104 protein-coding genes, 8 tRNA genes, 2 pseudogenes and 1 other annotated feature (2 of these 115 running past the window's edge) are annotated in these 115,343 nt (G+C 49.5%); of the genes and pseudogenes, 15 read left to right on the forward strand and 99 right to left on the reverse strand.

All coding sequences use genetic code 11. From position 1 onward, the window contains the following. Positions 1 to 168: the beginning of a YfhO family protein gene (locus tag OIM03_08130; GenBank protein HJI74232.1), read on the reverse strand. 2,346 nt of this gene lie to the left of the window's left edge; the window shows 168 of its 2,514 coding nt (coding positions 1-168); the start codon lies at positions 166 to 168; its stop codon lies off the left edge, out of view. A gap of 236 nt (positions 169 to 404) precedes the next feature. Beyond that, positions 405 to 1,652, reverse strand: a complete 1,248-nt coding sequence (larA, locus tag OIM03_08135; GenBank protein HJI74233.1) for a nickel-dependent lactate racemase — start codon at positions 1,650 to 1,652, stop codon at positions 405 to 407. 234 nt (positions 1,653 to 1,886) lie between these two features. On the opposite strand from larA, the gene OIM03_08140 reads away from it, so the two are divergent. From OIM03_08140 to OIM03_08155, 4 genes are all read left to right on the forward strand, one after another. Beyond that, a complete protein-coding gene (locus OIM03_08140; GenBank protein ID HJI74234.1) occupies positions 1,887 to 2,594 on the forward strand; it encodes a hypothetical protein in 708 nt (235 codons plus the stop codon). Positions 2,595 to 3,070: 476 nt separating this feature from the next. Beyond that, a complete protein-coding gene (serC, locus tag OIM03_08145; GenBank protein HJI74235.1) occupies positions 3,071 to 4,141 on the forward strand; it encodes a 3-phosphoserine/phosphohydroxythreonine transaminase in 1,071 nt (356 codons plus the stop codon). 40 nt (positions 4,142 to 4,181) lie between these two features. Then, positions 4,182 to 5,771 carry a phosphoglycerate dehydrogenase gene (gene serA / locus OIM03_08150; GenBank protein HJI74236.1) on the forward strand — a complete coding sequence of 530 codons (1,590 nt, stop codon included), beginning with the start codon at positions 4,182 to 4,184 and terminating at the stop codon, positions 5,769 to 5,771. Between the two features lie 27 nt (positions 5,772 to 5,798). Continuing rightward, positions 5,799 to 6,437 (forward strand): histidine phosphatase family protein, encoded by a 639-nt coding sequence (locus OIM03_08155; protein HJI74237.1) that lies wholly within the window; start codon positions 5,799 to 5,801, stop codon positions 6,435 to 6,437. Between the two features lie 278 nt (positions 6,438 to 6,715). On the opposite strand, the gene OIM03_08160 is transcribed toward OIM03_08155, so the two are convergent. From OIM03_08160 to OIM03_08220, 13 genes are all read right to left on the reverse strand, one after another. Continuing rightward, a complete protein-coding gene (locus OIM03_08160; protein ID HJI74238.1) occupies positions 6,716 to 7,339 on the reverse strand; it encodes a hypothetical protein in 624 nt (207 codons plus the stop codon). Between the two features lie 139 nt (positions 7,340 to 7,478). Next, entirely contained in the window at positions 7,479 to 8,345 is an 867-nt protein-coding gene (locus tag OIM03_08165) for a LysR family transcriptional regulator (protein ID HJI74239.1), read from the reverse strand. Positions 8,346 to 8,536: 191 nt separating this feature from the next. After that, positions 8,537 to 9,211: a M48 family metallopeptidase gene (locus OIM03_08170; protein ID HJI74240.1), complete on the reverse strand. Its 675-nt coding sequence runs from the start codon at positions 9,209 to 9,211 to the stop codon at positions 8,537 to 8,539. A 66-nt stretch (positions 9,212 to 9,277) separates the two neighbouring features. After that, positions 9,278 to 10,516 (reverse strand): aminotransferase class I/II-fold pyridoxal phosphate-dependent enzyme, encoded by a 1,239-nt coding sequence (locus OIM03_08175; protein ID HJI74241.1) that lies wholly within the window; start codon positions 10,514 to 10,516, stop codon positions 9,278 to 9,280. Positions 10,517 to 10,592: 76 nt separating this feature from the next. Further along, on the reverse strand, positions 10,593 to 11,537 hold the full coding sequence (gene ftsY, locus OIM03_08180) for a signal recognition particle-docking protein FtsY (protein ID HJI74242.1): 945 nt from the start codon (positions 11,535 to 11,537) through the stop codon (positions 10,593 to 10,595). A 73-nt stretch (positions 11,538 to 11,610) separates the two neighbouring features. Continuing rightward, positions 11,611 to 15,144, reverse strand: a complete 3,534-nt coding sequence (gene smc / locus OIM03_08185; protein HJI74243.1) for a chromosome segregation protein SMC — start codon at positions 15,142 to 15,144, stop codon at positions 11,611 to 11,613. A 112-nt stretch (positions 15,145 to 15,256) separates the two neighbouring features. Continuing rightward, positions 15,257 to 15,850 carry a DNA-3-methyladenine glycosylase gene (locus OIM03_08190; GenBank protein ID HJI74244.1) on the reverse strand — a complete coding sequence of 198 codons (594 nt, stop codon included), beginning with the start codon at positions 15,848 to 15,850 and terminating at the stop codon, positions 15,257 to 15,259. Beyond that, positions 15,847 to 16,920 carry an efflux RND transporter periplasmic adaptor subunit gene (locus tag OIM03_08195; GenBank protein HJI74245.1) on the reverse strand — a complete coding sequence of 358 codons (1,074 nt, stop codon included), beginning with the start codon at positions 16,918 to 16,920 and terminating at the stop codon, positions 15,847 to 15,849. Before OIM03_08195 ends, OIM03_08190 begins: the two co-directional genes overlap by 4 nt. Positions 16,921 to 16,939: 19 nt before the next feature. Beyond that, entirely contained in the window at positions 16,940 to 18,157 is a 1,218-nt protein-coding gene (locus OIM03_08200; protein ID HJI74246.1) for an FprA family A-type flavoprotein, read from the reverse strand. 173 nt (positions 18,158 to 18,330) lie between these two features. Then, positions 18,331 to 18,987, reverse strand: a complete 657-nt coding sequence (locus OIM03_08205; GenBank protein ID HJI74247.1) for an amino acid ABC transporter permease — start codon at positions 18,985 to 18,987, stop codon at positions 18,331 to 18,333. Positions 18,988 to 18,996: 9 nt separating this feature from the next. Beyond that, positions 18,997 to 19,797: a transporter substrate-binding domain-containing protein gene (locus tag OIM03_08210; GenBank protein ID HJI74248.1), complete on the reverse strand. Its 801-nt coding sequence runs from the start codon at positions 19,795 to 19,797 to the stop codon at positions 18,997 to 18,999. Positions 19,798 to 20,055: 258 nt separating this feature from the next. Next, positions 20,056 to 21,669: an MATE family efflux transporter gene (locus OIM03_08215; protein ID HJI74249.1), complete on the reverse strand. Its 1,614-nt coding sequence runs from the start codon at positions 21,667 to 21,669 to the stop codon at positions 20,056 to 20,058. 161 nt (positions 21,670 to 21,830) lie between these two features. Continuing rightward, positions 21,831 to 22,151 carry a hypothetical protein gene (locus OIM03_08220; protein HJI74250.1) on the reverse strand — a complete coding sequence of 107 codons (321 nt, stop codon included), beginning with the start codon at positions 22,149 to 22,151 and terminating at the stop codon, positions 21,831 to 21,833. Between the two features lie 764 nt (positions 22,152 to 22,915). Here OIM03_08220 and OIM03_08225 point away from each other — a divergent pair. The 3 genes from OIM03_08225 (at position 22,916) to potE (ending at position 28,080) form a co-directional block, all read left to right on the forward strand. After that, positions 22,916 to 23,800, forward strand: a complete 885-nt coding sequence (locus OIM03_08225) for a LysR family transcriptional regulator (GenBank protein ID HJI74251.1) — start codon at positions 22,916 to 22,918, stop codon at positions 23,798 to 23,800. 671 nt (positions 23,801 to 24,471) lie between these two features. Next, on the forward strand, positions 24,472 to 26,652 hold the full coding sequence (gene speC, locus OIM03_08230; protein ID HJI74252.1) for an ornithine decarboxylase: 2,181 nt from the start codon (positions 24,472 to 24,474) through the stop codon (positions 26,650 to 26,652). 66 nt (positions 26,653 to 26,718) lie between these two features. Beyond that, a complete protein-coding gene (potE, locus tag OIM03_08235; GenBank protein ID HJI74253.1) occupies positions 26,719 to 28,080 on the forward strand; it encodes a putrescine-ornithine antiporter in 1,362 nt (453 codons plus the stop codon). 171 nt (positions 28,081 to 28,251) lie between these two features. Here potE and speC (OIM03_08240) read toward each other — a convergent pair whose 3' ends face one another. Next, entirely contained in the window at positions 28,252 to 30,435 is a 2,184-nt protein-coding gene (gene speC, locus OIM03_08240; GenBank protein HJI74254.1) for an ornithine decarboxylase, read from the reverse strand. 437 nt (positions 30,436 to 30,872) lie between these two features. On the opposite strand from speC (OIM03_08240), the gene speC (OIM03_08245) reads away from it, so the two are divergent. After that, complete coding sequence (gene speC / locus OIM03_08245) at positions 30,873 to 33,053, forward strand: ornithine decarboxylase (protein ID HJI74255.1); 2,181 nt, start codon at positions 30,873 to 30,875, stop codon at positions 33,051 to 33,053. Positions 33,054 to 33,120: 67 nt separating this feature from the next. Here speC (OIM03_08245) and OIM03_08250 read toward each other — a convergent pair whose 3' ends face one another. The 16 genes and pseudogenes from OIM03_08250 to OIM03_08325 form a co-directional block, all read right to left on the reverse strand. Then, a complete protein-coding gene (locus OIM03_08250; GenBank protein HJI74256.1) occupies positions 33,121 to 34,239 on the reverse strand; it encodes an ABC transporter permease in 1,119 nt (372 codons plus the stop codon). After that, entirely contained in the window at positions 34,236 to 35,327 is a 1,092-nt protein-coding gene (locus tag OIM03_08255) for an ABC transporter permease (GenBank protein ID HJI74257.1), read from the reverse strand. Before OIM03_08255 ends, OIM03_08250 begins: the two co-directional genes overlap by 4 nt. Positions 35,328 to 35,347: 20 nt before the next feature. Further along, entirely contained in the window at positions 35,348 to 37,099 is a 1,752-nt protein-coding gene (locus OIM03_08260) for an ATP-binding cassette domain-containing protein (protein HJI74258.1), read from the reverse strand. 6 nt (positions 37,100 to 37,105) lie between these two features. Further along, positions 37,106 to 37,960, reverse strand: a pseudogene (locus OIM03_08265) (efflux RND transporter periplasmic adaptor subunit). A gap of 29 nt (positions 37,961 to 37,989) precedes the next feature. After that, positions 37,990 to 38,124: a hypothetical protein gene (locus tag OIM03_08270; protein ID HJI74259.1), complete on the reverse strand. Its 135-nt coding sequence runs from the start codon at positions 38,122 to 38,124 to the stop codon at positions 37,990 to 37,992. Continuing rightward, a complete protein-coding gene (locus OIM03_08275; GenBank protein HJI74260.1) occupies positions 38,121 to 39,665 on the reverse strand; it encodes an efflux transporter outer membrane subunit in 1,545 nt (514 codons plus the stop codon). Before OIM03_08275 ends, OIM03_08270 begins: the two co-directional genes overlap by 4 nt. A 184-nt stretch (positions 39,666 to 39,849) precedes the next feature. Beyond that, the gene (locus OIM03_08280) at positions 39,850 to 40,365 is read right to left on the reverse strand and encodes a flavin reductase (protein HJI74261.1); all 516 of its coding nucleotides are present in this window, start codon (positions 40,363 to 40,365) and stop codon (positions 39,850 to 39,852) included. A 96-nt stretch (positions 40,366 to 40,461) separates the two neighbouring features. Further along, on the reverse strand, positions 40,462 to 41,628 hold the full coding sequence (locus OIM03_08285) for an alanine--tRNA ligase-related protein (protein ID HJI74262.1): 1,167 nt from the start codon (positions 41,626 to 41,628) through the stop codon (positions 40,462 to 40,464). 78 nt (positions 41,629 to 41,706) lie between these two features. After that, positions 41,707 to 43,593 carry an ATP-dependent zinc metalloprotease FtsH gene (gene ftsH / locus OIM03_08290; protein HJI74263.1) on the reverse strand — a complete coding sequence of 629 codons (1,887 nt, stop codon included), beginning with the start codon at positions 43,591 to 43,593 and terminating at the stop codon, positions 41,707 to 41,709. A 286-nt stretch (positions 43,594 to 43,879) separates the two neighbouring features. After that, a complete protein-coding gene (hpt, locus tag OIM03_08295) occupies positions 43,880 to 44,425 on the reverse strand; it encodes a hypoxanthine phosphoribosyltransferase (GenBank protein HJI74264.1) in 546 nt (181 codons plus the stop codon). 17 nt (positions 44,426 to 44,442) lie between these two features. Then, positions 44,443 to 45,894, reverse strand: coding sequence for a tRNA lysidine(34) synthetase TilS (tilS, locus tag OIM03_08300; GenBank protein ID HJI74265.1), 1,452 nt, complete (start codon positions 45,892 to 45,894; stop codon positions 44,443 to 44,445). Further along, complete coding sequence (locus OIM03_08305) at positions 45,891 to 46,805, reverse strand: Ppx/GppA family phosphatase (GenBank protein ID HJI74266.1); 915 nt, start codon at positions 46,803 to 46,805, stop codon at positions 45,891 to 45,893. The genes tilS and OIM03_08305 overlap by 4 nt, the downstream gene beginning before the upstream one ends. A 55-nt stretch (positions 46,806 to 46,860) precedes the next feature. After that, positions 46,861 to 47,400 carry a S1 RNA-binding domain-containing protein gene (locus tag OIM03_08310; protein ID HJI74267.1) on the reverse strand — a complete coding sequence of 180 codons (540 nt, stop codon included), beginning with the start codon at positions 47,398 to 47,400 and terminating at the stop codon, positions 46,861 to 46,863. A gap of 293 nt (positions 47,401 to 47,693) precedes the next feature. After that, positions 47,694 to 47,939: a septum formation initiator family protein gene (locus tag OIM03_08315; GenBank protein ID HJI74268.1), complete on the reverse strand. Its 246-nt coding sequence runs from the start codon at positions 47,937 to 47,939 to the stop codon at positions 47,694 to 47,696. A 64-nt stretch (positions 47,940 to 48,003) separates the two neighbouring features. Further along, positions 48,004 to 48,939, reverse strand: a complete 936-nt coding sequence (locus OIM03_08320; protein ID HJI74269.1) for a D-alanyl-D-alanine carboxypeptidase — start codon at positions 48,937 to 48,939, stop codon at positions 48,004 to 48,006. A gap of 49 nt (positions 48,940 to 48,988) precedes the next feature. Next, positions 48,989 to 50,155 (reverse strand): M48 family metallopeptidase, encoded by a 1,167-nt coding sequence (locus tag OIM03_08325; GenBank protein ID HJI74270.1) that lies wholly within the window; start codon positions 50,153 to 50,155, stop codon positions 48,989 to 48,991. Between the two features lie 247 nt (positions 50,156 to 50,402). Between OIM03_08325 and OIM03_08330 the strand changes: the two genes are divergently transcribed. Next, positions 50,403 to 51,362, forward strand: a complete 960-nt coding sequence (locus OIM03_08330) for a DUF1858 domain-containing protein (GenBank protein HJI74271.1) — start codon at positions 50,403 to 50,405, stop codon at positions 51,360 to 51,362. 27 nt (positions 51,363 to 51,389) lie between these two features. Here the strand turns inward: OIM03_08330 and OIM03_08335 are convergent, their stop codons facing one another. The 39 genes from OIM03_08335 to OIM03_08525 all read right to left on the reverse strand — a co-directional run bounded on the left by OIM03_08335 (position 51,390) and on the right by OIM03_08525 (position 80,447). Beyond that, positions 51,390 to 51,836: a DUF188 domain-containing protein gene (locus OIM03_08335; protein ID HJI74272.1), complete on the reverse strand. Its 447-nt coding sequence runs from the start codon at positions 51,834 to 51,836 to the stop codon at positions 51,390 to 51,392. 47 nt (positions 51,837 to 51,883) lie between these two features. After that, the gene (locus tag OIM03_08340; GenBank protein ID HJI74273.1) at positions 51,884 to 52,507 is read right to left on the reverse strand and encodes an ECF transporter S component; all 624 of its coding nucleotides are present in this window, start codon (positions 52,505 to 52,507) and stop codon (positions 51,884 to 51,886) included. 267 nt (positions 52,508 to 52,774) lie between these two features. Further along, entirely contained in the window at positions 52,775 to 53,632 is an 858-nt protein-coding gene (locus OIM03_08345; GenBank protein HJI74274.1) for a hypothetical protein, read from the reverse strand. Positions 53,633 to 53,742: 110 nt separating this feature from the next. After that, a complete protein-coding gene (locus tag OIM03_08350; protein ID HJI74275.1) occupies positions 53,743 to 55,026 on the reverse strand; it encodes a DEAD/DEAH box helicase in 1,284 nt (427 codons plus the stop codon). Positions 55,027 to 55,207: 181 nt separating this feature from the next. Next, complete coding sequence (gene rplL / locus OIM03_08355) at positions 55,208 to 55,576, reverse strand: 50S ribosomal protein L7/L12 (protein HJI74276.1); 369 nt, start codon at positions 55,574 to 55,576, stop codon at positions 55,208 to 55,210. A gap of 40 nt (positions 55,577 to 55,616) precedes the next feature. Further along, positions 55,617 to 56,165 carry a 50S ribosomal protein L10 gene (gene rplJ / locus OIM03_08360; protein ID HJI74277.1) on the reverse strand — a complete coding sequence of 183 codons (549 nt, stop codon included), beginning with the start codon at positions 56,163 to 56,165 and terminating at the stop codon, positions 55,617 to 55,619. 167 nt (positions 56,166 to 56,332) lie between these two features. Further along, positions 56,333 to 57,040 carry a 50S ribosomal protein L1 gene (gene rplA / locus OIM03_08365; GenBank protein ID HJI74278.1) on the reverse strand — a complete coding sequence of 236 codons (708 nt, stop codon included), beginning with the start codon at positions 57,038 to 57,040 and terminating at the stop codon, positions 56,333 to 56,335. 53 nt (positions 57,041 to 57,093) lie between these two features. Further along, a complete protein-coding gene (gene rplK, locus OIM03_08370; protein ID HJI74279.1) occupies positions 57,094 to 57,519 on the reverse strand; it encodes a 50S ribosomal protein L11 in 426 nt (141 codons plus the stop codon). Between the two features lie 104 nt (positions 57,520 to 57,623). Then, positions 57,624 to 58,244 carry a transcription termination/antitermination protein NusG gene (nusG, locus tag OIM03_08375; GenBank protein HJI74280.1) on the reverse strand — a complete coding sequence of 207 codons (621 nt, stop codon included), beginning with the start codon at positions 58,242 to 58,244 and terminating at the stop codon, positions 57,624 to 57,626. Positions 58,245 to 58,257: 13 nt separating this feature from the next. Further along, the gene (gene secE / locus OIM03_08380; protein ID HJI74281.1) at positions 58,258 to 58,497 is read right to left on the reverse strand and encodes a preprotein translocase subunit SecE; all 240 of its coding nucleotides are present in this window, start codon (positions 58,495 to 58,497) and stop codon (positions 58,258 to 58,260) included. Positions 58,498 to 58,525: 28 nt separating this feature from the next. Then, positions 58,526 to 58,675, reverse strand: coding sequence for a 50S ribosomal protein L33 (rpmG, locus tag OIM03_08385; protein HJI74282.1), 150 nt, complete (start codon positions 58,673 to 58,675; stop codon positions 58,526 to 58,528). Between the two features lie 1,015 nt (positions 58,676 to 59,690). Next, positions 59,691 to 60,878, reverse strand: a complete 1,188-nt coding sequence (gene tuf / locus OIM03_08390; GenBank protein ID HJI74283.1) for an elongation factor Tu — start codon at positions 60,876 to 60,878, stop codon at positions 59,691 to 59,693. Positions 60,879 to 61,123: 245 nt separating this feature from the next. Beyond that, positions 61,124 to 61,200 (reverse strand) — tRNA-Met (locus tag OIM03_08395). A 1-nt stretch (position 61,201) separates the two neighbouring features. After that, a tRNA-Thr gene (locus OIM03_08400) sits at positions 61,202 to 61,277 on the reverse strand. A 25-nt stretch (positions 61,278 to 61,302) separates the two neighbouring features. Further along, positions 61,303 to 61,378: transfer RNA gene (locus tag OIM03_08405), tRNA-Met, on the reverse strand. 4 nt (positions 61,379 to 61,382) lie between these two features. Continuing rightward, positions 61,383 to 61,467 (reverse strand) — tRNA-Tyr (locus OIM03_08410). Positions 61,468 to 61,472: 5 nt separating this feature from the next. Further along, positions 61,473 to 61,548, reverse strand: a tRNA-Thr gene (locus OIM03_08415). Positions 61,549 to 61,722: 174 nt separating this feature from the next. Further along, positions 61,723 to 61,965, reverse strand: a complete 243-nt coding sequence (locus tag OIM03_08420) for a DUF951 domain-containing protein (protein ID HJI74284.1) — start codon at positions 61,963 to 61,965, stop codon at positions 61,723 to 61,725. Between the two features lie 79 nt (positions 61,966 to 62,044). Beyond that, the gene (locus tag OIM03_08425; GenBank protein ID HJI74285.1) at positions 62,045 to 63,163 is read right to left on the reverse strand and encodes a hypothetical protein; all 1,119 of its coding nucleotides are present in this window, start codon (positions 63,161 to 63,163) and stop codon (positions 62,045 to 62,047) included. 131 nt (positions 63,164 to 63,294) lie between these two features. Next, a complete protein-coding gene (gene whiA, locus OIM03_08430) occupies positions 63,295 to 64,218 on the reverse strand; it encodes a DNA-binding protein WhiA (GenBank protein ID HJI74286.1) in 924 nt (307 codons plus the stop codon). Beyond that, complete coding sequence (locus tag OIM03_08435) at positions 64,218 to 65,570, reverse strand: YvcK family protein (GenBank protein HJI74287.1); 1,353 nt, start codon at positions 65,568 to 65,570, stop codon at positions 64,218 to 64,220. Before OIM03_08435 ends, whiA begins: the two co-directional genes overlap by 1 nt. Before the next feature lie 3 nt (positions 65,571 to 65,573). Next, positions 65,574 to 66,476: an RNase adapter RapZ gene (gene rapZ, locus OIM03_08440; protein ID HJI74288.1), complete on the reverse strand. Its 903-nt coding sequence runs from the start codon at positions 66,474 to 66,476 to the stop codon at positions 65,574 to 65,576. After that, complete coding sequence (locus OIM03_08445) at positions 66,476 to 67,288, reverse strand: Cof-type HAD-IIB family hydrolase (protein HJI74289.1); 813 nt, start codon at positions 67,286 to 67,288, stop codon at positions 66,476 to 66,478. Before OIM03_08445 ends, rapZ begins: the two co-directional genes overlap by 1 nt. Before the next feature lie 193 nt (positions 67,289 to 67,481). Beyond that, positions 67,482 to 68,078 carry a flavodoxin gene (locus tag OIM03_08450; GenBank protein ID HJI74290.1) on the reverse strand — a complete coding sequence of 199 codons (597 nt, stop codon included), beginning with the start codon at positions 68,076 to 68,078 and terminating at the stop codon, positions 67,482 to 67,484. Positions 68,079 to 68,169: 91 nt separating this feature from the next. Next, positions 68,170 to 68,367 (reverse strand): hypothetical protein, encoded by a 198-nt coding sequence (locus OIM03_08455; GenBank protein ID HJI74291.1) that lies wholly within the window; start codon positions 68,365 to 68,367, stop codon positions 68,170 to 68,172. Between the two features lie 120 nt (positions 68,368 to 68,487). After that, on the reverse strand, positions 68,488 to 68,856 hold the full coding sequence (locus tag OIM03_08460; protein HJI74292.1) for a YjcQ family protein: 369 nt from the start codon (positions 68,854 to 68,856) through the stop codon (positions 68,488 to 68,490). A gap of 200 nt (positions 68,857 to 69,056) precedes the next feature. Beyond that, positions 69,057 to 69,647 (reverse strand): flavodoxin, encoded by a 591-nt coding sequence (locus tag OIM03_08465; GenBank protein ID HJI74293.1) that lies wholly within the window; start codon positions 69,645 to 69,647, stop codon positions 69,057 to 69,059. Beyond that, positions 69,644 to 70,159, reverse strand: a complete 516-nt coding sequence (locus OIM03_08470; GenBank protein ID HJI74294.1) for a cyclophilin-like fold protein — start codon at positions 70,157 to 70,159, stop codon at positions 69,644 to 69,646. The genes OIM03_08465 and OIM03_08470 overlap by 4 nt, the downstream gene beginning before the upstream one ends. Positions 70,160 to 70,793: 634 nt before the next feature. Next, positions 70,794 to 72,179: an MATE family efflux transporter gene (locus tag OIM03_08475; GenBank protein HJI74295.1), complete on the reverse strand. Its 1,386-nt coding sequence runs from the start codon at positions 72,177 to 72,179 to the stop codon at positions 70,794 to 70,796. A gap of 245 nt (positions 72,180 to 72,424) precedes the next feature. Then, the gene (locus OIM03_08480; protein HJI74296.1) at positions 72,425 to 72,607 is read right to left on the reverse strand and encodes a hypothetical protein; all 183 of its coding nucleotides are present in this window, start codon (positions 72,605 to 72,607) and stop codon (positions 72,425 to 72,427) included. 204 nt (positions 72,608 to 72,811) lie between these two features. Further along, a complete protein-coding gene (locus OIM03_08485; GenBank protein HJI74297.1) occupies positions 72,812 to 72,997 on the reverse strand; it encodes a helix-turn-helix domain-containing protein in 186 nt (61 codons plus the stop codon). 1,873 nt (positions 72,998 to 74,870) lie between these two features. Beyond that, positions 74,871 to 75,101 (reverse strand): hypothetical protein, encoded by a 231-nt coding sequence (locus tag OIM03_08490; protein HJI74298.1) that lies wholly within the window; start codon positions 75,099 to 75,101, stop codon positions 74,871 to 74,873. Between the two features lie 257 nt (positions 75,102 to 75,358). Continuing rightward, positions 75,359 to 75,604 carry a hypothetical protein gene (locus tag OIM03_08495; protein ID HJI74299.1) on the reverse strand — a complete coding sequence of 82 codons (246 nt, stop codon included), beginning with the start codon at positions 75,602 to 75,604 and terminating at the stop codon, positions 75,359 to 75,361. Positions 75,605 to 75,783: 179 nt separating this feature from the next. Continuing rightward, positions 75,784 to 75,875, reverse strand: a tRNA-Ser gene (locus OIM03_08500). Between the two features lie 123 nt (positions 75,876 to 75,998). Then, complete coding sequence (locus OIM03_08505) at positions 75,999 to 76,979, reverse strand: asparaginase (GenBank protein ID HJI74300.1); 981 nt, start codon at positions 76,977 to 76,979, stop codon at positions 75,999 to 76,001. A 135-nt stretch (positions 76,980 to 77,114) separates the two neighbouring features. Then, the gene (locus tag OIM03_08510; GenBank protein HJI74301.1) at positions 77,115 to 77,837 is read right to left on the reverse strand and encodes an ABC transporter ATP-binding protein; all 723 of its coding nucleotides are present in this window, start codon (positions 77,835 to 77,837) and stop codon (positions 77,115 to 77,117) included. Continuing rightward, entirely contained in the window at positions 77,834 to 78,601 is a 768-nt protein-coding gene (locus OIM03_08515; protein HJI74302.1) for an ABC transporter ATP-binding protein, read from the reverse strand. Before OIM03_08515 ends, OIM03_08510 begins: the two co-directional genes overlap by 4 nt. Beyond that, positions 78,601 to 79,566 (reverse strand): branched-chain amino acid ABC transporter permease, encoded by a 966-nt coding sequence (locus OIM03_08520; GenBank protein ID HJI74303.1) that lies wholly within the window; start codon positions 79,564 to 79,566, stop codon positions 78,601 to 78,603. The genes OIM03_08515 and OIM03_08520 overlap by 1 nt, the downstream gene beginning before the upstream one ends. Further along, the gene (locus OIM03_08525) at positions 79,566 to 80,447 is read right to left on the reverse strand and encodes a branched-chain amino acid ABC transporter permease (protein ID HJI74304.1); all 882 of its coding nucleotides are present in this window, start codon (positions 80,445 to 80,447) and stop codon (positions 79,566 to 79,568) included. The genes OIM03_08520 and OIM03_08525 overlap by 1 nt, the downstream gene beginning before the upstream one ends. A gap of 95 nt (positions 80,448 to 80,542) precedes the next feature. Further along, positions 80,543 to 80,850: a binding site (T-box leader), on the reverse strand. Positions 80,851 to 81,256: 406 nt separating this feature from the next. Between OIM03_08525 and OIM03_08530 the strand changes: the two genes are divergently transcribed. The 3 genes from OIM03_08530 (at position 81,257) to OIM03_08540 (ending at position 82,688) form a co-directional block, all read left to right on the forward strand. Further along, entirely contained in the window at positions 81,257 to 81,670 is a 414-nt protein-coding gene (locus OIM03_08530) for an amino acid-binding protein (GenBank protein HJI74305.1), read from the forward strand. A gap of 136 nt (positions 81,671 to 81,806) precedes the next feature. Continuing rightward, positions 81,807 to 82,337, forward strand: a complete 531-nt coding sequence (locus OIM03_08535; GenBank protein HJI74306.1) for a hotdog fold thioesterase — start codon at positions 81,807 to 81,809, stop codon at positions 82,335 to 82,337. 6 nt (positions 82,338 to 82,343) lie between these two features. Next, positions 82,344 to 82,688: a heat-shock protein Hsp90 gene (locus tag OIM03_08540; GenBank protein HJI74307.1), complete on the forward strand. Its 345-nt coding sequence runs from the start codon at positions 82,344 to 82,346 to the stop codon at positions 82,686 to 82,688. Positions 82,689 to 82,770: 82 nt separating this feature from the next. Here OIM03_08540 and OIM03_08545 read toward each other — a convergent pair whose 3' ends face one another. From OIM03_08545 to acpS, 15 genes are all read right to left on the reverse strand, one after another. Then, positions 82,771 to 84,774 carry an EAL domain-containing protein gene (locus OIM03_08545; GenBank protein ID HJI74308.1) on the reverse strand — a complete coding sequence of 668 codons (2,004 nt, stop codon included), beginning with the start codon at positions 84,772 to 84,774 and terminating at the stop codon, positions 82,771 to 82,773. Positions 84,775 to 85,251: 477 nt separating this feature from the next. Next, on the reverse strand, positions 85,252 to 86,982 hold the full coding sequence (gene aspT / locus OIM03_08550) for an aspartate-alanine antiporter (protein HJI74309.1): 1,731 nt from the start codon (positions 86,980 to 86,982) through the stop codon (positions 85,252 to 85,254). Positions 86,983 to 86,986: 4 nt separating this feature from the next. Then, positions 86,987 to 87,988, reverse strand: a complete 1,002-nt coding sequence (locus OIM03_08555; GenBank protein ID HJI74310.1) for a bifunctional aspartate transaminase/aspartate 4-decarboxylase — start codon at positions 87,986 to 87,988, stop codon at positions 86,987 to 86,989. Next, the gene (locus tag OIM03_08560; GenBank protein ID HJI74311.1) at positions 87,900 to 88,571 is read right to left on the reverse strand and encodes a hypothetical protein; all 672 of its coding nucleotides are present in this window, start codon (positions 88,569 to 88,571) and stop codon (positions 87,900 to 87,902) included. The genes OIM03_08555 and OIM03_08560 overlap by 89 nt, the downstream gene beginning before the upstream one ends. Positions 88,572 to 88,951: 380 nt before the next feature. Continuing rightward, on the reverse strand, positions 88,952 to 90,919 hold the full coding sequence (locus OIM03_08565; protein ID HJI74312.1) for an EAL domain-containing protein: 1,968 nt from the start codon (positions 90,917 to 90,919) through the stop codon (positions 88,952 to 88,954). A gap of 282 nt (positions 90,920 to 91,201) precedes the next feature. Then, positions 91,202 to 92,740 carry a glutamine-hydrolyzing GMP synthase gene (guaA, locus tag OIM03_08570; protein ID HJI74313.1) on the reverse strand — a complete coding sequence of 513 codons (1,539 nt, stop codon included), beginning with the start codon at positions 92,738 to 92,740 and terminating at the stop codon, positions 91,202 to 91,204. Positions 92,741 to 92,844: 104 nt separating this feature from the next. Further along, positions 92,845 to 93,396, reverse strand: coding sequence for a phosphoribosyltransferase family protein (locus OIM03_08575; GenBank protein ID HJI74314.1), 552 nt, complete (start codon positions 93,394 to 93,396; stop codon positions 92,845 to 92,847). Positions 93,397 to 93,435: 39 nt separating this feature from the next. Next, positions 93,436 to 94,245: a hypothetical protein gene (locus OIM03_08580; protein HJI74315.1), complete on the reverse strand. Its 810-nt coding sequence runs from the start codon at positions 94,243 to 94,245 to the stop codon at positions 93,436 to 93,438. A 123-nt stretch (positions 94,246 to 94,368) separates the two neighbouring features. After that, positions 94,369 to 95,187: a hypothetical protein gene (locus tag OIM03_08585; protein ID HJI74316.1), complete on the reverse strand. Its 819-nt coding sequence runs from the start codon at positions 95,185 to 95,187 to the stop codon at positions 94,369 to 94,371. A 155-nt stretch (positions 95,188 to 95,342) separates the two neighbouring features. Next, positions 95,343 to 95,432: transfer RNA gene (locus tag OIM03_08590), tRNA-Ser, on the reverse strand. Between the two features lie 145 nt (positions 95,433 to 95,577). Continuing rightward, positions 95,578 to 96,585: a uroporphyrinogen decarboxylase gene (locus OIM03_08595; GenBank protein HJI74317.1), complete on the reverse strand. Its 1,008-nt coding sequence runs from the start codon at positions 96,583 to 96,585 to the stop codon at positions 95,578 to 95,580. A gap of 178 nt (positions 96,586 to 96,763) precedes the next feature. After that, positions 96,764 to 96,985: a DUF3006 domain-containing protein gene (locus OIM03_08600; GenBank protein HJI74318.1), complete on the reverse strand. Its 222-nt coding sequence runs from the start codon at positions 96,983 to 96,985 to the stop codon at positions 96,764 to 96,766. A 1-nt stretch (position 96,986) separates the two neighbouring features. Further along, complete coding sequence (locus OIM03_08605; GenBank protein ID HJI74319.1) at positions 96,987 to 97,916, reverse strand: MBL fold metallo-hydrolase; 930 nt, start codon at positions 97,914 to 97,916, stop codon at positions 96,987 to 96,989. A 29-nt stretch (positions 97,917 to 97,945) separates the two neighbouring features. Then, positions 97,946 to 99,478 carry an NAD(P)H-hydrate dehydratase gene (locus tag OIM03_08610; GenBank protein HJI74320.1) on the reverse strand — a complete coding sequence of 511 codons (1,533 nt, stop codon included), beginning with the start codon at positions 99,476 to 99,478 and terminating at the stop codon, positions 97,946 to 97,948. Then, positions 99,475 to 99,855: a holo-ACP synthase gene (gene acpS, locus OIM03_08615; GenBank protein HJI74321.1), complete on the reverse strand. Its 381-nt coding sequence runs from the start codon at positions 99,853 to 99,855 to the stop codon at positions 99,475 to 99,477. Before acpS ends, OIM03_08610 begins: the two co-directional genes overlap by 4 nt. Positions 99,856 to 100,070: 215 nt before the next feature. On the opposite strand from acpS, the pseudogene rpsT reads away from it, so the two are divergent. After that, positions 100,071 to 100,319, forward strand: a pseudogene (gene rpsT, locus OIM03_08620) (30S ribosomal protein S20). 226 nt (positions 100,320 to 100,545) lie between these two features. Here the strand turns inward: rpsT and OIM03_08625 are convergent. The 3 genes from OIM03_08625 to OIM03_08635 all read right to left on the reverse strand — a co-directional run bounded on the left by OIM03_08625 (position 100,546) and on the right by OIM03_08635 (position 102,668). Beyond that, complete coding sequence (locus OIM03_08625; protein ID HJI74322.1) at positions 100,546 to 101,079, reverse strand: DUF308 domain-containing protein; 534 nt, start codon at positions 101,077 to 101,079, stop codon at positions 100,546 to 100,548. 143 nt (positions 101,080 to 101,222) lie between these two features. Next, a complete protein-coding gene (locus OIM03_08630) occupies positions 101,223 to 102,470 on the reverse strand; it encodes a M20 family metallopeptidase (protein ID HJI74323.1) in 1,248 nt (415 codons plus the stop codon). Between the two features lie 51 nt (positions 102,471 to 102,521). Further along, positions 102,522 to 102,668, reverse strand: a complete 147-nt coding sequence (locus OIM03_08635; protein HJI74324.1) for a hypothetical protein — start codon at positions 102,666 to 102,668, stop codon at positions 102,522 to 102,524. Between the two features lie 144 nt (positions 102,669 to 102,812). Here OIM03_08635 and OIM03_08640 point away from each other — a divergent pair. After that, positions 102,813 to 102,898 (forward strand) — tRNA-Leu (locus tag OIM03_08640). Between the two features lie 98 nt (positions 102,899 to 102,996). Here OIM03_08640 and OIM03_08645 read toward each other — a convergent pair. From OIM03_08645 to recG, 9 genes are all read right to left on the reverse strand, one after another. Continuing rightward, a complete protein-coding gene (locus OIM03_08645; protein ID HJI74325.1) occupies positions 102,997 to 106,029 on the reverse strand; it encodes a heavy metal translocating P-type ATPase in 3,033 nt (1,010 codons plus the stop codon). A 47-nt stretch (positions 106,030 to 106,076) separates the two neighbouring features. Then, on the reverse strand, positions 106,077 to 106,388 hold the full coding sequence (locus OIM03_08650) for a metal-sensing transcriptional repressor (GenBank protein ID HJI74326.1): 312 nt from the start codon (positions 106,386 to 106,388) through the stop codon (positions 106,077 to 106,079). Positions 106,389 to 106,554: 166 nt separating this feature from the next. Continuing rightward, positions 106,555 to 107,310: a 5'/3'-nucleotidase SurE gene (surE, locus tag OIM03_08655; GenBank protein HJI74327.1), complete on the reverse strand. Its 756-nt coding sequence runs from the start codon at positions 107,308 to 107,310 to the stop codon at positions 106,555 to 106,557. A gap of 174 nt (positions 107,311 to 107,484) precedes the next feature. Further along, entirely contained in the window at positions 107,485 to 108,744 is a 1,260-nt protein-coding gene (locus OIM03_08660) for a glycosyltransferase family 2 protein (GenBank protein HJI74328.1), read from the reverse strand. Next, positions 108,741 to 109,487 (reverse strand): CDP-diacylglycerol--serine O-phosphatidyltransferase, encoded by a 747-nt coding sequence (gene pssA, locus OIM03_08665; GenBank protein HJI74329.1) that lies wholly within the window; start codon positions 109,485 to 109,487, stop codon positions 108,741 to 108,743. The genes OIM03_08660 and pssA overlap by 4 nt, the downstream gene beginning before the upstream one ends. After that, on the reverse strand, positions 109,488 to 110,135 hold the full coding sequence (locus OIM03_08670; GenBank protein ID HJI74330.1) for a phosphatidylserine decarboxylase: 648 nt from the start codon (positions 110,133 to 110,135) through the stop codon (positions 109,488 to 109,490). Next, positions 110,135 to 110,887: a WecB/TagA/CpsF family glycosyltransferase gene (locus tag OIM03_08675; GenBank protein HJI74331.1), complete on the reverse strand. Its 753-nt coding sequence runs from the start codon at positions 110,885 to 110,887 to the stop codon at positions 110,135 to 110,137. Before OIM03_08675 ends, OIM03_08670 begins: the two co-directional genes overlap by 1 nt. Next, positions 110,884 to 112,341, reverse strand: coding sequence for an IMP dehydrogenase (gene guaB, locus OIM03_08680; GenBank protein HJI74332.1), 1,458 nt, complete (start codon positions 112,339 to 112,341; stop codon positions 110,884 to 110,886). Before guaB ends, OIM03_08675 begins: the two co-directional genes overlap by 4 nt. Before the next feature lie 361 nt (positions 112,342 to 112,702). After that, positions 112,703 to 114,751 carry an ATP-dependent DNA helicase RecG gene (gene recG, locus OIM03_08685; protein ID HJI74333.1) on the reverse strand — a complete coding sequence of 683 codons (2,049 nt, stop codon included), beginning with the start codon at positions 114,749 to 114,751 and terminating at the stop codon, positions 112,703 to 112,705. Positions 114,752 to 114,978: 227 nt separating this feature from the next. On the opposite strand from recG, the gene rpmB reads away from it, so the two are divergent. Then, positions 114,979 to 115,170: a 50S ribosomal protein L28 gene (gene rpmB, locus OIM03_08690; protein HJI74334.1), complete on the forward strand. Its 192-nt coding sequence runs from the start codon at positions 114,979 to 114,981 to the stop codon at positions 115,168 to 115,170. Positions 115,171 to 115,304: 134 nt separating this feature from the next. On the opposite strand, the gene OIM03_08695 is transcribed toward rpmB, so the two are convergent. Next, on the reverse strand, positions 115,305 to 115,343 hold the final stretch of the coding sequence (locus OIM03_08695; protein HJI74335.1) for a TIGR03943 family protein. Its footprint extends 672 nt past the window's final position; only the last 39 of its 711 coding nucleotides appear in the window; its start codon lies off the right edge, out of view — the gene reads right to left on this strand; its stop codon occupies positions 115,305 to 115,307.

Here is a 115,343-nt window from a genome sequence, read left to right on the forward strand (position 1 = left end):
ATAAACCAAAGACTGATTCCCAGATAATACATCCTTAAAGAATGCCATGAAGTCCATATATTGAATAAATGCGTCGCTGGCAGCAAGAGTACTGTTTCCAAACGGAGCTTCTTTCAAAAAGGCGAATGCGACTAAACATATAAAAGCGGTTAAGGCAAAAGAAATCATACGAAATATCCATAATGAATTTCTCTTTTCTCTCTTTATTACTCTCATCGTATTCTGATTTATCATGGTTAATCCTATTCTCCAACAGTTTCCTATAGAAATTAAGTATATGTTTATTATAATCTAAAATTCTTCTTACGTACTATTTCTTGGCTTTATTATTACTCATCTTTCTATTTTTCTCACAAAAAAAGAAGCAGGCTCTGCGCCTGCCTCTTTTTATTCACTATTAGTTTTTAGTCTTCCATGGGAAGTGTGGATCCGCCGATCGGTACGACGTAGACGCTGCAGTCTTTGCCCATGCGGTTCAGTGCTGCATCGACAGCTTCCTGCAGATCATGGAATGGTGTCATATTGGCTTTTGTTACCATAGCATCATCCATATCTGTCACCATGTAAATGTCGCATTTCTTCTGTACCAGGGCAAGAGCCGCGGATTTGTGGCCGCCGAGTTCGAAGTGTTCATGAATGGCTGCGATTCTTTCATCCGGTGTATCATACTGCTGGATCCAACGGCCGAATACGTCGCTGCCGTATCCTTCTTTGCAGGAAGCGGCGAGAACCATGATGCCGCCTTCGCGGACTGCGTGTTTGACGTTGTCGATGGATTTCTGGGCCTGATACAGGTTGATATCCTTCGGGTAGCCGCCGGTGGAAACGATGACGACATCAGCCGGCTTGTCGATTTTGATCTTGTAGATGCTGTCGAGAAATTTGCATGCTTCGCGGTGTGCTGTAACATGATGACCTGCAGCTGCAAAGGCGATTTTCTTATGATCATCGAGGGCTACGTTTACGATGAAATCAACTGGGCAGAAGTCATAGACTTCTTCGATATCATCGCGGACCGGATTTCCATCCAGATGGCCTGCGTAGGAATCCGGGCTGATCATGTTCTTATGGTTTGCCTGAATGGCAGCTCTGGAGGATACGCCTGGCATGATGGCTTTCATGCCGCCGCTGTAGCCTGCAAAGTAATGGTATTCGACATTGCCAAGAAGGATACGGCGGTCTGCATCAGCGACTGTCCTGAAGATATCGACCGGAGTTCCGTTCTTGCAGTATCCCATGTGTTCCACATCATCGGGATCACTGTCAATGCATTTGACGCGGTTGTACACATCTTCGCCAACAAGGCGTTTCTTTTCTTCTTCAGTCTGCTTTCTGTGGGAACCAAGTCCGAAAACAACAGTGACGTCCTTGTCTTCGACACCTGCTTTTTCCAGTTCATCCAGGACGCATGGCACAACGACCCAGGACGGCATCGGGCGTGTCACGTCGCTTGTCACGATGACAATCTTTTCACCCGGATGAACAATTTCACGAAGCTTCGGAGAGTCAATCGGATTTTCCAATGCTCTTCTGACTTCAGCTTCCTCGGACTCTACAGCCGGACATTCTCTAGGATTCAATTCGATGGGATGATGTTCATCACCCACATGAAATGGTACGTAATCCTTGAAGTATTTAATTTTAAATTCCATTTTTCGATCTCCCTTCGAGAGACTCATACACAAAAACTTCTATATTTACATTATACTATATTTCGGCGAAAATTCCCTGGAAAAGGATTCCGTAAAATATAATAATTTCATTGTTTCATGATATAATGATGAAAATGTAGTTTATTTGCGAGAGCGGCCCAATTCAATCATTTCTTTTTTAGAGAAAGGAGGCTGCAGACCGATTTCCCATCTGCAATCCGGTCTGCCTCACTTATGAAGAAAAAACTTTGGATTCCCCTGCTGGCATCCGCTTTGACACTTATGTCTCTCACGGCCAATGCGGATTATGCAAAATGGACTGACCCTACACATTCCTTCAAAGCAGTTCATACGATATACACCTCTGTCGTCAATACCGATGCTCTGTCCGAAAAAATGGCACCGGAAGGCCGTTCCTTCCAGGTCATTTTCAACCAGAAAGCTGCAGAAGTCAAAGGGCTGAAAATCATTACAGCGCCTCTTCAGGGAGCCATAGCGGTTCTTCCAGGAAGCAGCGCGGATAATGCATCTGCTGCAGCGCCTTCTGAAGAAGTTTCCACTTCAGCTGTCCGCATCCCTCAGGCAGCCGTTGATGCAAAAGCGGATCTCTATGTCGTTCCGACAGTCACCCGCTGCGAGAAGCTCGTCAGCGTGGTTCCTGCCCATACGGAATGGACAACCAAGGAAATCCACGAAACAGTCCATGACAAGAATGGTTACAAGGATGTCGTTCATAAGATTCCTTTCCCGGAACAGATCCCTGAGAAGAGGTACGTGACGATGTACCTGACTGTCCGCTTCGATGTTTACAGCATGAAGACAGGCGCTCTTGTTTTCACCAGCGAAGATGCCCGTGACAGATTGGACGACAGCAATTTCAACGGACTTTACACCCGGATCGTTGAACGTTTCTTCAAGAATCTGAAGAGCGAAATCGATTGACAGGAGTATATTTTAAAGACGGCCCAGGCCGTCTTTTTTTGTATGCGTATCCGTATTTTCTTTTGAATCAGCATATATCTCTTAAAACAGATGTATCATTTTTTCTTATTTGATGGCTTGACAAACGATCAAATGACGGTCTATAATCCAGTCATAAGAAACAAGCGATGATGAAGAAGGGATAATAAAACCTTTTCAGAGAGACGGTGGCTGGTGTGAACCGTTAAAGCATTATTATCTTTCCGCTTCGGAGGTGAAGACGATGAGTCTTCCGGGACATGCCCGTTACAGCTGACTAAAGATGGCCGTAAGGCAATTTGGGTGGTATCGCGGGTGCTCTCGTCCCTTAAGTGGATGAAGAGCGTTTTTTTATGGATACAACAGATTGGCAGCGGCTAAATTGGGTGGCACCGCGAGAAAAAGAGAAGCTCGTCCCATGGGACGTCTTCTCTTTTTGTGTTTTCAGGAGGATACAAATGAAACGTGTATTTAACTTTAACGCAGGCCCTTCCCCTATGCCGATCGAAGTGCTCGAAGAAATGAAAAATGATCTGACGGATTTCCGCGGAACCGGAATGGGCATCACGGAAATCAGCCACCGCTCCCCCGTTTTTCAAGACATGCTCGATGAAACGAAAGCATACCTCCGCCAGATGATGAAACTGGATGATGATTATGAAATCGTCTTCATGCAGGGCGGCGGCACGATGCAGTTCCTGATGACAGGATGCAATTTCCTTCACACAAGAGGCGCCTATGCTGATACCGGCGTCTGGGCGCACAAGGCAAGAAATACGGCCGCCTTCTTTGGAGAAACTTACGATGCCAATACAGCCAAGGACAGAAATTACGCCTATATCCCGGACATCTGCGATATCCGTCCCGACACAGATTACCTTTACATCTGCGCCAACAATACGATTTACGGCACGGAATACAAGGAATTCCCCAAAGTCGATGTTCCCCTCATCTGCGACATGTCCTCCGACATTCTTTCCAGGGAAATCGATTTCAACCAGTTCGACATGATCTGGGCCGGGATCCAGAAGAATCTGGGCGCAGCCGGAGCTGCCTTTGCCGTAATCAGAAAAGGCCTTCTTGAAAAAGCAAGGACGGATATTCCTGAATACCTCCAATACCAGACTTTCGTCAAGAATGATTCCACATACAACACGCCGCCTGTCTTCTGCATTTACACGCTGAACCGGATGCTTCACTGGATCTGGAACATGGGCGGACTCAAAGCCATTGAAGAAAGAAATAAGGTAAAAGCCGGACTCATTTATGACACCATCGATCAGAGCGGCGGTTTCTACAAAGGCCACGCTGACGTGAAGGACAGAAGCATGATGAACATTACCTTCAACCTCGCTACGCCGGAACTGGAAAAGGATTTCGTCGAGAAAGCCAAGAAGAATGACTTCATCGGTGTCAAAGGCCACCGTCTTGTAGGAGGCCTCCGCGTTTCCCTCTACAACGCAGTCACACCGGAAGCCGCAAAAGCGCTCGCTGATTTTATGAAAGAATATGAAAGAACCAACGGTTAATCATCATACCTGAAGCCATTACCACCAAGGAGGAATCATCATGTACAGAATTTTCATCACCGCTGACGTTGCCAAAGAAGCCAAGGAAATCCTTGAAAAGGAATTTATCGTAGATATCCAGCCGAATATGGAAGAAGATGAGCTCTGCAAAGTCATTGCTGACTATGACGCCATCATTACAAGAAGCCAGACACGCGTCACCAAGAAGGTCATTGATGCGGCTGTGAACCTGAAGGTCATCGGAAGAGCCGGCGTCGGCATCGACGGCATCGATATCCCAGAAGCTACCAAGAAAGGCATCACTGTCGTCAATACGCCGGAATCTAATACGATTGCTGCCTGCGAGCACACGATTGCCCTGATGCTCTCCATGACGCGCCACATTCCGCAGGCACACCAGTCCATCATGGAAGGCCGCTGGGACAGAAAGAGCTTCACAGGCATCCAGCTTCTGAACAAGACCGTCGGCATCATCGGCGTCGGCCGCGTAGGTTCCAATGTGGCAAAACGTCTGCAGGCTTTCAACATGAAGACCATCGGCTATGATCCTTATATCCCGCTGGAAAGAGGCCAGCAGCTCGGCGTGGAACTGACCGATCTGGATACACTTCTCCGTGAATCTGACTACATCACCCTCCACACACCGCTGACGGATGAAACACGCGGCATGATTGATAAAGAAGCCATTGCAAAAATGAAAGACGGCGTTCGCCTCGTCAATGCATCCCGCGGTGCAGTCGTCGATATCGAAGCGCTCGCTGAGGCGCTGAAGAATGGAAAAGTCGCAGGTGCCGGCATCGACGTATGGCCGAACGAACCGCTGAAGCCGGAAGAAAACCCGTTCCTCGGTCTGACCAATGTCGCTCTAACCCCTCACCTTGGTGCTTCCACCAAAGAAGCGCAGGCAGGTGTTGCTACCGATGTTGCTGTCGGTGTAGCGCAGGCTCTCCATGGTGAACCGGTTGCAACGGCTGTCAATGCATCCCCGATTACCAAGGCCACACTCAATGTCATCCAGCCATACTTCGACCTCTGCGAAAGAATGGGCAACATCGGCATCGACCTGGCCGGCGGCAGGATTTCCGGCGTCAATGTCGAATATACCGGCGAACTGGCTGAAACGGAAACAGCACCTCTTACAACCGCTGTCTTGAAAGGTCTCCTTGCTCCTGTCCTCCAGCAGACGGTCAATTTCGTCAACGCCAGAGGCATCGCAGAAGAACGCCACATGGAAGTCCGCGAAGTCAAAGCCAGAAAAGGCCATTACTTCACCAACACGATTTCCCTCACCATCGACACAGACAAAGGAACCCACAGAATCACAGGCTCCCTCTTTGACAGAAAAGAAGCCAAGATTGTTTCCCTCGATCATTTCAGAGTCGATTTCGAGCCAAAAGGCTGCATCATCATCGCTCCACATGAAGACAAACCGGGCATGATCGGTCAGGTAGCAGGAGTTCTCGGCGCTGCCGGCATCAACATTAACGGCATGCAGGTCGGAGCTTCCAATGACAAGGGCATCAATGTCATGGCCGTCGCTGTAGACAAGGATATCCCGACCGCTGTCCTCCCGTCCCTCATGAATATCGAAGGAATCAAGGACGTCAAAGTCATCCACTGCGAACATTAATCCATGAATTTTTGAAAAGGAGCCATCATGGTACGAATTATTCTGATCCGCCACGGGGAAACCACATGGAATACGGAAGGCCGTTATCAGGGCCAGGAAGATACCCCGCTTTCCGAAAGAGGCATCCGTCAGGGCATGGCTTGCGCAGAAGGACTGAAGGACATCCACATCGACCGCGCCATTTCCAGTCCCCTCTCCCGTTCCTACGAAACATGCCGGATGGCGGCTGAGAAACACGGCCTTGCCGTAGAAAAGGACGAAAGGCTGACGGAAATCAGCCACGGCCTTTGGGAAGGCATCCATGCCGATGAGATCGAAGCCAGGTATCCGAAATCATTCCATCTCTGGCATACCCATCCTGAAAAAGTGCAGATGCCGGAAGGCGAATGTCTGGAAGATGTCAGGAAACGCGTCCGCGCTGCTTTTGACGAATATGCAGAAAAGTATGACGGGGAAACCGTCCTCGTCGCCGCGCACGATGCAGTAAACAAGGTCATCATCTGCGATCTCTTCGGCATGGGCATCGGCCGCTTCTGGCAGATCAAGCAGGACAATGCCTGCATCAACATCCTCGAATATGACAAGGGCGTCTGGAGGCTTGTCACGATGAATTCCACACCGCATTTGGGCTACCTCATCAGCGGAACGGAGCAAAAAGGATTATAAGGAAATGAAAAGGAGCTGTGACAAAATGTCCAATCATTTTGCTACAGCTCCTTTTATGCTGGCATATTCAATTAGAAGATTATCCAACACATTTATATATTTATGTTATCTGAAAACCTCAAAACCTCGCTGCACTCGAAGGAAATGAACCTCCTCAGTCGCCTCCGGCGCCAGCTCCCCCTACGGGGCAAGCTCAAACACCCTTAAACCGAACTTCGTTCGAGAAAAGAAAAACGGTGTTTTGGTGGATTTTGTCACATCCCCTTTTTGCGCTTTCATCAATGATTCATTGCTGCCTGCGGAGTGCGGTCCGGCGCTGTATCACCGGATAAATTAGAAGGAATCTCGGTCGGAACGCGGCGGTACGGGAATGTTTTGTAAATATTCCTCATCATTTCATCGAGGATATAAACATTCCTGACGAAGCTTTCATCTTCCGTCTTCCAGTAGGAAGCCTTGTCATCCCTGACAATGCCGTCTGCCTTCTTGTAGGAGTAAATGTCTATTCTGGCTGCTGTCTCAATGAATGCATCTCCATCGGAGAAAGGCATGGGGTGCATGATGATCTGCTGCCAGCGGGAAATGACCGGCATGACGACGATATCTGCGCCCGTCTGTTCAGCAAGAGCAGGAAGTTCTGAAGGCGAATACGCTTTGCCGGCATATCCCTCCGTATCCAGTTTCCTGTAGTAAGGATAGCGGAATATCGTATTCATCTCGCGGTTCACATAAGAGGCTGCATAGTCGCCGTCGCCAAAGAGAGCGGGCAGGAGAAGCACTGTCCTCGTATTGTCAAAATAGCCCAGCTTGCGGTTCATGACCTGCTCATCCGCTGCCATGGACACCGTGCCTGCGCCTAAAATGAGGAGAAAAGCAAGAAACCATCCAAAGATTTTTTTCATAGGAAATCCTCCTTTCGATTCATGTCCTTTTCTGTATTGTAGCACGTTCAGGAAAGGGACGTCATGGAGCCCGTCCCCTTTCCCGGGCATCAAAAAAGCAGGCCGCTATGCATGAGCAGTCTGCTTTTATTCTTATTATTTACACGCCGAAGTACTTGCGTATGTAGTCGACGAAAATCCTGACAGGCGTCGACTGAAGCATCGGTTCCTTGTAGATGAGGTGGCTCGGCCTCAAGATCGGCTTCTTCTGTCTGTCATAAATCATCTCACGGTTGACGCTTGGAGCGCATTTCGGGAGAAGATCGGCCGGGATCAGGGAATGACCAAGACCCTGGTTGACGATTTCCACGCAGGTCAGGCAGTCAGACACTGTCAGCATGAAATGCGGGGAATCGGAGAAGTTGTGTCTCCACCAGCGGGTACGGAGTTCGTCAAGGGACGGATCGCTCCTGTAACGAATGGAAGGCTGTCCCGGAAGCGTATTGTAATCGATTTCCTTGGCGGAAATCAGGTAGAGCGGTGCGTCTTCAAGCAGAATGTCGGAATCCGGCCATTCCTGATTGCCTCTTACGATGGCAAGATGGATGTCTTCCTTCTTCACCAGCTTGACCAGGCGGTCGCTCGTATCCGTCGTCAGGGAAATTTCAATATCACTGTATTCGTCTACAAATCCTTTCAGGATAGCCGGCATATGGGACTGCGCAAAAGACTGGCTCGCGCCAATGCGGAGAACGCCGGAAATGGAATTCGGTTCATGCGTGACATAGTTCTTCATATCCTGATACTGCTGCAGTTCTTTTTCCGCGAAGGAGAAAAGCCTGTTGCCCGCATCTGTGAAATGCACACCTTTATTGGTACGGATGAAAAGTGGACATCCTATTTCCTTTTCCATCTGGCTCAGCCTGTACGTCAAAGAAGGCTGTGTCATGAACAGCCGCTTTGCTACCTTATTGATACTCCGCTCTTCGCGCAAATAGATGAGGATTTTCCAATCCGTGTTATTCATTCGATTACCTCACGAAACCTTTACCACTACCATAAAAAGATTTTGGTATAGAATTATTTTATTAGATTATACCATAAGTTGGCAACAGACAGAAAGACTATATTCGATATTTTTGAGGAAATTGCAAAAAATTTCAATAAGCCGCGCATTTTATGATGACCATGCGGCAGATTCCTGGCAATTTCACCCCTTTAAATGAATTCCCTCGGACTTTGTGATAATATTTTCTGGCGTTCCTTGTAATCAGGTATCCAATGCGCCATCAGGTCATGAAACCTACGCGTATGTCCCTTTTCAAGAAGATGATTGAGTTCATGGACGACGACACCCTCAATGCAGGCGCCGTCTTTTGTGATGAGATCGAGAGCAAAGCATAATTCGCCTGTCTTCACATTGCAGCTCCCCCATCTTCCCTTCATTTTCCGGATCGTTATATCGCCGGGAAATACTCCCATCGTCTCAGCCCATTTTTTGATGTACATCACGACAATCCGCCTCACCATATCGCGCGACCATTCCTCATAGACTTTCCTGACGCTCGTTCTTGAAGAACGGACGGTGATCATGACATCCCGCCCGTTAAGGGTGCAGGCATTCGATGCGCCGCCTGCCACATGGAGCGTCACTTTCTTTCCCAGAAGAATATGTTCTTCCCCATCGGTATATTCATATTCCACTGCTTCCGGCGTCTTCTCAAGCGTCGCCAGGATCCAGCCTCTTTTCTCCGTCAGGAAACGACGGATCAGATCTTCACTGCAGGTGCGGGGAGCCGTCACGAAAACGCGTCTGCCGCGCCCGACATGGATATACATACGGCTGATGCGCTTTCTGATGACTTCCACCTCTCCCACGCCTTCTATATACATGTGCCCTCCATAAAAAAGAGGCTGTGACAAAATGAACGCATCTTGTCACAGCTCCAATGTAATTTTTTATAACTGTCCTGTTCTTTCCATGGCTGCTTTGAGCTTTGCTGCAATGCCATGCATTTTCTTCTTGCTGACTGCGCAGACAGCGATTCTTACGCCGGCAGCGAGCGGAACAAGGTAAATGTGGTCATCATAGAGCGCCTTGCAGGCAGCTTTGGAGTCCTTTGCAGGGACGGAAATGAAGAATCCGGATTTGTAAGGAAGGATCGGAAGCCCGACTTCTTTCGCCTCTTCGACGAAAATAGCCGCTCTTTCCTGAATCAGCTTATAATATTCTTCCTTTTCCGTTTCCCATTCATTTCTCAGCTTCTCATCTTTCCAGATGCGGCAGAGCGTTTCCTGTGCGCCCCGTACTGTATTGGACCATGTTGCGCGGCTTGTGAAGGAATTGATATCACTGAATTCACTGATGACATCCTGGCTGGAGGAAATCGCAATCAGTGCACCGCTTCTGAGGCCGTACATCGTGAACCCCTTGGACATGCTGTATTCCACAAGGACAAGGATATTCTCATGCAGTTTGCTGAACTTGGAGAAGAAATCTCTGGCATCCGGTCCTGCATAATCCAGATAAGCTACATCTGCAAAAAGGATCATGTGCTTTCCTTTTTCAGCAAGCTCGGTAAAGAGAGAAATGACAAAATCCCAGTCTTCGCTCGTCAGCGCATGGCCGGTCGGATTGTGTGCCGGCGAATTGATGATGGCCATGACATTTTCCTGATTTTCAGCCATGTGCAGGATATTTCCTTCAAAGGAAGCCCTGTTGAACTGGAGATCCTCGTCAAAAAGCTTGTAAGTGCGCAGTTTTCTGTTATTGTCTTCGCAGATTGTCTTGTATGCGCCCCAGTACCAGTCGGACGTCAGCACTTCATCGCCGGGAGATGTGTAGTTATGAACAGCATGATGGATGCCGCCGGTTCCGCCAGTTGTCGAAATGGCTGCCGTATAGGCATCCGGACGGTGGCTGCCAAAGCAGACGGCCTGTGCATCTTCCAGGTACTTGGGAGTGCCTGCAATCGGTGCATAGGAAATAATATCTGCCATCGGCAGGGATTTGAAAACTCTTTCCACAACAGGCAGGCAGACGATTTTTTCATCGTCATCCAGAATTGTGCCGATCGTCGCATTGACGACATGCTCAGCCCCGATTTTCTGAATATCCGCTTTCGCTGCGGCGGATGCACCGAAAATCACATCATTGGATTTCTTCCCCTTTGCATGGGGTGCTGCCAGACTTACCATAAAAATGCGCCTCTTTTTCAGATCAATAAAAGTATGAAAACTCTTTGGAAATCAAGTGCAGACCGGATCTGCCCGGTTATACCTTTGTGCTTTCTCCGGAAGCATGGTCGGTTGTTTCAAAAAGGGCCTTTGCAAAGTCCTTCGCATTGAAGCGTTCAAGATCGTCTTCTCTTTCTCCCAGGCCGATCCATTTGACCGGGACATGGAGTTCTTCATAAATGGAAAGGACGACGCCGCCCTTGGCTGTTCCATCAAGTTTTGTCAGGACGACACCTGTCAGCGGAACGATTTCACCAAAGTTCTTTGCCTGGCTGACAGCATTCTGCCCTGTCGTCGCATCAAGGACAAGAAGCGTCTGATGCGGAGCATCCGGAATGACCTTCTTGACGACACGGCTGATCTTTGCCAGTTCTTCCATCAGGTTGACCTTTGTCTGGAGGCGGCCGGCCGTATCGATCAGGACGACATCTGCGCCTCTTGCCTTAGCGGCAGAGACAGCATCAAAAGCAACGGCTGCAGGATCAGCGCCTTCCGCATGCTTGACAATGTCAGCGCCGGTGCGTTCTGCCCAGATTGTCAGCTGTTCGGAAGCCGCTGCACGGAATGTATCGGCTGCCGCCAGAAGGACTTTCTTTCCTTCCTTGTGATAGCGGGCCGACATCTTGCCGATTGTCGTCGTCTTGCCCACACCGTTGACACCTACGACCAGGATGACTTCCGGATGATGCACTTCCTTCAGATCCTTCTCGTCATCTTTCAGAAGCTCTTCCACTGTCTTTTCCATGAAAGGCATGACTTCGTTCGTATTGTGGATCGTGCCTTCGGTAACGCCGCGGCGGATCTGCCTCATCAGGAAATCTGTCGTGCGGACGCCGATATCCCCGGAAAGAAGTACCATCTCCAGATCTTCCAGGAAGTCCTCGTCAATCGTTGCGTAGCCGATGACAACGCTCTCTATATTCTTGATCAAAGACTCTTTTGTCTTTGTCAGCCCTTTGCGAATTTTATCAAAAAATCCCATTGTACCCTCCTTTATTCCTTACTCTTATATGGCTATTGTATCATTTACGTGAAAATTACGCCCGAACATTTCATCATTCCACGTAATCTTTCATTTTGACCGTCACAAGCGAGGAAACGCCTTTTTCGCCCATGGTGACGCCCTGCAGCGTATCAGCAAATTCCATCGTTCTCTTCCTGTGGGAAATGACGATGAACTGTGTCTTTTTCTTGTATTCGGCAATCATGCGGCTGTACCTGTCCACGTTGGAATCATCGAGCGCCGCATCGATTTCATCGACAAAGCAGAAGGGAGCAGGCCTGTATGCCATGAAGGAAATCAGGAGTGCAATGACCGTCAGCGCTCTTTCTCCTCCGGACATCAGCGTCAGCGGCTGGCGCTTTTTGCCCGGAAGCTGCAGGTACATTTCCACGCCGCATTCCAGAGGATGCTCCGGATCGGTCAGCTCAAGCTTCGCGCTGCCGCCCTGGAACATGATCTGCATGATGCGCCCGAATTCCTGATTGACTTTGGTGAAGGCTTCATCAAACTGCGACGCCATCTTCTCGTCGATATCCTTGATGACCGTCCTGAGCTCTTCTTCGGCGCCCTTCATGTCGTTGATCTGTTCTTCGTAGAAGTTTCTCTTTTTCAGATGCTCTTCATACTCTTCCTCGCCGGCCGGATTGACCGTGCCAAGATCGGCAATCTTTCCTGCAAGCACCTTGTCACGGTTCTTCATTTCATTCAAGGTTCCCGGAAGCTTCAGTGATTCCACTTCTTCACGGGTCATCCCCTCTTCACTGATTTTCTGCAGCTCTTCAGCTTCTTCTTCCTTGAACCGTTCCAGACGCGCTTTCTTATCCGCCAGATCCTTTTCAACGGATGAGGACTTCTCCTGCGCCTTTCTCCAGGCTGCCTGGCTATTGCGTTCAAGCTCCGCATACCTGTCAGTCTCGCCCTGCAGGGATTCCTGCTTCGTGCGGATGGACTCCCATTTTCCGTTTGCCTCTTCGAAATCCTGATTCAGTTTTTCCAGTGCTTCCGCAAGATTTTTCTTTGCATCTTCATTGGCTTTCTTTTTATTTTCGAGGTCTTCCCTGTCTTTCTTCTGGTCCTCCTGCGCCTTTTTGGCGTCGTTCATCATGCGCTTTGCAAAGGATGCACGGCTTTCTGCCTTCGTCAGTCCTTCGCGGATGGCAATCAGTTCGCCTGCCTTATCATCGATCTGTTTGCGGATAGCAAGACTCTTCTCATCTTTTCCTGGTTCAGGGATATCCTCATACGTTTTGAGAAGCTCCCGGCCTTCCGTCATCTGCTGAATGGATTTTTCCAGGGATTCACTGATGGAAGCAAGGGCATCTTTTCCTTCTCTCAGGCGGGTTTCCTGATCCGTCTTGGTCTTTTCAAGGCCATCCTTCTGCCCTTTGAAGGAAGCAAGCGCCAGATCCATCTGATGCCAGGATTCGCGTTCTCCTGCCACCTTTTCAGAAAGGCTGTCCCTTGCCGTTTCCTTTTCCTGTTTCCTTTTCCTTAAATCAGCAAGGTCCTTTTCGCGCTTCTTTTCTTCTGCGTAAAGTTCCTTGATTTCTTCTTTTCTTCCGAAGTAGGTATTTTCCTTCTTCATGGATCCGCCGGTCATGGAGCCTCCGGCATTGACGATCTGGCCGTCCAGCGTGACAATGCGCAGGCGGTATCCGTACTTTTTGGAGACTCTTCTTGCCGCATCAAGATCTTTGGCAATCAGAGTCCTTCCAAGGAGGGAGCGCAAAAGATCCTGATACAGGAAGTCCGTCTCAAAAAGATCAGCGGCAATGCCAAGGATCCCGTCTTCCCGGGAAGCTTCCTGTTCTCTTCCGGAATAAGAGGACGGCTTCATGGATTCAAGCGGATAGAATGTTGCACGGCCGAGGTTCTTTTCCTTCAGCCAGCGGATGATGTCCCCGGCTGATTTTGTCGTATCCGTGACGATGTTTGAAATCTGGCTTCCCAGAGCCACTTCTGCAGCCGCTGTATATTCTGACGGGACATGGATCAATTCACCAAGAGCGCCATGAACGGCGTCTCCGAAGATGGTTCTGTTTTCCATGACGGTCTTTGTTGTTCTGGAAAAGCTTGCATATTCCTTGTCTGCTTTTTCCAGGTACTCGCGGCGGGAATGGATGGTACGGAAAGAGGATTCCGCTTCATTCAATTCATTTCCGATAGCGAAGCATTCATTCCTTGCCTCATCGAGCGCTTTCCTGTCGCGGATGCCCTCTTCCTTCAACTGTTCCTGACGGGCCATGGCCTCTTTTTCTTCTGCAAGCAGACTTGTGAGCGCATCTTTCGTTTTCTGAAGCTCGCCTTCGAGGCTCTTTGCCGCCTCTTCCCTTCTGGACGATTCGCCCTTAAGACGGCGGACCTCATTATCCAGATACGCCAGTCCCTGCTCAAGCTTCTGCTTTTCTGCCATCTTCTGCCTGCTGAAATTCAGGATTTCAGAATACGCCTTTTCAGAAGCAGCGAGATCACCGGCCAGCTTTTCCTTTTCATCTTCTGCCTGATTCTGCTTTGCAAGCCAGTCTGCCTTTTCGGCTTCGGCTGCCTTCATTTCCTCTTCATCATTCTGGATTTCTTCGATCAGTTCTTCTTCGGCTTCCTTCTGATCTTCCTCATCCTCTTTGAGCTCTTCTGTCCTCTTTTTCTCCTGTTCGAGCGCTTCTTCCTTGATCTTGTAGTCTACGCGGATTGCATCAAGTTTTTCCTTGGCTTCTGCGAAATCCGTGCCTGTCTTCTTCACATTTTCCTGATGGAGAAGCGTTTCCTGTTCGAGCTTGGCAAGAGCAGCCGCTGCTTTTGTAAGCTCTGCCTTCCACTTCACGCTGTCCTGCTCAAGAGTTTCCGTTTCAGCCTTGTGCTTTTCGAGGGACTCTTTGATGGAATCAAGCTTTAAGGCAGACATCGTCGCCTGCACGGCTCTTTTTTCCGCTGCAAGCGCCTTGTATGCTTTTGCTTTTTCTGCTTTTTCCTTCATCGGCCCGGTCTGTTCATCAAGCATCGCCATCATGTCCTTGACGCGGTCCATGTTTTCCGCTGTCTTGACGAGCTTCTGCAAGCCTTCATTCTTTCTCATGCGGTACAGGCTGATTCCTGCCACATCTTCAAAAATGGCTCTTCTTTCTTCCGGTTTTGCCGTCAGTACTTCATCGACCCTGTTCTGCCCGATAATGGCAAGGGAACCCTTCCCGAGCCCTGTATTGGCCAGAAGCTCATGAATATCCTTCAGGCGGCAGTTCCTTTTATTGATCTGGAAATCACTGTCCCCATTGCGAAGAATTCTTCTCGTGATGGAAACTTCTGCTGTATCGAGCGGCAGCTCCCTGTTGGAATTGTCCAGTACCAGCGTAACTTCCGCGCCATTCTTCCTCGGCCTTGATTCGGAACCTGCGAAAATGATATCCTCGCTTTTCTGTCCGCGCAGATTGCGGACATTCTGTTCCCCGAGCACCCAGCGCACAGCATCGGAAATATTGCTTTTCCCGCAGCCGTTCGGGCCTACGATGACCGTCATTCCATCGGCAAATTCTATGGTTGTCTTATCTGCAAAGGATTTGAATCCCTGCAGAATCAAACGGAGTAATTTCATAATCTCTCCCTTTCAGGCATATATTTTCTATATTATACAGGAACAGGACGAAAAATGGGAATACAGCGCGCGCCGCCAAAAAACGCCGGAAGTTCGTGCCTCCGGCGTTCCCCTATTTCTTTGTAATGAAGGGGCTTCCTTCCAGTGTGAATCTCCAGGGGAAGTTCTTCCCGTACCTGGCGTAATCGATGTTGATGCGTTTGCTGCGTTTGACGGGATACGGCCCGTCATTCCTGCTTTCGATCCAAAGGGTATTTCCCGTAAGGTCTGTCCCGTAGAAGGATTTATCAAGACCCATTGCCTGCGTCAGGCGCCCGGGACCGGAAGCCAGGAGCTTCACCTTGTCTGTATGGCGTCTTTCCTTCATAAGATCGATTCCATCCAGTGGCTCAAGCGCTCTTAAAAGTACACTCGTCCCTTCTCCCTCGTGGCCGCACACCACATTGAGGCAGGTGTACATGCCATAGATGAGGTAAAGGTAGGCATGTCCGCCTTCTCCGAAGATGACGCGGGTTCTTGGTGTCAAACCTTTGAAGGCGTGGGCGCCGTCATCTCCATGGCCCCGCCAGATGCCGCCGTATGCTTCGCATTCCACGATGCGCCCAGCGGTAATCCCATCCGGCGAACGATGGACAAGGACGGCTCCTATGAGCTTCTTTGCCGTTTCAACGGAATCTCCCAGGAAGTCTTCTCTTACCCATTTCATTTCACATCGACCTGCATGCCCATTTCAATGCCCTTCGGAGGATCGGTAATGACACGGTCTCCTTCAGACAAACCATCCATGATCATCGCATAGCCGCCCTGACGGCTTGCAATGGATACGTCCTTGATATCGACGAGGTTTCCATCATTGACGATGGCAACCGTATTGTCTCCGATAATCGCAGAGTCCGGAATCATGATGCAGGAAACATTCTGACCGCTTTCTACGCGGATATCATACTCATTTCCGATTGTGATCTCATTCTGCGGGTTATCTACCTGGATCTTATAGGTAGTATATTTTTCACCATTCTGGTTTGGCTGCTGCTTGAGTTCTCCGTACCAGACGCCTTTGCCATCGCTCATCGATACGGTCAGTGTCTTTTCATCCTTTGCCTTTTCCATCACGGAATCAAGGCGGACAGGAAGCTCGATCGTTGCTACGACCGGTGAATCCTGACGGATGACGAGTGCTGGTTTCCCTGCCATTGCCATATGCGTATCTCCAAGATAAACCTGGGAGACGACGCCGCTGATCGGTGCGCGGACAGTGCAGGAAGCAATCGTTTTCTGAAGCGTCTGGAGCGATGCGATAAGGCCTGGATCAGGAGCTCCGCCGCCGGAAACAGCACCACCGGACGGCATATTTCTTCCTTTGATTTTTTCATATTCAGCTCTCGTAATGATTCCCTGCTTCAAAAGGGAAGCTTCGAGGCTGTTATCTACGGAAGGACCGTTGTAGACAGGCGCTGCCTGGGCAGAAGATTCTGCGATTTTCTGCTGCAGAGCCGATGCCTGCGCTTCATACTGCGATGCGTCGATCTTGAAGAGGACATCACCTGCCTTGACCGTCGCACCGATATCCGGCGGGTTTGAAATCAGGCCGCCTGATACGGAAGGAATGACAGGCGCCGTATGAAGAGCTTCCGGAGCCGCTTTTGTTTCCAATGTAAAAGGTTCTGTACTGATGGCCGCTTTTGTCACATGAACGGAAGGCGTGTTTCCGCATCCAGACAGCACCATGACAGCCGCGGCGCAAGTCGCAGCCAGAGCCATCATCCATTTTCTCATTCTTTGACCTTCTTTTCTGTTATTTCTCCTTAAGTATGTCTTCTGCAATGATGTTTGCCAGTTTTTCAATATCTGCATCATCATCAGGCATAGAGGAGACGATATGAACCGGATCCCCCAGCAATTCGCAGTTCTTCCACTTCGATACGACATCCTTCATCAGCTGGCCGCTGACATTCGGTGTCCAGCTGCTGTTCCCGATGATGGAAACCTTTCTGTTCGTGACATTCATTTCCGTGCAGATGGCAAGGAATGCGCTCATCAGAGGATTGACTGTCATATTCATTGTCGAAGCGGCAAGAACGATGTGGCTTCTGCGGAGAATTTCTGTAAATGAATCAGCAAGGGAGACCGTGCAGACGTCCACCATCTTCAGGTTCCTGATGCCGCGCTTGGCAAGCTTGGCCGCAAGGACTTCAGCCGCCATGGCTGTATTGCCATAAGCAGAAGCGATGAAAATGTTGACTGACTGGTAATCCGGCGTCCAGGAAGCCCATTTCTTGTATTCCCCGATCAGGAAATCTATGTCTTCCTTCCTGCGGATGACCGGGCCATGGAGCGAGCAGATATAACGGACATCAAGCGCATCCACTTTCTTCAGGGCTGAGAGGACCTGCGGGCCGAAGCGGGCAACAATATTGGCATAATACTTGCGGCATTCGCCCAGGTATTCTTCCTTGTAATCCACATCATCAGCGAAAATGGAACCATTCAGGATGCCGAATGTGCCGAATCCATCCGCGGTGAAAAGAACCTTCTCCGTTTCATCATATGTGAAGGTGACTTCCGGCCAGTGGACCATCGGCGCCTTGAGGAAACGCAGCTTGTGCATGCCAAGATCGATGACGAGCTTTTCATCGGATGTAATGTATCTTTCAGGCATGGATACCTGGAAGTACTGTCCGAGCATCTTGAGTGCCTGCGCCGAAGCCACGATCTTTGCTTCCGGATATGCCATGGCAAGCGCCAGAAGGGATCCGCTGTGATCGGGTTCCATATGGTTGACCACGATGTAATCCAGCTTGCGGCCGTGAAGCAGATGGCTGACATTGCCAATGAAAAGGTCACGGATTACAGAATCTGTCGTATCGATGACAGCTGTCTTTTCGTCGTCGATGAAATAACTGTTATATGTCACCCCGGATTTCAGAGGAATCAGATTTTCAAATCTGGGGGAATTGAAGTCATTGCCGCCCACCCAGTAAATATGAGGGGTCACTTGTTGTTCGTTATGCATTTTCAGGCTCCCTTGTTATTGACAGAAACATAAATATTTTATGTAAATTGCTATCGCCACACCCATTAGTATATCACGAAAAGCCCCTTTCGTGAGATGTGAAATCCCATCAAAACGGGCATAAGAATACAAAAAACTTTGATAAGACGAAGCGGTAGATTTCCTGTGGTTTCCTATGCCCTCTTCCTTTCAAGACGGGCAAGCAGGCGGCCGGTCGTCACGGTCAGAATGAGGTAAATCATGCCTGTCGTGATGAAGGTCTCCCAGACGCGGTAGTATTCCGCATTGGCGGCATTGGCCCAGTACATGAGCTCGGGCGCGGCAATGACAGAAGCCAGTGAAGAATCCTTGATGAGACTGACAAAGGAATTCCCCAGCGCCGGCAGGACAGAACGCACAGCCTGCGGAAGAACAACATAGCGAAGGCACTGCCAGTGCGAAAGGCCCAGCGCCCTTGCCGCCTCCTCCTGCCCTTCATCGACAGCGAGGATGCCGCCCCGGATTGTTTCAGCGATATAAGCCCCCGCATTGATGGAAAGCGCCAGCATCGCCGCCAACGTCCCGTCGGGTTTTCTCATCAGCAGAGGAATGATTCCGAAGTAGACGACAAGAAGCTGCAGCAGAAGAGGCGTGCCGCGGATGCACTCCATGAAACAGGCCGCGGGAAGGGAGAGAAATTTCCTCCCCGATACCCGGAGGACTGCCAGAAAGAGACCGAGGAAGAATCCCGCCAGTGATGCGGTGACGGAGAGCTCGATCGTCAGCTTTGTCCCGGATATGAAAAATGGAACATATGCTTCAAGAATGTTCCAATTGAAATCAAACATCATACCGCTTCCTTACTTCTTCAAACTTGCCAGGACCTTCTCGTCCGGCTTTGTCTTGAACCATTCCTCATAGAGGCGCGAGTATGTTCCGTCTTCCACCATGGAAGAAATGGCTTTATCCAGCTTTGCCTTCAGCGCCGTATTGTCCTTTGCATAAAGAATGCCGAAGTATTCCGGCTTGAATGCCTGATCATCATAAACAATCACAAGGTGCTGGTCCGGATACTGCGCCTGAATGGATTTCAGGGACGTTTCATCCCCTACTATGGCATCGGCCTGCCCTCCGATCAGCATCTGGATGGACATGGGCGTTTTTTTAATGACAGGCGCATTCTTGCCGAGAAGTTTCTCAAGAGCTTCCTGTCCTGTCGATCCATTCTGGACAGCAATGGCTTCTATGTCAGAGCGCTTCAAATCCTCAGCACTTCGGATATCCTTGTCCGGCCTTGTTAGGATGGCCTGACGGGAAATGAAGTAAGGCTTCGAGAAAAGATACGATGCCTCCCTCTCCTTTGTGATCGTGATCCCGGAAATGGCAAGATCCGCCTGATGGGAACGGATCTGCTCAAAAAGAGCTTCCCATCCTGCATCACCAAGTTCTGCCGAAAGACCTGCACGTTTAGCGGCTTCCTCGAGAAGCGCCGCGTCAAAGCCTGTAATCTTCCCATCCTTCATATATTCGAACGGCTTCCAGTTTGCATGCGTCACTGCATGAATCTTTCCCGTTTCACTGCTGCTGTCTTTCTCGCAGCCTGACAAGGCGAGTCCGGCAGCAAGCAGCAGGGCTGCCGCTCCTATCCAGTATTTCTTCATATCTATCCCATCCTCTATACAGAAAAATTTCACTTTCCTCTATTATAGAAGAATTCTAGATATAATACAACTTGTTCACTATCTAATTATTTATTTTATATTTTGTACAGTTTTCGGATTCTATCACTTAACTCACGTTTTTAGAGCTCCGTATGATTCAAGACAAAGAGCATGCAAAAAGGCGGTGCTAACAGCACCGCCCTGTGTCATTCAGGCTGACGAGGATGTGTTTCCAGTATCCGCCTCTCATAAGTAACCCTAAGGCACGTAGGCCCTCGTCGCATGGCCTAGTATGGATAAATGAAGATCCGTCAGAAGAGCCTTTCTGATCGGAAGGACCCTCCGTGTTTCTGTAAAGATATCTACTTCTGCTTCCTTGACGTTCTGGATGAGAACGGAAAGTTTTTCTTCCATTTCCGTCATGAATGCGATTAATTTTTCTGCCTGTTTTATGTTCATTTCAACAACAGCGCGGATGGAATGATCTTCCCCGGAAAAAGCGGCTGCATAAGCAGGCATTCCGGAAGATGCTGTCTTGAGTTTGAAAAATGCCAGGATATTGTCGATGACCGGTACGGGTCTTCCGTCCATGACTCTTTCGACATAGAAAAGTCTCAGAACCATGAGGAGCGCCGAACAGCCTACGCCGAAATCAAGGCCGAGCCAGTAAGAAGCTGCGCCAAGATCCGTCATGTTGTCCAAAAGAAGACTCATCGGGAAGCATCCGCCCCAGTAAGCGGCAACCATGAGGACAAAGGATACGCGTGTATCTTTCAACCCGCGAAGGATTCCCTGAATCGGGGTGGAAATCGCGTCGAAGAGCTGCCATCCTGCGCTGTAGATCAGGAACTGTGCCGCAATGGCTGCGACAGCTGCATCATCCGTGTATACCATTCCGATGGAATGACGGAAGAAAAGCGTAAAGGAAACGGTCATAAGAGCGCCAGCCATCGCTGTGATGAAGCCGGCTTTTTTATAACGGCGTGCCAGGGAAATATCCCCTGCGCCTGCTGCTGTTGCAATCAGGATTGTCAGCGCCATGGAGCAGCTGACAGGAAGCATGTACACGAGACTTGCGAAGTTGTCCGCAATCTGGTAAGCCGCCAGCGTATCCGTGCTGTATCTGGCCAGGAATACGATGATCAGGCTGAAAAGACTCATTTCCATGAAAATGGACATGCCGCTCGGAACACCGACGACCAGGTATTCCTTCAGGTCTGCACTGCGGATTTTAAAGGAAGAGAAAATATTCTTTCCCATAAATTCCTTCGTGGTAAGAATCACTGCAAGGAAGAGTGCGAGAAGGCATCCGTACGTAATCATCGTAGCAACGCCTGCACCGATACCGCCAAGTCTCGGGAATCCAAAGTGTCCGTAAATGAAGAGATAGTCAAGCACCGCATTCACTGGCGGAGCAATGAGGAAAAGCTTCATGGAAACGGACGTGGATCCTGCCGTGTCTGTCAGACAGCGAAGCGGAATGATCAATGTCACGAAAGTCACGACACCCACCATAGAAAGCAGGTAGCCGCGGGCAATGTGTTCAACGGCCGGTTCAAGTGCAAGGTATTCCATCAGGTTGTCAACGAAAAGGAAGTAGCCTGCTGCAAAGACGGCGGAAATGAAAAGTCCGATCATAAGGCCTGTGCGGACAATCAGAGGAAGATCTTCCTTCTTCTTCTGTCCGAGAAGCTGTGCCATCATAGGCGTGCCCGCCATCAGAAGGCCGATAATGGAAGCCAGGATCGGATAGAAAAGACCGGCTCCGACAGAAACTCCGGCCAGATCATCCGCACCTGCGTGACCTGCCATCGTTGTATTGATAAAGGTAATGCCTGCCGTAGATACCTGAGCGACCAGGATCGGTATCATCACTGACAATAATTTTTTTATATCGTTTTTCACGAAAAACATGTTTTCACTCTCCAGAAAATTCCATCAAAAAAAGACGCCTCGCAGCGTCTGATTCATCAGATATTCTATGGATGATTTAAACATAAGCCTTTCCTTTACTGGTCGACAAAAGAAAGCGCTTAGATCCACTCGCTGCGCGGAGTTTCCTTCCACGCGAAATCATGAAAGGAAACCGGGCACCATAAAAAGCCGGATGCCCCGTCATTCAGTTGTTCCCGTTTTCCTTCAAGTCCGGAGGACCTGAGGGCCATAGCAGCCCATCCTCCTGCCCCGATGAATCCTTTAAAGAAGGATGTGAAAGGCGAAAGAATTCTTTTGAAGTTGAAGTTCACCCTGGACGGTACCAGAAGGTTGGCTCCTTCTACATAGAAAGAAGCCATGGCAAAAAGGATATACATGCTTCCGTACATCTCAAGATCCATCAGGTCTTCAATTCTCATCGTCTTTCCCTCCTTCCTGTTATATGCAGATCCTCCTGCAAAAATTTATTTATTGTTTTTTTTAATACCTGTATATAGTATATCGCTATACCAAGAAAAAAGCAAATTTTTCTATATGTCGTTCTGTAAATCTTCTGTAAGTCTTTTCGATACTTCTCGTCAATTCAAAAAATTCCGTATGAAGCCATATGGGATAGTATGAAGGAGTATGCGCCCAAAATAAAAAAGATGGCTTTGCTTTGCAATATATGTAAAAAGGGTTATTTTGAGGCCTTCTGCCGCGTCTTGGAAACCCTGCGGGGGGAGTCGCTTCTCCATGGTGGAATGCTCTCCATACCATATAAGTGTCTCTTCATCATTCATTTATAGACTCCTCGGGCAGTATCCAAAGAAATAATATTCTATGACAGTTTATGACTGCATACCATATTTGTCGCAGATGACAGACGGGAACCCCGATGTTATTCGCCCAGTCTTAATAGAAGAAATGCATAAGCTTCACTTTTCTGTAAAGGTTTGTTGGTTTTTGAACTATTATCAAAAGGTGTTTTCTATTGATTCATACCCTTTATGCTATAATACAGTCGAATAAATCTATTTTAGTCGAAAACGATTCAGTTAAGGGTTCACTCTATACTGCATCTATTCCTTTGATTTGCACGATATTTGCTGATTGATCCGGATTGGGACCTGTTTTCAGGACGCAGAACCGGTAAATCTAAAATCATACGAGGTTCAAGATGAAAATAAACTTTACCTCTCTTATGTATTTTCAGAAAGTGGCTGAACTGGAACACCTGACAAAAGCTGCCGAAGCGCTCCATATTGCTCAGCCGGCGCTGTCCAGAACGATCCGCAGTATGGAGGAAGAACTGGATGTCTCGCTTTTTACCCATCAGGGCCGCAATATTCATCTGACGCGAGATGGACACATCCTTCTTAAATACGCTAACAAGATTTTAGGATCACTCGATGACCTCCGTCAGGAACTGCAGGACTCCAGAGATCTTCAGCAGCTCACTGTAAAGCTTGCCATCATGTCATCAAGCAGGTTAATCCCGGCCTTTCTAATGAAATTCAAGGAAGAGCATCCCGAAACCATTTTAGAAATTGTCCCGCAAAACAGTGACTCGGCCAATGCCTCGAAAACGGACCTGACTTTATTTTCAAGCCTGAAACATGTTGATAATGACCATACAATCACTTTGTTCCGTGAGAACCTTGTTATGGTTTTCCCGGCGGGAACACCTTATGCCCATCTTCCCTATGTAAATCTTCATGATCTTTCTGATATGGATTTCATTATGCCTCCTAAGGGATTTCTCCTTAGAAACACAGTCGAGGCCTACTGCAAAAAAGCCGGATTTACCCCAAAGGTCATTCTAGAAAGTAACAACCCGGATACTGTTGGCGAATTTATCAGAGCCGGTCTCGGCATTGCCCTCGTTCCGCAAATGACATGGCACAACGCACAAATTCATAATGTCGCACTCCCTGTTGGTGATCAGGAATGTCATCGTGATCTGAACATCTCCTGGAAAACAAACTCCAAGCTATCCCTGAGTGCTGTTCTCCTCCGTGAATACATCGTCGATCACTTCTGGGAATTTGTCAGAGATAATGCCAACAAAACATTCCCGATGCAATAAAAACCTCCAGCCTTTTGGGAGGTTTTTTTGCTCTGACAAGGATGACAGATCCTATATAAATTTTGTTCTCAACAGCTCTTCAATACATATTGAAGGGCTGTTTTTATGTTTAAATCTGTACCTGTTCATAGTAAGAAATTCTCTTCTGAATTCTATAACATTTCAGTAATGACTTATAGTACATATTGATAAGTTTTTAATTCTTAAAGCAGTATTAGCAAGATTTTATTCATTTCATTACAGAATCATCTTCGAAGTCCACTGTTATATCCTACACTCTCCTCATTTATGTCCGTGATTTCTACTCTTCGCCTTGCATTTCCCATCTCCCATTTTCTTCGTATTTATCGATTATCCAAGGTTCTATTCATCTTCTCTTCTCCACATCCCGGGTATTTCAGCCATGATTGGTATCTATTTGTATATAGGTTTACCACATTGTTACATCTTATAACATTTTTGTTATGCAATACATTTCCACGTGCTTTATTAACAATATTGTGATACTTCCTCATTTTATTCTAATCGGTTTCTAAAATGGTATTGGAATCAATTCCCTCTTGTAACTATCATAAGGCCAGATGAAGCATTAATCATCACATGAGGACGCTGCCGTGACGTGCACACATGGCTCATGCATCCAGATTCACATTCAGAGGGAGGTTTCCATGTTGAACCAGTTAAAAATCGCTTATACAAAGAAAGCTCTGGAAATTTTCGGTTCCGTCAAGGGCCGTGGCATTGTTGATGTCAATGATACCGATTTCACCGATATCGCATCTGTCGTTATGACGGATGATGATGAAGACCGTTTTGTCTTCGATAAAGAAATGCTCTTTTCTTTCAATATCCCTGTCTTCTTCATCAAAACGAAGGCCGGCCTTGTAGATGATTCTGTCATCGGCAAGGTATACCGCGTCATCGATCTCAATGAAACGGATCATGCTTTCTATGACCGTCAGATCGAAAGCGCTGCTTCCCATTACGAAGACGCTATTCTTCCTCCTTTCTTCAAGGATCTCAAGAAGTATGTTGAAAACGGTTATTCCCAGTTCGACTGCCCAGGCCATCAGGGCGGCGCTTTCTTCAGGAAGCATCCGGCCGGACGCGCTTTCTATGATTTCTTCGGTGAGAATACCTTCAGGGCTGATCTTTGCAACGCCGATGTTGCCATGGGCGATCTCCTCATCCATGAAGGCCCGGCACTTGCTGCACAGAAGCATGCGGCACGCGTCTACAACGCTGACAAGACGTACTTCGTTCTGAACGGCACTTCCACTTCCAACAAGGTTGTACTGAATGCTGTCCTCACTCCGGGCGACATCGTTCTCTTCGACAGGAACAATCATAAGTCTGTCGATCACGGCGCTCTTGTCATTGCCGGCGCAACTCCTGTTTATCTGGAAACGGCAAGAAATGCCTTCGGCTCCATCGGCGGCATCCTTGACCACTGCTTCAATGAGGATTACATCAGAAAGCTCGTCGCTGAGAAGGATCCTGTCAAGGCAAAGGCTAAGCGCCCGATCCGCCTGGCTGTCATCCAGCTTGGCACGTATGACGGATGCATTTACAACGCCCGCCAGGTTGTTGACCGCATCGGCCATCTCTGCGATTACATCTTCTTCGACTCTGCCTGGGTCGGTTATGAGGAATTCATTCCGATGATGAAGGACTGCAGCCCGCTTCTTCTCGACCTTGGTCCGGAAGACCCCGGCATTTTCGTCAGCCAGTCTGTCCATAAGCAGCAGGCCGGCTTCTCCATGACTTCCATGGTCCATAAGAAGGATGCCCACATCAAGGGACAGGGCCGCTACGTTCCTCATAAGCGCGTCAACAATGCTTTCATGATGCATGCTTCCACTTCCCCGCTCTACCAGCTCTTCGCAGCTCTTGATGTCAATGCCAAGATGCACGAAGGCGAAGCAGGCAAAAAGCTCTGGGCAGATGCTGTGAAGCTTGTCATCAATACGCGCAAGCAGGTCCTCCGCAACTGCCATTACATCCGTCCGCTCGTTCCGCCTGTTGTCTACGGCAAGAAGTGGGAAGACGGCAATACCGACAAGATGGCAAACGACATGAACTACTGGGCTTTCGAACCGGGTGCCAAATGGCATGGTTTCGAAGGCTATGCCAAGGGCCAGTACTTCATCGACCCGATGAAGCTGCAGTTCGTTACGGCCGGCATTGACGTGGAACACGGCGGATACGAGAAGTTCGGCATCCCGGGCAATATCCTTGCCAACTATCTGCGTGAAAACGGCATCATTCCTGAAAAGTGCGACCTGAATGATATCCTCTTCCTCATGACTCCGGCTGAAACAGCGACCAAGATGGATGACCTTGTTGCCAAGCTTGTACGCTTTGAAAAGCTCATCGATGAGGATGCTCCGATGTCCGAAGTGCTCCCGAGCATTTACAAGGCTTACCAGGATAAGTACAAAGGATACACCATCCGCCGTCTCTGCCAGGAAATGCATGATTTCTACAAGGACCGCGAAGTATCCACGCTGCAGAAGGAACTCTTCCTGAAGGATTACTTCCCGAAGTATGTCATGAATCCGCAGGAAGCACAATACGAATTCATGAGAGGCCATGGCGAACTCGTAGACCTTGCCGAGGCTGAAGGAAGAACAGCTCTGGAAGGCGCTCTCCCCTATCCACCAGGAGTCATCTGCGTACATGCCGGTGAAGCATGGACCAAGACGGCTGTTGCCTACTTCTTAGACCTCGTGGAAGGGATCAACCAGCTCCCGGGCTTTGCTCCTGAAATCCAGGGTGTCTATGTCCAGGAAGGCGAAGACGGCCTGAAGCACGCTTACGGATATGTCCTCAAAAAGGAATTTGAAAAATAATACAGCAAGGGTGGAAATGGGCTTCCACGACGGAAGCCCGGATCCCTCCCAATCAAGGAGGTAATCATGAGTAACAGCTCAAATAAGATGAGCGTATTCCAGCTGACCATTTTAACAGCGGTCAATATGATGGGCTCCGGCATCATCATGCTGCCATCCAAGCTGGCACAGGTCGGCGCGCTCTCCATCGTTTCCTGGCTCGTAACTGCCGTAGGTTCCATGTGTCTGGCATACGTTTTCGCAAAATGCGGCATGTATGCTAAAAAAGGCGGCGGCATGGGCGGTTATGCCGAATACTCTTTCGGGAAAGCCGGCAACTTCATGGCAAACTATACTTACGGCGTTTCACTGATTTTTGCAAATACTGCTATCGCCATTTCTGCCGTAGGTTATGCACTCGGATTCCTGAATAAATCTCTCGATCCTATTATGACCTGCGCCGCTACCATCTTCACACTCTGGCTGGCTACCGTCCTGAACTTTGGCGGCGCTAAATACACCGGCCGCGTTTCCTCCATCACCGTATGGGGCGTCATCATTCCATGTATCGGTCTTGCACTGATCGGATGGTTCTGGTTCTCTCCTTCCATGTACATTGCTAACTGGAACGTACATGACATGAGCTTTGGCAGCGCTGCTATCAATGCTATTACCATGACTTTGTGGGCATTCCTCGGAATGGAATCTGCGTGCGCCAATGCAGATTCCGTTGATAATCCGGAAACGAACGTGCCGAAGGCCGTTCTTGGCGGAACACTGATTGCCGCAGCCTGCTACATCGTTTCCACCAACATCATCTTCGGCATTATTCCTTCTGAAGATCTTGTCCGCAGTTCTGCTCCATTCGGACTTGTATTTGCTCACATGTTCGGACCGACAGTCGGCCGCATTATCATGGGTCTCATGGTTCTCTCCTGCTTTGGTTCCCTGCTTGGCTGGCAGTTCACCATTGCCAATGTATTCAAGGCAGGCAGTGATGTAGGATATTTCCCTGCATTCATGAAGAAAATCACATCTACTGAAACTCCATTGATCGGCATGGTAACCATTACCGTTATTCAGTCCCTCTTCTCGCTGATGACCATCAGCCCGACACTGAATGATCAGTTTGAAACTCTCGTCAATCTGGCCGTCATTACGAATATCATTCCGTACCTGCTCTGTATGGCAGCTATCGTCGTCATCATGAAAGCGGTCAACCACTTGGGCTCCGAACTGAAAACGACTAAATTCATTGCATTCGTTGCCTCTATTTACAGCTTGTATGCCTGCTATGCTTCCGGATTCGAAGCAATGACATACGGCGCTATCGTCACCTTCTTCGGCTGGACACTTTATGGTCTGGTTTCCGATAAATTCGATCTTGATAAAGCCGAAGCCGACAACAAGGCCATTGAAGAAGCCGCTGCAGAAGCAGCAAAACAATAAGCAATAGTAACTTCAACTAATCAATTACCATCATCTCCATCCTTTATAAAGCACCGCCCTCTCGATCGGGTGGTGCTTCTTTTTTGTCCGATTGATGTTTCGGATTGATTTCAGGATCCTGACAAACTAAAAAGGCGGCATCACCTGAATGATGATGCCGCCCAGCTCGCGTTATTTATATAGTTTTTCATATTCCCTTGCCAAGACATAGGCATAGGGTGTTATCTTTCCATCAGGATCTTTTTCCCTGTAAACGCCCTGCAGTTCCGGTTCAAATCCGGGAAGGACATTCGCAACTTCTGCAAAATCGAGGAAATAATCCAGCGCAGTTCTTGTCCATCGTTCACCTGCCTGAACGCATGTAACTCCAGGCGGATACGGAACAGCCGCCTGAAGGACTACACGTCCTTCCACTTCACGAAGAGGAATCAATTCTCCCTGCCCTTTGACCAGTGCCCAGTTTGCCTGCTGAGGACTCATGAAATATTCAGGAAAATAGGCTTTCTGGAACATTCTCTTCTGCAGGATGTTGATCTTTCTGTCTTTATAGAAATCATGCATTTCCTGGCAAAGTCTCCGGATCGTGTATCCTCTGTATTTCTCTTCATACTTTCTATATATGGAAGGAATGACCTTTTCCATGGGGGAATCCTGGTCGATATGCTTTTCAAAACGGACGAGCTTTGCAATCAGGTCTTTAAGCTTTGTCGGTGTTTCCGCCGGTGTCATCAGGAAAAGGATATCATTTAGATCGCATTTCTCCGGGATGACATCATTATCCCTAAGATAATCTGCCAATATGATCCCGGGAATACCAAAATCTTCATACTCCCCATTTTCCATATTGATTCCCGGAGTCATCAGCTGCAGTTTCATAGGGTCAATGAAATACTGACTCTTCGTATATCCCTGGAAAGAATGCCACTTTCCTCCCGGCTCAAAGGCAAAGTAGGAAATATCATTGGCCATATCTTCCGTGTCGCCATCTTCCCACTTGCTGCCATGAACGACCGGAGGCACAATCGGGCGAAGATATTTGCAATGACGGATGACAGATTTTCTTGCTTCAATAGCATTGACTATACATTCATGCCAGATCAGCTTTCCGCTCTCCCCTTCCTGTATCTTTGCATTCATATCAAGTGATGCAAAAATCTGGTAATTCGGTGAAGTCGAAGAATTGACCATGAAAGAGTTATTCAGAATCTTATGCGGCAGGTAACGCTTCTGACCTTTGATATGAGAATCTTTCTTCAGTATCTGCGAGGCCTGCGAGAATCCTGCCTGCTGTTTATGAACAGACTGCACCACAATGATTCCCGGATCTTCGGGTCCCAGATTCAGAAAGAGAGGACTGCAGTCTTTCATCATAGGGATAAACTGCTCGTAGCCGACCCAGGCCGAATCAAAGAAGATATAATCGCAAAGATGTCCGATTTTATCCACGACCTGACGCGCATTATATATACAGCCGTCATAATTTCCAAGCTGGATAACAGCTGCCCTGAGAGGTCTGTCCATCATTGCTCGCTTGGGGTCTCTTTCCGCAATCAGCATGCGTATATATTCCTCATTAAAGCAGTGATCCAGAACACCGCCAAGAAGGCCGAACGGGTTCCTTGCCGTCTCCAGATAAATCGGAATAGCACCTGCCTGTATCAGAGCTCCATAACCGATTGATTTATGGTTGTTTCTTTCATAAAGGACCAGATCTCCTGGTGCTAAGAGCGCATTTAAGACGACTTTGTTCGCTCCGGATGTGCCGTTCAGCACAAAATAGGCTTTATCCGCGTGGAATACCTTCGCTGCATGCTTTTGAGCAGCAAGTGCCGGCCCCTCATGAATAAGAAGATCTCCCATAGCGACGTCTGCATTGCAAAGATCAGCGCGGAATGTGTTTTCTCCATAAAAATCATAGAAAATTTTCCCGCCCGGATGTTTCCTGAAATAAGCTCCGCCCTGATGTCCAGGGCAGTCAAATTCAGAATTTCCGCGTTCTACGTACTTCAGCAAACTTCCGAAAAACGGTGGAAGGATTTCTTCCTCATATTTTTCAGCCGCATTTTCAATCTGGCGTTCATAGAAATCATGCTCTCCCTGTTGAAGGTCGATGATTCCTGAAGCGCACTCTATGAGTTTCTCAACATTGCTCTCGCCTGTCAAAATCAGAAATACGGGAACGCCAAAAGCACGGACCCTTTCATTGGCAGCAAATTCAGAATCCAGATCTGTAATGATGAGTGCCGCCGTATCCGTAAAATCAGTTTGTCCCGCCTTAATGGACTCCCTTCCATTAACCGGTCCGAATATTTCAAATGCCCTCTCGGTATAGGCAATCTTTAACCGTCTTAGCATATAGATTCCCTCCATTTTTCCCTTGGCAAAGCTTTGAAAAAAAGAGCTCATTCAAGCTTCACGCCATTATTTTCCATTAATTTAAGTATATCAAATTTTAACCGTTAAGGCACGAAAATTGTCGAAGAAATCAATGTTTCTCGGCATTTTTAATTACACGGCCAAACCTATTCACTTGCGAAATATTTCCATAAAATACCGCGTAGAATCATTCCCGGTCAAGCAGGCTGAAACATGCGCCGGTTAAGGTAAAATTCAGCTTGCTTTCCTGCCCTTTATGCTATAATGACTTAGATAGTTTCACTAACTACCAACACTAAAGATCTGAATGACAGAAGACAGGATTTCTTTCCATATGGCTGCCCTTTTCCAAGGGTCTTTTTCATGTCAAAGTACTGCTTTCCATCCAAATTCACATTCAGAGGGAGGTTTCCATGTTGAACCAGTTAAAAATCGCTTATACAAAGAAAGCTCTGGAAATTTTCGGTTCCGTCAAGGGCCGTGGCATTGTTGATGTCAATGATACCGATTTCACCGATATCGCATCTGTCGTTATGACGGATGATGATGAAGACCGTTTTGTCTTCGATAAAGAAATGCTCTTTTCTTTCAATATCCCTGTCTTCTTCATCAAAACGAAGGCCGGCCTTGTAGATGATTCTGTCATCGGCAAGGTATACCGCGTCATCGATCTCAATGAAACGGATCATGCTTTCTATGACCGTCAGATCGAAAGCGCTGCTTCCCATTACGAAGACGCTATTCTTCCTCCTTTCTTCAAGGATCTCAAGAAGTATGTTGAAAACGGTTATTCCCAGTTCGACTGCCCAGGCCATCAGGGCGGCGCTTTCTTCAGGAAGCATCCGGCCGGACGCGCTTTCTATGATTTCTTCGGTGAGAATACCTTCAGGGCTGATCTTTGCAACGCCGATGTTGCCATGGGCGATCTCCTCATCCATGAAGGCCCGGCACTTGCTGCACAGAAGCATGCGGCACGCGTCTACAACGCTGACAAGACGTACTTCGTTCTGAACGGCACTTCCACTTCCAACAAGGTTGTACTGAATGCTGTCCTCACTCCGGGCGACATCGTTCTCTTCGACAGGAACAATCATAAGTCTGTCGATCACGGCGCTCTTGTCATTGCCGGCGCAACTCCTGTTTATCTGGAAACGGCAAGAAATGCCTTCGGCTCCATCGGCGGCATCCTTGACCACTGCTTCAATGAGGATTACATCAGAAAGCTCGTCGCTGAGAAGGATCCTGTCAAGGCAAAGGCTAAGCGCCCGATCCGCCTGGCTGTCATCCAGCTTGGCACGTATGACGGATGCATTTACAACGCCCGCCAGGTTGTTGACCGCATCGGCCATCTCTGCGATTACATCTTCTTCGACTCTGCCTGGGTCGGTTATGAGGAATTCATTCCGATGATGAAGGACTGCAGCCCGCTTCTTCTCGACCTTGGTCCGGAAGACCCCGGCATTTTCGTCAGCCAGTCTGTCCATAAGCAGCAGGCCGGCTTCTCCATGACTTCCATGGTCCATAAGAAGGATGCCCACATCAAGGGACAGGGCCGCTACGTTCCTCATAAGCGCGTCAACAATGCTTTCATGATGCATGCTTCCACTTCCCCGCTCTACCAGCTCTTCGCAGCTCTTGATGTCAATGCCAAGATGCACGAAGGCGAAGCAGGCAAAAAGCTCTGGGCAGATGCTGTGAAGCTTGTCATCAATACGCGCAAGCAGGTCCTCCGCAACTGCCATTACATCCGTCCGCTCGTTCCGCCTGTTGTCTACGGCAAGAAGTGGGAAGACGGCGATACCGACAAGATGGCAAACGACATGAACTACTGGGCTTTCGAACCAGGTGCCAAATGGCATGGTTTCGAAGGCTATGCCAAGGGCCAGTACTTCATCGACCCGATGAAGCTGCAGTTCGTTACGGCCGGCATTGACGTGGAACACGGCGGATACGAGAAGTTCGGCATCCCGGGCAATATCCTTGCCAACTATCTGCGTGAAAACGGCATCATTCCTGAAAAGTGCGACCTGAATGATATCCTCTTCCTCATGACTCCGGCTGAAACAGCGACCAAGATGGATGACCTTGTTGCCAAGCTTGTACGCTTTGAAAAGCTCATCGATGAGGATGCTCCGATGTCCGAAGTGCTCCCGAGCATTTACAAGGCTTACCAGGATAAGTACAAAGGATACACCATCCGCCGTCTCTGCCAGGAAATGCATGATTTCTACAAGGACCGCGAAGTATCCACGCTGCAGAAGGAACTCTTCCTGAAGGATTACTTCCCGAAGTATGTCATGAATCCGCAGGAAGCACAGTACGAATTCATGAGAGGCCATGGCGAACTCGTAGACCTTGCCGAGGCTGAAGGAAGAACAGCTCTGGAAGGCGCTCTCCCCTATCCACCAGGAGTCATCTGCGTACATGCCGGTGAAGCATGGACCAAGACGGCTGTTGCCTACTTCTTAGACCTCGTGGAAGGGATCAACCAGCTCCCGGGCTTTGCTCCTGAAATCCAGGGTGTCTATGTCCAGGAAGGCGAAGACGGCCTGAAGCACGCTTACGGATATGTCCTCAAAAAGGAATTTGAAAAATAACAGTAAAAGCACCGTTTCCCAATGCGGAAACGGTGCTTTTTGCGTGTAATGCTTCAATTCAAATGATTCAGTTCAAGTGGTGCCTGAAAAGATAGGCGGCCACGGAGAGTGTTACGGCGGAAATCACGCTAAGCGGAATGAAGTTCCAGAAGAGCTGTCCGAAGGTAAGGCCCTCAAGGTAAATGCGTCGGATGAGTTCCAGTGCAAAGCGGAGCGGATCCGCATACGTAATGATCTGGAGGAACCGCGGCATATTGTTGATCGGCGTGACGACGCCGGAGAGAAGGGCCATCGGCACCATCAGGACTACGACATAGACAAGCACCTGCTGCATGTTCTTGGAAATGGAGGAAACGATGAGGCCGCAGCCTGTCGAGCTCAGCACGTAGAAGAAAATAGCCGTGTAGAACATGCCGAAGTTTCCTGCAAACGGCACATTGAACCAGAAGTAGCTGATACAGAAGAGGATCGTACATTGGATGAATCCGACGATCATTGGCGGCATGGCTTTGCCGATCAGTATGACTGACGGGCTGACCGGTGCGACAAGAAGCTGCTCGAATGTGCCTTCTTCTCTTTCTCTTGCGACCGAAAGCCCCGCCAGAACAAAGACCTGCGCAAAACTCAAAAGCCCGATGATCCCCGGCATGAAGAACCAGCGCGTGATCTGGTTCGGATTGTACCATGTCCTTGTAATGACCGTCACGGGGGCCGAGACGCCTGTCCTTTCCTGATTGAAGCTGTTTACGATGCGGCCTGCATAGCCTGTGACGAGGCCTGCGACCATCGTATTTCGTCCATCAGATATGATCTGGACAGGAGCCTTTTCTCCCTGATCGAGCTTGTCCTGGAAATCCTGCGGGATGGAGATCGCCATGACGGCTTTTTCCTGCTCTATGTACGGTGCGATTTCATTGGCATTCGACACAGTCGCCACGCGGTGGAAAAGCGATGTCCCGTCAAAGCGGGAAAGAAGGTCTGCGGAAGCCCCGCTCCTGCTCTGGTCCAGGACGACATACGGCGCATTTTCCAGATTGTAATTGGCCGCATAGCCGAAGAGGAACCCCATCAGGATACAGGGAATGACGACAATCCTTCTTGTCGCAGGATCCTGCCAGATGGAGAGGATTTCCTTCTTGCAGATGACGGCAAGCTGCTGCAGAAAAAGCTGGAAGGTGCTCATCATTCCACCTTCTTTCTCGTGATGCCAAAAGCGATGCTCACGAAGCATACGGCATAAAGGATGAGAATGCCGCCCTGCGTCAGGAGGATCGTCCAGTTATTGCCGGACAGGAAGAGCGAACGGATGCAGACGAGGTAGTGGCTGAAGGGAAGGATTTCACCTACAGCGCGCACGACGATCGGCGTCGATCGTAAATCGAAAATGAAGCCTGACAGAATAAAGCAGGGAAGGAAACTGATCAGGAGCGAAAGCTGGCAAGCCAGGAACTGGTTCTTCGTAACGGCTGAAATCATCAGCCCGATGCCAAGCGCAACCAACAGGTAAATCATGGATATGCCAAGAATGGCAGAGAGGGAACTGACCATGGGGACGCTGAAGAGGAACCTTGAAAGGACAAGGCAGATGCCTGTACCAAGGAGTGCGATGAAGAAGTACGGCACCATCTTGGCAAGGACAAGCTCCATCGGCTTTACCGGCGTGACGAAGAGGGATTCGAATGTCCCCCTCTCCCATTCACGGGCCATGACGACCGAGGTCAGCATGACGCCGATAATCGTCATGATCAGCATGACGAGGCCCGGGATGAAGAACCATGTACTGGAATTGGCATTGTTATACCACATGCGCGGTTCGACTATCACTGTCCCGAAGGATGCAGCGCCGGACATATGGCGCGCTTCCCAGGAGGCGATGGAGGTATCGACGTAGGTCTGCACGCTCATGGCCGTCGCTGTTTCGACGCCGTCAAGGACAAGGAGCATCTTTGCATTCCCTTCGTGGAGGCGCGCTGCGAAATCCGAAGGCACATCGATGATGGCATTCACCTTCCTGTCTGTCATCATCTGCTCAGCTTCCTTGAAACTTGTGACATAGGTCGGCGAGAAATATTCAGACCCGTCCATGAAGGAAAGGACATCCTGGGATGCCGGCGAAGGATCTTCCAGGACAACGGCGATCGGCACGTTCTTGACGTCAAGAGATATGCCGTAGCCGATGATCAGAATCAGGATGATCGGAAGGGCAATCCCCAGAAGAAGGGAGCTGGAGTCTCTGGAAAGCTGGAGAAACTCTTTGCGGATGAGCGCTTTCATGCGCCGAAAGAATCCGGAACTCATGATTTCTCCCCTTCCTTTCTCGACCGCTCGACGATTTCAATGAAAATCCTGTCCATGTCAGCGCCCGGCTGCCCAAGTTTCTCACGGATTTCCGAAGGGCTTCCGATGGCCAGAAGGATGCCGTTGTCCTGGATCATGAAACGGTCGCAGTACTCGGCTTCTTCCATGAAATGCGTCGTGATGATGATTGTCGTGCCCCGCGCGGCAAGGGTCGTGATTCTTCTCCAGAAATTTCTTCTGGCCAATGGATCGATGCCCGAGGTCGGTTCATCGAGGAAAAGAATCTGCGGCTCGTGAAGAAGCGCCGCTGCCATGGATAGACGCTGCTTGTACCCGCCCGGCAGGTCTTCCGCCAGACGGTCGAGGACATCTTCCAGATCGAACTCCTGGCAGAGCTCCCTGATCCTTTCAGAAAGTCTCCCCTTCGGTACACCGTAGATGCCGCCGAAGAATTTCAGATTATCCAGGACGGACATGTGGCTGTAGAGAGAAAACTTCTGCGCCACATACCCGATATTCGCACGCGCCTGCGTCCTTGCCTTTCTAAGGTCTACACCTGCGACGGATAGAAAGCCGCTAGTTTCAGGAAGAAGGCCGCAGAGCATTTTGAACGTCGTCGTCTTGCCTGCTCCGTTCGGCCCTAAAAGACCGAAGATTTCTCCCTTATGCACTTCGAAAGATGTATTGGAAACAGCCGTAAAGTCCCCGAACTTCTTGACGAGGTTCTTTACGACGATATTGACTTCACTAGACGGTCTTCCGCCCCGGTCGAGCACGTCCTCTGCTTCTTCCGGCGGCGCTTCATGGCCTTCCGCTTTTCTGAGGAGCGTCATGAAACCGTCTTCCAGTTTGGCAGGAACGGGCGTGGGCTCAAGGTGGTGCCTCTTGAGATACGGTATTTCATCGACGCCCTTTTCCATAATGAAATGGACGGCGCCGCCTCTTGGCACGGCATCGACGATCAGCTTCGTTTCATCAATCAGATGCGCCTGCAGGATGCGTGTGGGGACGCCTTCTTCAGGAAGGACATTGTAGCATCGGCCGTCTGCAATCCGGCAGAGGTCCTCCGGCGTGCCATCCGCCAGAAGATTCCCCTTATGAAGAACGAAGACATGGCCGCACATTTCTGCTTCATTCATGTACGCCGTGCTGACAAAGATGGAAAGATGTTCTTCCTTGACGAATGTCTTCAGTATTTTCCACAGCTCGCGCCTCGAAAGCGGATCGACGCCGACAGTCGGTTCATCAAGAAGGAGAAGATCCGGCGAGCGGACGAGCGTGCAGGCAAGGCCCAGCTTCTGCTTCATACCGCCGGAAAGCTTTCCGGCAAAACGGCCGGTAAAAGGCGCAAGCCCCATCATGTCCAGCAGTTTCCCGAACCTTTCAGGCCTTTTTTCCTGCGGAACGCCGTGGAGGTCTGCATAAAGATCGAGATTTTCCTGCACTGTCAGATCTTCATAAAGACCGAACTTCTGCGGCATGTAGGAAATGCGGCTCTGGATTTCTTCTGCATCCTTCACACTGTCCATGCCAAGAACGGTAAGACTGCCGGATGTGGAATTCATAAGGCCTGCAATCAGTCGCATCAGCGTCGTTTTCCCCGCGCCATCCGGCCCGATCACTGCCGTGAGCTCGCCTTTTTTGACAGAAAGAGAGAGTCCGTTCAGCGCCGTCAGCGGTTTCTTTCCCTTGATGGAAAAGACCTTATTCAGTTTCTCTGCGCGGATCACATCTTCTTCCACACCCATCATCCTTTACAATTTGATTTTCACGGTCGCAGGCATGCCCATGCGGAGGACATTGTCCTTGTCGTCAACATAGACGCGGACTTCATAAAGAAGAGCGGTACGAAGCTCATTCGTCTGCACGCTCTTTGGCGTGAATTCTGCTGTCGAGGAAATATATCCGATCGTGCCTTTGACCGGCTTGTCCGGATAGCTGTCGATATAGACGTCAGCGGCCTCTCCTTCATGGATCTTTCCAAGATCCGGTTCAGCCACATAGACACGGACCCATTTTTTCGTATCAAGGGAAATGCGGAAAACCGGTCTCTGCGGGGAGGCCATATCTCCGACTTCAAGAAGTCTTGAACGGATGACACCGTCCTGCGGCGCAACGAGTTCTGACTGGGACAGTGTATATTCCTGCCCGGCAAGGGTATCCTCAAGCCCCTTGAGCTGTGCTTCGGCGGCGGCTACATCTTCTGCGCGAGGGCCTGCCTTGGCAAGGTTGTTTGCCTGTTCGGCTTCTGTCAGTTTGGACGAAGCGACATCAAGCTTTGCCTTTGCATCATCAATGGCCTGTTTGCTGATGGCTTTTCCGCCGGAAGTATTGTAGGAATCCATCTTCCTGTTGTAGTCGGCGATCAGGAAATCCTTCTCTGCCTTTGCCGCATTGACCTTGGCAGCCGCCTGCGCCAGATCTTCCGGGCGCGTGCCGTTGTGCATCTTATCTACGACAGCCTGCTGGGCAGCGATCTGGGATTTCGTCACGTCGATCCTGTAATTCAGATCCTGCGTATCAAGCTTGGCAAGGACCTGCCCCTTCTTCACGGTATCCCCTTCATCGACGAGGATTTCCGTGATGCGGTCGCTGTTCCTGAACGCAAGGGAAACTTCCCTCAAATCGACATTGCCGTTCAGTTCAAGCTGACTGGCAGCAAGCTCGGCCTGCTTTTTTCATGATATTCGTAAAAAGAGAAAATGAGGAGAACGGCAAGAATGATGGCGCCGATTCCAAATTCCCTCTTATGGTTCTGGATGGTTTCCATCATTTCCCTTCACCTCCTGCATTTTCCTCGTTCTGATCATTTTTTGCACCTTTTATTGTTTCCTCATCCAGAGGCTTCCAACCGCCTCCGAGCGCTTTGAACAGGGAAACAAGGTCTGTCATCTGTTTTCCCTTTGCCACAGCGCAGGACTGGTTCAGGGAAAGATAGTGACGCTCGGCATCGAGCACACCCATGTAATCGGAAAGGCCGTGCTGGTACTGATTTTCTGCTAGGTCCAAAGCTTCCTTCGCCTTGTCCCTCCCCGTTTCCAGGGAATCCTGTCTGATCTTATCCTGGCTGACCGATGTCATCGCCGTGCGGACTTCTCCGGCTGCCTTCAGCACCGTATTCTCGTACTTTGCCTTTGCTTCTTTTTCCTTCTCGGACTGCACGTTCACATTTCTCCTGAGCGCCCCGCCATTGAAGAGCGGGAATGTGACCTGCGGCATGATGCCAAAAGCACGGCTTCCTGCCGAGAACAGTCCTCCTGTGCCAAGCGTTGCAAGTCCCAGCACGCCCAGGATGGAAATTTTCGGCTTCATCTCAGCCTTTGCCTCATCCGTCTTGGCAATCTGCGCGGCCCATGCGCTTTCAGCGGCATAGACATCAGGCCGCTGCCTCAGCACGTCGGCAGGGATCGCATTATACAGCGTCGGATCGATGTCAGGAAGCGGCTTTGGCGTCATGAGCATGGTGTCAAGCGCCCCCGGCGTCGTTCCTGTAAGGATGGCAATCTTTGACATAGTGCCTGCAATGGACGACTTGAGCTCAGGGATCTGGGATTCCGTTTCCTTCAGCGTATATGTCAGCTGGTCGACTGGCACGGAGGAAACAAGACCGCTTTCCTGATTCACCTGCATAAGTGACAGATTCTCCTTCATGTTATCAATGGATTTTTCTGTCACATCCAGTTCTGCCTGAAGCGTCCTCAGCGTGATATAGTTCATGGCTACTTCTGCAGAAAGGGATACCCATGTGGAATAGAGCATGCCTCTCTGCGCTTCAAGCGCTCCCCTTGCTTCCCGGACCTTGGCGCTCTTCTTTCCGAAAAGATCGAGTTCCCAGGACGCATCAAGACCGGCATACGTCGCGCTGTTGCTTCCTTCTATGCCAAGCGGCATATTCTGAAGCTGGGCAGGAAGGATGCCGCGCGTGATATCATCCGGCATTTCTCCGCGGACCCATCCGCCGTCAGCATTCACCCATGGAAGCTTCTCTGCCTTCGTGATGCCTGCCTGCTCCCTTGCCTGCAGGAGCCTTGAGCGGGCCTCTTCCATGTCACGGCTCCCGGCAAGTGCCTTTCCGATCAGCTCATTTAACGTATCGTCATGAAATACAGTCCACCAGGAGGAAAGTGTTTCCGCAGAAAGGGATGCATCCGGATTTCCTGTAAAATATGGATTTTCATACTGGGACGCTGCATTGGTCCACAATGGCATGGCCGCTTTTTCCCCTGCAGCCGCCTCCTTGGCCGAGACTCCTGCTCCGCAGCAGAGGAGAGAACACAGGATAAAGCCCCATACCGCTCTTTTTCTCTGATTCATAACTACCTCCCGGATTTATGAAGGCACAGCTTTATCAGCATTGCTTGAATTTAAACTCTTTGCTTATAGTATAACAGAAAAATAACAAGCTGCTCTTAGGAAATTCAACCGCCAGTCATTTCACGCATAAAAAAAGACGATGCAGAAAATCATTCCTGCATCCCCTTTTCTTCATAGCTCAGGCTTATTCTTTTTTGAGTACCTTCACGATTTCTCCCACGAAAACACTGTGGTTGTTGCCGGCCTGTCTTCCTTCATTCCAGCGCTGGTACGTTTCCTTATCCGTGTAGAATTCAGAGGTCATTTCATGCGAGTAAATCTTCTTGCATACAAGGATGAGATCGGCTTCTTCTACACCGGCAGCTTCGTCACCGATGAAGTATGGTGTGAGGCCGCTTCCTTCGAATTTGTCTCCGTCGCGTCCGGAATGGGATCCCATGTAGCTTTCCTTCGGCTTGTAGGAAACCGGAAGGAAGGAAAGTGTGTAATAGTCCTGGCTGTCCAGGATCGTCTTGGTGAAGCGGCTCTGACGGATATAGATCGTTGCAGTCGGTTTTCTCCACATAACGCCGAAGGCACCCCAGGTGACAACCATCGGATTGCATTTTTCCTTATTGACTGCTGTAACGATACAGTACTTCGCCAGATCGGCAAACGCATTGAGTCCGCATTCTTCTACGGGTATTTCTTTGAAAGACATCGCATATTCTCCTTTATGAAATAATAGGAATATTAAAAAATGATGTGATTACTCTTATATTATACCATATAAATCGGTTAATTTCGAAATAGAAAATCACAACTCTTCATTCAAACTGCGGACAAGTTCTTCTGCTTCAGAAAGCCGGCAGGAGAAGGAGCCCTGCACCATTTCGCTCCTTCCGCCGCCTCTTCCATGAAGCGATTTGTTCCATTCCCTGATGAGAGGACGGAGATCTTCCTTTGTGCTGCCAATGACATAGTTCAGGGAGTCCTGATCCTTCTTTGAAAGGACGAAGTAGATGTCATCCTTCCCTGTTTCCATCAAATATTCACAGAATTTGTGGATTTCCCCGGCGTTCAGCTCTTCTTCGTACAAAAGGACGGCACGCTTCCCCTCTGCGAGTACGCCCGCTTTAAGAGCGAAATAGCGGCGGTTGGCATCAGCAAGCCTTGCCATGAGTTCTGCCTTCTCTTCAGCCTGTTTTTCGACAGCTTCCTTTGTTTCAAAAGGCTTGACGGAGAAACGGACGGCAATGTCCTCATTGAGGTCGTAAATCTTATCCATCATTTCCATGGCTCTTCTTCCGCAGACAAGCTCGATGCGGACGCCGCCTTTATGTCTGGCAAGGGAGAGGACTTTGACGATGCCTACCTCCCCTGCGCGTGATACATGCGTGCCGCAGCAGGCGCAGGTGTCGCCTTCAGGAAATTCCACGATGCGGACAGTACCGTCAAGCTCGATCTTGCTTCTGTAATCCATGGAGGAAAGCTCTTCCTTTGACGGGAACGAAATCTTCGTCTCTGCATCCTTCCAGATGACTTCATTGGCTTTTCTTTCGATTTCCAGTGCATCCTGCCATGTCATCATGCCATTGAAATCGACCGTCACGATATCATGGAGATGGAATCCCACATTGTCATAGCCGAATTTCTTATGGACAAGTCCGGAAAAGATATGCTCGCCGGAATGGTTCTGCATATGGTCGAAGCGGCGGATCCAGTCTATCACACCATGGACCTTTGTACCTTCTGCTAAAGGCTTGTCAGTATAATGGATGATCACGCCGTCTTTCTTCCGGACGGATGTGACTTTGGCATCATTCAGTGTGCCGGTATCCCATGGCTGTCCGCCGCCTTCAGGATAAAATGCCGTATCATCAAGGACGACTTCGAAGCCGTTTTTCCCTTCCTGGCAGGATGTGACGACTGCGTCAAATTCCTTCAGATAGGCATCTTTATAAAAGAGTTCATTCATCTCCATCTTTGTTCTCCTTGTATGTGGTAAAAAGAAAAGACGGCAGCGCGGGCTGCCGTCTTTGGCTTTGAAGTATCTTCCGGATCAGAGGGAATAGAGAGGATTTTCTCCATCACCCGGTACTGGCGGAAGCGGGGAGTCTTCACTCGCTGGAGCCGGCTGTTCATCCGGAGAATAAATGGAATGATACTTGAAGAGGTTTTCAACCTGATGATGATTGATGGTTTCGACTTCCATCAGAGCCTTTGCCATAGCATGGAGGACTTCAATGTTGTCGGTCAGCATCTGCATCGTATCATTTAAAGCTTCGTTCAGGTACTTATGCATTTCCTCGTCAATGATCGTTGCTACAGTTTCACCGTAGTTTCTTTCAGAACCAAGCTGCTTGCCGAGGAAGATCTGTTCCTGATGTTCACCGAAAATCATCGGTCCGAGGCGGTCGCTCATGCCCCATTCCATGATCATCTTGCGAAGAATGCCGGTGACCTGCTGAAGGTCTCCGGAAGCACCGCTGGAGATTTCATCAAAAATAATCTTTTCAGCGCAGCGGCCGCCAAGAGCTACGCGCAGCTGTGCGAGGAGGTGGGATTTTGTAATGAAGGATCTTTCTTCATGCGGAAGCATCATGGTGTAGCCGCCAGCCTGTCCGCGCGGGATGATGGTGACTTTGTGTACCGGATCAGCATCCGGAAGAAGGGTAGCCATGATGGCATGGCCGGATTCATGGTAAGCGGTGAGCTTTCTTTCTTCATCGCTGACCTTGTGGCTCTTTCTTTCAGGACCGTAGCTGACTTTTTCACTGGCTTCTTCAAGATCGGCCATGGAAATGGTCTTGCGGTTCTGACGGGCAGCCAGAAGTGCAGCTTCATTCAGAAGGTTGGCAATATCTGCGCCTGTAAAGCCCGGAATCTTCTTGGCGATCGTATTAAGATCGACATCAGCTTCCAACGGCTTGTTTCTTGCATGGACACGGAGGATTGCCAGACGTCCGCGAAGGTCAGGACGGCCTACGACGACGCGGCGGTCAAAACGGCCCGGACGCAGGAGCGCCGGATCAAGAATATCCGGACGGTTCGTAGCGGCAATCGTGATGATGCCTTCATTGGAACCGAAACCATCCATTTCGACGAGCAGCTGGTTCAGCGTCTGTTCGCGTTCATCATGTCCGCCGCCCAGTCCGCTTCCGCGCTGACGGCCGACGGCATCGATTTCATCGATGAATACGATACATGGTGCATTCTTCTTAGCCTGCGCAAAGAGATCGCGTACGCGGGATGCGCCGACGCCGACGAACATTTCTACGAAATCGGAACCGGAGATGGAGAAGAACGGAACGCGCGCCTCTCCTGCGACAGCTCTGGCAAGAAGGGTCTTGCCTGTACCTGGAGGTCCAACGAGAAGAACGCCCTTCGGAATCTTAGCGCCGATAGCCGTATAACGTCCCGGATTTTTCAGGAAATCGACGACTTCGGAAAGTTCTTCCTTCGCTTCGTCTTCACCTGCGACATCATCAAAGTTGACATGGACCTGGCCTTCGCCGGTCATCTTCGCTCTGGACTTGCCAAAGCTCATGACGCGTCCGCCGCCGCCCTGTGTCTGGTTCATGATCCAGAACCATACGATGACAAGGATGACGATCGGAAGGAGTGAAGACAAGAGGCTCATCCACCAGGACGGCTGTTCCGGCGGCTTAGCCGTGATCGTTACGTTATTATCCGTCAGTTTGGGCAGGAGCGTCGTATCGTGTGCCGGTGCATAGGTGGCAAATTCAGTACCATCCTTCAGCTTGCCGCTGATGGACTGATCGACCATGGTTACGGAAGATACATTCTTCTTGTCTACCTGAGAGATGAAATCACTGTATGTGATTTCGGAATGTTTTTCCTGTGGATGGACGAAGGTATTGAATATGGATACCGCTATGACGATAAGCAGCACATATAGCGCAACATTCTTTAGAAACTTATTCAATCTATTCCTCCTTTTATGTGCACTGATTCAAACAACTGCAGCGGGATCGATAGGGAAATTCATTCCGCGCTTTCCGTTCATGCGGCATCCCCCATGCCTTCCGGACAGGCACCCGGCCTGTGCGCGTCTCTAAACAAAACCTTTATAGAAACTTTTAAATCAGTAATTAATTTTATCATATTTTACCACATACCTGCAACGTCTATTTTACAATTGAGGCATGCCGCAAACTGTAATATGAACAAAAAGGAGCCGCCCGGTCCGATGGCCGATCGGCTCCCGCTTGTTATTTCGCCTGCGCGAAGACCTTATTGTCCAGTTCACAGATTTCCGGAAGGTTTCTATACTTCTGTGCATAGTCGCATCCGTATCCGACGATGAATTTGTCAGGGATTTCATAGCCGATGTACTTGACATTGACTTCCTTTTCACGTCTTTCCTTCTTGTCGAGGAAAATAGCGAGTTCTACGGAAGCAGCGCCTCTCTTTTCCAGGATCGGAAGGAGAGCTGCCATCGTGATGCCGGTGTCAATGATGTCTTCTACGACGATGACATGGCGTCCGCGGATATCGCTGTCCAGATCTTTCTTGATCTTGACCAGGCCGGAAGATGTGGTTGCATCTCCATAACTGGAAACGACCATGGTATCCAGAATGACCGGAAGGTCGATTTCACGCATCAGGTCACAGAGGAAAGGCATGGCACCTTTCAGAATCCCAACGAGGACGATTTCCTTGCCTGCATAATCTTTTGTGATCTGCTGGCCCATTTCGCGAACCCTCTTTGCGATCTGTTCTCTTGTAATCAATACGGTTTTGATATCATGTTTCAAATTTTCCATTTCAGCACTTAGTCTCCTTCTATCCAGCTTAGTGTTAATAATAAAAATTTCCTTGTATCAGGCGATGGTCTTCCGTAGCGGCTTCCCCGCAGGAATCCGGCCCAGTACACGTGATCTTCATCAGCGGCCAGCGGCCACAGATTTCTTGCTTCCTTCGGCACTTTCTTCGCCTGGAGAAGTCTCCCGATATCCTTTGTCCCTGCCATTCCGGAAGGTGCGATGCGGTCACCCTTTTGCGGGAATCTGAGGCGGATGGTACCGACCTTGTCCGCATCGAGAAGATACTGGTATTTTTCAAGATGCAGAGGCGCCTTGTCAAGCAGCCTGGTTTCCATGAACCAGCGGCCCAGCTTCTGGCAGTTTTCTGTATCGTTGTTTCCTATTATATCAGTCTTGTGAATATTATCTACCCATTTAGGGCATATCGTTTTATAAATTATTTGTAACAGATTCCATGCATCCGGTTTATCTTCATGTCTTGTATCCCCGGCATAAACGAAAAATCCATTTGACGAAAGCTCAACAGTCACGCCCGCTTCATCCGTTTTTGCGCCTGTTTTTCCGTTAAGGAGAAGATCTCTTACCCTTTCAAGTCCTTCAAAATCAGGCTCTTTAGCGCCGGCTCTGATCATCAATCCGGCAGTCACCCTTCTTGCAATGGCAGTGGGAAGGTTCCTGTAAATCTCCCTGTCGCAGTAAAGACAGCTTCCTTCTTCTCCTTTGACAATCCTTTTTGCTGCCTTTTCTGCTTCTTCTTCAAGGAAATGATCTTCCTCTCGAAGAATGCCGGAGGTGCGTGAAAGTGTTTCCACCAGATTCGGATTGTAGGAAAGAAGCTCGGGAATCAGAAGAAGCCTGAGCTTGTTCCTTGTGACGTCGGGTATGTCATTTGTCGGATCATGGCATGGCTCATAAGGGAAATCTTTGAGGAAATCAGCGATTTCCCTTTTCCTTGCGCAGAGGAACGGACGGATGAGGTCATCCCTTTTGGGGCTGATGCCCGAAAGTCCCTTGGCGCCGCTTCCGCGAAGGAAATGGAAAAGAACGGTTTCTGCCTGGTCATCTGCGTGATGAGCCGTCGCAATGACATCGTAACTTTCCTTTTCTTTTACATCACGGAGTGCCTTGTATCTCAAATCCCTTGCGATTGTCTCGATGGATTCTCCGCCCTTCTGCGCGCCTTTAACGTCGACATCTCTCCTGTAGAAGGGAATCTTCCTTTCAAGGCAGATCTTCCCGACATAGTCCGCTTCTTCTCCTGATTCTTTGCGGAGATGGTGATCTACGCAGCAGCATCCTACCTCTATGCCTTCCTTCTCACGGATGGAATCGAGAAAAAGAAGAAGCCCCAGAGAGTCCGGACCGCCTGATACAGCGGCCAGGATACGGCTTCCCCTTCTCCAGAGCTTTTCCTTATGGGCATAGGAGAGCATGCGCCCCATCCACTGCCTGTCCATCATTTCGGTTCATTCGGAACAAGGACGTCGGCATCCAGAAGCCCTTCCGACAAATCCCTGTCGCTTACAGTAATCTCAGACAGCGCAAGGTATTCCATGAGGCTGTCCAGGATGGCAATCCCTGCCACGATGATATCCGCTCTTTCAGGCATCAGGCCCTTTGTGCGGCAGCGTTCGTCATAGGACATGGCGCTGAGTTTCTTCAGGGCTTCCGTCACATTTTCCTGACGAATGACGAAATCTTGTACTTTTTCAGAATCATACACATCGAGCTTCTGGATCATGGCTGCCAGCGAAGTCACTGTGCCGCCTACGCTGATCCAGCGTTTGACGTTTCTGATGTATTCCATGAGGTCCGTTGTACGGAAAAGTTCGAAGCAGTGCTTCTTCAGCATGCTGAGGCCTCTTGCCGTCGTCGTGTCGAACTGCTTGGAGCAGCGCACGCATCCGAGCTGGAAGCTGTGGCGCATGCCGACGTCCGTGCCGAATCCCATGCAGATCTCCGTAGATCCGCCGCCGATATCAACGACAGCCGTCAGCACGCCGGGTGTGCCGGCTGCGCCGATATAGCTGTAGTAAGCTTCTTCGGTGCCTGACAGGATGCGGACTTTGACGCCTGTCGTCTCTTCGACAAGCTTTGCGAAATCCGGCCCGTTTCCAGCATCTCTCATGATGGAAGTGCCGTAGGCGAAGATTTCATCAGCGCCTGCTTCTTTTGCTTCCTTTACAAATCCCTCCACGGCCTGGAGGGTTCTTTCTCTTGCGCCCTGTCCGATACAGGCTGTATCAGTCATCCCTTCCCCGAGACGGCTGCTTCTCAGATCCTTTTTCAAAACCTTCCATTCGTCTTTGTCATCTTTCTCTGCCAGCAAAAGACGAACCGAATTGGTTCCGATATCGATAATCGCACGCATGGTTTCCTCCCCTAAAAGAACAAGGGAGCAATAGCTGCTCCCCTATTTCCATCTGTCAGTCAGAACGGCGCGCGCCGCGTCCGCCCCTCTTAGATTCCACATTACGTTTCAAATCAAGAAGTCTTTCATCACTGTCTTTCAGGAAGCGGCTGAGCTTGTCCTCAAAAGAAGCGGGAGCTTCCTGTCTTGCCTGCTGACGGTATCCACCGGAGAAGGAACGCCTTTCCTGATTTCTGGGTGCCGGAGCAGATGCTTCACGATCACCTGAATTTTCTCTTCTGTTGAAATGGTGGAATTCTCTGGCGCTGCCGTGTTCATGATCGCGGTGAAAATGATCCTGACGCTTTTCCTGCGATGCAGCAGGCTGTGCCTGCTTAATGGATAAAGCAATTTTGCCTTTGTCATCAATGGTGATGACCTTAACTTTGATCTTATCCTGTACTTTCAGATAATCATTGACATCATTCACATATTCGCTGGCTACTTCTGAAATGTGAACCAGGCCTACACTCTTGTCTGGCAGCTCAACAAATGCGCCAAACTTCGCGATCCCTGTAACTGTACCTTCTACGATATTGCCGACTTCTAAAGCCATGAGAAAAAAAGACATCCTCCCTAAGGTCAAGCTCTCTGGAGCCTTCCTTAAATAAAATAAACATAAATATAAATTGATTATACGAGATTTCACAGGGAATATCAATATCCCGCCAGAATATTCCGCGCCCTTGCAAAAGAGTGCGAAAAAGACGGACTGCATTCTGAAAACCTCATTTTCCGTCATACACGAAGAACCCTGCCCCCTTAGACAGGGAGAAGGGCTCCTTGAAACTGTCCTTTTATTAAGGATAATATACTAATGTATATTTTGCGTAATATGTGCGTAACATCCTACTTGACGTACGGCATTTCCCCAGGTTTCACGAGGCCGAGTTCGTCGCGGGCCTTCTGCTCCAGCTTCTTGGGATCCTGCAGATCCTGCTTCTTCTGCTCGAGCTCTTCCTTTTCATCCGTCAGCCGGTTCATGTCCTGCTGTATCTCATGCTCCTGCATTTTCAGCTGAGCAAAGTGATAACTCTGGATGCCTAGTACAATGATGCATAAGAACACTGAAACGCAGAAAACGCATCTCAGCATCACGCTGTCCGGGAAAAGGCGCTTCAGAAAAGGCTTTTTCCTCTTACTATGCATGCGGCGCTCTTTACGCACGAGCTTCCCTCCCCAGTACTTGGTTCACAAACTTGTATACTTTAGGTTCTGCTGCCATTTCCGCATCATACTTCTCTCTTGCCTTGGCTGCGCGGAATCCATAATCCAGCCATGCTTTCGTATCATTCCAGCGGTTCGGATCATTGTAGAGTGTCACAATGACAAGGCGGCCGTCACGTTCTGCCGATGCGACAAGGCAGTCTCCGGCAGCTTCGGTCATGCCTGTCTTGATGCCGTTGGCGCCCGGATAACCGCTGCTAAGGAATTCATTCCTGTTTTCCACATTGCGGTAAATGCCGTTCCTGTACGTCATCGGGTATGTCTTTCTCTTGACGATATCACGGAAATCCGGATTCTTCATGGCATACGCGGAAATGAGAGCCATATCTTCTGCCGTCGTGTAATGATCCGGATTTGTCAGTCCGTTTGGATTGGCAAAGTGAGAATGCACAGCACCGATTGCTTTTGCTTTTTCATTCATCATTTCTACGAAACGCCCGTAGGAGCCTCCGACGGTTTCAGCCGTCACGACAGCCGCATCATTTCCTGAAATGAGCATCATGCCATAGAGCAGCTGATGCAGGGTGATCGGCATATCCGGGCGGACGCCAAGGTTCGTTCCGTCCTGCCCCATGGCAAGAGGCGTGACAACGACATTCTGATCGAGCTTGGCCTTTCCTTCTTCCAAGGCGATGATGCAGGTCAGGATCTTCGTCGTGCTTGCCGGGTAAATCTTCAGTTCCCCGTTCTTATTTGCCAGCATTTCTCCCGTATTTCCATCAATCAGCGCCGCTGCGACCGCTTTTGTTTCAGGCGGAGGCGGGAGGACTTCCATTTGCGGTGGAGGCGGCGTCATCACCACCAGTACACCAAATGCAGCTCCCACAAAAACAATAACCAGCGCTAAAAATGCCAGCAGCTTCTTCATAACCAATTCCTTTCCGTCTCATGGCATGCCCAGGAGACCGGGACCGTAATTATTGTTCGGCCTCAGAGGATCCCTGCTCCGCGGCTTCTTTTTTCTGTTTCTCCAATTGCTGGCGGGTTTCGTCGATTTCGAAATCATCCTTCACAGCCTGCCCGCGGTCTTTTTCTATGCCCTTATTGAGCGCTGCCGTGTATTCGAGGCCGTTTTCAGAGCCATTCGTGGTATAAATGCCAAGACTTCCGCAGTAAATCGTATTGCCGCGGTATACGGCATCCGGGACATTTCCTGCATGGTAAACCTTTGCCAGTTTCCCTGCTGTCAGGTATGTCCTTTCAAGGTCAGTGTAATTTCCCGAAGCAGCCGGCTTGAAGGCTTTTTCTCCATTGACGACGATCCAACCGTCATCTACTTTAACATGGTCTCCGGAATATTTCACCATGCGCTTTACATTTTTATTGATTCTGCCGGACGTTTTCGGATGATTGCCCGGTGCCAGGACTGCTTTGAGGCCGGTCGGCGAGCTTTCGCCGTACTTGTCCTTCAGGACCTGCATGGCTGCTGCAGGAGCGCCCGGATTGTATCCGGCTTCCACCGTATATTCAAAGCCCCTGTCATCTGCCTGTTTTTCCTGATCTTTCGTAAATACGGCATTCGCTACATAGTTGCCTGCGACATTGGCAAGGATTGCCTGCCCCACCGTAGCATCACCGCCAAGGTAAATATTGAGCGCCGTAATGAGGCCGACTCTCTTCTTGACGCCGTCTACATTATGACGGAGCTCACCGTGCGAAACTTCATGAGCCATGATGTAAGCCAGCTCATCATCGTCCATCGTATCAAGTGTACCCTTATTGACGCACATGACGCCGCCAAGGCTCATGAACGCATTGATGTCTTCCTGCGGGGATACGTAGATCTTATAATCCCTCTTGAGCGTTCCCGTGTCACGGATCCTCTGATAGACATCCTGCACGCGTGCATCTGCCGCCGGATCCTCATAGACGCCCGTTTCCTTCTGGCATTCATCCAGAAGCTGAAGCTGATTATGATCATCCATGCGCGAATAATAATTGGAAACAAAGAGCATAGCTGCCGTTCCATAGAGAATTTTCTCTGTTACGGAAGCTGCCTCAACCTCGAGGGGAGCTGCGAATGCGCCTGTTGCGCAGACTGCTGCCAGAGCCGCAGCCGCCATTTTTCTCTTCCAGTGTTTCATGATGCGCCTCCATACCTGTAATCTATCGATATATTATTATTGTATCATTTTTAGCAGTTTGCGTGAAATATCAATTTTCCTCGATTTTCTTGATAATCCATCATATTTTGTTGCATTACGCATGCACCTTATAGAGCTTTATCAAAAAATTTCTATCTTTTTATCTTTAACTCTTGTATTCATTTGATATAATATAAAAGTGAATCTTTTTGAAATATCATTCGCGCTCATTGAAAGGAGTCTTTTCATGACAGCAGATAACCTTACATTCTCTCTGGAAATCGATTTCATTCCGGACATTCAGGAAGGCCGCATGGACCTCAAAGCCAAGATGAAGGAAGTTGCCGCAAAATATGCCGGTACCTATGTCCTTGATCCGAAGGCACGCCCGATCATTTCCGGACTTTCCAAAGAAGACGTGGAAAACGCCCTCAAGGATCTGGGCCTGCAGGCATTCGGCACCTGGCCGTCCTGCATTCTGACCTGCACCATCAATACGCCTCTTCCGCTCCGTGCGGTAGGCATGTCCGACGGCTGGGACATTTACACCGGCAAGAAGACATTCTTCGCTTTCGCACAGTTCCCGGCAGATGCACTGGGCCTCATGGTCAAGGCATGCACCTACTATCTCGAACACGAAAACTATCAGTCCCTGGAAGAATTCATTGATTCCATCGGCTATGAAACATTCCGTGACACCGTCCTCGGCAATGCAGTCGCTGATGGAAACGGATCCGCTGACAGCTTCTACGGCAACGGCGGCTGGGATTCCCCGGAAGTTCCGCCTCTGGCTCCCGGCGACTTCGTCCGTCCGGAAAACAACATCATGCAGATCATTGAAGTATATCCGGAAATGGGACCCTTCCTCATGGAATACGGCATGTCCTGCGTAGGCTGCTTCGTTTCCTATGATGAAAACCTCTGGCAGGCCGCTCAGGGCCATGGCATGGACGTCTTCGAAATCATCGGCGAAATGAATGAATTCATCGCTGACAAGTACAAGAAGCCGCTCCTGACTGAAGATACACCGATGGAAACCATCCTCACCATGTATCCACAGCTCCTGACCGTTTTCCAGAGCCAGAACATCCCGATGCCCTCTGATATGAAGACATCGATCGGCATCATGTGCCGCGATGCAGGCGCTGACGTGAAGACACTCATTGCCAAGTGCGATGAAAGACTTCGCGGCGGAGATGAAATGTAATGTAATGACGAAAGGCTGAGCCAATGCTCAGCCTTTTATTTTACTCTGAAGGAAATCTTCCAGTTTTTCCTGGAAGATCTTCCCCGCCTCCCTGGTCCTTGCCGGAGGCCCTTTCAAATGATGCTTGCCGCTTCTCATGGCCTTCTTGGCCAGATGCCGCTTCATGAGGAGCCCGTCTATGTTGTTCTCCGTGTACTGCCAGCCGTCCTGATGAAAAGCATATGCCTTCCTGGCAAGAGCCATGGCCGCTGCGCCATAATCCTGCGTTATAACGATATCTCCTTCCTTCAGAAGATTCGTCAGGACGAAATCAGCAGAATCAGCGCCCTTGTCCACCGTCTTCACGCGGCTGTAATCCGATTCAATCCGGTGACTCGTATCGCAGATGATCGTCACGGGAATCTTGAATTTCCTGGCCGCCCTTTCCGTTTCACGCACGACCGGGCATCCATCCCCGTCTATCCATATTTCCATAATTCCTCCAAAGAAAAAAGCATGCCCCATCGGACATGCTCTTTTAATTATTTCAATTTCCATCCGGCTTTCTTGAGCGTCATGACAATCGGTACGACGATGATGCCGGATACGAGCGCTTCCGGAACACCGTTCATGCCAACGATGCCAAGAATCATAGCGCCGACTGCTTCGACGGAAATTCCTCTGGCTGCTGCATAAGGAGCGCCGACCAGGAGGAAGAAGGATCCAAGGAAGAGGATCGTGTTCGTCAGGGAACCTGCGACTGCTGCAATGCCGGTGCGGAGCGCCGTTCCGCAGGGGAGATGGCGATAGAGTGCCCATACGACGAGTGCGATGCAGATACGCGGCACAATGCAGATGAATGCGTCATAGAGCACACTGTACTGCAGAGCGAACTGCATCAGAAGGCTGGGCGCACGAAGCGTCTGCACAAAAGAAAACAGCCCGAACAGGACTCCGACGATGACACCGACTTTTGGTCCGGCTACAATCGTTCCGATGATAGTGGGAATGTGAAGGATCGTCGCATTCATGACGATCAGCGGGATAAACCCGTACCCTGTGATTCCCAGGAAAATGGTGATCCCGGCTAAAAGCCCTGAGATCGTGAGTTCTTTGACGCTCATGAAAGAGCGGTACTCCTGTGGCGGCTGACTGATTTTTCCCATATTGAATTTTCCTCCGTTCTTACTCCTGCTCAGATATAAGCCGTATAAATTTAGGGGATATACCAGCTTTACTGTCCAGTTCACTACGTGATACCAGCCTTGCAAATCATTCGTAAAGCCTCTTTATCCGCCATTAGTTATTATAGTTAGACAGAACCTGTTGTCAACCTTTCGGCCTAAAAGAAATTTTCTATGACTACTGGTCTTAAATTACAGAAACGGGCTCAAGGCAAAAGAAAAACGGCGCCTCGTGGACGCCGTAAAACTTTATTCCTTGAAAATCCAGTTTGTGAGCTTGTCTGCTCCCCAGATGGAAAATCCAGTCAGCCAGAGATCGGAAAGGTACGGGAAAATGGAAAGATAGGACGGATCGCCATACGCTCTCCAGGAACCGGTCGATGGAAGATGCGTCGAAATGATGAACGGGATGAAGGCAAGCATCAGCCAGAATACAGCCGTGAAAATCGTCTGCACGGCTCTCCTCCCCTTCGATCCGTCAAGCTGCGTGAAAAGGTAGATGCCAAACGTCATCATGGCAAGCGCTATCTTCATCCAGAAGGAAATCGTCATGACTTCCATCAGGAACAGCATGCCGGTAAAGGGATCCAGACGCGTTTCCCCTATGGCAAAGAGAACGACCATGGAAATAAGGAGCGTCCCTGGAATAAGCCCTGTAAAGAAAGCAGAAGCAAGCCAGCGGTACTTGAGCCCCCCTTTTTCCTTCAGGGAATGGTACAGGCCGGCAAGCATGTAATCAATCGGAACTGTGATGAAAGCAAAGAAAAGCAGCACCAGGAATACACCAATACCAGTCGGGATCGGATTCGTTTTCCATGCAATGTCTGCTTTCGTCAGATAGTTCCAGAATACGACCATCTGCACGATGATAAGGGAAATCCACACAGGAAGATGGATGATGCCTCTTGCCGGGCCCACTTCTGCGCCATAGCCCTTATTCTGGATGACAAAGAAGAAGAAAGGAAGAACCAGTCCCAGCAGCCAGTAAGCGCCAAGGCCTGCCGACAGGGAAAACCCGGTGTGCGCAATGAAGCCGCCGATTCCCCACGGGACAGTCAGTGCTGCCATCCACAAAGGCTGCAGCCAGAATTTTTTATCTTTAAACATACTATCACCTCAATGGTATTATTGTATCACTAATGGGAAAGCCTGAAAAAGATCAAACGAAAGGAGGGTGCAGCGGCACCTGCCGGATGCATCCTCCTTCATTGGAGTATTTACTTTTTCTTTCTTCCCTTGGTACCCTTCTGCGCAGGCTTGTCCTTCCTCTTCTGGCGCATATTCTTGCCCTTATGGCCGAGAGCTTTGTGCTCCTTGCTCTTTGTAGGCTTGTACATGCCTGGAATGACGACCTTCTTGGCAGGCTTTCCCTGTCTGACGCGGCGGACATTGCCCTTCTCGTCATAACGGGTGATCGTTTCGGAAATGGACTTTTCAAGTTTCCTCAAAAGAAGTCCGTCTTCCGGAGTGGCGTAGGTAATAGCGATACCGGATGTGCCGGCTCTTCCCGTACGTCCGATTCTGTGGACGTAGTACTCCAGATTTCTCGGAATATCGTAATTGAATACATGCGTGACGCCTTCAACATCAAGACCGCGTGCCGCAATATCTGAAGCGACAAGGACCTGGATCTTTGCCTTTTCAAATTCGCGGATAACCTGGTTTCTCTGGCTCTGGCTCATGTCGCCATGGATTTCATCGACGACGAAATTCGTTTCTTCCTGCAGCTTCTCAGCGAGCTCATGCGCGCCTTCGCGGGTGTTGCAGAAGACGACTGCCATGTACGGGTTCATTTCATTCAGATGCTTCAGGAGCAGTTTGAACTTGTGCGGTTTCGTCGTTTCATAGACTCTCTGGTCAACAGTGGATGCCGCTGCCTTCTCAGCGACGTCGATGTAGACGGGCTGGTTCATATACTTCCTTGCAAGGCGCTTTGCGTCATCAGGCATCGTTGCAGAGAAAAGGAGAACCTGGCGCTTCTTTGGTGTTTCATCAACGAGCGCTTCAATATCTTCCCTGAATCCATTGGCAAGCATCTGATCTGCTTCATCAAGAATGACAGTCTTCACATTGGACAGATCGAGGCTTCTTCTTCTGATATGATCGAGAAGACGGCCAGGAGTGCCGATAATGACAGCTGGATCGCGTTTCAGCTTGCGCAGCTGGTTTTCGATCGTACGTCCGCCGATGATATCGGCAGCGTCAATATCGAGCTTGATGGCAAAGGGGCGCAGCACATCGAAAATCTGCCTGGAGAGTTCTCTCGTCGGCGTCATGATAAGGACCTGTGTCGTATTCTTTTCTGTACCCACTCTCTGGATTACAGGCAGCAGATAGGCAAGCGTCTTGCCCGTGCCTGTCTGGGAACGGCCGATGACGTCCTTCCCCTTGAAAATGGAAGGAATGGAAGCTTCCTGGATCGGGGTGGGCTTCACGATTCCCTGAAGTTTCATGATATCTGTTAAAGCAGCACTCACACCGAGTGCGGTAAATGCGTTCATATTTCCTCCTGTCAAACAAAGACAAACATTTTATTTATTATACCATAAAGGACTTGTGACCTGCCTTGTATGGAAAATGCCATCTTTGACAGGAGGCGAGCGCCTTCTTCCCTTCATGAAACAAGAAAAGGCGAACTCCGATAGAGTCCGCCTTCCCCTATAAAGTAATTGTCAGAGACAATTATTTCATTTCTACTGTTGCGCCAGCTTCTTCGAGCTTCTTCTTCATTTCTTCAGCTTCAGCTTTAGCTACGCCAGTCTTAACTTCCTTCGGAGCGCCGTCTACGAGAGCTTTAGCATCTTTCAGGCCGAGTCCGGTGATTTCACGAACTGCTTTGATAACCTGGATCTTCTGAGCACCGACTTCCTTCAGGATTACGTCGAATTCAGTCTTTTCTTCTTCAGCTGCTGCTGCTGCCGGAGCTGCTGCTGCAACTGCTACCGGTGCTGCTGCGGAAACACCGAATTTGTCTTCGATTGCTTTTACGAGTTCGGAAAGTTCGAGTACGGACATTTCGCTAATGGCGTTAAGGATTTCTTCGTTTGTCATTTTAATTTCCTCCATGGAATGTTTTATTTATGCGTAGATCTTACGCGGATTCTTTCTGTTTACGCACTGCTTCGATAGCATATGCGAATTTCTGGATATTTGCGTTGAGTGCACGTGCCAGTCCTGCGATAGGAGCCTGGAGTGTTGCTGCAACCATACCCAGCAGCTGTTCTCTGGATGGCAGATCTGCCAGAGCCTGAACGCCTTTTGCATCGATGACTTTGCCATCGAGAAGGCCAGCTTTTACAACGACTGCTTCGCTCTTGGTTTCAGCCAGGAATTCTTTCAGTGCTGCTGCCGGTGCTACCGGATCGTCCTTGCAAACTGCAAGACCGTTCGGGCCCTGAAGCAGATCATCGAGACCTGTGATTCCAAGATCGTTAGCTGCGATGCGGGTCAGTGTGTTTTTAATGACCTTGTATTCAACACCGTGTGCCAGGAACTTACGGCGCAGCAGCGTCGCGTTCTTAACGTCGAGTTTGTTGAATGTTACGAGTACGACGCCCTGGTAACCAAGTTTTTCCTTCATTTCTTCAACGACGGCAACTTTTTCAGGACGAACGTTAACTTCATACTTTTCTTCGCTCATAGTACACCTCCTCTGCTAGTGTGTTTTTATTATTTATCACGTTAGCTAAAACGACCTCGCAAGCCTGCGAGGTCGTGTACCGGTGTTTCCAGTACTCAGCCTCGGGAGGCGGGCATATGCCCATTAAAAATTAATTACCGCCGGTCTTAAGCTAAGTGTAAATAGACTTATTGAGCTTTCGGTGCAGCTACAGCCTGGATGTCCAGGTGGATTCCCGGGCCCATGGTGGAGCTGATGGTCAGGCTCTTCATGTAGTTACCTTTTACAGAAGCTGGACGAGCCTTCTGAATGGTATTGAAAATAGCGAGCAGGTTCTGTTTCAGTTTATCTTCGTCGAAGGATACCTTGCCGATGATAACCTGTACGTTGCCGGCTTTATCGGTACGATACTGTACCTTGCCGCCTTTGATTTCGTTGACAGCTTTTGTAACGTCCATGGTTACGGTGCCAACCTTCGGGTTTGGCATGAGGCCTTTCGGTCCGAGTACACGGCCCAGACGGCCAACAACAGCCATCATGTCCGGTGTAGCTACTACGACGTCAAAGTCCATCCAGCCCTGCAGGATCTTGTCAGCGAGTTCTTTTCCGCCAACATAGTCTGCGCCTGCTGCCTTAGCTTCGTCTTCCTTGTGGTCTTTTGCGAACACGAGGACTTTCTTTGTTTTGCCGGTGCCTGCCGGAAGTACGGTAGCGCCGCGGAGCTGCTGGTCAGCATATTTCGGGTTGATATTCAGGTTGAAAGCAGCTTCAACGGTTTCGTCGAATTTTGCGGATGCTGCTTCTTTTACAAGCTTCACAGCTTCGTCGATGTCATAGAGTTTATGACTGTCAACGATGGCTGCTGCGGCTTTCTGTTTCTTTGTCAGTTTTGCCATTGTTTCCTCCTTTGTGGTCATAAGGGATTTCCCCTGCCACTAACGGGTCAGTCTTAGTCTACAACTTCGATGCCCATAGAACGGGCTGTGCCTTCTACAAGGCGCATTGCTGCTTCTACTGTATTTGCGTTCAGGTCAGGCATCTTTGTTTCAGCGATTTCCTTAACCTGAGCTTTGGTGACCTTGCCGACTTTCTTCTTGTTCGGTTCACCAGAAGCCTTTTCCAGACCAGCTGCCTTCTTCAGAAGAACTGCTGCCGGAGGAGTCTTACAAATGAATGTAAAGCTTCTATCTTCAAATACTGTAATTTCTACAGGGATAATCAGGCCTGCCTGCTTAGCAGTACGATCGTTAAAGTCTTTAACGAAAGCCATGATGTTAACGCCTGCCTGGCCGAGGGCCGGGCCTACTGGCGGAGCCGGAGTAGCTTTACCTGCCGGTACCTGCAGTTTTACAATCTTAGAAATTTTCTTTGCCATGTGTTACACCTCCTTATCCTTTTAGGAATGTGGTACTTACGGGCTGTAACGGGCCCTCCCACTGTGAGACGAGCCTAGTTCAAGACAGTCTCACAAACTTATGATCAAAGCGGATCGAATGAACCCGCTTCGAGCTCGATAGTAGTCGTCGTGCCAAAGCTGCTGATATCCGCTTTGACTTTGCTCTTGTCATCGGATACTTCCAGCACAACTGCGGTACGATCTTCAAAAGGTCCCTTGGTGATGCGGATGCGGTCCCCTGCCTTGACGTCAGTCGTTGGCTGAGCCTTCTGTCCGTTGCCATGGATGATGCGTTCTGCTTCTTCATCAGAGAGCGGAATCGGCTTTGTGGTTGTTCCGACAAAACCTGTAACACCAGGCGTGTTTCTTACGACATACCAGCTTCTGTCATTGACTTCCATCTGGATCAGAAGATAGCCAGGGAAAACCTTGCGGGATACAACCTTTGTCTTCCCATCCTTTTCTTCCTCTTCATCCTGAAGCGGCAGAAGGATCTGAAGGATTGTATCATCCATTCCCATGGAATGAACTTTTCTGGTCAGCGTATCCTTGACCTTATTCTCGTATCCGGAGTATGTATGAATTACATACCAGCGGATGTCTTTCTGGGAGCCTTCGGAAGGTTTGCCGATTTCAGTCGGCGCGCTGACTTCCGGTTGTTCTTCTTTTGAAATATTCTTGTCTTCAGCTTCGATATCCGGCATAGTCTCTCTCCTTTCAGCCCACAGCGTTGACTAATAACTTGGAGAGGCCCATGAATACGAAGTCTACTGCAACGATCATAATGGACACCAATATCACGGACACAATGACGGCAATGGTATACTGAATCATCTGCTTTCTAGTCGGCCAGATGACCTTCTTCATTTCCATCTTGGTTTCTTTGAAAAACCTTGTCCAGGATTCATTGGCTTCCTTTGCTTTCGCTGCCGATGTTGGACGCTTCGCCTTGGCCATACTCACACCCCAGTTCTAATGAAAGAAATTATTTCGTTTCCTTATGAAGAGTGTGTTTGTGGCACCATTTGCAGTACTTCATCATTTCGATACGTTCAGTCGTATTCTTCTTGTTCTTGTTCGTACGATAATTGCGGCGCTTGCATTCTGTGCATGCAAGAGTAATTCCTTCACGCATTATTTACACCTCACTCAATCTTTCTCGGCCCACGGCCAATTAACATGCTTAAACAGTATATCACACGCTTTTCACGTAAGTCAATACTGCACTTAAAAAAGCCGGGCCATCCCAGCGAAACTATTGTAACACATCCCCTGGCAAAGTACAATTCTTTATTTTTGATTTTTATCGTCTTTTTTGCAAAAGAGTACGGATCTGAAAAAGCAGGGAAATACCGGGGAAAATCATGCGTCCTAATCAGAAGCCAGCCATCTCATTACCTTCTTTTCTCCTTTCTCTTTTATTTTTTCATTATTATAAAGGGATATTTTCACTGGAAATTTTGTGAATTTTTGATTCGAAAGTTCCATTTTGAAATCATTTTCCTGTAGATATTACCATTTTCTTTTCTGCTGCTCTGTTTTTGCGCAGCAGGAGGAGATTTGATTTGAGTATTTCTTTCTTAAGTGAGGATATAAATATAAAAAAGATACTGAAAATGGAAATGGCAAGATGGATTTTGGGGAGGGAATGGATTTCGGATCGTACAACCTGCTGTCAGCATAAGACAGATAAAGACCACACAACCGCAGCAAGCTGCGTGGTAATCAACCCTATCCGCCGGCATCAGAATTTGAGGCCGGCACCTTCCCCGTCTGGGAAGGCGAGTGCGACTTAGCCGCTACGGGAGAGTAGACAAAGCTTGCTTTGATTAAAGCAAAATAAACTATACAACCAGCCTGCGGCTGTAAGAACTACTGTATCCGTCGGCTGCGCCGACACCTTCCCTGAAGGGCAAGGTTAACACCCTTAAACCTCACTTCGTTCGAAAAAGCCATACGACCTCGCTTCGCTCGAGGCAATCAACCCTATCCGCCCGGCAGCAGGATTTATGGCCGGGCACCTTCCCCGTCTGGGAAGGCAAGTATTGTGCAGAGACGCATCAATGTTTCCACAGGCAAAAAGACCGTGAAAAGTGAGCAATCACTCTTCGCGGTCTTTTATTTCAGATTTCAAATAGTCCCAGATGAGATTATTTTGCGATCTTAGCTACAACGCCTGCGCCAACGGTACGGCCGCCTTCGCGGATAGCGAAACGCTGGCCTTCTTCCATAGCGATCGGGGTGATGAGTTTAACGCTCATTTCTACGTTATCGCCTGGCATGCACATTTCGGTGCCTTCCGGAAGGGTGATGTCGCCGGTTACGTCAGTGGTTCTGAAGAAGAACTGTGGACGATAGCCGTTGAAGAACGGTGTATGACGGCCGCCTTCATCTTTGGTCAGAACGTATACCTGTGCGGTGAATTCTGTGTGCGGATGAACGCTGCCTGGTTTGGAGAGGACCTGGCCTCTTTCGATGTCTTTACGATCGATACCACGGAGCAGTGCGCCGATGTTGTCGCCTGCCATAGCCTGGTCGAGGGTCTTTCTGAACATTTCAACGCCGGTTACGACGGTTTCGGTCGGTTTTTCCTGCAGGCCGACGATTTCAGCCGGGTCGCCGACTTTGACGGTACCACGTTCAACTCTGCCTGTAGCAACTGTGCCACGGCCGGTGATGGTGAATACGTCTTCGACTGGCATCAGGAATGGTTTATCAGTGTCACGTTCCGGAGTCGGGATGTATTCGTCAACAGCCTTCATCAGGTCACGGATCTTCTGTTCATCTTCCGGGTTGCCGTTCAGAGCGCCCAGTGCGGAGCCAACGATAATCGGCACTTCATCGCCTGGATAGTCATAGGAAGAGAGGAGGTCTCTGATTTCCATTTCTACGAGGTCGATCAGTTCCGGATCGTCTACCTGGTCAGCTTTGTTCAGGAATACAACGATAGCCGGTACGCCTACCTGCTTAGCGAGCAGAATGTGTTCGCGGGTCTGCGGCATCGGGCCGTCAGCTGCGGATACTACGAGGATAGCGCCGTCCATCTGAGCTGCGCCGGTGATCATGTTCTTGACATAGTCAGCGTGCCCTGGGCAGTCTACGTGTGCGTAGTGGCGGGTTTCGGTTTCATATTCAACAGTGGATGTGTTGATTGTAATACCACGAGCTCTTTCTTCCGGTGCTTTATCGATGGAAGCATAGTCGAGGAAGTTTGCTTTGCCTTCTTCAGCAAGAACTTTGGTGATAGCGGCGGTCAGGGTTGTTTTGCCGTGATCGACGTGGCCAATGGTACCAATGTTAACATGCGGCTTGGTTCTTTCGTAATGTGCTTTTGCCATTTCTTCCTTCTCCTTATACAAAAAAGAATTTGCAAAATAAATTTGCGCTTCCATTATTATACATGGAAAGTCAATGAAGAACAAGAAAAATCATTGATGCAATCTATTCTGCGGGATAAAAATTTCCTCTTTGGAAAAGATCCCCTGCCCGCTCCAGATCATACAACTGGAAGGAAACTGTTCCGTTAAGGATTTTTAAATGTGAAAAAAGAGCTCCCAGAAAGAGAACTCTTTGATCACTGTTTTGGTGGCGGCTCAGAGATTTGAACTCCGGACACAGCGGGTATGAACCGCTTGCTCTAGCCAACTGAGCTAAGCCGCCATGGAGCTGATAACCAGGATTGAACTGGTGACCTTATCCTTACCAAGGATACGCTCTACCGACTGAGCTATATCAGCATCTATATGAAGGAAATTATTAACATGGTTGCGGGGGCAGGACTTGAACCTGCGACCTTCGGGTTATGAGCCCGACGAGCTACCAACTGCTCCACCCCGCGATATTGGTGGGTGGAATAGGATTCGAACCTATGAAGGCAAAGCCGGCAGATTTACAGTCTGCTCCCTTTAACCACTCGGGAATCCACCCACATATGGAGCTGGCAATAGGACTTGAACCTACGACCTGCTGATTACAAATCAGCTGCTCTACCAACTGAGCTACGCCAGCACGCAAGTGATGGTATTAATTATACACATCTTACTTACTTTTGTCAAGGACTTTTTTCGCTCACTTGGCGGTTCGTCCTCATCACAGTTACAGATTATAGCATAGGGATACGTACCTTGCAAGTGTTTTTTTCAAACTTTTTATAAGAAGCAAACTTCTTATATACAAAGCCCCTCAGCCCTCTGTAGACTCTTCCGATCTGGATGCCAGCGGCGTATCCTGCGTCACATCCCTGTTCAGGACTTTCTTGGCCCCCTTCAGGAATTTCGGCCTTGGAATAAGGACAATATGTCCGCATCCGCAGCACTTCACGCGCATATCGCTCCCCAGCTGCATGACTTCCCATTCCTGGCTGCCGCAGGGGTGCTTCTTCTTCATCTGGACGATGTCTCCGATGCGAAATTGAATAAACTTCATAAGGCTCATCCTTTCTGAATTTCTATTCTTTTCTTGTTTCTTTATTGTATCACAAGGCGTAAGATTCTGAACGTTCCTTTTACGATTCTTTAACAGTATCTGCGGAAAGCGCAGGTTCAGGAACCATCAGGAAGCGGATCGGGAGAAAAGCGGCTCCTGCCGGGATGAAGCGGATAAAAAGATCGCGTCCCATATCCCAGGTGCCTGCTTCAATGTAATCTCTTTCTGTCCCGTTTCCGAACATGCGGAAGGATCTCTGCCCGTCTGTCCTGTATACGCGGGGAAGGTTCGGATAATAGCTGATCTGGAAGGTGCCAAGGTAGACACCGCCCTGCGCATTGATGTAAAGCTTGTAGCGGCCGGTTCCCCTGGAATGGAATACCATATGGTACGTAATGCCGTAGTCTCCCGTATTTTCGCGGTCGACTTTGCTGAGCTCATCACGCCCCATCTGGAACGGCAGCGAATTCCCTATGGAAATGGCCGCATTTCCGTTCGAGAAATCCCATGGCTTATTTTCCATGTATACATCCATCGGGAATGTGCCGCGCATTTCATGGGAATCAGGCGGAAGCGGAACTGAAAGATCAAGTGCCTTCTTCACATCTTCCTTTGTACCGTCAGGAACGATGGTAACGCCAAGGGAAACCGGCTTCTTCGTCTCGATTTCAACAATGCCGCTCACAAGGTCTCCGCTCCTGATGCCCTTCTTGTCATCTTCAAAAAGGACGGTTCTTTCCTTAGGCAGGAGCTTTACAAGGACAGGATCGCCTGCCTCATTCACAGCCTCCCTGAAGGAAAGCGTGGCACCTGTCGGCATATAATCTGCGCTTGGATCGCCCTTGACCGTCCTGGTCACTGTAATGTCCTGCTTTTTATCGCTTTTTGCATACACGAGGACACGGGCAGGCTTCCCTGTCTCATTGACGTGGTAATAATAGACGCGGCCCTTCCCCTTTTCTACCGTTCCTTCATAAAGGATGCCGTAGCTGTCCGCATATTCAGGACAATCGGAAAAGATAAGCTTCCCATCTTCTTTCTTGACCAGCATCGGGATCAGATTGTAATCAAGATCCACAGGGGAAATGCCCGGCGATACGCTGCCATCCGTTTTGGGAAGGGATGCCGAAGCGCCTCCCACAGCACCTGCTGCAAAAAGTGTCGTCAGGATTCCCATCAGCCAACGTTTCAGTTTCAAATCACGCACTGCTTTCTGCGCCCGGAGGCGCTTCTATATTAAATCCTAATATATATCAAAAATGCCGCGCGCTCCTCCATCAGAGGGACGCACGACAATTATAGAATAAAAATCAGGAAGTGGCAAATGGATTATTCCACTCCGCCAAGCTCCGCAACCATCGCTTCCATCTTCTTGAAACGATGTGCCAGGCCTGACTTGGTGATGCCGCAGATGACAGCCAGCTCAGAAAGGCTGGCATTCGGATGAGCGAGCCGCAGTTCGCAGGCTTCGCGGAGCTTCGGAGGGAGAGAAGACTCTCCGACCTTGTCCATCAGAGTCTGCGCCAGATGGGACTGCCTGACAGCCGCATCGACCGTTTTCTGCAGATTTGCTGTCTCGCAGTTGACCTGACGGTTCACGCGATTTCTCATGTCCTTCACGACCCTGACGCCTTCAAAGTCCATGTAGCTTTGGGCGGCGCCGACAATCTGAAGAAATCCGGACACTTCATCGCCATCTTTTATATATACTATATAATCATTTTTCCTGTCCGTCAGCTTGGCATTCATGCGGAAAGCTTTCATCGCCTTCACGATTTCTCCGGCGAACTTCTGGGACTGCGTCACCATCTCGAGATGATAATCGCTCTGCGGACGGCTGACAGAGCCGCCGCCAAGGAATGCCCCTGCCAGGTACGCTCTCTTTTCTTCATCCGTCTTCAGATTTTCCATATCCTCGACGCCCGCCAGAGGCGAAAGCCCCATCGTATTCAGGAAGGCAAGCCCTTCAGCGGAAGGCTGCACGACAAGCGTGTAGACATTCTTCTTGCGGAGTCTTCTCCCCTGCCGCACCATCGTGGAAGGCATGAGGCCGAAATCCTTCTTCAGATAAACGAGGACGCGGCGCGCAACAGCGCTGTTTCCCGTGGAGAATTCCAGTCCCCAGCGGCCATGGCCGCCTGTAATGAACGAGCCGCTCATGCGCAGGAGAGCCAGAAGCTCAGCCACGCGGCAGTCCCGGTCATCCCTCTGGATACGGGCAAGCTCATTTTTCACTTGTTCGGTAAATGACATTAATGACTCCTTCTCAGGTAAGATTCCAGCGCATCAGGCGGAATATTTGCCTGCAGCAGATTATGAATCTGCACAATTTCATTGGCGAGCACATCATTATCCTGTGCTGCGCCTTTTTCAATACCCAGGAGATCCGCCTCGATGAGGACAGCGCCCAGATCATTGACTTTCGCGCGGTCGATCCTGACGGGGTACGCATGGACCTTGGCATACTGCGCAAGGACTTCCGGTCTTGGCGTCCCGTTATTGGCAAGGACGAAATTCACGAAACCGGGCCCCACATGGTCGATGATCGCCTGCAAATGATCGCTGACCGTAAACCCGGTCGTTTCCCCAGGCTGTGTCATGACATTGCAGATATAAAGCACAGGCGCGCTGCTTTCGCGGATCGCCTGCAGAATTTCAGGAACAAGGAGATTCGGGAGGACCGATGTATAGAGGCTTCCCGGCCCCAGTGTAATAAGGTCTGCCTGCTTGATTGCCTGCAGTGCATCCCCGACGGCAATCGGATCATCCGGAATCGTCGAAAGCTTTTCAATCCGGACCTTCTTTCCTGCCTTCTGCGGATATTCGGAAATTTCCGATTCCCCTTCGACAGAGACACCGTCCGACATCTTGGCGACAAGGCGCACCCTTTCAGGCGTTGCCGGGATGACCTGGCCGCGGATATTCAGGACTTTACTCGCTGCCTCAAGCGCATTCTGCGGATTGCCGAATTCCTTGATCAGGGCAGCCAGGAAGAGATTGCCAAGGCTGTGCCCTGCAAGCTCCCCTTCCCCGCCGAAGCGGTACTGGAAGAGCTGTTCCAGCACGGATTCCTTGTCAGCCAGAGCGACAAGGCAGTTCCTGAGATCGCCAGGAGCAATGATGCCCATTTCCTCACGGAGACGTCCCGAGGAGCCGCCGTCGTCAGCCACCGTTACGATGGCTGAAATATTGGATGTCTTACTCTTAAGACCTCTGAGCAGCATGGAAAGACCATGGCCGCCTCCGATGCACACGATGCGCATCCCTCTGGAAAGCTCGATCTTGGAAAGAAGCTTCTTGGAGACTTCCTTCTGATCAGGAGCAATCAGCTCGAGGAAACGCTTTACCAGCTTTCTCACCGCCAGAAGCATGATCCAGATGCCTGCAAGAATCATGATTGTGCCGCAGATGGCAAGGAATGTATAGCTGTAACTCCCCGTGATCTGGTAAGCCAGACGGAGCATATGCTCTTCCATGACGCCGAAGATCTGATAGTTCATGATCAATGTCGCGCCAAAGACGAGGATGATGATGCCCACAGAGAAGAGAAGCATCCACCTCTTGATCGACAGGCCGGGGTACAGCCACTGAACGAAATGTTTCATAGGCTAGCCCTCCTGTTCATCGACGGCATCGTGTTCCACGTGATTTCTGTGGAGGTCACGATGTTCAATATTCACGTGGCCATACTTCTCCTTCAAATGATTTCCAAGCTTTTCCGTAACGAATACAGAACGGTGCATGCCGCCCGTGCATCCTACGGCGATCGTAAACTGCGTCTTGCCGGATTCCTTGAACTGCTCGACCATGAAATCCATGAAATCATAGAGCTTCGTCAGGAATTCCCCCGTGACAGGCGCCGCGCTGATGTAGTCTCCGACTTCCTTCACGCGCCCTGTCCAGTACTTGTATTTCTCTACATAGAAAGGATTCGGCAGGAAACGGACATCAAGCACCGTATCCGCATCAATCGGAATCCCGTATTTGAAACCGAAGGAAAAGACAGTGATCTGCATTTCCTTCTTGTGATTGTCGATGCCAAAGCGGTTGTTCAGGTATTCCTTCAGGTCTTCCGTCTTCATCGTCGTCGTATCGATGATGATATCTGCCTGCGCGCGGACGCCCGCCAGAATTTTCCTTTCCTGCTCGATGCCGTCCTGGATACGCATCGTCTTGGCAAGCGGATGCTGCCGGCGCGTTTCCATGTAGCGGCGAACAAGCGCTTCATCCGAAGCTTCGAGGAATACCACTTCATGCGGGATGCCGCGTTTTTCCAGTTCCTTGAGAGCCTGCGGCAGCGCATCGAAGAACGACCCGCCGCGGATGTCCGTCACGACAGCCACATGGCGCGTATTCGACGTGCTCTTCCAGCAGAGATCAGCAAACCTTGCTATCAGGATCGGAGGGAGATTATCCACGCAGTAATAGCCCATATCTTCCAGCTTCTGCATGAAATTCGTTTTCCCTGCTCCGCTCATTCCTGTAATAATGACAAAACGAAAATCATCCATTATCTCGCCTCCAGTACATACCGGGCAATGGCCTTAGCCACCCCGTCCTCATTATTGGAATCCGTCAGTCCCTTTGCCGCTTCCTTGGCAGAAGGAGAAGCATTCGCTACCGCAAAGGAAGACCCTGCTATACGGAGCATCGAAGCATCATTATTGCCGTTGCCGAAAGCCATAATCTCCGATGGCTCGATGCCATACGACTCAGCCAGCGCCTTCACTGCATTTCCCTTCGAACATTCCTTATTATTCATCTCGAAGAAGAAAGGCTTCGACTTCACCTGGCCCACCTTGTCCGCATAACCGGTGCGGAGCACGGACTCGATTTCCTTCATCACTTCCATATCATAATCACAGACGAGAATCTTCGTCGGCGCCTTCTTGGGCGTATAGAAATCATCGCCTGCCACATGCGCCTTCACGCCGCACTGCTTTTCATATGCATCCGTTCTTTCATCGCGGAACGGCACATACAATTCATCATCAATATATGTATGCGCATACCAGCCATGCTCACGGATCACAGAAAGGATTTCCAGTGCCAGATCGTAATCGATCCGTACATCACGGAGCACCTTCCCGCTTTCACAAAGCCCCGTCATGGAGCCCGTATAGCAGATCATCGGCACATCACCAAGACCGATCGCCTGTCCCCACGGACGCGCAGCCTGGAACATGCGGCCCGTCGCGATGACGATCTTCACGCCCTTATCCATCGCGCTCTTCAGGACCTTCTTTGTGTAGTCTGAAACAGAAATATCATCATGAAGCAGTGTATCATCCAAATCAATCGCTATTAGTTTGATCGCAGACATAAGTACCTCTTGTGTAAAATACAAAATCAAAATTTCCTAGAAATCTTTGATTCACCCTCCGTGAATCTTTTCATGTTTCCTATTATATCACAAAAGGAAACGCCCGAAGACGTGTAAATGAAATTTCAAAATTTTGTTTCTATTTTGAAAAAAGAAAAAGCCACCCGCGTACGGATGACTTTTTCCCTATTTCTTACTTCTTCAAAAGGCCGAGGCTGTTCAGCCACTGATTCATTTCCTTGTCATTTCCATCATAACGGAAGCCCTGTGCAAAGGAAGCGCCCTTTACGACCGTCTTCATATGCTCAATGCTCTTGTCAATGGAAGATCCGCCGCTGGTGCAGAAAGGAACGATCGTCTTTCCGGAGAAATCTCCGCTTTCAAGGAATGTGTCGATGATCATCGGTTCCTGGTACCACCAGATCGGATAGCCGACCATGATGACATCATACTTGGAAAGATCTGCTTTGCCTGCGATAGCCGGACGAGCATTGTCCTTCTGTTCCTGCTTAGCACGGTCCGTCGTAGCATCGTACTCACCCGGATATGGATCAGCCGCTTCGATACGGTAAATATCTCCGCCTGTCAGCCCCTGAATCTTTTCAGCAGCTGCCTTCGTATTTCCCGACCAGGAGAAATAAGCAATCAGCACCTTCTTGCCGGAAAGACTAGTCTGCTGCTGCGCAGTCGATTTTGCAGGCGTCGGAGATGCAGCACTTCCGCCGCAGCCTGCCGCCAGACCGAGTCCTAAAATCATGAAAATGACCATTAAAATCTTTTTGAAATTCATGTTCCACCCTCCCATGCTAAAAATAAAATCTTGTTATCTTCAATGTAATCCTGCATGGAAATGATGTCAAATACCCATCATTTATTGCCTGTCATGCCTTAAGTGTATGGATGAAAACGGAGGCGTCATCCAATTCCTTTGTCATGCGCTTCTGTTCATCCTTCGCCTGCTGCAGAGCCGTCTTCTGCTGGTCGAAGTCGGACTTTGGCACATAGCCTTCGTACTCCTTCAGAACCTTATCCGCCTGCGCATCCGTCAGGCCGAGCTCCTTAAGCTCTTCTTTCGTCATACACATTCCTCTCTTTCTTTAATAATGTTCTGCTGCATTCTCTTAAAAATTCATACAGCCCCACCCCCTTTCAGGGCATGAAAAAAGCACTCGTTTTGAGTGCTTACAGTTACTTTGTAATTATTTAAATGAATTCACAATTTCCAGCAGAAGGCCTCCACTGTCTTGGATTGCATTCCATGCTTTCCCCATGGTGCTATTTCGCTGAAGATACTCGATACCATCCGCCGTGATTTGGGCGTCTTTGTATGACTTCAAGGCCTTTTCCCTGCCTTTTCCCGGTATAGCTGTCTTCCCAATGATAACGCCGGTAACGTACCCTTTTCGAAGGAGTTCACTATAAATGAACATCAGATACCGTTCGTTGATGTTCACAGGGTATGCTTCCAAGGTCAGGAACTGTTTGTCAGATCGTTTACCATGCTTTAGGCACCAATAAAGGTGTGACAGCAGGTAATATGCTATAACGAAAAAATCATCCTTGTTCATGCCATCAGTTCCTATAATGTGAGTAATGTTTTAATCTGTAGTTTCTATTTGCATTGCCACCAGTTTTATAAGCGCCTCCAGCATTTATTTTCTCTTTATTCTGCATTATAATATAGGTAAAGGAAGGAAGCTGGAACCTCTGCCCATATCTGGCGGGGGGGCTGGTTTCCTTCCTTTTGGTATTTTAAGACTCTGATTTCTTACTGTTTCAGAAGTCCAAAGCTTTTGATCCAGTCTGAGAGTTCTTTATCATCGCCGTCATAGCGAAGTCCGTTTGTCACTGCTGCTTTTCCTGCAGAATCCTTCAGAATTCCTACGCTCTTATCGATGGGATAGCCGCCGCTCGTGCAGAAAGGAATGACTGTCTTTCCGGAAAGGTCATAGCTTTCAAGGAAGGTATTGATGAACATGGGCGCCTGGTAATACCAGATCGGATATCCTACGAAGATGACATCGTACTGTACCATATTGTCGACATGGCTTTTGACAGCCGGACGCGCATTGGTTTCGATTTCCTTCATGTCCCTTTCAAGGCAGGGATCATGCTCTGTCGGATACGGATCCGCCGGTTCAATGATGAATAAATCGCCGCCTGTCATATCCGCGATTTTCCCGGCAGCTTTCTTCGTCGTTCCTGTCAGTGAATAGTAAGCGACAAGCACTTTCTTTCCATGAAGATCCGGCGCCTGCTGGTTTGAAGAAGCTGGCGCCGGTGAACTGCTTTCAGCGCCGCAGCCAGCCGCCATCCCCAGGCAAAACAGCATGAGCAGTGCTATGATCCATTTCTTCATGACTTTGCTCCTCCTGCTTTTTCTACTTTGACTTCCAGCGTTCCGGACAATGCATCCAGCGCAGACTGCGGTTCATCGATATGTCCCAGGATGACGAGGTCGCCGATTCCGGAAGACTGCTCTTCCCCGTTTTTGAAAATGACGAAATTATGAGCCGGCGGCCAGAATGCAATATCTCCGTTCCTATATCCGTTCTGCACATCCTTTTCGCTGTACTGGACATTGATATTGTCCCCGCAAAAATCATTTCCCGAATCATTGATCTTCACCGTCATCGGAAGCTGCGAAAGAAGCGACTTGGCAGGTACTGAATCATTCAGCCACGCATGCATCTGTTTTCCATTCACAACCAGAATAACCGGTGTCTTTTCCGTATGTTCACTCATTCCTTTTCCTCCCTGTGCCATGGATACTACCGGCGCTTTGCTTTCGGCCGGCGCGCTCTGGCTGTTTCCACATGCTGTCGTCATGACAGCAGCCATCAAAGACAATGCCAATATGATCTTCTTCATAACCATGCTCCTTCCTTACCTCTCAAATCCTCTGGCATCATCGTATAATAATCGCAAATCCATGTCCAATGATTATATTTTATTCAAAAATATACGAATTACGCATGCTTTAACAAATGCAGCAAAGAAGAATACCAATAAAAAAGCACCCGTTTCCGAGTGCTGATTTTATTCATGCTCAAATTGCAGTCCATAGGGTCTAACCCTTCCATGGCATGCAGCAATACTTGCTGCTTCTGCCCTAATCATGGTGCTGTTCACCATAAGACTTTGCCTCTTAATAATGACAATGCACCTGCAATCAGGATAATAGCTCCTGCTATATACCATCTGTGCTCAAATGCGATGCATGCAGCAGAAATCACTACTAATAAAAATATGGCTTTGCCTCGTATGCTCTTCATCATTTTTATAAATAAGGTAAGACCGCCGCTTCCCCTGCCTTTTACCTTACACGGATTCACTTCCTTCGCCTCAATGATACATACTATTAGACCCTGTTTCTCCCATTTCGTCAAATATAAATTCATAGGGTGAGCCATTTAGGCCGGTGGATTTACACTCTGAGTGCAGACACTCTTAAGATATTCTTTTTTGAAAAGTGATGAATCCCGAAAGCTGCGAGTTTTTGATTTCAATCTGCATCCTGCAGACTCTCATTTCCTTTATTGGAAATTTTCTTGTCCATATAATGCTTCTTCACCCACAGAAGAGCAAATAATAAAATCATATTTTGTATGACTGAAGACATCGGGGTAGACAGTCCGATGTGGGACAAAGAAACAGGCTCCCATCTGCTCATCAGATAAGCAGCAGGAATACGAACACAGAATGCACCGATGATTCCCTGCACCATGACCAGTGTGGTCGATCCCATACCATTGAAGAAGCCCACCAGGCAAAACAGAAAGCAAGTGAGAATGCAATCAATGGAATAGGCTTTCAGATAATCAAATGCTGCCATGATGACTGGCTGATCATGCGTAAAAACAGCGGACATCTTGTCACCCCATAAGAGGGTTGCCATACACATGGCTGTACCGAAGCAAAAAGAAGTGATGATACCGTATCGGAGTGTTTTAAGTGCCCGTCCAAATTTTCCTGCACCGATATTCTGCGCAACAAATGCTGACATAGACTGCATGAATGCACTTGGCACAAGCATGATGAATGCACAGACTTTCTCTGCGACGCCAACTCCGGCACTTGCAGTAACACCGAGCGAGTTGACGATTGCCAGAATGACAAGGAAAGAAACGCTGACAAGAAAATCCTGAATAGCAATCGGTCCTCCGACACGGACAATTCTAACCAGGGGATTTCGTGCCAGTTTTATATATGCCCGTTCAAAATTGAAAGGAAGCGCTTTTCTGCGTATCAATACGAATGAAACGATCACGCTGATCAGCTGGGCAAGCACTGTGGCAATGGCTGCACCGGCAGCTCCAGGTCCGAAAACTGCCACAAACAATAAATCACCTAGGACATTAAACAAACAGGCAATACCGACAGCCAGAAGCGGTGTTTTGGAATCACCAAGGCCACGGAAGATACTGCCGATCAGGTTATAAGCAATGATGATCAGTGTACCAAGTCCGCATATGCAGATGTACATTTTGGTAGCTTCAAAAGCCTCTGCTGGGGCATTCATTAATGCAGCCAGTGATCCGCTTCCAAAAGCAATAGCCACTGTCATCATCACTCCGATAATACTGAACATGGCAATTCCCGTCCCAACGGTGCGGCCGGCATCCTGCGGCCGTCCAGAGCCAAGCTGCTGTCCAATCGTTACAGTGATTCCCATACTGAAACTCGTAATCAGATTCGTTATAACCTGTAATAACTGAGACCCGGTGGAAACCGCAGAGACATCTGTATTTGCCGCAAATTGCCCTACTACCAGAAGATCAACTGCACCGTACATCGCTTGCAGGAAGAGTGCAGCTAGTACCGGCAGCATAAACTTTAAGAGAGGTTCCAGGATTTTCCCCTCTGTAAACACTGCTGTTTTTGACGACATCAGTTCCTCCTCATGAAACTTGTATTAAAAAAGCTGGATAGGACACAGGCATCCCAGCCTGCATCTTATCCAGCTCGCCATTTCATAGTATTGTATGGCTCACCCTCCGATGAACAGAAAACATTTTACTATACTATATATCAAATATCAAGAGTTTATATCCATCGATAACTTACCGTTTATCATTTAACTTTGAATCATTTGGGTATAAAAAAGCGTCCACCTGAGTGAACGCTCTGGAACTATTAAATCTCAATTCCCTTTTCTTTTAACTTTCTATCTATTTCTGCCAATTTCGGATCATCATCAAGGTCTTCCAAATCTATGTCTGTAGAGTATTTCCAATAAGGTGGCATGTAAATATCATTTTCCTGTACTACGAAAGTCTCTTCTTTCTTAGTCTCTTCTTTTGGTTTCTTTTTTGTCATCTTGTGGCTGTCCTCCATACTTTTCTTATAAGAATTGTCTTTCACAGCGGCCACTTCCTTCGCGTAATGTCATGAATTTTCTGGATTGCTTCTGCATCTGTTTTCTTTATTCTAACTTCATTATACCCCTCTTTTTTTACATTCCAATAATCAAATAAAAGATTCTTTTATGCACATGGGGTCAAAGTGGGGTCAGAATTTAGATCAGGAATGTTCCGGTTCAGGTCCGTAGAGACGTTCCATCCCCTGGTGAGTTACGAGCCAAACCCTGCCGGATTTTCTGCACTCTTCCATTGTCAGTCGCGGAGGCCTTCCTTGTACTCCTGTACAGAGCTGTTTCATAGAGACAGGAGACTTTCCCCATCTTTGCGCAGCTTCGGGTGTCGTCATGATATCATTGAAATCGTACCTCACTGGAATCACCTTATTTCAAAACAGTTAAAACCAAAGCAATCACTGAAATTACAAAAGCCAAATAAAATATATTTCTCCGTTTGCTTAGATTAGCCAGGTTTTATATAATACGAATAGATTAACCGCCAGTGGCGGTGAGGGCTTCCGCCCTCAGGGTTCTTCCTTAATTGTTAGCCTTGTATAATGCAATCAATGCAACTGTCAGGTTTATGATTGCTGTTACAAGGCTTATTATTTTGTCCGATTCACTTTCTGGAAATTCTTCATAAATAAAGAGTTCAGCTTTGCTAAAAGAATCTCTTTTATGTCGAAGACTTTACTTTACAATTCCCAACCCCTATCGTTTTTTATATTGTTCCATGCACTATTTGCATCTATAATAAATATAGAGGATTTGCTTATCGTTTAGATAAAAGAGGTGGTTGGGATGTTTTTCTTCTATCTTTTCGCTTTTTCGTTCATATTCTTTATGGTACTTCAATTGTTCATAGATCCAGCGCTTCATCCGCTTGTATATTTATTTTTTATTTGTCTTCCTGCATTTTTGGGTATTATCCTTTCGGTTATTTCCGTTTTCAGAGAACAGAATTTGTCTTGGAAATACTTAGTTTTAATCCCATTTGCTGTTATTAGTGTGCTGACGAATATCATTTTGTAATTCCCGACTCTTTAGTGATTTCCCGGGTTAGTTTTGCATAATCAACCATTTCACTGATTGTCATGTTTAGATAAAAGCTGACTGGCTATTTCAGAAAAAGGACGTCATCAACAAAGTTGGAGGTGAGCAACATGAAAGCATTTTTTCAAGCAGTTGTATGCGTACTAAGTGATTTATTTGCTGTGTTTTCACTGTTGCCTTTATTACTCATTTTGCTCTTCTTGGCTGCAATTGTAACTATGCTTTTGTGCGCTATTATACTTCCGCAAAGTTACGTCTTCCCCGCCACTTTGATTGTAATGCTGCTTCTTATTATTTATTCTGTCTTAAACGTCTAGTTTCTACGACAAATAAGGAAATCCAAGCCCCTTCTGAAAAGGAGGAGCTTTTTGTTTCCGCCCTAAAAATCCGCTATTACAATCCCAGCGTATCACACACTTCTTTTGTCATCATAACGTCATTAATCATCTTCTCATCTCCAGCTTGCTATTGCAATTACAACCGCCAGCAGTAATGTAACCAGTGCAGTCATATCATAATTGCTCGCCCAAAATGTAACCGCGGAGCTGACCGCCATCAACAATGTTAAAATCTTGATTTTCATAATGCGTATCATAAGATATAATGAAACAAGGGATTTACAGGGAAGCGGTTGCTTCCCTTACCCTGTTTCTTATTTGCGTTTCAGCTTCTCGATGATTGTTATTGTGCCCAATACTATAGTTACAATCATTGAGATGATCTGAAGCGCATTCTTTATATCTTTACTATCTTCACCTCTATTCTAAACTATGTATTATACATTATAGCATTTGTATCCATAAAATTAATTGGAGAATTGCCATTTTCTTAGATTTTATCGATATTTTCACCATTTTGTAAAAAAGCTCTGTACCATGGAATACATCCTATGATATAGAGCTTTTTCTGTTTTCTCCTTATTTTTCTAAGGGGAATGTTAATTATGCCTTTTTCATCATCGTATTCCCATTGGCAGATATCCCATACCGGAATGCGTAAAGTGAGAATTCACAATGACAAGTTAACTGCCAAACCTATCTGTTGCAGCCCTAACACCTGTAATATAACTAAGACCTAAGCGCATTTGAAAAAGATTCATACACAGCCCTGACTAATATCAGAGTGCTCTTTTGTAACAATAGATTTTCATAGTGGCAATTCTCTCTATGTTTAATCCTGATCGAGTTTAATAATAGGTGCAATTTCGCCCAATGTTTTCCCGTTAAAGAAAGGCGTATTCATAGCCTGATCAATATCTGTCATTTTTTCGTATTTATCCCCATACCACACATCAAAATTGTGTGCATTAAACGGGTCAACTCCACATCTTTCCCCGTTATAGGTGAACGTTACCTCAGAAATAAGAGACTTGATTCTTTCTTGCAGCTCATTTTTATCCATGATATATCACCGTAATCCTTTCTCTATCGGTTAAATCCCTTTGGATTCTTTTAATCAGGTTACCGGAACTCATCATATATAATCACGTACATATTTGTCTTTTTCTTTGATGATGTGTTTTAGAAATTCTGTGATAATTAATGCATTGTAACTGTTTTTGCTTCTACCTTCATTTTATTCTCTATGAGATCAAAAGAAAAGACATAATAAAACCGCCTGCCATCGCAAGCGGTTTATATTTTTATTAAGTTGAACTCTTAATCATCGTCCCAGTTCGCGGGAACAGGAATCCAATCATAGGGGAATGGATCGTCCCAATCTCCTGGATACTCGCCAGGCTTACCGTCTTTTTTAGAAACAATAAATGTATGCCCTCCATAATGAACAAAGTTAGGGGGATAGGGAGAAAATATAAAGAAATCTTTGGCATCAGCATACTGCTTAACCTGTCGCCCCGCATAATCATTAACTATCTTTATGGCTTCCTTCAGGCTTAGTTCCATTTTTACCTCTCCTTTCACAGATATCATTTAACATATCAGTATCAATAGCAAGGTTATCAATACGTGCATATTCTATCTTTATTTTACTCTTGTTTCAGTGAAAGGGAAATGATTGCTTCGGGTAAAAATGCCGTAAAAAAGGCAAGGAAAAAGGACCTGTCCTCAGACAGATCCTCATTTGGCGGAGAGAGGGGGATTCGAACCCCCGTGACGGTATTCGCCGTCAACATGATTTCCAATCATGCACCTTAAACCGCTCGGACACCTCTCCATGCTGCTTTTCCCTGACCTTTCGGTCAGCCTGTATGAGCCGTGGTTCTCGGCTTTTTGGGCTCGTCAGTAACAACTGACTTAATTATTATACACATCAAAGCAGCATGTGTCAACGGAAAATTTACATTTTTTCGAAAATTTCCTGAAGTCTTTCGTTTTCCTTTGTTTCACCAAGGGCAAGGACGAGGAGAAGTCGGGCTTTCCAGCCGGAGAGGTCTCCTCCCAGGATAATGCCGCTTTCTTTCATGGAGAGGGCGCTTCCTTCGTAGCTGTATTCCTGCATGACGCTTCCGGAGGGGACGCGGGTGGTGAGGACTACGGGGATGCCCTGCTCGCGGAGGGCAAGGATTTCTTTTCTGCAGAGGGGCGGTACGTTGCCGCAGCCAAGGCCGTCTATGACGACGCCTTTGACGCCTGCTTTTCCTGCGCATTTGACGATTTCCCCATCCATACCGGACCATGCGGAGATGAGCCAGACGTTTGGTTCGATGGTTTCCGGATGAAGTCTTATATGGGGCATGGGTCTTCTTCCGTAAATGATTTCCTTGCCATAGACGGCGCCAAGGGGTCCGTAGTTCAGATCGCGGAAGGTGTCCGGATTGGTCGTATGGGATTTTGTGACGTCTTTGGCTGCGTAAATGCGGTCCTGCAGGCAGACGAGGACGCCCATGTCTTTGGACATGTCGTCAGCAGCAGTGCGGACGGCGGAGAGGATGTTTTCCGGGCCGTCGGCAGAAAGTTCGGAGGCTCCCCTCATGGCGCCTGTGACGCAGACTGGTTTTTCTGTTTTCAGGGACATGTCGAGGAAGAATGCAGTTTCTTCCAGTGTATCGGTCCCGTGGGTGACGACGAAGCCGTCTGCTTTCCCCTCTTCGGAAAGTTTGTCGATCAGATGAGAGAGGTCGAACATTTTCTCTGCGCTCATCCAGCCGCTCGGCACGTTGGAGAATTCGACGACGGAAACGTCTGCCCAGTCGGAAAGACCTGGAACGGCAGCAGCCAGATCTTCTCCGGATACGGCTGGAACGAGGCCGCCGGTTTCCGGGTCTTTTTTCATGGCAATCGTGCCTCCGGTTGTAATGACGATGATATGTTTTTTCATGATTTCATCCTTTCAATCGTTATCGGTTTTTATTATTGTATCACAGCCATACAGAGTCATCGCATGAGAAAAGGAGCGGATTTCTCCGCTCCCTTCCTCTGGATCGTGTTGCAACCTGTGAGGGTTGATATATGGCTACTGTTTTTTCTTTCCGCCCAGATAGGCCGCCATGACATCCGGGTTGCTGGCCACTTCCTGCGCAGGCCCCTCCATGACGATTTTGCCCGTCTCCATGACGTAAGCGTAATCGGCAATCTGGAGCGCTTTGCGGGCGTTCTGCTCAACCAAAAGAACAGTAGTACCCATTTTGTTAATGTCTTTGATTACATCAAAGATCTGCTGTACGACCAAAGGCGCAAGGCCCATGGAGGGTTCATCAAGAAGCATGACTTCCGGTCTGGCCATCATGGCGCGGCCGATGGCGAGCATCTGCTGTTCGCCGCCGGAGAGTGTGCCTCCGAACTGGTTTTGTCTTTCAAAAAGTCTGGGGAAACGTTCGAATACCTTGGAGAGGTCTTCGCTGATTCCCGCTTTGTCTTTTCTCTGGAAAGCGCCGAGCTCCAGGTTTTCACGGACGGACATGTTCTGGAGGATCTGGCGTCCTTCCGGTACGAGCACGACGCCGCCTCTGACGATTTCAAAGGGCTTTTTGCCGACGATGGATTCGCCTTTGAAGAGGACGTCGCCTGCGACTGGTTTCATGACGCCCATGATCGTTTTCATGGTCGTGGACTTGCCGGCGCCGTTGGCACCGATGAGTGTGACGATTTTTCCTTCCGGTACGGAGAGGTTGACGCCTTTCAGCGCTTTAATGTTCCCGTAGGAAGATTCAATGTTTTTCAGTTCAAGCAGCATCAGTTGTCATCCTCCTTCCCGAGGTATGCTTCAATAACCTGCGGATTGTTCTGCACTTCATCCGGCACGCCTTCAGCGAGTTTCTTGCCGAAGTTGACGACCATGACGCGGTCGCACAGACTCATGACGAGCTGCATGTCGTGTTCGATCAGGACGATCGTGATGCCGAACTTTTCGCGGATATTTCTGATCAGTTCTGTCAGGGCAGCTGTTTCGCTGTCGTTCATGCCGGCTGCCGGTTCATCCAAAAGGATGAGTTTCGGTTTCGTTGCCATGGCGCGGGCGATTTCCAGCTTTCTCTGCTTGCCGTATGGAAGCTCGGTAGCCAGGCGGTCTGCATCTTTATCCAGGCCGACGAAAGCAAGGAGTTTCATTGCTTCTTCGCGGGCTTCTTTTTCTTCCTTCTGCTGGGAAGCGGTGTGGATGATGCTGGCCAGGAGGCCGGATTTCATGCGGTCATGGACGCCGACCAGAATATTTTCCAGTACGGTCATACCGGTGAAAAGGCGGATGTTCTGGAATGTACGGGCAATGCCCAGGTTGATGATCTGGTAAGGCTTCTTCCCTTCAATGGACTGGCCGTTGAAGATGACGTCGCCTTCGGTGACCTGGTAGACGCCTGTGATCAGGTTGAAAATGGTGGTCTTGCCGGCGCCGTTTGGTCCGATGACGCCGTAGATTTCGCCTTCATCGACATGGAAGGACATGTTGGAAACGGCTGTCAGGCCGCCGAACTGTTTAACGACATCTTTCATTTCGAGCAGCATTAGTCATCTCCTCCTTCCACTTTGACTGGTTTTGCTTTTCTGGAGAATTTAGAGGAAATCCATTTCATAGCATCGTAAGACAAAATGCCGTCCGGGCGGAAGCCCATCAGGACGACGAGCATGATGCCGTAGATCATGTCTCTGTATTCAGAAAGAGCACGGAGGGATTCCGGAACGATGGTAAGGATGGCAGCGCCAAGGACAGAGCCCCAGAGGACGTTGCTGCCGCCGAATACGGTGTAAAGAAGGATGTCGACGACTTTGTGCCAGTCGAAATCGGTCGGTGTGATGAAGAATGTGGCATGTGCATAGAGTGCGCCAGCTACGCCTGCAAAGAATGCGCTGAAGAGGAATGCCATCATTTTGTAGTAAACAACATTGATGCCTGTCAGGGATGCTGCGTATTCATCTGCTTTGACAGCTGCCATCGCGCGGCCCACGCGGGAGTGTTCCAGTCTGTACCAAAAGGTAACGATGGCGATGACGATGAGGAGAAGGACGATGCACATCAGGAACTGGCCGCCTGTCTGGGAGTCCATTTCCAGAGCATCGAGAAGGCCCCAGTCGCTGGCATAGTCAGAAAGCGTGGATGCCATGGACGGAATGCCGGAGAAACCAAGCGCGCCATGCGTGATGGTCAGGTTCAATGCGATAACGCGGACGACTTCGCCAAAGCCCAGTGTCGCGATGGCCAGGTACAGGCCGCGCAGGCGGATGGTCGGAAGGCCGATGATCATGGCTACGAAAGCTGCCATGAGGCCGCCGCATAAGATGCCAAGAGGCATCGGGAAACCGTAATCAGCCGTCAGGATGGCTGAGGTGTAAGCGCCGAAGCTCATGAGACCTGCATTGCCCAGGGAAAGAATGCCTGTGCAGAGGGTCATGTAAATCGTCAATGCAAGTATAATGTTGATGCAGACGAAAGTGAAGACCTGCAGGAAATACCCGTTCAATAACTCTTCCATTACGGTCTGCCTCCTTTCCCTGCTTTGGAGAATAACCCTTCAGGACGAAGGAACAGAATCAGGATGATCATGCCGAATGCAACAGCGTCCCTGTAGGAGGATGCGCCGTATGCGACGGTGAATACTTCTGCAATGCCCAGAATGAAACCGCCGGCCATTGCGCCTTCTACGTTGCCAAGACCGCCCATGATGAGGACTGCCAGACCCTTGAGGCCCATAGCTGTGCCCATTGTCGGTTCGATGGCGTTGAAGGAAAGTCCGATCAGCACGCCAGCGGCTGCGCCCAGTGCGGATGCCAGCATGACGGTGAAGGTGATGATGCGGCCTGTGTTGATGCCAAGCAGGCCTGCTGTTTCAGCGTTTTCAGAAGTCGCTCTGACTGCTTTGCCGACTTTCGTACGATCAAGAAGCAGTGTCAGGAGGACCATCAGGACAACGGCCGTGCCAAGACTGATAATCTGGATGCCTGAAATCTTGAAGAGGCCCATATCCATCAGGCTGTTGTCGAATGTGGCCGGGAAAGACCGCGTCTGCGGACCCCAGACCATGAGCGCCACGCTTTCAAGGAACGTGGATACGCCGATTGTACTGATTAAAGGCGCAAGATGGGTGACCTTGCGGCGGCGGAGAGGACGGAGAGCAAATATTTCCAGTCCGTAGCCCAGTACGGCTCCGCCGATCATAGCACCGATAAGTGCAGGAAAAATTCCAAATCCTGCTTCTGTTACAAGAAGCAGTCCGATGTAAGCGCCCATCATGAAGATGCCGCCATGTGCCATGTTGACGATATTGAGTACGCCGAATACCAGCGTATAGCCGATGGCAATGACCGCATAGGCGCTTCCCAGCGTTAACCCGTTGACAAGCTGTTGAAAGAACACGATCTCTATCCCCTTTCTCAAATAGAAGGCAAGCCTTCTTCTCTTAACAGAACGAATGGTACAAAAAAGCCCCTGCTGCAATCTGGCGTCATTGCAACAGGGGCGAAAGGATTCGCGGTACCACCCTATATTTATCACTCATCAAACACTTTTGTACGCTGAAAGAATCGCACCTACTAAAAAACGCCCCTATTTCCGTCCGGAAATAGGGGCAACATGCGCGGTACCACCCTACATTATACTCAAGTGTTTTCATCCGTAACGTGGACAGACGCCTTCATCTACTTATTTCGACAAAGGAGCTCACGGGTGATATTAAATCCTGGAATGCACCGGTTTGCACCATACACCGGCTCTCTGAGGCATGGACCACAATTTACTTTGTCCCATTCATCGCTTTTCATATGCCTGTAACGCCGGCCGCGTCGAAAGCTAATCTGTTCACTTTCGAGAACTCCCGGGTGAGCTCGCATTGTGATGTCTGCACCGGCTTTCACCATCCGCCGGTTCTCTGGAGCATATTATCAGAATGCTTATCCCGATCCTTGCCATTCGTTCTGTCGTTATGGTTGATATTATACCCTTGCCAAATGAAATGTCAATAGATTTCTTTCGAATCCTGAAAAATCATTTTGGCGGGGCCATCTTATTGATAAATCGTATCTTTTCGTACCGCTTTTTCTTTTCTATGATACAATACAATTATCAATCAGGAGGCAATCCGCATTCCGCCGCCCTTTTTTCAAAAAAATTCCGCCGCCCTTTTTTCAAAAAAGGAACGGACGGGCTCTTTCAAAGGGGGAATTTCTATGCTGCAGCAGATCTCCATCTTCACTGCCAACCAGAAAGGCGCGCTGAGCAAGATCACGGCCATTCTGGAAAAGAACAATATCAACATTTACACGATGCTGGCAACCGACAGCGCTGAATTCGGCATCGTACGCCTCATCACGGACGACGCTGAAAAATCAGAGAAAGCACTGAAGGATGCAGGCTACCAGTGCCGCCTCGACCGCATCATTGCCGTCGACATGGCATCGGACAAACCTGGCACACTGAATCACATCCTCGCTGATCTCAATGATGCCAATGTCATGATCCGCTATCTCTACATTTCCTTTGACCGCCAGACCGGCACGCCGATCGCCGTCTTCAATACGAATGATTCCGAAACGGAGACATTCCTTCGCGGCAAGGGCTACAAACTGCTCGACACACTGTAAGACATGTATTCAAAAGTCCGGCCGCTTTCGCAGCGCCGGATTTTTTTCAGGGCCCATGGTATATAGAAGCATACCATGTATCATATTTTTGCGTACTTGGAATCCATTTTCACTCTGACTATAATGAAAACAGGAAATGGAAATGAAAGGAGTCATGATGACAAAGGATATCGATGAAAACACGCTCTGCCTTTCGGAAAAGGAAAAAGCATTCCTGAAGGCCGAGGAAGAACGGATGGGCATGAAACTCAAAGAGCTCGTGAGCCCTCCTGTTTACAATATGTGCTTCGCCTGCGGATCGGCGAATCCGATCGGGCTGCACCTTCATTTCTTTGCCATTCCTGACGGATGCATTTCCTTTTTCACGCCCAGAAGAGAACACCAGAGCTACAATGACCGCATGCACGGCGGACTCATCATGACGCTGATGGATGAAGTCATGGGCAATTACTTATTTCTGACCGGCGGCGTCCCCGCTTATACCGGCAAGATGGAATCCCGCTTCCGCTCCCCCATCCTCATCGGAGAGACGGTCGAGATCCGCTGCCATGAAGAAAAGCGCAGGGGACAGCTCGTCATTATGACGGCCAAGATCATCAAGGAAGACGGCACGGAAGCTGCCGAGGCTGTATCCCACATGATGCTTGAACCGCCTTTGAAGGGATGATGCATAATGGCAAAGGAAGAAATTATTCAGAAAGTCAAGGAAACAATGGAAGCACCGAGCTGCTTTGCAGGATTAAAAGCTGTCTGCCAGGAATACCTGGATGCTCAGGGGAGCGGCAAGGAAAAGGAAGCTGCTGAAAAGCTCTCCGCTGCTTTGAAGGACTGCGTCCAGTCCATCGACACTGTCATCCCCTTCTTCAAGTCCGAAGACGGCGTCAAGTACTTCGGCAAGGAAACTGCCGCTGCTCTTGCAAAGGCTGCTGATGAAGCCAAGGCAAAGGGCACGAAGTACTGCATCTGCCCGGCATGCACCGCCGGCGGATACCTGCTCGACCATATCCATGAACTGTAATGCAATAAAAAATGCATTGAAAAGAGGCTGTGAATCCGGTGATCCGGTTCACAGCCTCTTTTTATGCCCCGCCGCAAGGGCCTTACCCGCTGTTATCCGAAAGGGTTGCGGCGAATACACTTCCATATCTTTCCATCTCTTCGTAAGCCCTTTCGCTTGGAGTAAACACTTCCCTTTTCTCTTCCTTCAGACTGTACTTCTTCAGGAAATCCTGCATGCTGACGGGCTTTGAATAATAGAAGCCCTGGAAATAATCACAGCCCATCCTTTTCAGACCGTCAACCATCTCCTTCGTCTCGACGCCTTCCGCCACGACCTTGAATCCCATGCGGTGCATGCTCTGGATCAGGTTTGGCAGGTACGAATCCGGATGCGCGAAGTGGCCGCGTACGAGGGACATATCGATTTTGATTTCTTCAAAAGGAATGTCCTTCATGCGGGACGCGTTCGAGAATCCCGTACCATAATCATCGAGAACAAGATCAAATCCCATATTTTTCAGAAGGCCCACCTGCTTGAATCCGGCGGAATTCAAGGCGCCCTGTTCCGTGAGTTCGAGGCGGACTGTCGATACCGGCACGCCGTAGCTTTCACGGATGTCATTCAGGCGTTCTGCCAGACGACGGCGCAGACACTGCACTGGCGCCACATTGACGTGTACCCACTTCATGCCGCATGCTTCGAGACCGCCGTCACGGATGAATTCGCATACCTTGGCGAAAACCTGCTCGCCCAGGATGCTGACCGCACCCGTTGCGGAAGCCATATCGATGAACTCGGCAGGTCCCACGATGGACCCGTCCTTGTCCTTCATGCGCACAAGTGCTTCAGCGCCTTCCACACGACCGGAGGACGCTTCCACAAGTGGCTGCAGGAACACTTCCAGAGAATTTCCCGCAAGAGATTCTTCAAGAAGTCCGCGTACATGGAACTGGCGTTTCACGCGTTCCTGGTACCCTTTGTCAATGATGACGTCTTCATGCTTCGGAGAATCAGCAGCTTCGAAAGCAATGCCGATGCACTGCTTCAGCTCATCCACGCTGCTGAAGACAAGCGTATCATCCAGAAGGCAGCAGTTGATGTCGAAGTAAGCGATCTTGCCATCCCTTCCCCAGGGCTTTCTGAATCGCTCATGCACCTTGCTGACTTCCGCTTCCAGATCCATGGGCAGCGTCGAAATGATGAAGAACCGGCCGCCTCCCATGTAGAAGAGGTACTGCTTTGAAAACTCCTGCCTGAGATACTTCCCGAAATATCCCAGGAAACTGTCTACGAATGCACTGCCATAGGCCATGCGGCATTCATCATAATCACGAATGACGAAGCCGAATCCTTCGAAATCATTCTTCTTCAGAAGCTGCCTCATGATCATGCGGAAAGCTTCTCTCGTCATAAGTTCCGTCTTATGGTCGAGCAAGAGGTCCGGGTTTCTGACCGTCAGGTAAATGACCGCGATGCCCATCGTGAAGCTGAAGGACAGAAACAATTCCTGCCAGTAATATCCTTCCAGAAGGATACCGGCCATGATGAATGCGCCTGCAGTGAGGATTCCCTCCACCTGTCCCTCATTGTCCTCTGTACGGAAAACAAGCGCCGTAGCAAGGCAGAGCACCAGGTAGAAAATAAGGAATCCATAGAAAAGAGGATACAAGCTTCCTTGATGGATACCTGTCTCAGGATCGACACTGATCATCGAACCGAAGAACTGGGACACAAGGATCACAAGCACCATCGGCAGAACAGGGACCGCGGCAAGCCTCATCCACTTCGGATTGATGCGGTCGCCTGCATGAAGTGTTTCCATCACATAACGGAAACCATTATAAGCCGCCAGAAGAACGAAGAGATGGTAACCCACGTTCAAGCCATATATGACCGGAACCGGAGTCGATTTCCATCCCGCACACGCGGCTGCCGAAAGAATACCTGCAATCATTGCTGCCAGATTGAAGTACATCAGGTTCGTGAAGTACATGGTGTCTTTCAGGGGAAGCTTTCTCTTCCGCATGTAATAAACCAGAAACAAAACCTGGACCGGAATAGCAGCCAGGGCGAAATCTATGTCCCAGCCTCCGAATAATTCCATGATGGATTCCATCTTTCTCACCTTCTCCCGTCAAAAATCCCATGGCAGGAACATGCGTGAAGTCCCCTTTCATCTCAAATTATACGCTAAAAATACAAAAATAATAATAAAATATGATAACTAATATCTAAAATTTCTATATCACTTATGTTAAAGTTATATCTGTTATTCTCAATATGTTTCGATAGTTATAGAAGTTGACTATGTAAATTTTTTCAGAAAATATCGATGAATTTTTATCTGTTTTCTCTGATTTAGGCGCACTTTATTCTCAATCGTATTATTGAACTTTCTCTGTATTCCTATTTATCTGCCTTTTATTTTCTCAATTGGCCTTCCTAACTATATCGATAATATTTTGTACGATATTACAAATGTAAACACGTGATTACAATAAGAAAGAAAAACCGCTGTTCCCCTTAGAAAGGACAGCGGTTTTTCTTTGTATCAAGTACGATTACATCCTTTGATTTTTCGTCAAGTCAGGAGTGCTACAATCAGCGGACCCATGACAGTCAGGAGGATATTGCCAACGGCATAGGAAGGTGTATAGCTCAATGCAAAGACACTGGAGTTCGTCTCTTCAACAAGGCCGTTCAGTCCGGCAGTAATGGTTCCTGCTCCAGTCAGTGCGCCGAAGATATCAACCGGATCCATATGAAGGACGAAGCGGCCGAAGAACACGCTGATGAGATGAGGAACGATGGAAAGGACAGCGCCGATGATGAATACCTGCACGCCCATTGTCTTAAGGGCAGCCAGGAAGTCCGAACCGGCGGAAAGTCCGACGATGGCAATGAATAGGTTCAAGCCGACACTCTTGAGGAACCAGCGTACAGCAGAAGGAATGAGGCCCATGTTCTGGTGCTTGCTCTGGTACCAGCCGAAGAACAGGCCGGCAAAGAGGGCGCCGCCGCCAGAACCCAGGGTAATCGGCACATGGCCGAGCGTAATCGTGACAGCACCGATCAGAAGACCGATGACGATGCCAAGGGACATGAAGCTGACATCCGTGCTGGTGCCTGTATCCTTGACGTAGCCCAGCTGTTTCTGAACCTTGTCGACCATCTTGGGAGGGCCTGCCAGGACGAGCTCATCCCCCACCTTGAATGTATCGGCAGCGGAAAGGGCAACGCCGTTTCTTGCTGCAGACTCAAGATAAATACCGAGGACCGGCAGCTGATGGATGATGCTCTCATTGAATCCCTTTGTCAGGAATACCATCTTCTTCACAAGCGGAAGGGAAAGGCTGTCTGCATCAATAATTTCCGTCGCACCGGATTTCTCGATGGCAAGCATGGCTTCCAGAGATCCCATGAATGTCACGTGATCCCCTGTCTGAAGAACGGTATCGCCCGTGACCGGGATTTCCTTCCCTGCGCGGATGAGCTTTTCAACGGTCAGAAGATCCTTCTGCTCTGTTTCGATCTGGCTGACCGTCTTTCCGTCAAAGGAAGCATTGGCATCGACAGCAAAGGCGCGTGCTTTGATAAGGCTCACGATATCGCTGCCAGGACCGCCTTCTTTGTAATTGATAGCTTCGATTTTCTTCTTAGTGGCTTCCTTCAGATTGACGCCGCAAAGCATCGGAGCAATGTTTCTGATAAAGATGATGACGCCGATCGTACCGAAGACGTATGTCAGCGCATAAGCGACAGCCATGTTGCTCTGCGCCTGCGTCAGGGCCGCGCCGGATAAGACTTCCTTCAGCGAGGAGTCCGCCGTACCGAGGACTGCCGACTGCGTGAGGGCGCCGGAAACGATGCCTGCTGCTTCGCCGACTTCGACATGGAAAGCCTTGAAGAGGCCATATGCCGTCAGAAGGCCGACAGCGGCAAAGAATACGGAGAAGATGACGATCTTCAGCCCCGATTTTTTCAAACTGTTGAAGAAAGCAGGCCCGACTTCATAACCGATGGCAAAGATGAAGAGTGAGAAGAAAATCGTCTTCACAAGACCGGATATATCGAACTTGCCGATTGGTGCCACGCAGAAGCTGACGAAAAGTCCGGTCAGAAGGGTGCCGACCGTAGCGCCGACAGTGAAGGAGCCGAATTTAAGTTTTCCCAGCCAGTAGCCGATGGCCAGGCAAAGGAAAATGGCAAGGGCGGCATTGTCGAGAATGTACCGGCCGATGTCGGTCAGCCCCACAGCCGCGAAGCTGTGCGTGAACTCGAGCGCTTCCTGTGATAACAGAGCAAGCGACATAGTATCATTCTCCTTTCTGTTTCAGATAGTCGTCATGGTATTCCTTCAGGAGATCCAGAATGCGGTTTGCAATCTTCTTGTATGCTTCATCCGGCAGATTGGCCTGCGATACGCGAAGCGTTCCGGACGGCGCATCAAAGCCGAGACCTTCTACGAGGACGACGCCTTCTTCATCCGACATACGGAGCAGGAAATCGATCTGTTCATAATTCTTTTCCAGGTATTTCCTGAAATCCTTGTCATACTTCTGTTCAGCAATCTTGTAGACGTCAAGGATGGTGTAGTACTTCGCATTCGTCACGCTGTCATCTTCCTTGATGCCAAGTGTGCTGTAGAGCGTATGGTATCTGGCCGATACGATTTCGTCAGCTGTCTTGAAGTACGGATCCTCGCCGTCTGCCATGAGGTGCGTCAGGGAGAAGAGGCCCATGAGAGCCTGCTGCGGCGTGCTTAGACCGCTTGTATGATAGAGGCCGATGGAGCGGCTGTCTGCACAGAAACGGTCGATCATCAGCATCTTCCTCGGTTCCATCGTGACAATGGAGTAGTCGGAATCAAGCACTTTTTTCTCTTCTTCCGGAAGCTTTGCCAGGAGCGCATTGAATACATTGTCGTCATGAACGGCAATGACACCAAGGCGCCAGCCCGTTGCGCCGAAAAGTTTCGAGAAGGAATAAACAAGGACCGTATTGTAAGGAGCCACACCGTAGACGGATTCAAAGCCCTCTACGAAGGATCCGTAAACATCATCGGTGATGACGATCAGGTCCTTTCTCTGGTCCATGATCTTCTTGAAACGTGCCAGAGACTCCTTGCCGAATGCATGAGAGCCCGGGTTCGACGGATTGACGAGGAAGAATGCTTTGACCGACGGATCGAGCAGCTTGTTCATTTCCTCTTCCGGAATCTCCCAGTCATTATCCTCGCTTGATGCTACATTGATTTCCGTCATCTGGAAATTGGTCAGGCGCGGAATCTGGATGTAAGGCGACCATATTGATTGCAATATGGTCGCCTTCCTTCAAAAGCCCGTTGTGCTTCAGGGAATCGAAAATGTAAACGATCGCAGCCGTGCCGCCTTCCACCATGAAGAGCCTGGTATGCTGGGCAAGGCCGGTTCCCGGATACAGCGTCTTTTCCAAGTATGCATTGACGATCTTTTCCATGTTCACGAGCGAGCGGCTCGGCACTGGATAATTGTTGCCTACAATCGCATTCTCAAATTCCAGGATGACTTCCTTCCTGTTGAGATGGAGCTCTTTTTCCGCATAATCCATCGCTGCGCGGATGAAATCATTCACTTCTCCAGGTTCCTTGAAATAGGCGTCAAACCGCCCTTCGATGCCTTCCCCATCGATCCATCCTGCCAGAGTGCCCTTGTCCATCGTACGCTTCGACTCTTCCACACCAAATTCCATCAGTTTGGCAAAAGCCAGGCGGCTGATCGAATTGATCCAGTTCGGATTGCCGCGTCCTGCATTCAGGAATGTCTTGTGCTTTTCGTTCACCTCGGCCATAGCCAGCATCTTGCTGCTGACTTCAAAGGCTCCCAGCGTCTCCATTTTCCGTTCGTATGCTTTCGTAATCATATGCATGCCTCCTTTAAAAAATGCAGTGTCTATCCCCGTGCATTACCCGAGACAAGGAAGGATGGGCGGACTCCCTCTATCCGCAAGACTCATCCTTCTATCTATTCTAATTATACTATTAAATATTTAAATCTTTGATAGAAACGAGGTTTAGATAGTATACAACTTATTGATAGCATCGTTTGATTTATAACAAAACATATGATTGCTGTTTTGGGAAACGAAATAATGATTTTTGATGGAAAAGCATTCCCTCTCCGTTTTGCCTTTTAGAAATAAATTTCAGCATAATTCATGCTAACTGTACATGATTCGTACATAAAATGGACGCAAAAAAGCTGTGAGAGCAATTGCCCTCACAGCCTGGCTGCAATACCATATTATGCTTCTTTCGATGATTCTTCCATTTTTTCCTTTGGCACTTCTGCGCTGAAGTCGGTCGGATCGGTTCCGTACTTATCCAGGAATTCATCCATCGGGATCGGCTTGGAGAAGTAGAATCCCTGCATGTAGTCGCAGCCCATTTCTTCAAGGCCCTTGACCATGGCTTCTGTCTCTACACCTTCTGCCGTGACTTTGAATCCAAGGTCGTGGAGCGTCTCGATCAAGCTTGGGAGATAGCCGTCCGGCTGATCGAAGTGTTTCCAGACGAGCGACAGGTCGATCTTGATGCCTTCGAAAGGAATATCCTTCATGCGTCCTGCATTGGAATAGCCGGCACCGAAGTCATCAAGGACGAGGTCATACCCCAGGCGCCGCAAAGCTTCGATCTGGCTTAAGCCCACGGAATTGACCGCGCCCTTTTCCGTCAGCTCCAGGCGGATCTGGGATACCGGCACATGGTAAGCCCGGAGAATGTCATTCAAATGCTCGGCAAGCGTACGGCTCAGGCACTGGACAGGCGACAAATTCACATGGATCCAGTCCATGCGGCATTTCTTCATGCCTCCGTCCCTGATGAAAGCGCATGTCTTCCGCAAGACCTGCTTGCCCAAAAGGTTGCCTCCGCCGATGGCCGATGCCATATCGACGAATTCATTCGGCCCTATGATTGAACCATCATCATCCTTCATACGTACGAGCGCTTCAGCACCTGCCAGGCGTCTTGTGCCGCATTCGACAATCGGCTGCAGATAGACTTCGAGAGAATCTTTCCGGAGCGCTTTTTCAAGGATGGCACGTACATGGAACTGCCTCTGGACACGGTGCTGGTATGCTTCATCAATCATGACATCATCCTGCCCAGGAGTATTAGCAACCTCAAAGGCAATGCCGATGACCTGTTTCAGTTCATTGACCGTATTGAATTTCAGCTTATTGTCGAGCATGCAGCATTCCACGTCAAAGTAAGCAGTCTTTCCGTCCTCTCTCCACGCATCCCTGAATCTTTCATGCACCTTCTCTACCGCTGCACGGATATCCATGACAGATGTGGAAATGACGAAGAAACGGCCGCTTCCCATGTAGAAGCAGTATTCATCCGGGAATTGATGACGCAGGAAATGGCCGAATTTCCCAAGGAAACTGTCGACGAAATCGCCGCCGTAAGCCATGCGGTTTTCATCATAATCCTTGATGGCAATACCAAATCCTGTATACGTCTTCTTCAGGAGTTCCTTCATGACCATGCGGAATGCTTCGAGGTTCAGAAGCTTTGTCTGATGATCGCGGAGAAGATCCGGATTTCTTACGGTCAGATAAATGATGAAGATGCCGATCGTGATGAAGTAAGAAAGAACGAGCGTATGACGCACCTGCGTGCGGACGTACATGCCAAGGAGCATGATGAGAGCGCAGACCCAGAGCCCTTTCACCTGTGCTTCATTCTCAGGTTCGCGGAATACCCAGGCAGCGATGAGGGAAGCAAGGATATAGAACCCCACGCAGTAGTAAATCCCATTGTAAAGAGGTCCGTCCAGATATCCAAGGATTGGATCAATCGTAAAGAGAAGTCCCGTGAAAGGCGTGAAAAGGCAGATGGCTATCATGAATGCGGCAGGAAACATCAGCACGCCTGTAAGCGCCTTCCCTATATGCTCCATCACATGCATCGTGTAGGCGGCGTACATAAAAAGGAAGTATCCGCAAAGCAGGAATGCGATGAAGAATATCATGTTTGACAAATAGACAAAAGCAATCGGGAGTGTCCGAAATGCTTCGCATGACCATGCTGCAACAAGGTCTGTCGTAAGGGCCGCCAGGTTCGCCCACATCAGGTAGAGGAAGTAGCGCGTATCCTTCAGGGGGAGGCTTCTCCTCTGCATATAAAATATGATGAACAGGGCCTGAATCGGAATCGCAGCCAGGTAGAAGTCCATATCGTAGCTGCCACGAAGGAAATCGATCATAATGAAGTCCCCTTTATATAAATACGAAGAATCATGCGGATCCATCGTTGAGATTTAAAGCGGGATGCCCGTACTTCTAAATATATGCTAGTTTCTATAATTAATTTTACTACTTTCCCCTGTACTTATCCATGATTATTATAATTGTTTGCTTTCATGTGATAAGCTTTACCCATTATATATTTATATAGCGGAAATATTTCCAAATGAAAAATTCCCACACAAAAAGACTGCGGCAGAATGATTTCGCATTTTGCTGCAGTCTTCTTAATACGTATTATATTATTCCCATTCGATGGTGCTCGGCGGCTTGGAGGTGACGTCGTAAACGACGCGGTTGACCCCTGCCACTTCGTTGCAGATTCTTCTGGACATTTCGTCGAGGACTTCCCACGGGAAACGGAAGTAATCAGCAGTCATGCCATCAGAACTTGTTACAGCGCGGATGCCTACGGTGTAGTCATAGGTTCTTTCGTCGCCCTGTACGCCTACGGAGCGGATAGCTGCCGGCAGTACGGCGAAGGACTGCCAGATATCATTGTAGAGGCCATGCTGTTTGATGACGTCTCTGACGATGAAATCAGCTCTGCGGAGGATATCAAGTCTTTCCGGGGTGATTTCGCCGATGATGCGGATAGCAAGACCAGGACCTGGGAACGGCTGGCGGTTGATGACTTCTTCTGGAAGTCCGAGTTCGCGGCCGAGCTGGCGGACTTCATCCTTGAAGAGTTCACGCAGCGGTTCGATGAGTTCGAACTTCATGTCCTTCGGAAGGCCGCCTACGTTGTGGTGGGATTTGATGGTAGCAGCGGTGGCTGTGCCGGATTCCACGACGTCAGGATAGAGTGTGCCCTGGACGAGGAATTTCACGTCTTCAAGCTTATTGGCTTCTTCCTGGAAGGTATGAATGAATTCAGCGCCAATCGTCTTTCTCTTCTTTTCAGGTTCGGTTACGCCTGCAAGAAGGTCCATGAAATGCTTGGATGCATCGATATGGACGAGTTTCATGTTGAATTTGTTTGTGAAGGTGTCGACGACCTGTTCCGCTTCGCCAAGACGGAGGAAACCGTGATCGACGAAAACGCAGGTCAGCTGATCACCGATAGCCTTGTGGACAAGGACAGCGGCAACGGAGGAATCAACGCCGCCGGACAGTGCGCAGATGACGTTGTGATTTCCTACTTTTTCACGGATGCTTTCTACAGCAATATTGATGTAGTTGCCCATGGACCATCCGCCTTCGCATTCGCAGATCTTGAAGAGGAAGTTCTTCAGCATGGTGGTGCCTTCCGGAGTATGAACGACTTCCGGGTGGAACTGTACGCCGAAGAAGCGTCTTGCTTCATCTGCCATAGCTGCAGTCGGTGTCAGGGCTGTATGACCGGTCAGGCCAAAGCCTGCAGGCATGTCTGTAACGGAGTCGCCGTGGCTCATCCATACGGCTGTCTTTTCAGAAACGCCTTCAAAGAGTGCGGAGCTGCCGTCACGGAAGAATTCAGTATGGCCGTATTCATGCGCTTTTGGCTTTACGACTTCGCCGCCCAGGGTCTTTGCCATGAGCTGCATGCCGTAGCAGATGCCTAAAATCGGCACGCCTGCCTTGAAAACGTCCGGATCAATCTGCGGTGCATTTTCCGCATTGACGCTGGACGGGCCGCCGGAGAAAATAATCCCCTTCAGGTTGGGGACCAGAATCTCACTGGCTGGCTTGTTGTACGGCAGGATTTCGCAGTATACGCCGCATTCGCGCACACGGCGCGCAATGAGCTGGGCATACTGTCCGCCGAAGTCAACAATGATGACTATTTCCTGATGCTTCATCTGTTTCCTCCTATGGGAACCTAATCAGTCAAAAGATACAATTCGTATTGCTTATTATATCACATCCGGGAAGCAGATTCACCGCTTCCCGGATGTTAAAAGAATTATTCGTGTTCAAAAAGAGGGAGTTTTTCAAGGAAAATGATGTCGTCTCTCTTTGCTGCATTTCCTTCTGCAAGGATGGCAGCTTCGCCAATGACATGTGCGCCTGCTTTTTCAGCAAGGGCCTTCATGGCTTTCATGGATCCGCCTGTGCTGATGACATCATCAAGAAGGAGGACGTTTTTGCCGTGGAGCATTTCCACATCCGTGTCCATGAGGTAAAGGCGCTGTTTGCCCTTCGTCGTGATGGATTCATCTTCCACCCAGATCGGGTTCTGCATGTATGCTTTGACAGACTTTCTTGCAACGATGTAGCGCTTCATTCCAAGGACGCGCGCCAGTTCAGCTGCAAGGGGAATGCCCTTCGTTTCAGCGGTTATTATGATATCCGTGTCTTTCGGAACCCTGGCAGCGAGTTCTTCGGATGCCTTGGTAACGATCTCCGTATCCCCAAGGATAACGAAGCCTGCAATCGACAATGTGTCGCTGACTGGAAGGATTGGAAGCTGTCTTGTGCAGCCTGCCACATGTAATTCATAGTAGTTCTTTGCCATGATACTCCTCTTTCTTATCGATTATCGTTCGCCCTCTCCTTAATTCCCATTGGGGGAGGCGGGAGCGGGTGTGATGTCCACCTGTACAGGCGGTGTCTTGACGATTTCGACTTTCGGCGCCTCAGTGATGGTCACCTTGACGTCGGAAATATCGTCTTGTTTCTTTGCTGCATCTGGATTTGCCGAAGGCTTTTCGTTCTTTCCATCACTGCCTTCCTTCTTTGAAGGTTCATCCTTTGAAGGCTCCTTAGCGGAATCTTCACCAACAGGCGTATTCTTTTTGGAAACGTCAGTGGAAGATGATTTTACGACTTCTCCCTTTCGCTTGACGCCGCCATCAGCGGCAGGAAGCTTTGCATCATCAGAAGGCGCTGTTTTTCCCAGCGCGTCCTTCTTGGATGCCATGATTTTAGAAATCTGTGATGTAAGGGCGCTCCTTCTCGCATCGTCGCCCATTTCTTCACGGACAAACATGACGGCAAGCGCAGCAGGATCATCGGAGTTTTTGGAAACTTCGCTCCATTTTCCATCCGTTCTCTGTGCCCATACCCTGCCATCTACATCAAAACGGACATGAACCCATGCCTCCCCTGTTTCCTTATCGGAGACAAGATTCATGAGCTTTACCCTGGCTGCCAGGCCGTCCTCGAAGACATCCTCGATCGTCACGGTGGACAGATCCAGGAAAAGTCCCGTGGTGCCGTCATTATAAATGCCGCCTGTATTCTGGATCATGGGATAGTTCTTATCCCCGTTCAGGTAGTAAGGGTCGCTCGCAGCTGCCTCGGAAAAACTGCACACGGCCAGGCAGAAGCCCAGCGTCATCAGGCAAGTCCTGAATTTTCTCATAGGTATCCTCCTCTGGCAGAGATATCCGTTTCACCTCTGCTATTGTACTATAAACGGGCAAGAAATAGTACCTTTTACGGCATGGAAAAAGCAGCGGTCCTGCCGCTGCTTTCCTATTGCTGACTAAGCGCCGAGTTCATCAAGGAGTTCTTCGGATGCTTCCAGAGCCTCGCGGATTTCCGGACAAAGGTCTGCGTCGTCTGTCAGGAAGCGGACTTCCGAGAGAGCGCGAATCAGGCGGGCAATCTGTGCAGTACGGCCGATCAGGATCTTCTGAGCAGGTGTGTACTTCTTCCAGTCATTGCCGGAAGAAGACTGGATGCGGCGGATATCTTCGATGCCGTCTTCAAAGTAATCGGAGAGGTCAAGAAGCGCATCTTCTGCCTGACGGGCTTCACGGCGGATATCCTGCATGCGGGTGCAGAGTCTCTTTACTTCCTGCTGGAATGCCTGCAGACGGATGCCCATTTCACGAAGGGCTGCCGTATCATGCTTTTCAGCAGCTGCAATGTCAAGGCCTTTGATCTGCGGAACAATGGCGAAGGTATCAAGGACGCCTGCGCCGAAGCCTACAGCGTCCATAGCGCCGGTCAGAGTAACGACCGTCATGGCTTTGGCAGACAGGTTTTCCAGTTCCTTCCAGTTCTTTCTTTCCTTATTGAAATGATCAAGTCCGGTCAGATTTTCGCAGTCATGGAAATCTACATTCTCGAGCTGGGAGAACAGGTTCGTGAATTTCTTCATATCGCCGGACATCAGTGTGATCCTGACGCGGTCGAGTTCCCCGAGTTCATCCTGAGCGCGCACCTTAGCTCTGTTGATTCTTTTCGTAGCTCTGCGTCTGGCTCTTTCGACTTCGCCATTGATGCTCTCTGGTTTTGCCGAAGAAGAATTTCCGCTGACGGCGGAGGAAATCATGCGCAGAATAAATGAAATAGACATAACTTGGCCCCCTTCGAAATATGATGATCTGGTATCGTTTCACTTCTATAAATTATAACATATTTCTAAGGAATCATACAGTTCGAATCATATCGTTATATACTTTTTACAATTCAGGGCAATAAAAAACGCCAACCTGAGTTGACGTTTCATTGTGGCGGAGCGAGGGAGATTCGAACTCCCGCACCGGAAACCGGTCTAACGATTTAGCAAACCGTCCTCTTCAGCCACTTGAGTATCGCTCCATATAACTGACTTTAAATACTTTACACTATATGAGGCGATATTGTCAAGTGAAAATTAACCGGTTCTTATAAGACAGATACTATTCCATCATTTTTGTTCTTCATTCTGCTAAGGAGAACGCACTGCTATAAGCGGAAAGAGCCCTTACTTCGAGTACTTTTCAGCAGCTTCCCTGACCCATTCAAAGCGGACAGGGTCGATATCCTTGGGGACGGTGCAGTCTGCGCCTAAGATGACGCCCTTCGTTCCTGCCTTGTCCAGGATTTTCTTCGTTTCTGCTTTGACCTCTTCCTGGCTTCCGCTGTAAAGGACGCCTTCAGGATTGTTATCGAAGCCTCCGATCACGCAGCGGTGATCAAAGATTTCCTCTCCCTTTTCAAGCGGCACGCCTTCAAAAGCGACAGCCCAGTTGACGGCCTTGAACGGATAGTCCTTATACCATGTCAGATCATTGTGGCATCCCATGTAGCCGCAGATATGAAGAAGGTTGTAATCAGATGATTCATTGGCCGCTTCGAGGACTGCCTTTTCCGAAGGCGTGATGAACTCGCGGTACTTTTCATTCGTCATGTCCGGATGCGGGATATTCTGTACGGAAAGGTAGATGCCGTCTGCATGGCCTTCTGTGATGACAGCGCGGGCCAGTGTCGCGATATCTTCCGTCAGTACGGCCATGACTTCCTTCAGAGCTTCCGGATCTTCCTTCATGAAACGGGTGATGACTGTCTTCGCATCGCTTCCTGTCTGCTGGAATTCAATGCATCTTGTGGGCGCGAAAAGATTGTAGAAAACCATGACATCTTTCCCGTACCGCTCTGTCAGGATGCCGCAGAGCTCTACCTGCTTCTGGACCCATTCCGAATCCCTGCCAAGCGGCCTGATGCCGGCAGCATCCCTGATCGATTTCAGATCATGAAGCTGCTGGTGCGGATAGAGGAAGAATCCATCCGTCATGACTTTCATGAAATCCGGATGCCATGACTGGTAAAACGATTCATGGCCCGCCAGATTGTCATTCCATGCTGAAGGATCGGCCAGTGCGTCTGCGTGTCTCTGATCTGCCAGGAAATGATGCCAGAAACCTACCGGCACGCGGTCTGCCGGTCTGCAGTCAAGAGCTGCCTTTACGAGTTCTCTCTTAGTCTGTGCCATATGAAACTCCTTTCAAAAACAGGAAGCATCCCTCCCGGCTGCTTCCATCCCTGCCGTATTTCGGCTTCCCTCTATATTACGCCGCGTCTCGTCCTGCCGCAAATGAAATATGGCATCGGGAAGATTTCCATAAAAAGGGACTGCAGAAATGATGGCTCACCTCTGCAGTCCCTTATCATTATTCAATTCCGTTCATTTTCTTGATATCTGCCAGAAGGTCTTCGGCGGATTCCATGGATTCTTTTTCCCTTTCAGGATTTTCGGTGAATTCCATGTCGATGGCCATGCCTTCATGCATATCGTCGAACCAGGCAGCAGGAATATGGATTTCCTCTTCATCGTCTGTCAGAAGAACGGCGACTTTCCCTTCAATGCGGTCTACAATGGCTTCCTTTTTCATATTAATGCTCCTTTGCAATCTGGTACGTGCTTCCATCCGTTGTGAGTGTGACAGTGCCGTCGCGGTCCGTGCGGAAAATGTGGATGCCTGCTTTTTCAAGCTTCGTCATGGTTTCCTTGTGCGGATGGCCGTAATCATTGCCCTGTCCGCAGGAAATAAATGCTTCCTTAGGAGCGACTGCTTTCAGGAAGGAAGGCGTCGTGCCTGTGCGGCTGCCGTGATGGCCGACCTTGAGGACATCACTCTTCAGGCCAAAGCCGCTCTTAAGGATGGCAGACTCTTCTTCCTTTTCTGCATCCCCGGTAAAGAGCATGGAGAAGTCTCCGTATGTCAGCTTTCCTACAATGGAATTGTTATTGAGATCCGGACGGCCCTTCTGATCCGTGATTTCACTGACCGGTCCTGCCACGTGGAAATCGACGCCGTCAAAGAGAGCAATCGTTTCGCCGGCCTTCGGAATATGGAACGGGATGTTCTTTGCCTTGATATTCTTCAGGTAGGTCTTGTACGTATTCGTATTTGTCGGAACGCCGTCATCATAAATGTTATCAACTTTGATATTGTCGAAGACAGCCTTCATGCCGCCCATATGATCGGCATGCGGATGCGTGATGATGACATTGGATAATTCCTTGACACCGTATTCGTGAAGGTACTTCACGAGCGCCTCTCTGTGTTCGACATCGCCTGTATCGATCATGGCAAACTTGCCGTCCTTCTCAAGAAGGAAAGCATCGCCCTGCCCGATATCGAGCATACGGATAATGAGCTTGTCTCCCGGTTTGGCCGGCGTCTTTGCCGCGCCTGCTGCCGGCGCTTTCGCCGCGCTTGATGATGCGCCGCCTCCCCCACAGCCTGCCAGTGCAAAGCCTGTGACAGCTGCCAGAAGGATGATCATGAATGCTTTTGCTAACTTTTTAAATAAATGCATAAAATCCCCCAGTCTTTAACCCCCAACTACTATTCATCCATTTCAGTGATCTGCGCTCTTGCCTTTGGAAGGAGGCGCGCCAGATCGGTCACGCGGTAGCCTATCGGTGTCGTTTCTGCCGCCAGATCTCCGGCAAGGCCGTGCAGGTAGACGCCGACCGCCGCTGAGGAAGACGGGCTCATACCCTGCGCTGCCATCGCACCGATGACGCCTGTCAGCGTATCTCCCATGCCGCCTGTCGCCATGCCGGGATTTCCCGTCGTATTGACGTAGGATCGGCCGTCAGGAAGGCCGATGACCGTAGGCGCACCCTTAAGGACAAGGACGAGGCGGTTCTTCTTCGAGAAATCGGATGCGGCATCAATCCTCTTCTCCTCGATTTCGGAAGCAGAAAGGCCTGTCAGCCTTGCAAACTCTCCCACATGCGGTGTCAGGATTAACCGGCCCGGGCAGGACTTGAAATCAATCTGCGCCTCGGCGGCTACGTAGAGCCCGTCCGCATCAAGGATGATCGTCTTCTCGAAGTTTTCGATCATTTTCTTCACGAACTTCACCGTTTCCTCATCCCTGCCGATGCCGGGCCCGATAGCGATGACGTCATACGCTTTGGCCTTCTCAAGGGCTGCTTCTGCCATGTCTTCCGTGAAATGCGGACCGTTTCCGATGGAAGAAACCATGATTTCAGGGAACTTCCCTGCCATGATGGGCGCAGCATCGCCTGTCGTGATGATGGCTGTCTTGCCCGCCCCTGCATAGAGAGCTCCCTGCCCTGCAAGGAGTGCTGCGCCTTCCATACCGGATGATCCTGCAAAAATGCCAAGGAATCCGTTCTTTCCTTTATGGGAAATCTGATTCCTCACAGGAAGGAGAGGTGCGATATCTTCCCTGAAAAGAAGACGGACAGGGAAATCCTCGGACGCTTCCTCAGGAATGCCGATCGGCGAGAAGAGAAGCCGGCCCGTATGCTCGCTTCCCGGATAAAGGACATGACCGCGCTTCACGGATCCAAGAGCGACGGTGAAATCCGCATTGACAGCCGTCCCTGCCGGTCTTCCCGTATCCGTCACAAGGCCGCTTGGAATGTCGGTCGAAACGATAAGCGCATCCGTGTCATTGATGATATCGATGAGCGCTGCCTTCTCGCCCTTCACTTTGCTTGCAAGGCCCGTTCCGATCAAAGAATCGATAATGATATCCGCATCATAGAGATAGGGAGCCGCTTCCTCTGCTTCCATCACCTCAATGACAGGAATCCCCATCTTCTCAGCCGTTTTCCGATACATCTTTGCCGACTCTCCCATGTGGGACGGATCCCCCATGAGGATGACAAGGACCCTGGCGCCGGCACCTCTTGCATAGCGGGCACTGACGAACCCATCCCCGCCATTATTGCCCGTACCGCAGACAATGACAGTGAATGCGCCTTCCCAGTCCGTAAACTCTCTCATACGGCTGACGACAGCGCGCCCTGCATTTTCCATCAGGACAGCTTCCGGCAGTCCGTACTCTGTCATGGCGATCTTGTCCAGCAGCCTGGACTCCGCCGTACTTGTCAGAATCATGATTTGCCTCCTGCCATCACGACCACCGCGATGGACATATGATCTTCATGCGAAATGGAAATCGACATTTCCGTGACGCCAAGCTCCTTGGCCCGCTTTTCAAACGTGCCCTTCAGATGAAGCTCCGGCGCTCCCCACTTGGACCATGTGACATAGGCATCCTGCCAGGCCGATCCGAAGATACCGATTCCCAGCGTTTTGCCGGCTGCCTCCCTGGCTCCCCAGAGAGCCGCATAGGACTCAGCCCGCTTTTTTCCTTTCTTTTCGCAATGGGCAATTTCATCCGGCGTGAAAATTTTCTCTGCCCTGGCAGGAAATTTCTCCAGAATCCGTTCCCAGCGTTCTATCTTGACGAGATCTACTCCGACGAATAGCATAAGGTCTCCTTCCGAACCGGAACCTCCGGCTCTTACATTTCTATTGTACAAAAAGACATACTTCGATTCAAACAAAATTTCCCTGTTTGCTCCGACTTTTCCCGTCTTTTCCGCAAAACACCGTGCCTTTTGATTTTTCAGAAAATTTCTTGCCTTGATTGATGAAATATGATAGAATGTCATGGTATGAATAATGCAGACGGGAGGTGAAATCATTGCCACAGATTAAATCCAATATGAAAAGCATGAGACAGGACGCTGCAAAGAAGGCTGCAAATTCTGCTATTAAATCCAGAATCCACAGCTCCGTTAAGAAAGCTGTCGCTGCTGCTGCTACGGAAAACCAGGACGAAGCTATCCGTGCTGCTGTAAGCGTTATCGATAGCGCTGCTCAGAAAGGCGTCATTCACAAGAATGCCGCAGCTCGTAAGAAATCCCGTCTGAACGCGAATGTACAGGCTGCTGTTGCTAAAATCCAGGCTGAAAAAGCTAAATTAGCTGAAGAAGAAGCTAAGGAAGAAGCAAAGGAAGCTTACAAAGAAGCAATGGAAGAAAAGGCTTAATCCTTTTCCGGAGAAAAACCGTAGTGATGGCGCTGCGGTTTTTTTATTGCCTGAAATTGATTTCCCACGAAAAAAGGACTGTGACAAAATGATTGCACATTTTATCATAGTCCCTTTTCAATTGCTTTTATAATTCGGAGTCATCAGCTGCTTCGCTCTGTCTCCAGATCATGAATGTCGAGATGCCGGTCCAGATGAGTGCCAGTGCTACGCAGTACATGAAGATGATGCCTGCTGCATCCGGTCTCAGGATAAGGGCTGCGCCGATCAGGATTTCAATGATGGCCACAGGCATGTAAAGCGAAGAGTGCTTCATTTCCCTTTCTTTCTTCTTCCGGAGTACAATCATCAGGATGCCGCGGAGCAGGATGTAGATGGCGAACATAAGAGGAAGCATGTATGCAACCAGCGTGAATACCATGCTGACAAGCATCCAGATGCCGAATACTACGTCGAGCAGGGCAATAAGCAGATGCCAGAAGGATCGGTAGCCCGGATCAATCTGGAAAAAGCGGATTATCTGAAGCGCGCCGCCCAGAACGAGTACGAATCCGATATACCATCCAACGATCAGAAGCGAGATCTCCGGCTGCAGGATGCAGAATATGCCTGCGCCAATGAAGAGCAGACTCCCGAGTATCAATACAATTGAACCTAACATGATCATCGCCTTCTTCTTTCCGAAACTATTTCTTTATCTATCTATATTATAGAACTTTATCGAAAGTGTTTCCATAGAAAAGAACAAAAAAATAAAGCTCCCATAAATAATACATAAATTACGGGAAGCTTTATTTTTATTGATCAGGTTAATTTCAGCATGCTTTCAAGGTCTGTCGGGTGGAAGGACGGTGTTTCCGGCTTTTCTGCAAGGGCTCTTGTGACGTAGGCAAGGGCGGCGGCAACGCCGGTGACGAGGCCGTCTTCGGCAATGTCGAATTTCGGCGTGTGGTGCGGGCTTCCGCTTCCGACTTCCGGATCATAGATGCCGGTGAAGAAGAAGACGCCCGGGTATGTCGATTCCGTGATGGAGAAGGTTTCCGTGGCCATCCACATCGGGCAGTCCGGATCAAGCGCATCGCTTCCAAGGGCTTCCGTGACGGATTTCCTGGCAAGGTCGACGCATTCTCTCGTATTGACGGTAACCGGGAAGTACTGGTCTTCAACGATTTCTGCCGTCAGGCCGTGGAGCTCAGCAATGCCCTTCGTTACTTTGAGGAAGGTATCACGGAAAGCAAGGCCGTCGTCATTCTTTGTGCAGCGGGCCGTCCCTGCAAACATCAATTCATCCGGAATGATATTTGGTTCATGGCCTGCCTGCACACAGCCGAAGGAGTATGTCAGGCTGTCGGACGGATCGACGGCGCGCATACGGTAGGAACGAAGCTCGCTTGCAATGGAAATGAAGCATTCAATCGGGCTCTGTGCCATATCCGGACGGGATCCGTGGCCGCTCTTCCCGTGAAGCTTTACGCGGAAGAAGTAAGCACCGGCCAGGGCACTTCCGTAAAGGATGCCGACCTTTCCTGCCGGAAGGTTCCACATGACATGGGTGCCGAAGCAGGTGTCGATATGGATCTTGTTGTCACGGAGGTAGCGGAGAAGCGGCGCAATGCCTCTTTCCCCCATTTCCTCAGCCTCTTCGAACATGAAGACGATCTTCCCTTCCCATTCATCCTTGTGCTGGGCAAGGATCTTGGCTTCGGTAAGGAGCATGGCCATATGGCCGTCATGGCCGCAGGCATGCATGACGCCTTCATTTCCTGAAATGCAGACTCTTTCTTTTGCCATATTGACAGGGTCTTCCTTGATGGGAAGCGCATCAATGTCTGCTCTCATGAGCATCGTCCAGCCGGGTTTCCCGCTGTCCAGGAAGCCGAATACACCGCCATGCGGCACTCTGACTGTTTCTATGCCATACTTGTGCAGGAACTCCTCGATGGTATCCATCGTCTTGAATTCTTTCTGCGATAATTCCGGATTTTCGTGGAAATGACGGCGAAGGCTGACTACCGTCTCTTTTTCCTGCCATGCTAATGTTTTTACATCCAAAAGAAATCCCTCCTTAGGGCCAGGCCCTTCTTCTATGGGGCAGCGCCCCTCCTACCTTCTTCTCCATAAATGGAGACAGGAAAGCGAAAATGCGGCAACGACGATGGCCGTTGCGCAAAGTGTCAGAAAATCATAATTTTCATGCAGCCGATACAGGCTGAAGAGAGCCAGAAGGCCCAGAAGCAGTAATCTGAACATATGACCATCTCATTTCTTTTTCGGCTAATATATACTATCATAGCACGCTGATGAAGTGATGAAAATAAAAAGGTCAAAATGAATCGTTTTCAATGACCATTGACGAATCTTCCCGTCATATGCTAAAATAATTCTTGTTGATATGCCGGAGTGGCGGAATGGCAGACGCACCAGACTCAAAATCTGGCGATGGCAACATCGTGCGGGTTCAAGTCCCGCCTCCGGCACCACAGAGAAGATCCCCATGCGGGATCTTTTTTATTGCCCAAAAGAAAACGGGCTGTGACGAAATGATGGCACATTTTGTCACAGCCCGTTTCTGTTTTTCTTATTTTTCGATACCGATGAATTTGTAGTCCTTGTCTTCGACGGCTTTCTGGATATCAGCGTCTGCGACTGCCTTGCTCATGGAGAGGACGGCAGTACCCTTTTCGTGGGATACTTCAGCGCTGTCTACACCGTCTAATGCTTCGAGAGCTTTCTTGACGGTAGCTTCGCAATGATTGCACATCATGCCTTCAATCTTAACTGTTTCTTTCATCTTGTTTTCCTCCTTTGGGAATTCTATTCCCTGATATTCATAATCCGCTTTGGAAATGACATCTTTCATCTCTTCCTCTACGGGTTGTGAGCTGTAAGTAATGGCCACACGCCCGGTCGTGTGATCGGCGCTGGCACTTTCGATGAACGGCAGGGATTCGAGTGCTTTCTTCACATGCTTCTCGCAGTTTTCGCACATCATCCCGCCTACGAGGACGGTCGCCTTTCCTTCATAGGAAGGTTCGTCTTTCAATGTATATCCTGCTTTGGAAATGGCTTCTTCCATCGCTTTCCTGTCCGGTTCCCCGTCAGAGGTAATATCTACCGTGCCTTTCGCATGATCGGCTTTTGCGCTTTCAATGAATGGCAGCGCTTCCAGAGCACCCTTCACATGACGTTCGCAGTTTTCGCACATCATGCCTTCGACATGGAGCACTTCCTTCTTGAGATTGTCTTTAGAAGGAGCGCTTTCTGTTTTCGGTGCTTCTTTCTTCGGAGCAGGGGCTTCCTTTACAGGAACATTTTCCTTCGGAGCCTCCCCGCTGTCTTCCCCATCCTTCATCTTGAAGAAATTCAGACGGAGCGCATTCATGCAGACGGTAAAACTTGAAAGGGACATGGCAGCCGCGCCCCACATCGGGCTCATGCGGATGCCTGGGTAAAGACCGGCTGCAACCGGAATCAGGATAACGTTGTAGGCAAATGCCCAGAACAGGTTTTCATAAATATTCTTCAGCGTCTTTCTGGAAAGGCGGATAGCTGCCGCCACATCCGTCAGGCGCGAATTGATGAGTACGATACCGGCAGAATCAATGGCCACATCCGTGCCTGCGCCGATGGCTATGCCTGTATCGGCACGGGTCAGGGCCGGCGCATCATTGATGCCGTCGCCTACCATGGCAACCCTGCCGCGTTTCTGCAGCTCGCGGATGACTTCTTCCTTGCCGGAAGGAAGGACGCCTGCAATGACGCGGTCAACGCCTGCCTTTTGGGCAATCGTCTTCGCGGTCTTTTCATTATCGCCGGTCACCATGACGGTTTCGATACCCATATCATGGAGCATGCGGATGGCTTTTGCAGAGTCTTCCTTGATTGCATCAGCGACGGCGATCATGCCGAGGAGTTTCTTTCCTTTTTCAAAGAAGAGAGGCGTCTTTCCTTCATCGGCAAGCGCTTCTGCTTTTTCCTTGAGACTGCCAAGGCTTACATAGGTGGAAATATAATCAAGGGATCCGCCATGAACGGAAACTCCATCATCGCTTGCCAGAAGTCCGCTTCCTGAAACGATGCGGAAGTTATCCATAGCACGCGCTTTAAGATTTCTCTTCTCTCCTTCTTCGACGATGGCGCGGGCCAGAGGATGTTCGGATTTCCCTTCCAGAGAGTAAGCAGTCATAAGGAGTTCTTCCTCGCTGACGCCTTCTGCCGGAACGATGTCCGTCACTTCAGGACGGCCGGTCGTAATCGTGCCTGTCTTATCCAGGGCAACGATCTTGACCTTGCCTGCGTTTTCGAGGTCCTCGCTCGTCTTGAAGAGGATGCCGTTCTTCGCGCCCATGCCGTTGCCGACCATGATGGCAACCGGTGTTGCCAGGCCCAGTGCGCAGGGGCAGGAAATGACGAGTACGCAGATCGCATATTCAAGAGCGGTTGCCGTATCAGCACCAAGGAATTTCCAGATGAGGAATACGACGATGGCAACCCCGATGACGGCCGGAACAAAGACAGCGGATACTTTATCTGCAATGCGCGCAATCGGCGCTTTCGTAGCAGCTGCATCGCTCACCATGTGGACAATCTGGGAGAATGTCGTATCTTCACCGACACGCGTTGCCTTGACGCGGATGAAACCCGTCGTATTGATTGTTGCAGCGCTGACGGTATCGCCCGCTCCCTTGTCGACAGGAACGGATTCGCCTGTCAGGGCAGATGCATCGACGGCCGTCTCGCCTTCCATGACTTCCCCGTCGACCGGAATGGATTCGCCCGGTTTGACGACGAAGATGTCGCCAGGCTTGACTTCGCTGATACCGACAGTCACGACCATGCCGTCCCGCTCGATATTTGCTGTTTTCGGTGCGAGTTTCATCAGCCCTTTCAAAGCATCGGTCGTACGCCCTTTGGAGAGCGATTCCAGAAGCTTTCCGACGGTAATCAGGGCCGGAATCATGGCTGCAGACTCAAAGTAAAGCTGCCCGCGGTATAACATTTCGATCGATCCTCCCTGCATCGCAAAGTACGTCATCTTGTAGAGGACGGAGAGCGACCACAGGAAGGAAACGCCTGAGCCAAGAGCGACAAGCGCATCCATATTCGGCGCTCCCTGGAAGAGGGAACGGAAACCGGACGTGAAGAATGCGCGGTTCACGAACATGACAATCAGCGCAAGAATCATCTGCGTGATTCCAAGCCCGATGTAATTTCCTTCGAGGAAGGACGGAACAGGAAATCCCAGCATATTGTGTCCCATGGAAAGGTACATGAGAACGGCCAGGAATACGAGCGAGAGGATGAGGCGCTTCTTCAGTTTCGGCGTCTCCCTGTCCTTCAGCGCTTCTTCCTCGGCTGCGAGCGATCCTTGTGATGATCCGCTCTTGACTTCATTATCCATGGGTTTTGCCCCATAGCCTGCCGCTTCGACAGCGGCGACGACGGAATCAGCACTGGCCGATCCTTCAACAGCCATGGAATTCATCAGAAGGGAGACCGTCACCTTATCGACGCCCGGCACCTTGCTGACAGCTTTTTCCACATGAGCCTGGCAGGCTGCACAGGTCATGCCTGTCACCATGTACTGGCATTTATTTTCTTTCTCACTCACTTGAATCACCCCTTCATAGCGGCCAGGCCGCTGTATTTAGATCAAAATCACTTCATCAGTTTCTGCAGCATGGTGCAAAGTTCATCGACCTTGTCATCCTTGCCTTCTTTAATGTCTTCGGTCACGCAGCCGCGGATGTGGGCCGCGAGAAGAAGCTTGTTGAAACTGTTCAATGCATTGGAAACGGCGGAAACCTGCATCACAATATCCGGGCAGTACGCATCATTCTCGACCATCTTCTCAATGCCGCGGATCTGTCCCTCAATCGTACGGAGCCTCTTCATCAGATTGCTTCTTTCTCTTTCCGTACGTTCCGTATGGCGGCAGCCTTCGCATGCCATTTCTTTATCTTCTGCCATTTGCATCACCGATCTTTCTGAAATCCTTACTCCTTACGGCTATATACTACACCCCCCTGGGGTGTTCGTCAATAGAAAAATTTAGAAATATGAACATTACGCAATGAAAAAGAGCCGCGGAAATGCAGTCACTTCTACAGCCCTTCTTTGATTCTTATTTTGTTTCTTATTTTTCTGTATCAGCGATTTCCTTGACTTCTGCCAGTCTTTCTGTGTCTGTCATATTCCAGGTGAGCGCTGTCAGTGTCGGGTATCCCCTGTGGATCCAGAATACATCCGTGTCCGGAACGGCATCCGGAAGCATCGTGCCGGAAAGCCAGAAGCCCAGATGGCCGGACGGATCCTTCATTTCACGGATCGCATTATCATAGCGCTGGATGCCGAGCTTTGTGATTTTCAGATCCTTCCATCCGATATGTTCCTCCTCTTTCGGGATGTTGAGGGAAAGGATGCCCTTGTAGCTGGAATCGACGAAATATTTCTTCACGACTTCGAAAGCAAAGTCTGCGGCCTTGGCCAGGTATTCCGGCTTCTTGACCGTTTCTGCAGAAAGCGCAATGGCAGGAATACCGAGGAAAATGCTTTCCATGGCGCCTGCGATAGTGCCGCTGTAAAGGCAGTCGCTGCCATTATTGAGTCCGTTGTTCATGCCGGAAACGATGAGATCCGGCTTGTCATTTCTGAGCCAGTGTTCCAGCCCCAGCTTGCAGCAGTCTGCTGTCGTGCCGTTGCAGGACAATACCGTGATATTTTCTCCATAACTTTCCTTCTTCCACATGCGCAGGTACGTCTGGAGAGAAAGAGAACTGGAACAGGAGCTTCTCCCGCGGTTCGGTGCAATGACCGTCACCCTGCCCAGTTTGGCGAGTCTCTTTGCCATTTCAATAATACCGGGAGATTCAAAGCCGTCGTCATTTGTCATGAATATATGCATAGTCCACCTGTCACTTCTAAAAAAAGCCTCAAAGGCTGTACTTTGTTTCGTATCTATTTTAACAAAAATATGGAAAAGATTCTATATAATTTCGGTCAATAGTTGATAGAAGCACGTAAAAAGAGCCGGCCAAATGAATGAATCACTTGACCGGCCCTGCCGTTACTGCCCTATTTCTTTCTTTCGTGTCAGACTTGCCTGTTCAAAATGCATGCTTCTGGTATGAATGGTATGAACCCATCCTTTTTTATGTCTGTCCTTCCATCCAAGGAGTGTGACAGGAATCCAGGAGTACATGAAGATCGGGTAGATCAGCCAGTAAAGATAAATCTTCGGCGGAACTTCGATCTGCAGAAGAACGATGAGCGGGACGATGGACTGAATGAATCCGATGACAGCCCAGAACTGCTTCGGCACGAGCACATCGTTGTAAAGGATGACGGTGAAGCAGGGGTAGAACATATTGATATACGTCATCACCAGGTAGAATGTGGAGAGGACGAGGAAATAGTTCTGCAAAAGCTGCATGATGCCATCTAAGATGACGATGCTGTGTCTCTTGATGCCCTCTTTGAAAAGGATCGGGATGTAACGCTCGGAGCAGTCGAACTGGCCCTGCGCCCATCTCTTTCTCTGGCGGCAGGATGCCATGAATCCGAGCGGCTTTTCATCATAGATGATAGCATCATGGACCCAGCAGGTGCGGATGCCGTGAGAGAGGCACTTCATGGAGAATTCCATATCTTCTGTCAGGCAGTCGCAGCCCCAGCCGTACTTCTTGACGATGTCGGCGGAAATGCACATGCCTGTGCCGCCAAGGCAGGAGGACAGTCCCATATTGTACTTGCCCAGGTGCCAGAGGTGGTTGATCGTCCAGAAGGCAATCGCAAATGTGCCGGATACCCATGTATCTGTCGGGTTTTTGGCAGACAGGTATCCCTGAAGGACTTTCTGACCTTTGAGAAGACGGTTGTTCATGACGGCAAGGAAATCCAGGTGGACAAGGTTGTCCGAATCGAAGACGCAGAACGCATCGTAATTCTTGTTCAATGCGAAGATCTTCGGGAATACCCAGTCCATGGCATAGCCTTTGCCGACGAGTTCCTTATTGGTTCTTTCAAAGACGAAAGCTCCGTGCTCACGGGCGATGTCTGCAGTATTATCCGTGCAGTTGTCCGCGATGACGTAGACGTCATAGAGTTCCTTCGGGTACTTCAGGAGCTTCAGGTTTTCCAGAAGATCCGACAGTACGGCCGATTCATTGTGCGCTGGTATGACGATTGCAAATTTGCTGGCGGGATCCGCCAGATTTCTTTCTTTTCGATGCCACATGCCGAATACAGCGATGACCGTGTAGTAAATCGTGAAGAAGGCCACGATCAGCTGTATAGGGAACATGATTATATCGAGGTAATGGTTCATTGTACGTTTCCTTCAGTGTCTCCGTTTTGAGCCTGCGCCCTGCGTTTCATTCTCAGACGGCGCTGTTTTCTCTTAGCCTTGCGGCGGTTGAGGTATGTATTGATAATACCGAAAATAATGTAAGCTGCGCAGAGAGCGGCTGCCCATGCAGGCCAGTAAATAATCGTGCAGATCAAGAAGAATGCCAGGCATCCAAGAAGAGCCGGCAGGTGAAGCTGATCGGCGCTTGCACCTTTGTTGTCCGGATAGTGGATTTCGCTGACCATCAGGAATGCGAGAGCGAGGACGCAGAGCATGGCAAGCCGGTTCCAGATCTTGATGCCGGAAAGGACATAGGCAGCCACGATGACGCCTGTCGTCGGGCATGGCAGTCCTTCGAAGTAGCCGTGTACGGCGCTGACCTTCACATTGAAGCGTGCCAGGCGGAAAGCGCAGAATGTGCCGAGGAGCGCACAGGGAATGAATCCCAGAGCTCCCAGATCTTTCAGCTGGTATGCATACATCAGTGTTCCTGCGGCAATGCCGAAGGAAATATCATCGGACAGGGAATCGAGCTCAACGCCCATCGGTCCTGCCGTATGCAGAGCGCGGGCTACGCGCCCGTCCAAAGCATCTGCCACCATGGCAATCAGTATGAATACAGCTGCCAGCTGGTAATGTCCTGATACGGACATCATAATGGACAATCCGCCGAACAGCGCGTTCGTTGCTGTCACGGCATTGGCAATCCAAGATTTATTCACTTATTTCAGCCTCCCTACTACTGTCAGTCCGCCCTTGACTTTGTCTCCCTTTTTCACACAGATCTCACACTCTCCCGGTATGTATAATTCTGTGCATGAGCCGAACTTGATCATCCCGTACAATTCTCCTTTTTTCAGGGTATCGCCCAGATTCTTCCAGGTAACGACCCTTCGGGCAAGGATGCCCGCAATCAGAATGACCAGAATGGAGCGGTCGCGTCCTTCTATGCCGATCGCGCCTCTCTCGTTTTCAAAGCCGACTCCGTCCTTATAGGCAGGAATGAAGCGGCCCTGAACATATGACTGGTACTTGATTTCCCCTGCCATCGGCGAGCGGTTGCAGTGCACGTCGAAGATTGAGAGGAAAATCGTGATCTTATGGCATTTTTCTCCCAGGTATGTGTATTCATAAACGTCATCAGATACGTCGACGACGGTACCGTCGGCCGGGGAAACGAGCACATCGTCTCCGGGCGGGATTTTCCCGTTGCGCGGCGGACATCTGAAGAAATAGGTGAAATACACTGAGATCACGAGGGGGATCACCGCCAGGTAATACCATTTCATCCAGAAGAAGAAGCAGGCCAGAGCCAGCGTCGCCAGGATGAACGGAAACCCCTCAGGCAAAATGAGTGGTTTTTTAAGCATTATTTTCTCCCTTGTTCCTTTTTCCATTTTTTGACAGCTCTCATAAATTTAGGAAGAGCCGTCATTCTTCCGATCCGGCTGGGCTGCAGATACAAGCGGTAAGCCCATTCCAGCCGGTGGTTTCGCATCCACATCGGTGCGCGCGGCAGTGTGCCGCTCATGACGTCGAAGACGCCTCCGATGCCCATGGAGACCGGTACGCCCAGTTCATCCATGTGATCGCGGATCCATTTCTCCTGCTTTGGCACGCCCAGACCGGCCAGAAGGAGTTTGGCTCCGCTTTTCTTGATGTCTTTTATAATCTTTTTCTCTTCTTCGCTATCGAAGTAGCCGTCATGGCATCCTGCGAGTTTGAAGGGAACGTGAAGTTCCATGAAACGGGCTGCGGCTCTCTGGGCAATGCCCGGCGCGCCTCCCAGGAAATATACCGGCCACTCTTTTTCCGAGGCAACCTTCAGAAGTTCTTCAGCAAGGTCTGCGCCCGCCACCCTTTCCGGGAACGGCGTGCCAAGCTTTTCGCCTGCCCAGAGCACTCCGGCTCCGTCAGGAACGACCAGGTCGCACGTATTCAGGATTTCCTTAAGCTCGGGATCCTTCTGCGCAATCATGATCATTTCCGCATTCGCCGTAGCAATCATGCGGGGCTTTCCTTCAAGAACCGCTTCCTTTGCCCACTCGAGAGCGTCCTCCATGGTGACCGCATGCACGCGGACATCCATGACAATCTGCTGCTTTTTACTGATATCTGTCATTTGGCACTGTAGTTAGGCGCTTCCTTGGTGATCATCACATCATGCGGATGGCTTTCATCAAGGCTTGCGCTTGTAATCTGAATAAACTGTGCCTCTTCCCTCATAGCTGCGATGTCTTTGGCGCCGCAGTAGCTCATGGCTGCCTTGAGGCCGCCGGAGAGCTGGAAGAGCACGTCTGAAACATGACCCTTGTAAGGAACTCTTCCCTCGAAGCCTTCGGGAGCTGTCTTTTCAAGGACGCCTCCGAAGAAACGGCCGCTGCCTGCTGCCCTGAAGGCACCGGCAGAATCCATGCCGCGGTAGAGTTTATAATTCCTTCCCTGGAAAATCACCATCTCGCCTGGGCATTCGTCTGTCCCTGCCAGAAGGTTTCCAAGCATGACGCAGGATGCGCCGGCGCCGATTGCCTTGGCAATATCGCCGGAATAACGCATGCCGCCGTCGGCAATGACGGGGATGCCTGCTTCTTCGCAGGCTCTTGCACAGTCATAAATGGCTGTCACCTGCGGAACGCCTACGCCTGCAATGACGCTTGTCGTTCCCACCGATCCAGGGCCGATTCCGACCTTCACAGCCGAAGCGCCGGCTTCAATGAGAGCCTTTGCCGCATCATAGGTCGCAGCGTTTCCTGCAACGATTTCTGCATCAGGAGCGGATTTCCTGAGATTTCTTACGATTTCAAGCGTTCTCTTTGCGCCTCCGTGGAGAGCTTCCACGAAGAGCACGTCAGCGCCTGCTTTAAGGAGCGCTCTTCCGCGTTCTTCTGCATCATCGGAAGATCCGGTCGATGCGCCGACGAGAAGACGCCCTTCCTTATCTTTCACTGCATTCGGGTATTTCTTTGTCTTTTCGATATCACCGATCGTGATCAAACCCTTCAGGCAGCCCTCGCTGTCAACGAGAGGCAGCTTTTCAATGCGGTGCGCCTGCAGGATCTTCTTCGCATCACGAAGCGATGTATGTTCCGGAGCCGTTACAAGGCCTTCCGAAGTCATGACTTCGCTGATCGGTTTGGAAAGATCTGTCTCGAAACGCATATCACGGATCGTGATGATGCCTACGAGCTTTCCATCTTCCGTAATCGGAACGCCGGAAATATGGTACTTGTTCATGAGATCATCTGCATCAGACAGCATATCATCGGGGGAGAGGCAGACCGGATCCACGACGACGCCGTGTTCGGACCGCTTCACCAGCTGGACTTCGCGGCACTCCTCGCCGATGCTCATGTTGCTGTGAATGACGCCTAAGCCGCCTTCACGAGCCATGGCAACGGCCATTGCCGTCTCAGTCACTGTATCCATGCCTGCGCTGATGACCGGAATATTGAGAGAAATATTCTTTGTCAGACGGGTCGTCACATCGACCTGTCCGGGGAGCACTTCGGAATATGCAGGGACCAGCAGTACATCACTGAAGGTCAGTCCCTTCCTGCCAAACTTATCTGCTCTCATCACAGCCTCCATTCCGGAAACAAAGTTTCCAATGTTGCCATTCCTAATTATCTGTCAATTTAATTATTATAGCATAATGCAAGTATACTTGTCATGGAACTTGCCCGCCCGCTGTCAAATCCGGCAGGATCTGATTTCCTGCGTGCTTTTGGTGTTATAAAAAATAAATTCTCCATGACCGAAACCTTGACCGGAATTTGACTTCCTTTTACAAACTCCGGCGCCGGCCTCCTTCTCTCAATATATGCTGTTTTCCCTTCACATGCAACACGAATTCAAATGCAGCATGCGATTCTAATGAAACAATAAAAAGCGCTCCGAAGAGCGCCTTATAAAAAGTTAAATAAAATATCATGCTTCCTTATTCCTTTTCTGCTTCTTCCATTTTCTTGAAGAAAGCGCCTCCGAAGCGGTGGCGGAGTTCGTCCGTAAAGTCCATGCCTTTGTCGACGGCTTTGGCGGCTTCTCTTCTTGCTTCTTCAAGAAGGGGCAGGTCGCGGATGATGTCGGCGGCTTTGAGATCCGGCATGCCGTGCTGATGGTAGCCGAAGAATTCGCCGGAGCCTCTTAAGAGGAGATCCTTTTCTGAAAGGAGGAAACCGTCAGAGATTTCGCACATGAGACGCATGCGGAGCTGCGTGACTTCGTTCCTGTTATCGGTATAAAGGATGCAGTAAGACTGGCTGCTGCCGCGGCCGACGCGGCCTCTCAGCTGATGGAGCTGGGAAAGCCCGAAGCGGTCTGCGCCATAAACGAACATGATCGTCGCATTGGGCACGTTGATGCCGACTTCGATGACGGATGTCGCCGCCAGAAGTTTGATTTTCCCGTCCTTGAAGTCATTCATGACCTGGTCTTTTTCTGCGCCCTTCATGCGCCCGTGGACGAGGCCCACTTTGAAATCAGGGAATACTTTATCCCGGAGTTCCTCATAGACGGCAACGGCAGAAGCCAGATCCTGCTTCTCGCTCTTTTCAACGAGCGGGCAGACGACGTAAATCTGGTGGCCTGCCTGCATTTCCTTCCTCATGAAGTTGAAGACACGCTTCAGGTACGAGCCGTCAATCGCATACGTCTTGACCGGATGACGTCCGGGTGGCATGCCGCGGATGGCTGACACGTCGAGGTCCCCATAGACGGAAAGCGCCATGGTGCGCGGAATCGGCGTCGCTGTCATGACAAGGATATGCGGGGACTCGCCCTTGCTTTCAAGCGCCTTTCTCTGCTTGACGCCGAAGCGGTGCTGCTCATCGGTGATGACAAGGCCCAAATGCGCAAAGATGACGTCCTTTTCAATCAGGGCATGCGTGCCGATCAGGACATCTATCTCCCCTTTCGCCAGTTTCTCAAGGATTTCATTTCTTTCGGCTGTCTTTGTCTGTCCAGAAAGGTAAGCGACGCGGATAGGAAGGCCTTTGTAAAACTGCTGGAATGTTTCATAATGCTGCCCGGCAAGGACTTCCGTCGGTGCCATGAGCGCTCCCTGATAGCCGTTTTCGACGATTTTGGCAAGGGCAAGCGCCGCAACGGCCGTCTTGCCGCTTCCGACATCGCCCTGCACGAGGCGCTGCATGGGGACGAGTCCTTCCATGTCATCCTCGATATCACGGAAGGCAAGCTTCTGCCCGTCGGTCAATTCAAAGGGGAAATTCTTAAGGACAGCGCGGACGAGCTTTCCCGAAGGCGCGCACTTGACCGAGGATGCCCCTTTTTCCCTCTTCCTTTTGAGGAGCAGGAGCCCTGCCTGCATGAAGAAGAGTTCTTCGAATGCCATCCTCTTCCTCGCTGCCTGCCTCATCGTTTCATTTTCAGGATTGTGCATGACGCGGATGGCTTCGGCGCGTTCCATGAGATGTTCTTTCCTCACCGTTTCGAGCGGAAGATTTTCATCGAGGTCTTCCACTCGGTCGAGCGCTTCCTGGATCATCTGCCTCATGCGGTTGATCTTGATTCCTTCTGTCAGAGGATAAATCGGGACAAGCTTCTGGAAGGACGGCAGCTCTTCAGGTGTCACGGCTTCCGTTTCTGCATTGCCCATCTGTATTTTCCCGTAGCCGTATTCCGCCCTGCCGTAGGCAAGGACGTTCAGTCCCCGGGAGAATTCATCCTTTTTCCACGGCTGGTTGAAGTAAGTGAGCGTCACGGCGCCCGTTCCGTCCGTCATGGTGACGTTCAAAATGGAAAGGCCCCTTCTTGGATAGATTTCCTTCACATCAAGGATTCTTCCGTAAATGACGGACTCTTCCCCGCTCACGAGGTCTTCCATCTTCGTGATCTGCGTCCAGTCCTGATATCTTCTCGGGTAAAAGGAAATAAGGTCTTCCACAGTGCGGATGCCAAGGTGTTCCAACCTTTCCGCCATTTTCGGGCCTACCCCTTTGACATATTTAACGGAATCTGATAATTTCATAGTATCTCCTTCTTGCCGGCGGAGGAACGCGCCGGCGGAAAGCGAATTAAGTCCGGAAACCAGAGCCGGTTTTCCGCTGACGGCGGATGGTACGGCATAGAGAGATCCAGAGCTTTATTTTTTTATTATAATTCTCTCTATATACTAATGTAAAATACTTGATTAAAAAAATGAATTGTGATATATTATGAATGTTGCAATCACGGAAGTGCAAGGAGGTGTGGCACATGGCTAATTATTGTGAAGTTTGCGGAAAGAAAACCGCTACAGGATTCAACGTATCCCATTCCCATTTGAAAACAAAAAGAACCTGGAAACCAAATATCCAGAGAGTGCGCGTACTGGTGGACGGACAGGTCAAGAGAATGAATGTCTGCACTCGTTGCCTTCGTTCTCATAAGGTAAACAGGGACATCTGATTTCTGCATGATCGGCCGGCAGCGGAGCCGGCCTTTTTTGCGCCTTGACGAGCGAAGAACAATAAGAATGGCATGAAAAAAGACTGACGGGCAAATCGCCTGCCGGTCTTTTTTTCATGCTTTTATTTTCCCTGCTAGGGATAAATGAACCCGAGCACAGGAGGCGCTTTCGT

It is taken from the genome of Veillonellaceae bacterium (genome assembly GCA_025992895.1).
GTDB lineage: Bacteria > Bacillota > Negativicutes > Veillonellales > Dialisteraceae > Dialister.

Bases quoted from the DNA above. Each gene is read 5' to 3' on its own strand.
- larA (HJI74233.1), bottom strand. From the start codon at position 1,652: ATGGAATTTAAAATTAAATACTTCAAGGATTACGTACCATTTCATGTG.
- OIM03_08140 (HJI74234.1), top strand. From the start codon at position 1,887: ATGAAGAAAAAACTTTGGATTCCCCTGCTGGCATCCGCTTTGACACTT.
- serC (HJI74235.1), top strand. From the start codon at position 3,071: ATGAAACGTGTATTTAACTTTAACGCAGGCCCTTCCCCTATGCCGATC.
- serA (HJI74236.1), top strand. From the start codon at position 4,182: ATGTACAGAATTTTCATCACCGCTGACGTTGCCAAAGAAGCCAAGGAA.
- OIM03_08155 (HJI74237.1), top strand. From the start codon at position 5,799: ATGGTACGAATTATTCTGATCCGCCACGGGGAAACCACATGGAATACG.
- OIM03_08160 (HJI74238.1), bottom strand. From the start codon at position 7,339: ATGAAAAAAATCTTTGGATGGTTTCTTGCTTTTCTCCTCATTTTAGGC.
- OIM03_08165 (HJI74239.1), bottom strand. From the start codon at position 8,345: ATGAATAACACGGATTGGAAAATCCTCATCTATTTGCGCGAAGAGCGG.
- OIM03_08170 (HJI74240.1), bottom strand. From the start codon at position 9,211: ATGTATATAGAAGGCGTGGGAGAGGTGGAAGTCATCAGAAAGCGCATC.
- OIM03_08175 (HJI74241.1), bottom strand. From the start codon at position 10,516: ATGGTAAGTCTGGCAGCACCCCATGCAAAGGGGAAGAAATCCAATGAT.
- ftsY (HJI74242.1), bottom strand. From the start codon at position 11,537: ATGGGATTTTTTGATAAAATTCGCAAAGGGCTGACAAAGACAAAAGAG.
- smc (HJI74243.1), bottom strand. From the start codon at position 15,144: ATGAAATTACTCCGTTTGATTCTGCAGGGATTCAAATCCTTTGCAGAT.
- OIM03_08190 (HJI74244.1), bottom strand. From the start codon at position 15,850: ATGAAATGGGTAAGAGAAGACTTCCTGGGAGATTCCGTTGAAACGGCA.
- OIM03_08195 (HJI74245.1), bottom strand. From the start codon at position 16,920: ATGAGAAAATGGATGATGGCTCTGGCTGCGACTTGCGCCGCGGCTGTC.
- OIM03_08200 (HJI74246.1), bottom strand. From the start codon at position 18,157: ATGCATAACGAACAACAAGTGACCCCTCATATTTACTGGGTGGGCGGC.
- OIM03_08205 (HJI74247.1), bottom strand. From the start codon at position 18,987: ATGATGTTTGATTTCAATTGGAACATTCTTGAAGCATATGTTCCATTT.
- OIM03_08210 (HJI74248.1), bottom strand. From the start codon at position 19,797: ATGAAGAAATACTGGATAGGAGCGGCAGCCCTGCTGCTTGCTGCCGGA.
- OIM03_08215 (HJI74249.1), bottom strand. From the start codon at position 21,669: ATGATACCGATCCTGGTCGCTCAGGTATCTACGGCAGGCATTACCTTT.
- OIM03_08220 (HJI74250.1), bottom strand. From the start codon at position 22,151: ATGAGAATTGAAGACCTGATGGATCTTGAGATGTACGGAAGCATGTAT.
- OIM03_08225 (HJI74251.1), top strand. From the start codon at position 22,916: ATGTATTTTCAGAAAGTGGCTGAACTGGAACACCTGACAAAAGCTGCC.
- potE (HJI74253.1), top strand. From the start codon at position 26,719: ATGAGTAACAGCTCAAATAAGATGAGCGTATTCCAGCTGACCATTTTA.
- speC (HJI74254.1), bottom strand. From the start codon at position 30,435: ATGCTAAGACGGTTAAAGATTGCCTATACCGAGAGGGCATTTGAAATA.
- OIM03_08250 (HJI74256.1), bottom strand. From the start codon at position 34,239: ATGATGAGCACCTTCCAGCTTTTTCTGCAGCAGCTTGCCGTCATCTGC.
- OIM03_08255 (HJI74257.1), bottom strand. From the start codon at position 35,327: ATGAAAGCGCTCATCCGCAAAGAGTTTCTCCAGCTTTCCAGAGACTCC.
- OIM03_08260 (HJI74258.1), bottom strand. From the start codon at position 37,099: ATGGGTGTGGAAGAAGATGTGATCCGCGCAGAGAAACTGAATAAGGTC.
- OIM03_08270 (HJI74259.1), bottom strand. From the start codon at position 38,124: ATGATGGAAACCATCCAGAACCATAAGAGGGAATTTGGAATCGGCGCC.
- OIM03_08275 (HJI74260.1), bottom strand. From the start codon at position 39,665: ATGAATCAGAGAAAAAGAGCGGTATGGGGCTTTATCCTGTGTTCTCTC.
- OIM03_08280 (HJI74261.1), bottom strand. From the start codon at position 40,365: ATGTCTTTCAAAGAAATACCCGTAGAAGAATGCGGACTCAATGCGTTT.
- OIM03_08285 (HJI74262.1), bottom strand. From the start codon at position 41,628: ATGGAGATGAATGAACTCTTTTATAAAGATGCCTATCTGAAGGAATTT.
- tilS (HJI74265.1), bottom strand. From the start codon at position 45,894: ATGATGGACAGGCAGTGGATGGGGCGCATGCTCTCCTATGCCCATAAG.
- OIM03_08305 (HJI74266.1), bottom strand. From the start codon at position 46,805: ATGCGTGCGATTATCGATATCGGAACCAATTCGGTTCGTCTTTTGCTG.
- OIM03_08310 (HJI74267.1), bottom strand. From the start codon at position 47,400: ATGGCTTTAGAAGTCGGCAATATCGTAGAAGGTACAGTTACAGGGATC.
- OIM03_08315 (HJI74268.1), bottom strand. From the start codon at position 47,939: ATGCTGAGATGCGTTTTCTGCGTTTCAGTGTTCTTATGCATCATTGTA.
- OIM03_08320 (HJI74269.1), bottom strand. From the start codon at position 48,939: ATGAAGAAGCTGCTGGCATTTTTAGCGCTGGTTATTGTTTTTGTGGGA.
- OIM03_08325 (HJI74270.1), bottom strand. From the start codon at position 50,155: ATGAAACACTGGAAGAGAAAAATGGCGGCTGCGGCTCTGGCAGCAGTC.
- OIM03_08330 (HJI74271.1), top strand. From the start codon at position 50,403: ATGACAGCAGATAACCTTACATTCTCTCTGGAAATCGATTTCATTCCG.
- OIM03_08335 (HJI74272.1), bottom strand. From the start codon at position 51,836: ATGGAAATATGGATAGACGGGGATGGATGCCCGGTCGTGCGTGAAACG.
- OIM03_08340 (HJI74273.1), bottom strand. From the start codon at position 52,507: ATGGGAAAAATCAGTCAGCCGCCACAGGAGTACCGCTCTTTCATGAGC.
- OIM03_08345 (HJI74274.1), bottom strand. From the start codon at position 53,632: ATGTTTAAAGATAAAAAATTCTGGCTGCAGCCTTTGTGGATGGCAGCA.
- OIM03_08350 (HJI74275.1), bottom strand. From the start codon at position 55,026: ATGAACGCATTTACCGCACTCGGTGTGAGTGCTGCTTTAACAGATATC.
- rplL (HJI74276.1), bottom strand. From the start codon at position 55,576: ATGACAAACGAAGAAATCCTTAACGCCATTAGCGAAATGTCCGTACTC.
- rplJ (HJI74277.1), bottom strand. From the start codon at position 56,165: ATGAGCGAAGAAAAGTATGAAGTTAACGTTCGTCCTGAAAAAGTTGCC.
- rplA (HJI74278.1), bottom strand. From the start codon at position 57,040: ATGGCAAAACTGACAAAGAAACAGAAAGCCGCAGCAGCCATCGTTGAC.
- rplK (HJI74279.1), bottom strand. From the start codon at position 57,519: ATGGCAAAGAAAATTTCTAAGATTGTAAAACTGCAGGTACCGGCAGGT.
- nusG (HJI74280.1), bottom strand. From the start codon at position 58,244: ATGCCGGATATCGAAGCTGAAGACAAGAATATTTCAAAAGAAGAACAA.
- secE (HJI74281.1), bottom strand. From the start codon at position 58,497: ATGGCCAAGGCGAAGCGTCCAACATCGGCAGCGAAAGCAAAGGAAGCC.
- rpmG (HJI74282.1), bottom strand. From the start codon at position 58,675: ATGCGTGAAGGAATTACTCTTGCATGCACAGAATGCAAGCGCCGCAAT.
- tuf (HJI74283.1), bottom strand. From the start codon at position 60,878: ATGGCAAAAGCACATTACGAAAGAACCAAGCCGCATGTTAACATTGGT.
- OIM03_08420 (HJI74284.1), bottom strand. From the start codon at position 61,965: ATGAAGTTTATTCAATTTCGCATCGGAGACATCGTCCAGATGAAGAAG.
- whiA (HJI74286.1), bottom strand. From the start codon at position 64,218: ATGTCATTTACCGAACAAGTGAAAAATGAGCTTGCCCGTATCCAGAGG.
- OIM03_08435 (HJI74287.1), bottom strand. From the start codon at position 65,570: ATGAAACATTTCGTTCAGTGGCTGTACCCCGGCCTGTCGATCAAGAGG.
- rapZ (HJI74288.1), bottom strand. From the start codon at position 66,476: ATGGATGATTTTCGTTTTGTCATTATTACAGGAATGAGCGGAGCAGGG.
- OIM03_08445 (HJI74289.1), bottom strand. From the start codon at position 67,288: ATGTCTGCGATCAAACTAATAGCGATTGATTTGGATGATACACTGCTT.
- OIM03_08450 (HJI74290.1), bottom strand. From the start codon at position 68,078: ATGAATTTCAAAAAGATTTTAATGGTCATTTTCATGATTTTAGGACTC.
- OIM03_08455 (HJI74291.1), bottom strand. From the start codon at position 68,367: ATGACGAAAGAAGAGCTTAAGGAGCTCGGCCTGACGGATGCGCAGGCG.
- OIM03_08460 (HJI74292.1), bottom strand. From the start codon at position 68,856: ATGAACAAGGATGATTTTTTCGTTATAGCATATTACCTGCTGTCACAC.
- OIM03_08465 (HJI74293.1), bottom strand. From the start codon at position 69,647: ATGAAGAAATGGATCATAGCACTGCTCATGCTGTTTTGCCTGGGGATG.
- OIM03_08470 (HJI74294.1), bottom strand. From the start codon at position 70,159: ATGAAGAAGATCATATTGGCATTGTCTTTGATGGCTGCTGTCATGACG.
- OIM03_08475 (HJI74295.1), bottom strand. From the start codon at position 72,179: ATGTCGTCAAAAACAGCAGTGTTTACAGAGGGGAAAATCCTGGAACCT.
- OIM03_08480 (HJI74296.1), bottom strand. From the start codon at position 72,607: ATGACAAAAAAGAAACCAAAAGAAGAGACTAAGAAAGAAGAGACTTTC.
- OIM03_08485 (HJI74297.1), bottom strand. From the start codon at position 72,997: ATGACGACACCCGAAGCTGCGCAAAGATGGGGAAAGTCTCCTGTCTCT.
- OIM03_08490 (HJI74298.1), bottom strand. From the start codon at position 75,101: ATGGATAAAAATGAGCTGCAAGAAAGAATCAAGTCTCTTATTTCTGAG.
- OIM03_08495 (HJI74299.1), bottom strand. From the start codon at position 75,604: ATGGAACTAAGCCTGAAGGAAGCCATAAAGATAGTTAATGATTATGCG.
- OIM03_08505 (HJI74300.1), bottom strand. From the start codon at position 76,979: ATGAAAAAACATATCATCGTCATTACAACCGGAGGCACGATTGCCATG.
- OIM03_08515 (HJI74302.1), bottom strand. From the start codon at position 78,601: ATGCTGCTCGAAATGAAAGATGTCGTTAAACAGTTCGGCGGCCTGACA.
- OIM03_08520 (HJI74303.1), bottom strand. From the start codon at position 79,566: ATGGAAGAGTTATTGAACGGGTATTTCCTGCAGGTCTTCACTTTCGTC.
- OIM03_08530 (HJI74305.1), top strand. From the start codon at position 81,257: ATGCTGCAGCAGATCTCCATCTTCACTGCCAACCAGAAAGGCGCGCTG.
- OIM03_08535 (HJI74306.1), top strand. From the start codon at position 81,807: ATGGAAATGAAAGGAGTCATGATGACAAAGGATATCGATGAAAACACG.
- OIM03_08540 (HJI74307.1), top strand. From the start codon at position 82,344: ATGGCAAAGGAAGAAATTATTCAGAAAGTCAAGGAAACAATGGAAGCA.
- OIM03_08545 (HJI74308.1), bottom strand. From the start codon at position 84,774: ATGGAATTATTCGGAGGCTGGGACATAGATTTCGCCCTGGCTGCTATT.
- aspT (HJI74309.1), bottom strand. From the start codon at position 86,982: ATGTCGCTTGCTCTGTTATCACAGGAAGCGCTCGAGTTCACGCACAGC.
- OIM03_08560 (HJI74311.1), bottom strand. From the start codon at position 88,571: ATGATTACGAAAGCATACGAACGGAAAATGGAGACGCTGGGAGCCTTT.
- OIM03_08565 (HJI74312.1), bottom strand. From the start codon at position 90,919: ATGATCGATTTCCTTCGTGGCAGCTACGATATGGACTTCTACCTGGCT.
- guaA (HJI74313.1), bottom strand. From the start codon at position 92,740: ATGAAGCATCAGGAAATAGTCATCATTGTTGACTTCGGCGGACAGTAT.
- OIM03_08575 (HJI74314.1), bottom strand. From the start codon at position 93,396: ATGGCAAAGAACTACTATGAATTACATGTGGCAGGCTGCACAAGACAG.
- OIM03_08580 (HJI74315.1), bottom strand. From the start codon at position 94,245: ATGAGAAAATTCAGGACTTGCCTGATGACGCTGGGCTTCTGCCTGGCC.
- OIM03_08585 (HJI74316.1), bottom strand. From the start codon at position 95,187: ATGTCTATTTCATTTATTCTGCGCATGATTTCCTCCGCCGTCAGCGGA.
- OIM03_08595 (HJI74317.1), bottom strand. From the start codon at position 96,585: ATGGCACAGACTAAGAGAGAACTCGTAAAGGCAGCTCTTGACTGCAGA.
- OIM03_08600 (HJI74318.1), bottom strand. From the start codon at position 96,985: ATGAAAAAGGAAGCCATTGTAGACCGCATTGAAGGGAAAGTCGCCGTT.
- OIM03_08605 (HJI74319.1), bottom strand. From the start codon at position 97,916: ATGCATTTATTTAAAAAGTTAGCAAAAGCATTCATGATCATCCTTCTG.
- OIM03_08610 (HJI74320.1), bottom strand. From the start codon at position 99,478: ATGATTCTGACAAGTACGGCGGAGTCCAGGCTGCTGGACAAGATCGCC.
- acpS (HJI74321.1), bottom strand. From the start codon at position 99,855: ATGCTATTCGTCGGAGTAGATCTCGTCAAGATAGAACGCTGGGAACGG.
- OIM03_08625 (HJI74322.1), bottom strand. From the start codon at position 101,079: ATGTTAGGTTCAATTGTATTGATACTCGGGAGTCTGCTCTTCATTGGC.
- OIM03_08635 (HJI74324.1), bottom strand. From the start codon at position 102,668: ATGTTCAGATTACTGCTTCTGGGCCTTCTGGCTCTCTTCAGCCTGTAT.
- OIM03_08650 (HJI74326.1), bottom strand. From the start codon at position 106,388: ATGGCAGAAGATAAAGAAATGGCATGCGAAGGCTGCCGCCATACGGAA.
- surE (HJI74327.1), bottom strand. From the start codon at position 107,310: ATGACAAATGACGACGGCTTTGAATCTCCCGGTATTATTGAAATGGCA.
- OIM03_08660 (HJI74328.1), bottom strand. From the start codon at position 108,744: ATGAACCATTACCTCGATATAATCATGTTCCCTATACAGCTGATCGTG.
- OIM03_08670 (HJI74330.1), bottom strand. From the start codon at position 110,135: ATGCTTAAAAAACCACTCATTTTGCCTGAGGGGTTTCCGTTCATCCTG.
- OIM03_08675 (HJI74331.1), bottom strand. From the start codon at position 110,887: ATGACAGATATCAGTAAAAAGCAGCAGATTGTCATGGATGTCCGCGTG.
- guaB (HJI74332.1), bottom strand. From the start codon at position 112,341: ATGAGAGCAGATAAGTTTGGCAGGAAGGGACTGACCTTCAGTGATGTA.
- recG (HJI74333.1), bottom strand. From the start codon at position 114,751: ATGAAATTATCAGATTCCGTTAAATATGTCAAAGGGGTAGGCCCGAAA.
- rpmB (HJI74334.1), top strand. From the start codon at position 114,979: ATGGCTAATTATTGTGAAGTTTGCGGAAAGAAAACCGCTACAGGATTC.